The following is a 113,046-nucleotide window of genomic DNA, read 5'->3' as shown; positions in this document are numbered from 1 at the left end:
TTCGGCCCGGTCCGTTCGACGAGTCGGACCGTCGGCATCACGATGATGATCGACGCGGTCGACGCGGGGTTCAACGCCAATCCGCTGTACGTCGAGCGCTTTTCCTCGCCGGACGCCGCCCGGTCGGCCGTCGCGTCGGCCGAGGAGGGCCCGGTGACTACCTCGGGAACCGCCACCTTCGCCGGGCGGCCGTGGGACCGGATCCTCTACGAGGTGGATGGGAAGACGATCTATGCCTATCGCGTCCGCGCCGGCGCGACGGTCGTCACTGCCCTTCCGGCCGACGTGCCGTGGGAGCGCCGGCCGGAGTGGGCCGCCGGCCTGCGCGGCACCTGGCTTGCCACCCCGCCCGCGGACGCCTAATCGTCCGCCCCGTTTTATCATCGCGGGCGTCGAGTCGGCGGTATGGGACTCGACGAAGACGCCCTCGACTACCACCGGCGCGACCCACCGGGGAAAGTCGCTATCGAGACGACGAAGCCGACCAGCACACAGCGCGATCTGAGCCTGGCGTACTCGCCGGGTGTGGCCGCCCCCTGCCGGGCCATCGCCGACGACCCCGCCGACGCCTACACGTACACCGCGAAGGGGAATCTGGTCGGCATGGTCTCGAACGGTTCGGCGGTCCTCGGTCTCGGTGATATCGGCGCCCAGGCGTCGAAACCCGTCATCGAGGGCAAAGGCGTGCTGCTCAAGCGCTTTGCCGACATCGACGTCTTCGACTTCGAACTCGACACCGCTGATCCTGACGCCATCGTCGAGGCGGTGTCGCTCACCGAACCCTCCTTCGGCGGCATTCACGTCGAGGACATCAAGGCGCCCGAGTGTTTCGAGATCGAGGAACGCCTCCGCGAGCGGATGGATATCCCCGTCTACCACGACGATCAACACGGTACCGCCATCGTCTCCGGGGCGGCCCTGCTCAACGCGGCCGACATCGTCGACAAGGATCTCGCCGACCTGGAGGTGGCCTTCGCCGGCGCGGGTGCCAGCGCCATCGCCACCGCCGAGTTCTACGTCTCGCTCGGTGTTCCCCGCGAGAACGTGACGATGGTGGACTCCTCGGGAATCGTCACGACCGACCGCGCCGAGGCCGGCGCAGTCAACGACTACAAGGCGCGGTTCGCGAGTGACCGCCCTGCCGGCGACCTGGCCGACGCCATGGCCGGCGCCGACGTCTTCGTCGGCCTCGCGGTCGGCGACCTCGTCGACCCCGAGATGGTGCGCTCGATGGCCGACAATCCGATCATCTTCGCGATGGCCAACCCCGACCCCGAGATCGGCTACCACGAGGCCAAGGCGGCCCGCGACGACACCGTCATCGCCGCCACCGGGCGCTCCGATTTCCCCAACCAGGTGAACAACGTCCTCTGTTTCCCCTTCATGTTCCGCGGCGCCCTCGACGTGCGTGCACGCGAGATCAACGAGGAGATGAAGGTTGCGGCCGCCCGCGCGCTCGCGGAACTCGCCCGCGAGGACGTGCCCGACGCAGTCGCGAAGGCCTACGGCGACGAACCGCTCCGCTACGGCCCCGAGTACCTCATCCCGAAGGCGCTCGACCCGCGCGTGCTCTTCGAGGTGGCTCCCGCTGTCGCGCGGGCCGCCGTCGAGAGCGGCGTCACCCGAGTCGACCTCGACCTCGATACCTACCGCGAGGACCTAGAGGCCCGCCTCGGCAAGGACCGCGAGATGATGCGGATCATCCTCAACAAGGCCAAGACCGACCCCAAGCGGGTCGCCCTCGCCGAGGGGACGAACCCGACGACCATCCGCGCCGCCGCCCAGATGGTCTCCGAAGGCATCGCCCACCCGATTCTGCTGGGCGACCGGGCGACCATCGAAGGTCGGGTCGAGGACCTCGGTCTCGACTTCGACCCCGAGGTCGTCGACCCGGCAGCGGCCGACACGCTCGACTCCTACGCCGACCGACTCTACGACGCGCGCAAGCGCAAAGGCCTCACGCGGGTCGAGGCCGAAGACCGCGTCCGCACCGACACCGACTACTTCGGAAGCGTGATGGTCGAGGCCGGTGACGCCGACGCCCTCCTCACGGGGCTGACCCACCACTATCCGTCGGCGTTGCGACCGCCACTCCAGGTGATCGGAACCGCCGCGGACGCTGAGTACGCGGCCGGCGTCTACATGCTCGCCTTCCGCAACCGGGTGATCTTCGTCGCCGACACCACCGTCAACCAGGACCCCGGCGCGGACGAGTTGGCCGAGATCGGTCGCCACACCGGCGAGTTGGCTCGGCGGTTCAACGTCGAACCGCGGGCGGCGTTCCTCTCGTATTCGAACTTTGGGAGCGTGGACAACGCGGGGACGCGCAAGCCTCGCCGGGCCGCCGAGACCTTACGCGACGATCCGGCGGTCGACTTCCCGGTCGACGGAGAGATGCAGGCCGACACGGCCGTCGTCGAGGATATCGTCGACGGGACCTACGACTTCGCCGAGTTGGACGACCCCGCGAACGTGCTGATCTTCCCGAATCTGGAGGCAGGGAACATCGGCTACAAACTCCTCCAGCGCCTCGGCGGCGCCGACGCCGTCGGCCCGATGCTGGTCGGCATGGACGAACCGGTCCACGTCCTCCAGCGGGGCGACGAGGTCAAGGATATCGTCAATCTCGCTGGCGTCGCCGTCGTCGACGCACAGGAACGCTAGCGGGCGATCAGTCCGCGTCGTCCCCGATGTTGACCACGAAGACGGGGACCGTCGCGTTCTCGACGACGCGCTCGGTGACGCTCCCGAGGTGGGCGAGTCGGTCCCGGCCGGTGCGGCCGTGGGTCCCCATCGTAATCACGTCCACGGCCGCCTCGTCGGCGTACCCGAGGATGGTCTTGTAGGGCACCCCCTCGCGGACGTCGGTCACGGCGTCGACGCCGGCGGCTTCGGCCCGTTCGGCCACCGTCGCGACGGCCGCCTCGCCGCGTTCGGTGAGGCGAGCGATCAGGTCGTCGCGGTCCTCGTCGGCCGCGAGTTCGAACCGGCGGTCGATGACATAGAGGGCGTGGATCGTCGCGTCGTGGTTGTTCGCCATCTCGAGGGCGTGATCGAGTGTGCGGTCGACACCCTCGCTACCGTCCGTCGGGACGAGTATTGCGTCGTACATACGCGCCCGTTCGATCCCGGGTTACTTGAAACGACGACCCCTGTCCCGGACGACCCGGTCGGCCGTAACGTACATGTTGGTTCACGTCACTCATGCGAACGTATGCCGAGCTGTCAGAACTGTGGCTCGTTCGTCACCGACGACTACGTCCGGGTATTCGCTCCCTCCGGCATGACCGAACCCCGCGTTTGCCCGAACTGTGAGGACCTCGTCCGCGACGGCGCGGACGTACGACAGGCGCGCGCGAGACGCACCTGATTTATCCGCCCGCGTCCCACGACCCGTATGCTCACCTTCGTCGGCCTCGGACTCTACGACGAGCGGTCGATCACGGTCGAGGGACGCGACGCCCTCCGTGCGGCCGACCACGCGTTCGCCGAGTTCTACACCAGTCGACTCGTCGGCACCAGCGTCGACGCTCTCGAATCCCACCACGGGATCGACATCGAGATCCGTGACCGCGCCGGCGTCGAGCGGAACCCCGACCCCATCCTCGACGCCGCCGAGGCCGGCGACGCCGTCTTCCTGACCGCCGGCGACGCCATGATCTCGACGACCCACGTCGACCTCCGTCTGCGCGCGGTCGACCGCGGCATCGACACCCGAGTGGTCCACGGCGTCACCGCCCAGTCCGCGGCCAGCGGTCTCACCGGCCTCCAGAACTACCGCTTCGGGAAGGCCGTCACGCTCCCCTTTCCCCGCGCCCACGGCGGGGATGGCGTCCCCAATTCCGTCGTCGACTCGGTGGCGGCCAACCGCGAGCGCGGTCTCCACACCCTCGTCTACCTCGACATCAAGGTCGACGACGGACGGGGACCGGACGCCGGCGAGCGGTTCATGACCGCCGACGTCGCTGCCGATCTGCTGGCCGCGGAGTGGCCCGACCGCCTCGCCGTGGCCGTCGCGCGGGCCGGCAGTCCCGATCCGCTGGTCGTTGCCGACCGTCTCGCGGCCCTCGCCGACCGTGACTTCGGCGACCCGCTTCACCTGCTAGTGATTCCCGGCGAGATCCATCACGTCGAGGCCGACGCGCTCCGAACGCTCGCGGAGGCGCCCGCGTCGCTCCTGCCCGAGCGCTGACTGAATCCGACCGAACCAAAGTGTAACGGCGCCAAAATACCAACGAACATGTGGAGTATGGCGATATAACAGTTCAATATTTGGGAAAAATAGACAATTTTAAACAGTTCTGCGTATTTTAACTTCGTAGGGAGTCGGTCGGGGTCGGTAGGCTCTGAGGTCGGGTGACACCCGCCGTCGCGACACGCCATACCGATCAGGGACGCTCAGCCTGCCCACGAAAGCATTGTCGCCGTCTCCCTGTGTTTTTAATCGGCGCCCGGTCCGACCTCGCCCCGTTCGGGCAGGTCGAGGGCCTCCCGAAGGTCGTACTCCTCGCGGGTGACGACATAGAGGACGTCCTCGATGATCGTCAGCAGTTCGGGGAGTTCGCGGACGACCAGGTAGGTGACGGCGATCAGTGCAAACACCGCGAGCACCTGGCTGATGACGCGATCCGAGAGGTAAAAGGAGACCTTGTAGGGGTCGGTCCCGCCGAACAGGAAGAGGACTTCGTCGACGAACCACTGCATATACTGCTTGCCGAACATCAGGCCGATAAACGTCGTCCGTGCGATGTTGAGGACGTAGATGACGGGCACGGCGATGGCGAGCGCACGGAGTTTTCGACCCAACGGCGCCTTCACGGCGGCGATAAGGCCGACGAAGATGGCGATGCTTCCCAGGCCTGTACAGGCGAGGATGATCGAGAACAGGATGACGTGTCCGCCCTCGGTGACGAATTTGAACGTATTGAGATAGCCCTGATCGCCTTCAACGAGCGTCGGCGTGTACCCGAGCAGTTCCATCGCTCGCTCGGTCTGGGCGGTCGTATGCGAGATGAGGACATACCGGGGTGAGGGGAGCGCGAGGCCGCCCATCGTGAGCGCCGGAATCGTCTCGAAGGGGAGGTAGACGACCCCCATGACCGCGACGGCCTTCGAAAGGACGAACAGGGAGTCCCGGCCGTCGTAGAGGAGCCATCCGACGTACAGCGACGCGGGGACGGCGGCCAGCGAGAGAAAGCCCTCGACGAAGCTCTTTTGCTCGAACGCGAAGTGGGGGACGAGCGCCGCCCAGAAGGCGGCGAAGACGGCCCAGGCGGCGACGGTAACCGTCCGCCCGCCGTCGTACTCCCGCCAGCGGAGGAGCGCACCGACGAGAAACAGCCCGATGACGGCCCAGGCGAGCGCGTCGGTGACGGGGCCTGCCATATCCGCGACAACGGCACCGACGGATAAATCCCTTGTCGTTCAGGGCACCGCGACCGTCACGTCGGGCATCCCGCCCATGAGCCCGCCGAAGGCCGTCTCGTACCCCTCGTGGCGCGCCGTCTGTGGCTGGACGGTCACCGAAAGGGTGAGTTCGTCCCCCGAGGCGATGTCGTCGACGACCGCCCCGTAGTGATAGCCCAGATCCGGGTCGAGTGTCCGTTCGAACGCCCCATCGTAGACGGCCTCGCCGTTTCGTGCTAGCCGTCCCGACAGCCCCATCGCGGGGATCACCATTCGGTTGTACCGCGTTCGCGCCGAGACTGCGAGGTACGTCCCGTCGCCGTCGACGCCCGCTGGCGGCGTGTCGAGGGCGGTCACAATCAGGCGAGCGTCGTCGCTCGTCGCTGAACCGAGGACGCGACCCGGCAGTGCCGACTCCGCTGGAGCGACGGCGTCGGGAAGGGCTGTCATAGCCATGGCGTCGACCGCTCCGGGGGTACTGACCTGGTCGTCGAGGGTGCGGAACGCGATGTCTTCTTTCGCCGCCTCGCTGTATTCGAAGGGAATCTCGACGGTCGTCGGATCGGCAAACCGGCCCTCGAACGCCCCCGTCCGGCGCGTCGACATCGCGCCAACACTCAGGCGAACCGTGTACTCGCCTTCACCGTCCAGCCCGAAGTTCGCCCCGTAGTGAAACCCCATCGGCTGGGAGAGCATGGGATAGATGGCCTCCTGAGAGACGAGCGATCCCTCCCGGTAGATTTCGGCCGACAGGCCAGTGTCGGGGAGGATCGCCTCGGTGTCGGTGTCCCAGACGCTCGCCATCAGGTGGACGGCGTCGTCGGCGTCGATCTCCGTCAGAGCGACGCTCTCGCCGTTGACGTTCCAGAACCGGTGTGGGTAGCTGTACATGAGACCGACGGTGTAGTCACCGCTCGACGCTGTGCCGACCATCTCCATGCCCTCGACGTGGCTGGGATAGTAGACGCCGTCGGGGCGGTTCTCCGGGACTGGGGGGACCCCGGCCGCCCGCGTCTCGATCAGGCTGGAACAGCCAGCGAGCGTCAGCGCCCCAGACAGGGCTGCTCCCGTCCGAAGTAGTTCCCGGCGCTTCATATCCACGCTCGGGGTTCGGGCGGAATACCGGTTCTGGTCCGGCCGTCGAACGCCGGCGTGTCGCTCACTCCGGCCGCGGCGTCGGCAGAACCCGGTGTCGCCGTGGCGGGACGAGGAAGTTCCCCCGCCGGCGCACGAAGATGTACTCCAGAATGCCGTTGTTGACCCGCTGACGAATCGCCGGTGTCGCCTCGGTCAGGTCCGTTCCGTTCATCGCCCGACGCACGGCCTCGAACGCCGAGATCCGCCGCTGGAGGGACGGAAAGTGCAGGCTGGCGACCCGCTGGTCCGATCCGATGTCGTCGGTCGACTCGAAGTGTCGGCGCAGCAGGCGGACGTTCCCGTCCGCGTCGCGGTTCGCCCGCGCGGCCTTCTGGGCGTGGCCGACCCGTCCGTGCTCGCGCGCGTCGTCGACGACGCTGTCGACGAACCGGTCGATTCCGCTCGACGACCCGAGGTTGTCGCCGACGCCCTCGACGAGACCGTTTTCGGCGTGCCCCGGGCTGAACATCTCCATCACTCGTTCCTCGTGGGACTGCTCGTCGTACCAGTCGGCGAGTCGCTGGCGCAGGTTGGCGATCACCTTGGTCGTCCCCCCGGCGAAGGGACCCGTATCGACGGTGACGTAGTCCTCGGTCGCCTGGTTACCGCGAAATCCCGCTTCGAACCCCATGAACAGCGGCGACGCCTCCGGCACGGGCTTTGAGTCGGGAATCCCCGCCGCGTCCTGGTTGGCTGCGGGGAGGCCGGCGCCGACGAAGCCCGTCCGCCGGGAGTCTACCGTCGCCACCTCGGTGAGCGACGGGACCGACACGCCGTTTGCCGCCTCGCGCTCTCCGCGGAGGGCGCGGTCGGCTTCCAACACGGCGTCGGCCCGGTCGCTCGCGAGGTGGAGGACGGCGTCCTGCCGGTCGAACGTCGGCGACTCGAACGGTGACAGGGCCGTCGGTTCCGGGAGGTCGATTCCCTCCGGAAGCGGGGTGTCGAACCGGTCGAAGTAGGCCGGCGAGTAGGCAATCGAGTGAAGGAGGCCTTCGTGGCGCCACGCGTAGGCGCGGTCGAGGGCCGCGAGCGAGGCCGCCAGCGCATCCCGGTCCGCGTCGGTCGGCGGACCCCCGACGTCGAAATCGAGATACAGGAGGACCTGGTGAGCGGGAAGGCGGCTGTTCCCGTGGTCGTCGTGGCGGACGTACTCGCGCCAGGCGTGTTGTCGCGGCGGCTTGGCCGCGGGATCACCCGTCGGTACCGGGTCGTCGTCGGTGCGGTCCAGACAGGCGCTCAGCGCGCTCGCACCGCCGAGTGCGACGGCCGCTTTCAGGACGGCCCGCCGCGAGCGGTCGCCGTCGATAGACATCGGTTAGTGGCGACTTCGGTCGCTGACGGGAAGCGGGTTGTGGTGTAGCTCTCGAAGGCTACTCGTCGGCGACCAGTCCGTCGACGAGTCGCGTGAACCGGTCGACGAGTCGCTCGGGAAGCGAGGGTTCGATCTCCCGAAGCGCGCTGGCGGTCGCCGCCGGCCGCGACAGGGCGAGTGTCACGCGGTCGCGGTCGTCGCGTCGCTTCTCGACGAGGCCCTGTTCGGTCAGGTGACCCAAGTGCCACTCCAGCGTACTCCGGGCGATTCCGAGGTCGTCGGCGACCGTATCCGGCGGACTCGGCCCCCGGTCGATCAGGGTGAGCAACGCGTCTCGCGCCGTCTCCCGACGCAACACGGCGATGGCGCCACGCTCTGTCGCGTCGTACTCCGGCGTGTAGTAGTGTGTGCGGCCGTACAGTGGCTCCGCGATCAAGTCGTCGTCGCGGCGGAGCTTCTTGAGGTGGTATTGGACCTGCCCCGTCGCCAGGTCAAGTTCGCGAGCGAGTTCGTTGAAGTGGACACCCGGGTTGGCGTCGACGTGTCGGCGGATGCGGTCACGTTGCGTCGTCACGAGGTAGACACCTCCCGGTCGACGCTCCGGGCGTAGTACACCGCCGCGACGACCAGTGCCACCAACACCACGTCGAGGCTGTGTTCGAGGAGGTGGTGCGTGGCCGGCGAGAAGCCGCCGAGCAGACTCACCCCGACGACGGCGGAACGACCGAGTAGCGCCGCGAAGGCGGCCACGAGCAGGAGGTAGGGACGGGAGCGTCGTCGGACGAAGGCCGCGAAGGCCAGGCCGAGAAGCACGGCCGCCCCGAGGGTCGCGACGAGGACGACGACGAGCAATCCGGGCGTGACACCGGCGTTCGCGACGCCGTGTAGCGGGACCGGCGGAGTCATACGTGACTGTTCGCCCCGTGCGTACCTGAACGCTTCGTCCGGCCGTGGCTCACGCTCGTGGTCGTGCGTTCGCAGAGAAGTTGTGCGTGGGTGATGTCCCGGGTGGGAATCACCTGCATCGGTGGGCGCTCGCGTTCGCTCGCGCCGGTGCGATGCGTGGGACCGGATTTGAACCGGCGGACCCCTATGGGACAGCGCCCTCAACGCTGCGCCGTTGGCCTAGCTTGGCTACCCACGCTCGCAGTGGTTCTGTATTTCGTCGCTACGCATACCACCGTTGTCGGGGGTATTTGAAATGGCTTTCCTTTTGCCCGTCTCGGTCCGCCGCGGATCCTACCCCGAAATCCCCGACGTTTTGTGAGTCGCCACCCCAGGTCAGGCATGCCGCTTGACGTCCGGACCCGTGTCCCCGAGATGACTGCCGCCCTCTCTGTCGTGTCGCTCGCCCTGGTGTTCGGCGCGGTACTCGGCGCGATTCCCCGTGGCGTCGTTCCCCGCGCGCCCGCGTTCGCCCTGTCTGCCATCCCTCACGTCAACGCCGTCGTCAGCGCCGTCGCCGTGGTCACCATCGTCGCCGGCGTCGCCTTCGCCCGGCGCGGCGAGTTCCACAGACACCGCGCGATGATGCTGACCTCGGCTGCCCTCTTTCTCGTCTTCCTCGTGCTCTACCTGTACAAGGTAACCCTCGAAGGGCCTGCGGCGTTCCCCGGGCCGGATGCCGTCCGCCGGTGGGTGTATCTCCCCGTCTTGGCCGTCCACATCCTCCTCGCCATCGTCTGTATCCCGCTGTTGTACTACGTGCTCCTTCTCGCGACGACGCGCCCGGTCGCAGCCCTCACCGACACCGCCCACGCCCGGGTTGGACGGATCGCTGCGAGCCTCTGGCTGATCTCCTTCGTCCTCGGTAACGTCGTCTACGCCCTGCTCTATGTGGTCTACTGACGACCGACGACCCCGATGCCGTCCCCGACCCGGCGATGGCGGGGTGGCTCACTCCACGTACAGCGAATAGACGATAACGGCGAAGCCGATGAGCGTGAGAGCGCTCTCGATGACAATCGAGTGTGTGAGCGAGAGCGTGGTGAACTGGTGGCCAACGCCGGCGAGAAGCGCGCCGACGGTGACGAGGCCGAACCCGATTCCAAGCGCCCGGAGCGCGGCCGTGCCGGTCCGCCGGTAGGCCTTGAGCGAGAGGAAGGTGATGAGGCTCCCGAGCAGTAGCGTCCCCGTCTTGACGGCGATGAGTGCGATGTCGAGGTGACTCATGTTTCCTTGCGAACCTCCCCCCACAGCGACGCCAGGCGTTCGTCGGCGCTGTGGGACGGCCGGTCGATATTCACGTCGAGGTCACGCTGGTCGGTCAGTCCAATCGTGACCGCTTCGAAGTCGGTCTCGTAGCGGGTCGCGTGGTGACCGTCCGGCCGGATTTCCGTCCCCTCGACGAGCAACGACGCCTCGGTCAACAGGTCGAGTTTTCTGTAAGTCGTAGACATGGGGATATCACACTCTTCGGACACCTCGGTCGCCGTCATCGGTTCGTCGAGGTGTCGGATGATGGTCCGGCAGTCGGCGTCGTCGAGAGCGTCCAACACCGACTGCAGGTCGGGCGGATCGTCACCCGACAGCGGATCACGCACCATACACGCCCCTCGCCGAGGAAGTCACTTAGGCCCGCCGTTTCCCGGAGCACACCGGCGGTCGAACGCCGATCGAATATGTTCGGACATAGCTTTTCGGGGGGTATCCGCGTATGAGTAGTCGTCATGAGCACAACGACCGACACCGAGAGCCAGGCGAGTCCGAGAACGACGACGGTGGCGCTCCACGCGACCGGGCACGTCCGTGACGCGATGGAGCAGCCCCACCAGACGTTCACGTTCCAGGGGGATACCCTCCGGGACCTGCTAGAGAAACTGTTCGACGAACAGCCCGGACTCGCGGAGATGCTCGTCGCGGAGACGGAGGCCGAGGCGACGACCGACGGGTGGGCGAAGCCACCCGAAAATCTCCCGGGCACGTGGCACAAAAACCCCGAGGGCGAACAGACGAAACCATACGCGCGGGTGTTAGTCAACGGCAAGTTCAACGAAGTCCTCGACGGCTTCGATACGCACATCGAGGACGAGGACCGCGTGAGCCTCGTCTACCCGTTTATTTTCTGTTGTTGACGCCGCGGCGCTTCGTCGTCGCTCTGTCGGATCGACTGCTCGCCGTTCGGCCCCGCCTCCTTTTGTACCCGCGTGCGAACGGGTTCGGCTGTCGCCTCACCTGACAGGAATCGACTGGGCGGTTGATACGGGTTCCCCCCAATGGTCCACATAGAGGTGACACCCGATGTTCGAAACCACCCGTCGACGGGCGCTCCAGGCGCTCGGTATCGGCGGCGCGGCGACGGTTGCGGGGTGCAGCGCCGAGGCTCCGACGGCCTCTGAAGCGGAGATACAGCGACAGCAGGTCGAGCAGACGTCGACGCCGACGGCCGACCAGGTGGCGGCCGACCCGACCGACCTCCCGGATCCTATCGACCGGGACGAGCCGACAACCCACGAGGTCACGGTAACTGCCGAGGAGGTGACCGCTGAGATCGAGCCGGGGGTGACCTTCGACTTCATGACGTTCGGCGGCCAGATTCCCGGCCCGATGATACGGGTCCGTCGGGGAGACACCGTCGACCTGACCTTCGAGAGTCCCTCGGGTAACGCCCTCCCGCACAATGTGGACCTCCACGCCGTCTACGGCTCCGGTGGCGGGGCGGTGGCGACCACCGCCGCGCCCGGCGAGGAGAACGCCATGACGTTCCGGGCCGACTACCCGGGGGCGTTCATCTACCACTGTGCCGTGCCGAACCTGGATATGCACATCAGTGCCGGCATGTTCGGCATGATCCTCGTCGAGCCGGAAGGTGGGCTTCCGACGGTGGACCGCGAACTCTACTTCGGCCAGCACGAGGTTTACACCGATGGCGAGGTGGGCCAGGAGGGGAAACACAGCTTCGACATGGACGCGATGAAGCGCGAGGACCCGACCTACGTGCTCCTGAACGGCGAGAAGTACGCGTGGGCGGCCGCGAACCGCGGCCCCGTCGAGGTCCAGCAAGGCGAACGGGTTCGCGTGTTCATGGTCGACGGCGGCCCCAACTACTCCAGTAACTTCCACCCCATCGGCAACGTCTGGAAGCGAGCCTACCGCGACGGCGGCCTCCCCCAGAATGGCGACTTCGAGGCCTACGCCGACCGGAACATCCAGACGATGAAGGTGCCGCCTGGAAGCTGTATGATCGGCGAGATGGACACGCCGGTCCCCGAGCGGATCAAACTCGTCGACCACGCGCTCAGCCGCGTCGCCCGCCGGGGGATGCTGGCCGAAATCGACGTGGTCGGCGAGAAGCGCGAGGACTACTACGACCCCGACGCCCACGGAACCAGTCACGAGGGGTCGAAGTACGCCTGACTCCGGGGCGACCGGCGTCGATCCCTGGCCGTGATGACGCCGCTCCCCTCTCGGATGCGGCGGGACCGACTTATACCCGCCGCGGACTACCGTACGGGTATGCCCACGGCACGGCTCGCGGTGACACTTCCGGAGGACGTCTGGATCGCCGACCTCTCGTCGCGACACCCAGAGGCGACCTTTCGGGTGCTCGCCGCGCTCCCCGACGACGACACGGGCGTCGGGTTGGTCGAAATCACCGCCCCCGACATGGAGGCCGTCCTCTCGAAACTCGATGCGGCCACCGGCGTTCGGGTCTTCGAACTGCTCCACCGTGGCGACGGCCGAGCGCTGATCCAGTTCGAGACTGACGACCCGCTCCTGTTGCTCTCGATTCGTAACTCCCGTACCCCCTTCGAACCGCCAATCACCATCGTCGACGGCGTCGCTGACCTCGAACTCACGGCCTCACGGGAGCGACTGTCGTCGCTCGCCGATCAACTTCGCACCTTCGGCCTCGAGTTCGACGTCCGGTCGGTTCGCACCTCGATGGACCCCGAGTCGGTCGTCTCCGACCGCCAGCGCGACCTGATCGAGACGGCGGTCGAACTCGGCTACTACGATACGCCCCGCTCCTGTACGTTGACCGACCTCGCGGACCACCTCGATATCGCCAAATCGACAGCCAGCGAGCGACTGCATCGCGCTGAGGGCGCGATTATTCAGGCCTTCATCGCCGACGCGAGCGTCGTCGACTAGTCCTCGTGGCTCGGATTCCCGTGTTCCGCGCTCGCGTCGTCGGGGGCGCCGCCGACGTTTCTGAGCATCAGGATCAGTCCGAAGACGATAGGCGAGAGGAAGGCGGCGACGAGTGATCCGCCGACAGCCAGAGACATCACCTGGCTGGCCGTGCTGCCGCCGTTACCGCCGTTCTCGCCACCGCCGCCACCGCTTTCGCCACCGCTACCACCGCCACCCTCACCGCCACCACTACCGCCACTTTCACCGCCACCACCGCCACCGCTCTCGCCACCACCGCCGCTGACAACCTCCGCGCCGGTGTCCACGTCGCCGACGACGACGACGCCTTTCATGCCGAGCGCCTGATGGGGTGTGCAGTAGTATTTCACGACACCTTCGGAGTCGAAGGTCTGTTCGAAGGTGGTGCCGGCTTCGGCGGCGAGGTCGCTCTCGAAGTCGCCGCCTTCCTCGGCGACGACGTTGTGCTGTGCGCCCTGGCCGGTCCACTCCCAGACGACGGTCGTGCCGGTGTCGACCTGGATGGCCGCGGGGCCGAACCCGAACGCGCCGTTGTTGGCCTCGACGCCGACTTCGACCGTCACCTCGCCCGAGCCCGTTTGGTCGACGACGCCCTCGTAGTTGCTCACGTCGCTCATCCATCCGCCGAACGGTCCGGACTGGCCCGCCACGGTCCCGGTCGCTCCCACACCGAGTAAGCCAGCCCCGACGGTCCCGGCGCTCGCCCGCAACAGCCGCCGTCGTCCCAGCCGAACGTCGCGTTCCTCGCTCATGGTCGCCTCCTCCTACACACGACCCCTTCAAAAATATTGCCAGTTTCAGCCCCGATCCGCGGGGTTTTTCGAGTATCGCGATTCGACTCAGTCGTCCGCCGGGGCGGACTCGCCGCCGACGACCGGCCGGGTGACGTCGCGGTCGGTCTGTTCTCCCTCAATGTCGTACGGGTACTCTCCGGTCACACAGCCAAGACAGAGGTCGCCTTTCGCCCGTCCCAACACGTCCGCGATGGCGTCGATAGAGAGATACGAGAGGCTGTCGGCGCCGATGACCTCTTTGATGTCGTCGATACTTTTGTCGGCCGCGATGAGTTCGTCTCGGCTCGCCATGTCGATTCCCATATAACAGGGGGCGACGATGGGCGGTGCGCCGATACGGACGTGGACTTCCTCGGCGCCAGCGTCACGGATGAGGTCGACAAGTTGTGTCGAGGTGGTCCCGCGGACGATACTGTCGTCGATGATGGTGACGGTCTTGCCCTCGACCGTGCTTCGGATCGGGTTGAGCTTCAGTCGGACGGCACGCTCGCGCTCGTCCTGTGTCGGCATGATGAACGTCCGGCCGACGTAGCGGTTCTTCATCAACCCCTCGGCGAACTCCACGTCGGCGTCGCCGTCGTTCGCGGCCTCCGCGTAGCCAGATGCGAACGAGCGCCCGGAGTCGGGGACCGGCATCACTACGTCCGTCTCGATGCCGCTCTCGGTCCAGAGTTCGCGCCCGAGGTCACGCCGCACCTCGTAGACGAGGCCGTCGTCGATGACGGAGTCCGGGCGCGAGAAGTAGACGTGTTCGAAAAAGCAGTGGGCCGTATCGTCGCGGTCGATGAGTTGATAGGAGTCGAAGCCGGAGCCGTCCGGTTCGAGGACGATCAGTTCTCCGGGCGCCACGTCGCGGACGAGTTCGCCGTCGAGTGTGTCGATGGCCGCCGATTCCGAGGCCAGTACGTAGCCGTCGTCGAGTTTTCCGATACAGAGTGGGCGATTGCCTTCGGGATCGCGCACCCCGAGGACGGCGTCGTCGTGCATGATCGTCAGCGCGTAGGAGCCGTGGATGCGGCTCATGGTTCGCTTGACCGCTCGTACGAGGTCCTCTTCCAGTAGGTTGCGCGCGAGGTCGTGGGCGATCACCTCGGTGTCGCCGTTGGAGGTGAAGGCGTGGCCAAGCGCCTCCAGTTCCGACCGGATCTCGGCGGCGTTGACGAGGTTGCCGTTGTGTGCGAGGCCGAGCGATCCGGACTTGAACGAGACCGAAAAGGGCTGTGCACAACAGGTGTTGACGCCGCCGGCCGTGGGGTACCGAACGTGGCCGATTCCCGCAGGCCCGTTCAGTTGATCCAGGTCGTCAGCGCCGAAGACGTCGCCGACCAGTCCCATCTCTACGTGGCTGTGCTGTTGGAACCCGTCGTGGGTCACGATACCGGCCGACTCCTGCCCCCGATGCTGGAGCGCGTACAGCGAGTAATATAGGGGCCGAGCGGCGTCGCGGTCGGCGAGGGAGACGCCCACGACGCCACACTTCTCGGTCATCCCGTTCGGGGTACGGTGATCCCGCCCGTGTGCCATGAGCGTCCGTAGTGTGTCGTGGGGTAAAAAGGCACGCTATTAGGCATGTAACCGCCGCAAAATTCATCGACGAATCAACGGTATTCGGGACGCTACTTACGGTTGACGGCGTTCGCGAGAAACGACAAAACGAGAAACCGAACCGTCCGGAGCCGGATTACTCGCCGGATTTGCTCTGCCACTCGTAGTCGCGTCGCTTCGCCGACTTGCCGAAGCCACACGACGAACAGACCTTCTTCCGAACGTGGTAGGATTTCTCACCGCAACGTCGACATTTGACGTGGGTCGTCTTGTTCTTCTTTCCCTGGGTCGGCGTTCCTGCTCCGGTCATGTACTTATCGTCACGACGTTGTCGCCGCGTATAATGGTTGTGTTGTCGATCTGCTCGACGTTCGGATCGTCGAGGACGCCCTCGCCGATCTCGTCGTCGGGTTCGAGCACGACGTTCATATGCTGGTCGTACCCACCGAGGAGGCCGTGGAACGCACGGCCGTCCTTGAGATGCACCGTCACGTCCTCGTCAAGCGAGGCCTCCAGCACGTCGAGGGGTCGTCCACCCATGCCATCAATGGCGGGGAGTGGGAATAATAAACGTACCGAAGGTCGGGCGGCGACGCCGCCGTCAACGCTCGGCTCCGCGCCCCACTCCGCCGGTCTGTCGGGGGATCACTCCCCGTCTGTCCGGCCGACGGCAGCGGGCGGGACTGGGACCGTCGGCGCCTCCGTCGACCGCTCGACGGCTCGACCGACGGTAAAGAGCGTCGCCTCGTCGAAGTGCTCGCCGACGAGTTGGAGGCCGACGGGAAGCCCATCGACTTCCCCACACGGCACCGTGAGCGCGGGATGGTGGGTGTGATCGAACGTCGCGGTGTTGCGGTGATTCTCGACGATCCGTCCGAGACGCTCCGTTCGGCTCAGCGAGTCGTCGCGCTCGAACGGCAACATCGGCACCGTCGGCGTGACGAGCGCGTCACAGTGATCGAGATGGGCCGTCAGTTGTCGTTCCAGTTCGAGGCCGATGTTTTTCGCCTTTGCGTAGAACTCGATGCCGAACGTTTCGGCGAGATACGTCCCGACGAGCAGTGAACTCTTAGCCGTCGGTGGCAGTTCGTCCGTCCGTGAGCGCGTCCGCGACTCGACGGCGTCGACGAGGTCGGTCCAGTACCAGCCGGTGTGGTGCGTGCCGACGCCGCCCTCTTCCATCGTCCGGGTACCGCCCTGTATCTCGAGGGGCGTCAGCAGCGTGAGGATCTCACGGTGGAAGTCGACGCTCACGGACTCGACGGTGGCGCCACGAGAGCGGAGGCTGTCGACCGCATCGCGGACCACCTCGTCGACTTCGGGGTTGCCGGCCGGCCAGTCGAAGCCCTCTTCGAGGACTCCGATGGTGAGACCGTCGACCCCCTCGTCGAGGGCGTCGGTGTACGGCTCAGCCGAGACGCCGCGTGGCTGGCGGGCGTCCATCCGCACGCCGTTCTGGACGTCCTCGCCGGCGAGGACTTCGGTTGCGAGCGCCACGTCCTCGACGGTACTGCCCATCGGGCCGACGTGATCTATCGTCGGATCGAGCGGGAAGATCCCGGTGTAGGGGAGCAGTCCCGTCGTCGGTTTGAGCCCGACGACGCCACACCACGAGGCGGGGATGCGGATCGATCCGCCTTGGTCACCGCCGAGGGCGATGTCACACTCACCGAGGGCAACAGCGGCACCGCTCCCGCTGGAGGAGCCACCGGCCAGTCGTGCCGGATCGTGTGGGTTGGGGACGGTCCCGTAGTCGGAGATGTCACTGGACCCCGACCACGCGAACGCCTCCATGTTCAGCTTGCCGGTGATGGTTCCGCCAGCGTCCAACAGGCGGGTCACGACCGTCGCGTCGATCCGGGGAACGTAATCGCGAAGCACCCGTGATCCACAGGTCATCGGGTAGGTTGCGAGGGCGATGTTGTCTTTCAGGCCGACCGTCCGCCCCGCGAGCGGGCCGTCGTCGGCGCCCTCTACCGTACACCGCGTGATCCAGACGTTGTAGGGGTCGTCCTCTCCCGACGGCGAGTGCCCCGTCGGCCGGTCGGTGTAGCTCCGCCGGTGGATCGGGAACGACGGTGAGGGGAGTTCCATCACGCGCCGGACGTCGTCGAGTGCGCCGTCGAGGACGGCGAGGTAGTCGGCCAGTTCCTCGTCGGTCAGCTCCAGGCCGAGGCCGTCAGCGATAGCCGCGACCCGTTCGGGCGACGGCCGATGGACGTTCGGATACGTGTCGCCGGACATCTCACACCGTGATGTGTCGTTGGACGACCTCGGAGTCACGGAGGTCGTCCGGGGGAAGTTCGTTGACCAGTTCGCCCGTCTCGATCACGTAACACCGTTCGGTGGTGTTGATCGTAAAATCGAGATTCTGCTCGACGAAAAAGACCGTCGTCCCGATATCCCGGTTGATCTCCTGTACGATGTCGCTGATCTCCTCGACGATGGTGGGTTGGACGCCCTCGGAGGGTTCGTCCAGCAAGAGGAGGTCGGGAGCGCCGACCAGCGCCCGGGCGACGGCCAACATCTGCTGTTCGCCCCCGCTCATCGTGCCAGCCTTCTGGTTCCGGCGCTCGTCTAGGATCGGGAAGTAGTCGTACATCTCCTCGAAGAGGGCCCGCTCGTTCGTCTCGTTGACGAACCGGCCGACCTTGAGGTTCTCGTGGACGGTCAACCGCGGGAATATCTCCTTGTCCTGTGGGACGTAGCCGATCCCCCGGCGGGCGCGACGCTCGGGGGAGTCGTCACCGATGGACTCGCCCGCGAACGTGAGTTCGCCGCTGGTCGGCGTGAGCAAGCCGATGATCGTCTTCATCAGCGTCGACTTGCCGGCACCGTTCCGGCCGATGAGAGAGACGATTTCGCCTTCGTGGATCTCCATCGAGATGTCGTGGAGGACGGGTGTGCGCCCGTACCCCGCGTTCACCGCGTCGAGTTCGAGCAGGCTCATGCCGTCCCCTCCGCCTGTTTGCCGAGGTAGATGCGCTTGACGTCCTCGTTGCCGGTGACCTCTGCGACCGTCCCCTCCATGAGCATCGATCCCTGGTTGAGAACGGTGACGCGATCCGCGACCTGTCTGACGAGGTTGATGTCGTGTTCGACCACCAGAATCGACATCCCTTCCCGGACGAGGTCCTGGATCAGTTCGCCCGTCTCGCGGGTCTCCTCGATGGTCATCCCGGCGGTCGGTTCGTCCAGCAAGAGGAGTTTCGGCTCTGTCGCCATCGCCATCGCGATTTCCAGCCACTGCTGGTCACCGTGTGCGAGGCTTCCGGCGACCGCCTCGCGCTCGGCCGTGAGACCGATGAGGTCGAGTAGCTCGTCGATCCGCCTCGTGGCGTCCTGGCCGTCGTGAATCCGCTGGGTCGCCACACGGAGGTTCTGTTCGACCGTTAGCTCCCGATACGTGCTGATCCGCTGGAATTTGAGGCTCATCCCTCGACGAACGCGCACGTGCGGTTTCAGATCGGTGATATCCTCGCCGTCGAAGTGGACGGTCCCCTCGGTCGGGCGGTGCGTGCCGGTGACCAGTTTGAGGAAGGTGCTCTTTCCCGCTCCGTTCGGGCCGATGAGACAGCGAATCTCGCCTGCCGGAAGGCGAAAGGAGATGTCGTCGACGGCCGTGAGACCGCCGAAGCGCTTCGTCAACCCGTCGGTGCGGAGGATCGCTCGCTCGTCTCCGTGTTGTGATGTGGTCATGCTTCGGCCTCCGTCGTGTTGCTTCGATCGATATCGTGTCCGTCGCCGGTTCGCTCCCGCCATCGGGCCACGATGGCGGGGATCAGACCGTCCGGGAAGAAAAGCACGACCAGTACGAACACCGCGCCGAGGAAGATGTTCGTGTAGCCGCTGCCGACGGTCGACAGCTTCGTCGAGATGGACTGCAGAGCGTATGCGGCCACCAACGGCCCGATGAGGGTGTCGCGGCCGCCGACGGTGACCCAGATGATCGGGACGGACGCGGCGGTCAACCCCATCACCGTCGGATCGATGAAGTTGCCCCACGCGGCGTGTAAGGCGCCGGCGAAGCCGGCGAGTCCCGCGGTGAGCGAGAACGCGATGAGCTTCAGCTTCCGGACGTCGTAGCCGAGCATTCGTGTTCGATCCTCGTCCTCGCGGATAGCTAGGAGAACGTAGCCGTAGTAGGAGTTGAGCAGGATCCTGAGCCCGAGATACGTCGCGACGAGGAGAAGCGCCACGAGATAATACTGCGCCGTGATCCCGAGCGGGACCGATAGCGGGCCGCCGCCGAGGGTCAGGCTCGGAATCCCGGTGACGCCGTTGTTGCCACCGAGTTCCGCCGCGCCGATTGTCGTGTTCGTCGTCCGCACGAGGATCAGGTTCCCGGTCAACGCGACGGCCAGCGTCAGGATCGCGACGTACAGCCCTCTGATCCGGCCGTAGAACATGAAGTATCCGAGAAGCGCGCTGGCGAGCACCGTCACGACGACTGCCGCCAGGATGGCGACGTTCGTCCCGCCGGTCACCTCGATCAGCGTGATGCCGACGATGCCGAAGGTGTAGGCACCGAGACCGAAGAAGGCCGTCTGTCCGAAGTTGAAAATCCCCGTATATCCCCACACGACCGCGAGGCTGAGCGCGAGGATCATCCAGACGAAGTAGTCGGTGTTTACCTTCAGCACGAAGGGGTTGGTCAGGAACGGGTACACGAACATGAACCCGACGACGACGAGGAAGCCGTACCAGAAGCGCGTCGAGTTGCCGAGGGTGTTCTGTCCTTCGAGCAAGTCACGGAGCCGAGCAATCGCCCCCGGACCACCCGCGTCAGTCACTCGTCACCACCCCAGAGATACCTTCGGGCAGCACGCGGATGATGAGAATCGTCGTGACGAGCAGTGCGACACGGCCGCCGAGCGTCCCGAAGAGTTGGGAGGCCGGCGTCTGGATGAGTCCAAGGGAGAGCGCAGCGCCGAAGGTTCCGATCAGGACGTTTGTGCCGCCGACGATGACGGTCACGAACGCCTCGACGATGTACTCGCTGCCCATGGTCGGTGTCAGCACCGTGAGTGGAGCGAACAGGCCGCCGGCGATGCCCGAAAGCACCGATCCGAAGGCGAACGTGAGCATGTAGGTGCGACCGGTGTCGACACCGAGACTCCGTGCCATCTCCTTGTTCTGCATGGCCGCCCGCGCTTGGAGTCCGTAGGTGGTCTGTGTAAAGACGGCGTAGGTCCCGGCGAACAGCCCAAGCGCCGTCAGGCCCAGAACGATCTTGTACATCGAGGCGCTGAATCCAGCGTACTGGAAGGTTCCGAAGGGAACCGGAATGCTGCCGAACGTGCCTCCGAACTGGATCTGGACCGCCTGCGTCAGGATCAGGCTCAGTCCCCACGTCGCGACCAGCGTGTCGATCAGCCGGTCGTACATGTGACGAATCAGCAATCGCTCGACGACGAGACCGAACGCGCCGGTCGTGAGCCCGCCAACGACGATGGCTCCCGCGAGGGGGATTCCTGCGCCGTACGCAATCGACGTCGAGTACGCGCCGATCATGATGAACTCCCCGTGGGCGAAGTTGATGATCCCCATGATGCCGAAGATGACGGCGAGGCCGAGTCCGGCGAGCGCGAGCGTGCCGAAGAAACTCAGCAACAACACCAGAAAGCGAAGGATCGACTCGACGACGGCCATCAGCCGAGATCACCTTCGTCCGGTGTTAGATACTCGGTCCGGGGTTCGTCCCACGAACTGTCGTCGACGAGGTTACACTGGTTGCGGAACCACTCGCTCGTCTGGACGTTCTCGGCGATTGGCTCCTCGGTCTCCTCGCCGTCCATGTCGAGGAAGCTGACGCTGTGGTCGTCGTTGACCTTCGCGAGCCACATGTTTTGGGTCGCGTGGTGGGTCTCGCCGTTGAACGTGACCGGTCCCTTCGGGGAGTCCATCTCCAGCCCGTTCTCGTACTCCGCGAGGACGGCCTCTTGGTCCACCGTCCCCGCGTTCTCGACGGCGTTCCAGTAGAATCGAATCGCGTTCCACGCGTCCGCAATCGAGAGGAAGACGTAGCCGCCCTCCTCTTTCGTGTACGCCGGATTGCGCTCCTGGAAGTTCTCGACGAACTCTTGATTTGTCTCCGTCGGAATCTCCTGGAAGTAGCTGAAACAGGAGTAGGTGTCGGCCATCACCGGCGGATCGAAGCTGACGTGTTCGTACGTGCCCGCGATGTTGGCGAGCGAGCCGTACGGGAGGTCTATCCCGGCCGACTCCGCCTGTTTGAAAAAGGAGTACTGGGCCGAGCCGACGAGAAGGCTGAGAATCCAGTCGGGGTCCTCCTCTCGGATACGGTTGATCGTCGACCCGAACTCCGAGGTATCGAGCGGGATGAACTCCTCGTTGACTGGCTCTGCCCCGTTCTCTCGGGCGTAATGTCGTGCGTATCGATTGCTGACACGACCGTAGTTGTAGTCGGCGACGAGCGCGTAGTAGTCCGAGCCGAAGTTCTCGACCATGAAGTCGATCAACGGGCGCTGCTGAGAGGTGAGGGTCGTGTTGATGACCATGTACTCGTCACAGACGCCACCCTCGTACCAGTCGTTGTAGCTGAACAGTTGCTGGTTCTCGTCGACGATGGGCCGGAGCGCTTCCCGGTTCGAACTGAGCAACGCACCGAAGATCATGTCGACGTCGTCTTGCTGGATCTGCTTGCGTGTCAGATTCTTGTATTTCGTGTTGTCTCCCGCCGGGTTGTAGTCGATCCACTCCACCTCCCGACCGAGCAGTTCGTACTCCTGCTGTTCGAGCCACATCTCCGTGGCGGCGTCTTTCCCCTTCCCGACGAAGCCGAGTGGACCGCTGTTGTCGTAGAGTGTGCCGATGGTGATCGGTCCCTCTCCGTCGGCACCCCCGATCTGTCCGGTACAGCCGCCGAGCGAGACTGCACCGGCGCTCACGGTTACAGATTTCAAAAAATTACGGCGGTTAAACGCATTTTGCGAATCTTTCTCTCCATTTTCGGTCCTCTTTCGGACATCTCTCGACATCAGCCTACATAACTATACAAACATATTTATATTTTTTGGTGAAACGCCCCCCTGTCACAACATACCCGAAGGAAATCGGGAGAAGGTACCCCTTTTGACGAACTGAGTGGCCCAATCTAGTTGTGATTGGTGCCTTTTAATGATACCTCGCCCCGTAATGGTACGCCGAGCGGTCCATCCCGTCCCGAGTTGGCGTGATACCCACGGGTTCGGCCACAGAGCGAGACACGCGCCATCGAACCGCGACAGCCCGCGAACGATCCGTCGACACCAGCCCGCCCGGACAGACGCCACGGGCCGGTAGTATAAACGCCCGCGGCCCAAAGACGAGCGCATGGTCGTCGCCACGAGCGTTCTGCAGGCGGGGATCGAACTCGGCCCCCAGACGCTCCCGCTCCTCTTGGTGGTTGCGGGGCTTGGCCTGTCCATCGCGGAGGCGATGGCACCGGGTGCCCACTTCGCCGTTCTGGGTGTCGCCTTGCTCGCGGCGGGTATCGTCGGACTGTTGCTGGGTCCCGTCGCCGGACCGCTCGTTCTCGCCGTCCTCGTTCTCGCCTTCGGCGGCTTGGCGCTCGCGGGGTATCGCCGGTTCGACTTCTACGGTGGCGCGGGCACCGGGCGGACGAGCGACTCCGACTCCCTTCGCGGCCGGACGGGGCGGGTGACCGAACGGGTGACCGAGGAGTCGGGCGAGGTAAAACTCGACCGTGGCGGCTTCAATCCCAACTACAGCGCACGGGCGCTCGACGGCGAGATTCCCGTCGGCGCAGAGGTGTTGGTGGTCGACCCCGGCGGCGGGAACGTCCTCACCGTCGCCTCGCTGGACGAGATGGAAGACGATATCGACGCCGAACTCGCCAGGGAGCGAGCCGCGACGGCGGCCGAGACGAGCGACGGGCAGCCGACGGGCGAGGAAGAGTCCGAGCGCGCCTGAGGGTCGTTCCGTCCGGCTGACCGTGGCGTTTAAACCGACGCCGGTCCGAACGAGGTGTAATGGCTTTTGAGGAGCTGCTGAGCGATCCGGTGATCCAGAAGTACCTCCACGAGCTCGTCGGTCCGACGGGGATGCCGGTCGCCGCCGCGCCGCCGGACGGGGAGGTGACGGACGAGGAACTCGCAGAGGAGTTGGGGCTGGAACTGAACGACGTCCGCCGCGCCCTCTTTATCCTCTACGAGAACGACCTCGCCAGCTACCGCCGCGTCCGCGACGAGGACTCCGGGTGGCTCACGTATCTCTGGACGTTCGAGTACGAAAATATCCCCGAGAACCTCGAAGAGGAGATGCACCGCCTGCTCGACGCCTTGGAGGAGCGTCTCGAATACGAGCGGACCCACGAGTTCTATCTCTCGGAACCCGCGGGCATCCGCTTCGAGTTCAGCGAGGCCATGGAGTTCGACTTCCAGTGTCCGGAGACGGGTGCACCGCTCGAACCGATGGAAAACGACGACCTCGTCGAGGCGACCGAGCGACGAATCGAGGAGCTTCGGAACGAACTCAGCGTGGAAATTACCCGCTGATGGTCGTCCTCGCAACCAAGTGTTACGTCGACGGCGACGCCCGCGAGCGGGCGCTCGATGGGATGGACGCACTGGTCGACAACGCCATTGGCGACCTAGACGTCGAGTGGGAGGTCGGTGTCCGCCACGACGACTTCGTCTCGGTGACGATTACCGGCGACGACGCGGTGGCGGCGCGCAACGCCCTCGGCGAGGAGTGGGGGACGGTCGGGACCGGCTTCGAGGACGGCGAGACGTACGTCGGGACGCTCGAATCCTGGGACGCGGATGGGTTCGTCCTCGACGCAGGCGAGCGCGTCCGGATTCCGGCCGACGAACTCGGTCTTGGCCCGGGGTCGCCGTCACAGATCCGCGACCGGTTCGGCCTCGTCCAGCACCTTCCCCTGCGGTTCACCGCAGGTGACCCACCGCGACTGGCCGACGCCGAGCGCGACCGGCTGTTCGGGTGGACCCGCGGCGACAACGGCCGCCTGAACGTCAATAGCGCGACCCGGGGTGAGGTGCGGGCGACGACCAACCGTGCCGGGCACGCCCGCGACGTCGTCACTGTCGAACGGCTCGGCCTGCTCGAACAGAGCGTCGTCTGTACCGAGGGGACCGACCCGCCGGGACTGCTCGCGAGCGTCGGCGAGTACCTCCCTGCGGAGCTGAAGTGTGTCATCCCCTGACCGATGAACCGGCGTCAGTTGCTCCCGTTGCTCGGGCTCGTGGCGCTCGTCGTCACCGCCGGCTGTGCCGGCTTCTTCGGCTCTCAGCCGCTCTCCGACGAGCAACTCGACGAGGAGCCGCCCGCCCCGTACGTCTGGGACACCGAGGTGAACGCCCACATCACGATCACCGAGAACGCGCGGTTCCAGGCGGTCTACCAACTGAACCGGACGCGGATGGAGCTGTTCCGCCGGGACGGGTTCGGCGGCCGGAACGCCATCCCGGTCTCGGCGGTTCGCTACCGTTACCCCAACGGAACGGTGATCACGGGGACGGAACTCGTCGCCCGCGGCGGGTCGATCAACCGTTCGCGCGAACGAGTGTCGGTTGTCCTCCCGGACGATTCCCCGGACGACGGGGGCGGTCGTCTGGCCTTTACCTCCTCCAGTACGCCCAAGCGATTCAGCCTCCCAGCGTTCGTCAACGGGTCCTACGCCGTCGTGTTGCCGCCCGACCGCCGGGTCGAGGTGTTCCCGTTCGGGAACGTCAACCCCCGCGGGTACGAGGTGACCGCCGACGGCGACCAACGGATCATTCGCTGGGACGGCGTGGAAACCGACTCGGTCTCGGTTCGGTTCTACCTGCAGCGTGACCTGCTGATCTTCGGCGGGGCCGCGGCCGGTCTAACCGTCGTCGGCCTCGTGGGCGCGTTCTACTACAAGCGCCGGATCGACGAACTCCGCGAACGGCGGGAGGAACTCGGCCTCGACGTGGAGACCGACGACGACGAGTTCCGCGACGACCCGCCACCGGGGATGGGCTGACTCCATCGACTCCGGTCGCGGGCCTTTTCACCTCGCCCCGTCTACGGCGCCTCATGCGAGTTGCGGTCGTCACCGTCGGCGACGAACTGCTCTCCGGGGACACGGTCAATACGAACGCTTCGTGGCTGTGTAATCGGCTCGACGACCGCGGGGTGACCGTCGAGCGGATCACGACCGTCCCCGACCGAGTCGCCGACATCGCCCGCGTGGTCAACGAGTACCGTGCGGAGTACGACGCCGTCCTCGTCACCGGCGGCGTCGGCCCGACCCACGACGACGTGACGATGGATGGTGTCGCGACTGCGTTCGGTCGGCCGGTCGTCCCCAACGAGGCGGCCGCGGCGTGGATCGACGAGCACGGCGACTACACGGTTTCCGACCTCACCGAGGGGACGACTCACCTCCCGGAGGGGGCGCGATTTCTCCGAAACCCAGAGGGGGTGGCTCCGGGAGCCGCCCTCGACTCGGTGTACGTCCTGCCCGGCGTCCCCGACGAGATGAAGGCCATGTTCGAGACGGTCGCCGGGGAGTTCGCGGGCGAGCGAGGCTCCGTCGAGGAGGTCCACACGAGCGAACCGGAGAGCGCACTCATCGACCGTCTCGACGGGGTACAGGAGCGTTTCGACGTGTCCGTCGGGAGTTACCCCGGCGACTCGGTCCGGCTGAAGATTCGCGGGACCGACCCTGCGACGGCCCGCGCGGCCGCCGACTGGCTCCGCGAGCGTGTCGACTTAGCGACGGAGGTAGAGCAACCAGAGCAAGGTGACGCCGAGACTAGCGAGTAGTACCACCGCACCGGTCGCCTCGATGGGGAGTGCTTCCCCAGACTGTAGCGGGAGCATATTCGCCCCTATCGACGGCAGTCGCTTAAACGTTCGTTACGCCGCCCACGTGGGGAGACTTTTGTCCGTTCCGACATAGCCCACACCATGCGACTCGGGTTCGTGGTCAACCCCATCGCGGGCATGGGCGGACGGGTCGGCCTGAAAGGCACCGATGGAAAGGTCGCGGAGGCACGCGCTCGCGGCGCCGACCCGCGCTCCCCGAACCGGGCGCGGCGTGCGCTCGATGCCCTCTACGACCGACGCCCCGAGGCGACGCTCCTGACGTGGGGTGCGCCGATGGGTGCCGACCTGGCCCGCGAGGCCGGCTTCGACCCCACGGTTCTCGGCACGCCCGGGGAGGGGGAGACGATGGCCGCGGACACCCGCGAGGCCGTCGCGGCGTTCGTCGACGCCGGCGTCGACCTCGTCTGTTTCGTCGGCGGCGACGGCACCGCCGCGGACGTGGCCGACGCCCTCGACGGGACCGACACGCCGATGCTCGGCGTCCCCGGTGGCGTGAAGGTGTACTCCTCGGTGTTCGCCGTGTCGCCGGAGGACGCGGCCGCCGTGGTCGATACCTTCGAGCGAACCGAGCGCCGAGAGGTGATGGACATCGACGAGGATGCGTACCGCGGGGGGGCGGTCGACCCCGAACTTCGGGCGGTCGTCCGAGTCCCCGTCGGCGAGAACCTCCAGTCCTCGAAACAGACCGGAAGTGGGAACGTCGAATCCCTGGCCGAGGGGTTTGCCGACAGCGTCGATCCCGGCGTGACCTACGTCCTCGGCCCCGGCAGTACGGTCGGGACGATCAAGGAGGCGCTCGGATTCGAGGGATCACCCCTCGGCGTGGACGTGTGGCGCGACGGCGAGGTGCTCGTCACGGACGCCACCGAGTCGGCGATTCTCGACGCCCTCGGTGAGCGAAACGTGATCGTGGTCTCGCCCATCGGTGGGCAGGGGTTCGTCTTCGGGCGCGGAAACCCACAGCTCTCGCCGGCGGTCATCCGGCGATGCGAGGTCGAAGTCGTCGCCTCTCGGTCGAAACTCGACGACCTCGGCCGACTGCAGGTCGACACCGACGACCCCGAACTCGACGCGGACCTGCGGGGCTGGACCCGCGTCCGCGTCGGCCGGTTCGAGCGGCGGTTGATGGAGATTGCCTAAAACCGCCATCCCTCAACAGCTATGATGGCGTATAATGACGCATAGTGAAGATTAAGGTCGTTGGGAGACGTACCCGTGGTATGGAAACACGGAAGGTGCAACGCCTGGGGCCGTCGACGCTGGCCATGACGCTCCCAGCCGAGTGGGCCAAGGAACACGATGTCGAGAAGGGCGACGAGGTGTCACTCCGGATGGGCGGGAAGGGTACGCTGACGGTGCTCCCGGAGTCCGCGAGCACCGAGGGGTCCACCGCGACGATTCACGCGGACAACCTCGATGCGGGCGCGCTGGAACGTGCCATCGTCGCGCAGTACGTCCTCGGGCGACGCGTCATTCACATCCAGAAGTCGGAGGGTGCCCTCGACAGCGAGCATATCAACGCCGTCTACCGCGCTGAGACGCAGCTGATGGGTCTCGGCGTCATCGAGGAGACGCCTGAGCGGATCGCCATCCGCTGTTCGGTCGATCCCGAGGACTTCACCCTCGATAACCTCCTCGAACGCCTGGAAAACACCGGGAGTACCATGCGCGGTGAATCGGTCAAGGCGCTTGCCCACGGCAACGCCGACCTGGCCGAACGGGCGCTGAACCGCGAACGCCAGGCGAACAAAATCTTCGTCCTCCTGCTTCGCCTGATCTTCATGGCGTACCAGAACCCCAATCTCGCCCGGGCGGTCGGTCTCGAATCTGGCTTCCCGCTCATCGGCTACCGGTCGGTGGCGAAGAATCTCGAACTCACCGCCGACAACGCCGAGGATATCGGCAACATCGCGCTCGACGCGAAGGAAAACACCATCGACGTCGACAGTTCGACGATGCGAGCGATCCGCGAGTTCACCGACCAGGTCGACGAGATCACCGTCACCGCGGTCGAGGCTGTCGTCGAACGCGACTACGACAAGGCCATCGCCGTCGGGCGGATGTTCGAGGAGATCAGCGACCGCGAGATGGAACTGATCCGGAGCCTCCCCGACATGCCGAAGGTCGAACTCCTGCGGACCCGCGAGGTGCTGGTGAGCCTCCAGCAGACCGCACAGTACGCCATGCGCAACGCCGAAATCGCGGCGAACCTCGCGCTCAACGAGGAGTCAGAACACGTCACCATCGAGTAGTCAGTGATCCGACCGCGCGCGGATCGACCCGTGTGGTGGCCGCGCGTCGAGTAAACCGTCGTCGGTGGGCGTCGGCGTCGTGGTCCTCTCGTCGTCGGCAGGAGTCGGCGTGGCCGTCACCTCCCCGCCGTCGAGTAAGCCGCCGTCGGTGGGTGTCGGCGTCGTGGTCCTCTCGTCGTCGGCAGGGGTCGGCGTGGCCGTCTCCTCCCCACCGTCGAGTAAGCCGTCGTCGGTGGGTGTCGGCGTCGTGGTCCTCTCGCCGTCGGACGCCGAGGTGGGCGTCGGCGTCACCTCCGCTCCCTGTGTTGGAGTCGCCTCGCCGCCCGCGTCCGTCTCGTTTTTGTTGCCGAAGAGATCCGTCTCGATGGTCTCGGTGTAGGTCAACGGCCGCAGCGGAATCTCGACGGTCCCGGTCGGCAGTTCGACCCGCGCCGAGAAGTCGATCCGTAGCTCCGTTCGCTGGTCGTTCTCCAGGTGGGTGACCCACCACTCATCGATGTTGCCGTTGTCGAGGACCGTCGTCGCCCGGATGGTGCGAGTCGACTCCGGTGGGACCGTCCCCTGGCCCTCGGTGACACCGGTCCCCATCTCCACGCCGTTCATCGTCGCCCGATAGCTCAGTTCGGAGACGGGCACGGGGTAGGGGTTGGGGTTGTAGACGACAAAGCGCATCTCGATTTCGGTCGCCGACGAGTCGATTGCCCCCCACTGGGCGCTGGTTTCCTCGATGTAGAGGATCGGTTCGCCGTTCGGCCCCTCCTCGCCGACGGGACGGCGTTCCGTCGAGTTGAACGCCGAGATGACGTCGGTCTCGACGGTACGGGTGACCTGCGGTGTGCCGAAGGAGGTGTCCAGTGCCGACGAGTGGACGTCCGCGGTGATCGCAAGTTCCGTGCGCTCGCCGTTGTCGAGGTGGCTCACCCACCACGCGGGGATGCGCTCGTTCGCGAGGTGGGTGGTCATCGGCACCGTCGACTCGCCGCTTGGCAGCGAGAGTCCCTCCTTGACACCGGTCGCCATCCGAATACCGTTCATGTCGATGGCGTAGTCGACGGTGAGACCGCCGAGACTCGCGCCGATGGGGTTGGGGTTTCGCACCGACAGGTCGCTCTCGACGACGGTCGTCGTCTCGTTGACGCCACCGAACCGGTTGTCGACGCCCGACACCGAGGGCTGACCCAGCACGAAGACGGCAATCCCGGCGAGCAACACGACGCCCGCGACGCCGATGGCGACGTTTCGCTTCGATGGCATGCGGAGTCGGTTGGCCCGCCGTGACATACGGCTTGTGGCTGTCGGCGGCCGACGGTCGCCGGGTCGGACCGCCCACGAGACTTTTTAACCCCACGGTCGTAATCCGCAACCGCTCCGAATGTCTCGACACGCAGCCAGACCTCCCGGTGACAACACCGACCTCGACTGGTGTCACGAGGCGGTTCAAGGCGTCTCCAGAACGTTCGCGTTGACCGTCGACGTGCTCGACGAACCGATGGCGTCGTACATCTGTGTCGGCTATCTCCTCTGTCGCGTTCCCGACACCGTCGAGGACGCCGACCACATCCCGCCGGCCGCACAGGCGCGACTCCTGAACGAGTACGACCGCGTCCTCGACCCCGCGGCCGACACCGACGTCGAGGCGTTCCGCGCGTCGGTCGACGAGTGGCTCCCCGCCCCCGAGGAGCGAACCGACGACTGGGAGGTCGTCGCCAGCACCCCGCGGATCGTCCGCACGTTCGAGAGCCTGCCCGACGACGTGCGCGAAGCGGTCACCCCGCCCGCTCGCGAACTCGTCCAGGGGATGGCGATGTTCGTCGAACGCTACGCCGACGAGGGGGGGCTTCGCATCCAGTCTCGGGAGGAACTGGAAGAGTACTGTTACTATGCCGCCGGCACCGTCGGCACCCTCGTGACGAATCTGTTGGCCCGCGGCAACCTCAGCGAGGGGCGGCGCACACGCCTCTACGACACCGCCGAGGAGTTCGGCCTCCTGCTCCAACTGGTCAACGTCGCCAAGGACGTCTACGACGACTACACCGAGGAGGACAACGTCTACCTGCCGGCGGAGTGGCTGGCCGCCGAGGGCGTCCCACAGGAGGAGGTCGTCGCCTCCGAACACGAGTCCGGGGCCGCGGCGGTCGTCCGCCGCACCGCGCGACACGCTCGCTCGTTCCTCGACGACGCCCAGACGTACCTAGAGGCGGTGCCGACGACGGACGGCAACACCGTCGCGGCGTGGGCCATCCCCTTCCTGCTTGCGGTCGGGACGCTCCGCGAACTCCTTGCCCGCCCCGAGGATGCCCTCTCTGACACCGGCGTGAAGGTCTCGCGACAGGAGGTGTTCGCCGTCGTCACCGAGATGACGGGCGCCTCGTCCGGGTCGCTCGAGGACCTCCGCGAGGACATCGCCGGGCAACCCTACCACCGGGCACGCGGCGGAGCCGACTAACCGCCCGGCCTGTCAGGTGACGACTGCGTACGTCATCAGGAATCCGAAGTAGAGCACCACAAGCCCCCCGAGCGCCAGCAGTCGGAACCGCTGGAGGGCTTCCTCCTCTTTCGTCCGGGCGGTATCGAAGGCCTCCCGTTCGGCGGCCGATAGGGCCGATGGGTGATCGAGGCCGCGGTGGAGTGCCAGATACCTCTCGTCGGTGAACGGTCGGCCACAGCGCTCGCAGACGTGGGTGGTCACGTCGGGAGGCACGTGGGTCTCTGGTTCGGTGTCGGTCATGATCACGAGGCGATAAACGGTGGTGCGACGTACGGTTCGGCGACGATCCAGAGGCTGAGCATGGTGTAACAGACCATGACGGCGGTCACCCCGTACTGACTGCGGACGGCCTGCAGCCGCGAGGGGAACAGTTCGTAGGCGGTTGCGTGGGCGACCCAGACGGCGAGCAGGTGGCCAAGGAGGACGAAGGCAAACTCGAGGCCGCCGAACCAGCCGGGGAGGCCGGCGAGTTGTGGCGGCGACGGCGGCGGCGAGAGTGGCGCGGCGGCGACGGTGACGAACGTCGGCGCGAGCACGAGCACCGACCCGAGGTTGTGTGCGAGGTGGTAGCCGGCAGCGATGGGGAGCAAAGACGGAGCGAAGCGCCGCGCTAGCGCTCCAGCCGAGAGGTAGGTTTCGGCGCCGACCCGTCCGGCCCGTGCCGCCGCCCGATAGGCGAGGTAGAACAGCCCGGCGCCGACGAGGTACGCCCCGAAGTAGACGGCAAGGGGCGGGACGCCGGCGTCGGCGACGGCGCGGACGCCAGCCGCCCAGGGGCCGGTGGCGACGAAGCCGTCGTAGGTGGTGACAAACAGGAGAGTGACGACGAAGGCCACGTCGCCGGCGTCGTCGAGTCGGGTGTCGGGAAGCTCACTCCCGGGAAGTCGAACCCGGAGGCGCCCGTCGGTGACGCCGAGCGGCGCGAGGCGGCCGTAGAGCCGGAACGCCCGGGCGAGCGGGTCGACGGAGCCGAACCAGCGATCCGGGCCGAAGACGACCGATCCGACGAGCGTCACCGCGGTGTATCCCGCGAGGACCGTCGCGAGGAGTTGCGCGTCGTCCGCCAGCGGGGCGGTCACCTCGACCCATATCAGGAGGAGAAGTCCGGCGACGCTCGGCCACGCACCGAGGCGCTCGGGATACGGTCGGTCGAGGGTGGGGAGCCGCTCTGCCACCGTCCGGAAGGGATTCAGCGCCGGCCAGGAGTTGCCGAGGAGATACGTCGAGGCGACGTAGCCGCCCCACCAGGCGACCCAGACGACGAGCACCGCGAGGTTGCGGACGCCTGTCGCGTCCTCGGCGACTCCGACGCCGAGCGTGACGGCGAGGACGACGACACCGAGGGCGCTGGCGAGTCCGCGACCGATCCGCCCCGGGGCCGGGAGCGGCCGAGCCCAGTCGTGGATAGCCGCGACCAGGCGGCGGTCGGTGACGAAACTGGCGAGCAGAAAGGAGACGCCGACGACGCCGCCGCCGGTCAGCAGGAACAGCCAGGTGGGGACGGCGACTGGGTCGCGTGTCGCGCCGCGAAGGCTTCCGCTGTGGGCGGCGACGCGGCCGACGGCGGTCGAAAGCCACCAGGTGACGCCGAGAGCGACGACAGCGGTCGGCAGGCCCTGCCACCGACACCTATCCCGACGCAATTCCGGGACCATGAGTCGACGGTTAGGGTGTCCCTCCCGAGTAGCTTCCGGAACGGAGCGGGCCACGCGCCGTCTCCGGTTGGGAGGATTTTTGGTAGTTGAATCGCAACGGGGGGTATGAGCACGGATCACGGCGGAGACGACCATGGACATCACCTCCCGGCGGTCGAGGACTGGCCCCGGGGGTTCGGCGAGGCGAGTTGGTGGCCCTTCATCACCGCCCTTGGCGCAGGGGGAATCTACCTCGGTGCGGCCCTGTTTATCGTCTCGGGCGGCTCCGACTCGACCATCGACCCCATGATCGCCCCGCTCGCCACCGCGGCGAGCGTCGGCGCCTTCCTCTTTGGCCTGTACGGCTGGGTGTATCACGCCTTCGTCACCGAGTTCTGGTCGAGCGACGCCGACGAGAAGACCGCGTCGGCGCTTCGCTGGGGGATGATCGCCTTCCTCGGGTCCGAACTCGCCACCTTCGGGGCGGTGTTCACGTATTACTTCTTCATCCGTGCGGGGACGTGGCCACCGGGCGAACTCCCGCACCTGACCGGCTCGCTCGTCATCATCAACACGGCGATCCTAGTGGCGTCGAGTCTCACGCTCCACTGGGCCCACGTCGCCATCCGTAACGACAGCCGCCGGAAGTTCGTGCTCGGACTCCTGTCGACGCTCGTCCTCGGACTGGTCTTCATCGGCGGGCAGGTGTACGAGTATTACGAGTTCATCGTCCACACGCAGTTCACCGTCACCTCCGGGCTGTTCGGGTCGGCCTTCTACGGGCTGACCGGCCTTCACGGCCTCCACGTCTCGCTCGGTGGCGTCCTTCTCGCCGTCGTCACGATTCGTGCGCTCGCCGGACAGTACTCCGCCGAGCGGCACGTGTCGATCAGCACCGTCTCGATGTACTGGCACTTCGTCGACGTGGTCTGGATTTTCCTCGTCGTCGTGCTGTATCTCGGCGGCTCGCTCGGCGCCTGATCGGCGTCCGCCGGCGTAAATTTATGTAGCCACACACGACAGCTATTGCTATGGAGGACTTCGAGCAGCTCGTGTCGTCACTCACGCCCCGGGAAGAGAACGACGAAATCAAGCTCTACCAGAACACCGTCTCCGTGGCGTGTCCGGTGTGTGAGGAGCCGTTCGACGACCTCGTGGTGTGTAAGAACGACGAAACCAGCCTCGAACAGATCGAACCGCTCGACATCTGTGTCACGGTCCACGAGGGCAGTCCGCTGCTGTTCACGCACAAGCACTGACCGCGGCGACGGCGCCACTCCCGGCACCGCGGTTAAGGTGACGGCCACCCGACCGCGTGGTATGGCACGGGAAGTGACCCACACCGCGACGGGACCGAAGATCATCACGCCGGCGGACATCGACGCGGAGAAGGGGGACGTGGCGGTCTGCCTCTGTGGCCTGAGCGAGGAGTACCCCTTCTGTGACGGCTCCCACCGCCGGACCGAGGAAGAGGACCCGGACGAGCGCTACAAGTACGTCGACGGGGAACGCCGTCGCGTCGCTGTCGAGTTCCGCGAGGAGTAGTGTCGCCGGAAACACGGCGTCGCCGCCGTCGGTTGCCGGAAGGTATTTGCATCGCTCGGAGGCATATCCGGTAATGGACAGCGAGATTCTAGACGCGGTGACCGAGTGGGGAGACCACCCCGTCTCCGACGGCGTCGTCGGGCTGTACGACCTCGCTGACGCGGAGTTCTCGGGCGCCGTCACCGACGGTGCCGCGTGGACGTTCGTCCTCAACGGCCGGTATCTGGGGGTGTTCGACGGCGACATCGACGACTTCGAGGACGCGTCGCTGACGGCCTACACGGCGCCCGACAGCTCTCTGCCGCTCCTCTACGCGATGCGGGCCGGCGGGGGTCAGACTCGCGGTCAGTACTACTCCAACGAGACGCCGCTGACCGAAATCGACGGCACGCTCTCCTCGGGGAACTTCGTCGGCTACGTCGAACTCTCGGAGAACGTCCTCTCGGGCGATTACTACGTCGTCTACTACGGCGGCCGGTCACTCCCGGTCGCCTACGTGGGCAACAGTCGGCGCCTCCTGACCGGCGACGAGGCGTTCGAACGCGCGGCCGACGAGGTGGGCATCTACTCCGTCGTCGATGCCGATATCGACGTCGTCGAGTTGCCGAAACCGGATCCACGTGGCGGAGACGAGAGCGGGGCATCCCCCGTCACCGGGGCAGGTCCCGACACCGCGACCACAGACCCAGACCCCGAGACGGATCGGGCCGACGCCGCATTTGACGACGTCGACACCGGCGACGGCACGGACGACGACGCCACGGACGAGGCGTTCGCCGCCGCGTCGACCGACCGGACGCCGACGGACGACAGCGCCGGAGACGACGCTGACGCGATAGCCCCCGACTGGGTGACTCCCGAGGTGGTCGCAGACGACGCCGACACGGATGGCGACGACGCGGACGACGATGCCGACACACCCACCGAGACGACGACCGGCGACACGGCGACCGAAGCCTCCGCGACGACGGACGACCCGGAGTCCGGCGGAGTCGACGCGGACGGAACGGTGACGGCGGCGGACGCGGGGACGGTGACCACGGAGGATGTGGCGGTCGACCCCGTCGAAGAGTCCGGAGCCGATCCGGCGGACGACACGGAGTCGGACGACGGGAACACGAGTGATCGGATGGCGGCCACCGGAGCGGCCGACGGCGTCGAGTCCACGCCGGCCGACGAGGTCGACGACGCGGCGTCGGCGGCCGAACCGGTGACCGACAACGAGGCCGCGCGGTTGCGTCGGGAACTCGACACCGTTCGCAAGGCGAAATCGGAGGTCGAGGCCGAACGCGACCGGATCGCGACCGAGCGCGACGAGCATCGTGCCGCCGCCGAGCGTCTGGAGGAACGGGTAGCCGAATTAGAGGCGGAGATCGAGCGTCTGGAGAGCGACGACCCCCCGGCTGCGTCGCGGAGTCTCGCGCCCGCAGAGGCGCTCGCAGGAACGAACCTGTTCGTCCGGTACGAGGACAAGACCGCGGGGACGCTCGAACGCGCCGCACAGGGCCGTATCGACGAGTCGACGCTTCGTGATAACCTGCGGCTCGCCCACCACACGGAGTTCGAGACGGGTGGGCTGTCCGTCGACGGCCGGCCGTTTGAGGCCTTCCTCCGTGAGACGACCGAATACCGGTTCGCGGAGTGGCTGTTGACCGCGCTGACCTACGAGATCAGGCAGACCGACACGCGGCCGGCGCTCTCGAAACTGTACGAGGCAGTCGAGCGCATCGACCGCATCGACCTCGACGGGACCGTGGACGTGACGGCCGAAAACCGGCCGGAGTCGGTGTCCGAGTCGTTCGACGTGATCTTCCGGGACAAGATGGGCGACCCGCTGTTCGTCGCCGCGTTCGACGAGGGCCGCGATCCGACCGCGGCGCCGGTAGTCGAGGAACTGATCGACGGTGCGAGTCGCGTGAGCGAACGGGTTGGGACGCTCGCGGCGGCCTTCTTCGTGTCGGCGAGTTTCTTCGATTCGGAGGCGATGAAGACCGCAGTCGACGCCACCCGCGGTGGCCTCTTCAGCCGGAGTTCACGGCGGAGTTACGTGAAGATTTCGCGGAAGGCCGGATTCCACCTGTGTCTGGTCGAGGCACGAGACGACGAGTTCTTTTTGACTGTTCCGGAGCTTTAACTCTGGATCTCGGCGGTCTCCTCGATTTTCATCGAGTCGAGCTTGTCGACGATGGAGTCGATCTTCTCGTCGAGTTCGTCGACGAAGTCCGCGGTGTCCTCGGTGGTGATCGCTCCCTGGCTCGATGGCTCGATGAGGTTCTCCTCTTCGAGGACTCGCAGGGAGTACCGGACCTTGTGATGCGGGTAGCCCGTCTCGTTGGACATCTTCACGATACCGATAGGTTCGTTGCCGATGACCATCTTCAACACCTGAAGATGGCGTTCGAGCATGTCGACTTCTTTCTCGAGCCTGTCTATCATGACACTTGTTAACTCGTCGTTGCGGGTTTTAAAAGTTGCTGTGAGACCCGACGTCTCGGAACTGAATGCTAAGAGGTGCGCGGTGAGAGTAGTTAACGCTTCGGGTCGCGGCCGCCGTTCCCGGTGTCGGTTCCGCTCACCTCGACTCGTGTCGCCCGGCGTGAGCGTATCGTAATCGGTTTAGCGAGGGGGCTGAAATCTCCGGACGGACATGACTGTCACCATCGTCGGGTCCCAGCTCGGAGACGAGGGCAAGGGTGCCCTCGTCGACCTGTGGGGTGGGAACGCCGACATCGTGGTCCGGTACCAGGGCGGGGACAATGCCGGCCACACCGTCGTCGAGGATGGCGAGGAGTACAAGCTGTCGCTGGTGCCGAGTGGCGCCGTCCGCGACAAGACCGGCATCCTCGGCAACGGCTGTGTCGTTAACCCGCGCACGCTGTTCGACGAGATCGACGCCCTCCGAGAGCGGGGACTCGACCCCGACGTCCGGGTCGCACGCCGTGCCCACGTCATCATGCCGTACCACCGCGTTCTCGACGGCATCGAGGAGGAGGCGAAAAGCGACGACGACCTCGAAGCCGGCACCACGGGTCGCGGCATCGGCCCCACCTACGAGGACAAGGTCGGCCGCCGGGGCATCCGCGTCGGCGACCTACTCGACTCCGACGTGCTCCGGGACCGACTGGAGTACGTCGTCCCGCAAAAGCGCGCGGTCGTGGAGGAGGTGTTCGGCCTGAAGGCCGGCGAGGAGTTCGACATCGACGCCCTCCACGAGGAGTACGCCGCCGTCGGCCGCCGACTCGCCGAGGAGGACATGACGGTGAACGCCGGTGACTTCCTCGGACGGAAACTCGACGACGGTGCGGAACTGCTGTTCGAGGGCGCACAGGGGACTTCTATCGACATCGACCACGGTATCTACCCGTACGTTACGTCCTCGAACCCGACGGCTGGCGGGGCGTCGACGGGGTCGGGCGTCGGCCCGACGGTCATTGGCCGCGGCGAGGTAGTCGGCATCGTGAAGGCCTACCTCTCGCGTGTCGGGACCGGGCCGCTCCCGACGGAACTCGACGGCGACGACGAGGACCTCGCAGACTACATCCGCGAGAAAGGCGGCGAGTTCGGCACCGTCACCGGCCGCCCGCGCCGCATCGGTTGGCTCGACGTGCCGATGCTCCGTCACGCGGCCCGGGCGAGCGGGTTCACCGGCATCGCCGTCAACCACCTGGACGTGTTGGCCGGTCTGGACGAGGTGAAGGTCGGCCACGCCTACGACCTCGACGGCGAGCGACTGGAGACGATGCCAGCGACGACCGAACGCTGGGCGGAGTGTGACCCCATTCTGAAGGAGTTCGACCCGTGGCCGGAGGTCGACTGGTCCACCGTCGCCGAGGACGGCTACGATGCGCTCCCGGCGAACGCTCGCACGTACCTGGAGTATCTGAGCGACGAGGTCGGCGCCCCCATCTACGCTGTCGGCGTCGGCCCGGACCGCGCGGACACCGTCGAACTCGTCGATCCGTTCGCATAACGGGGCGTTGCACGGCCGGCGACGGTGCGAGAGTCCTTTTACCCCTCGCGGCGAGTCGGTTCCATGCGCCGTTCCCTCCGCTACCTCGTCGCCACCGCCGTCGCCGTCGGGATCGCCGCCCTCACCGCGGTCACCGCCGATTCGACCGGTCTTACCCTCCTCTCGGTGCCTATCGTCTACGGTCCCACGACCGCACTCGTACTCGCTCACTGGCAAACGTGGGTTTCCTTGAGCCGCCAACCCGATCCGTCACGAAAGCTCGGGGCAATCGGCGGCGGCGTCGGCGCGTTCGCCATGTCGTCGCTGTTTCGAGTCTCTGTCCCGGTCGGGGCGGTCGGATTCGGCCTCATGCTGTTCGGCATGGCTGTCACCATCGCCGACGTATCGACGCTTGACCAGTGAGAGCGGGCGTCGCGACACGGTTCGTCGGGGCAACGATTTTATCGCCACCTCGCGCACGTGTACGTATGGTAACCACGACCGAGCGGGACGGTATGACGTGGTACGAGTGCGAGACCTGTGGCATGTTGTTCGACGACCGGGAGGACGCCCGACAGCACGAGGACAACTGCGACAGCGACAGCGCCGACCCCTCCTATCTCCAGTAGCTACGCGTCCGACTCCGCGACCAGTTCGTAGGACTCCTCGCCCCAGTCGTCCTCGACGAAGACGAACACCCGCCCACGCGCCACCGACGGGTCGGCCTGGACCCGACATCGCATCCCGTCGGGTGTGCCGACGGTCACGCCCGGGAACAGCTCTTCTGTCTCTCCACCGTCGAGGACGATCCGGCCGACGCCGGTCGATTCGAGGATATCCTCGTGGGTCTTGCGGTCGTTGACGTACATCAACACACCTTCCGCCCCGTCGGGATCAGTCACGAGGACGTGGACCGCCTTCCCCGGCGCTGCCGAGAGCGTCTCCGGGACCTTCTCGGGGACGCCGCGATAGAACGCCGTCCGTCCGTCGAGATACTCCACTTCGACGCCCCCCTCTTCGAGGGTCACGGGCAAGGTGCTCGGAGCGACGTCGGTGCGAATGGTCATACTGTTCGTAACGGGTGCCCGGGCAAAAACGTCGCGTCACGTCCGCGCCGTGGTGGCCGTCGCCGCGATCAGGCGAACGCCCGCGAAACGCTCTCGTCGGTCGTCTCGGCGCTGATCTTCTCCCACGCGGACACGAAGTCGTCCATGTAGATCTCGGTGCGGTCGTCGCGGATGGCGAACATACCGGCCTCGGTACAGACCGCCTTGATGTCGGCCCCGGAGGCGTCGGCCGCCATCTCCGCGAGTTCCGCGAAGTCGACGTCGGCGGCGACGTTCATGTCGCGGGTGTGGATCTTGAAGATGATCTCGCGGCCCGCGTCGTCGGGCTTCGGCACCTCGATGAGGCGGTCGAACCGGCCGGGACGCAGGATCGCGGGATCGAGCATGTCGAAGCGGTTGGTCGCCGCGATGATGCGGATGTCGCCGCGCTCCTCGAAGCCGTCCATCTCGGAGAGCAACTGCATCATCGTCCGCTGGACCTCGGCGTCGCCGGAGGTCTTCGAGTCCGTCCGCTTCGAGGCGATGGCGTCGATCTCGTCGATGAAGAGTACCGCGGGTTCGTTCTCGCGGGCCACCTCGAAGAGGTCGCGGACGAGTTTCGCCCCCTCGCCGATGAACTTGTGGACGAGTTCCGACCCCGCCATCTTGATGAAGGTCGCGTCGGTCTGGTTGGCGACGGCCTTGGCGAGCATCGTCTTCCCGGTGCCCGGCGGCCCGTGGAGGAGCACACCCGACGGAGGCTCGATGCCCACCTGCTGGAACATCTCGGGGCGGTCGAGCGGCATCTCGACCGTCTCGCGGACCTCCTGCATCTGTTTTTCGAGGCCGCCGATGTCCTCGTAGGTCACGTCCGGGCTGTGATCGACCTGCATCACGCGGGCCCGAACGTCGGTCTCCTTGTCGAGGCGCTTGACGACGGACAGCGAGTTGTTCACCGCGACCCGCGAGTCGGGTTCCAGATCCGACCGCATCTCGTCGGTGACCTCGGTCAAGGCTTCCTGATTGTTGCCGTGCTGTTTGATGATGATGCCCTCGTCGGTCAGTTCCTGTACCGTCGCGACGAACAGCGGCGACTGCTTGAGCTTCTTGTTCTCGTGGGTCAGTCGCTCCAGTTTCTGCTGGTACTTGTTGTTCTCGGCGTTCGCGTCCAGCAGCTTGTCGCGCATCTCCTCGTTTTGACCCTCCAATACGTCGAGGCGCTCGCGGAGGGCCGCTATTTTTTCCTGCTGCGACGCCGCCTCCTCCTCGTACGGGAGGTCGACATCGTCCACAGTGTCGGTCATCACCTCATTTAAGGCACTGACTCATAAGAGACTTCGGGTGCGTGCGGGCTTCGCCGTGACTCGACACCGAAACGACCGCTCTCTTCGGCCTCGGTATATTACTCGCAGAAATTACTCTTGATAACAAATATTATCACCCTGTATGCCACAATGTGAATCAAGATGAGTACGACCGAGGCAGTCACCCGTGACGCGGAGTCGGATCGGTGGGCGGACGTCCGCGATCTGCCGCCGAGTGCGAAACTCGTCGCGAAGGTGCTGGATTACAACGAGACGCTGAGTCAGAGTCAACTGGCCGAGGAGACGCTTCTCCCACCGCGGACGGTTCGCTACGCACTCACGCGACTCGAGGACGCGGACGTCGTCGAGTCGCGGTTCTCCTTTTCCGACGCGCGAAAGCGCCTCTACTCGCTGAAGGTTTAAGGCCGAGTGGGCGCCAACCGCCGCCCGTGACCGAGGAGATTCGCGATGCGCTTCGTTCGCTGGCGACCGACGAGTCCGCCGCCCCGACGGCGACGGTCGACGAGGCCACGGAGGCACTCGAGGACGTGCGCACCCTCGCGGCGTTCGTCGACGACGACGGACCCGAACGGCTCCGTCGGGCGGTCGCGGCCGCGGAACGGGACGGGGACACCGTGACCGCTCGCCGGGGGCGGCGGACGCTCGCGGCCATCGACCGCTGTCGGACGGCCGCGGCGGAACACTTTCACTCCGGTCACGGAACGGTTTTGAGTGCCGACGATCAACCTCCGGAGCGATGACACGGGTGATCCACACCGGCGACACCCACGTCGGTTACCGCCAGTACCACTCGCCGGAACGCCGGCAGGACTTCCTCGACGCCTTCGAGGCGGTGATCGACGACGCCGTCGACCCACAGTCAGGGGACGGCAACGTCGACGCCGTGCTCCACGCCGGCGACCTCTTTCACGACCGCCGGCCCGACCTCCCCGACCTCCTCGGCGTCCTCTCCGCGCTCCGCCGCCTCGCGGCCGCCGACGTACCCTTCCTCGCCGTCGTCGGCAACCACGAGGCAACCCGCGGAAGCCAGTGGCTCGATCTCTTCTCGGATCTCGGGTTGGCGACTCGTCTGGGCTCCGAGCCGACCGTCGTCGGCGACACGGCGTTTTACGGCCTCGATCACGTCCCCCGGTCCCGACGCGACGAACTCGACTACGACTTCGCGCCACACGACGCCGACGCGGCCGCGCTGGTGGCTCACGGGCTGTTCACTCCGTTCCCACACGCCGACTGGGACACCGAGACGCTCCTCGACGAGGCGACGACCGACTTCGACGCCGTGTTGCTCGGCGACAATCACGTCGCCGACACCGCGCGCGTCGACGGGACGTGGGTGACCTACTGCGGATCGACCGAGCGGGCCAGCGCCGACGAACGCGACGCCCGCGGTTACAACCTCGTCGAGTTCGGGGCCGATGCAGGGGGCGACGCCGTCGTCGACATCCGCCGGCGCTCGCTCGATACCCGCCCGTTCGTCTTCGTCGACGTCGAACTCGCCCCCGGCGAGGGGGTCGACCGGGTCCGCGAGCAGGTACGCCAACACGACCTGACCGACGCCGTCGTCGTGGTGTCGATCACCGGCGAGGGCGACCCCGTCACCCCCGCCGCGGTCGAGGAGGCGGCACTGGCGGGGGGCGCCCTCCTCGCTCGGGTCACCGACCACCGCGCCGTCGGCGGCGACGCCGACGCGGCCGACACCGACGTGGAGTTCGGGGACCCCGACGCCGCCGTCCGAGAGCGCGTCCGCGAGATGGACCTCTCGACGACCGCCCGCCGCCTCGACGAGACGGTTCGTGACGGCGGGCTCCCGGACTCGAACGTCCGCGACCGTGTCGCCTCGCTCGTCGCGGACGCCGTCGACGAGGGCGCACTTCCCGACGGCGAGAACGCGAGCGAGGGTGGCGACGACGGGGCGGAAGCCCCCGACGCCGAGAACACGCCCGACGATCAGGTTTCCATGGAGGACTTCCGATGAGATTCGACCGGGTCCGCCTGCGAAACTTTCGTCCCTACGCCGACGCCGACCTCGACCTCCGGGACGGCGTGACGGTGATCCACGGTCTCAACGGGAGCGGGAAGTCCTCGCTGCTGGAGGCGTGTTTCTTCGCGCTCTACGGGTCGAAGGCCCTGGAGGGAACCCTCGACGAGGTGGTGCGAAACGGCGAGACGGACGCGGAGATCGACCTGTGGTTCACCCACGACGACGCCGCCTATCACGTCCATCGCCGACTCCGACAGTCCGGCGACCGAACTTCGACCGCGGACTGTACCTTGGACGGTCCCGACGTGACCGTCGAGGGCGCACGCGACGTTCGCGGCTTCGTCGCCGACCTGCTCCGCATGGACGCCGAGGCGTTCGTCAACTGCGCGTACGTCCGACAGGGCGAGGTGAACCAACTCATCAACGCCTCCCCGGACCAGCGGCGGGACGTCATCGACGACCTCCTGCAACTGGGGCGGCTAGAGGAGTACCGCGAGCGCGCCGCGACCGCCCGTTTGGGCGTCGAGGACGTCCGTTCGGGCAAGCGAGGCGAACTCGAGAAGGTAGAATCACAGATCGAACAGAAGGAAGCCCGGAACCTCCACGCTCGCCTCGACGACCTAGAGGGCGAACTCGCCGACGTGACCGAGCGGATCGAACATTACGAGCGCCAGCGCGAGAAGGCCGAACAGACGAAAAGCGAGGCGACCGCGGTCCTCGAAGAACACGAGGAAAAGCAGGAGCGACTCGACGCCGTCGAGGGGGACATCGCGGACCTCGAAGCGGCGATCACGGCGGCCGAGGACGAACGCGAGTCGATTCGGGAGTCGATCCGCGAGGCACGCGAACGGATCGCCGACCTCGAAGCCGAGGTTGAGGAGCACCTCGACGCCGCGGGGCTGGACGAGGCGACGGCGGACGCGGTCGAACAGCGGCGGGACGAACTCGACGAGCGTGAGACGTCGATCCGCGAGGCCAAAAGCGAGGCGAACGCGGCGGCGACGGGGTTGCGAAATCAGGCGACGAACCTCGCGGAGAAGGCCGACGACCTGGCCGACCGAGCCGACCGCGCCGAGGAGCGGGCCACGGAGCACCGTGAGGCGGCGGACGCGGCCACAGAGGCGGCAGCGGACCACGAGGCGAACATCGAGCAACTGGACGACGAGGCGGCCGACCTTCGCGCGCGGTTCACGGACGCGCCAGTCGACGAGGGTGAGGCGGCCGACCGCCGGTCGGCGCTTCGCGACCGGCGCGGCGAGGTTCGGGAGCGGATCGCCGAACTCGAAGCCAAACGCGAGGCGACCGCAGAACGGGTCGCCGAGGCGGAGGAACTGCTGGCGGCCGGCAAATGCCCCGAGTGTGGACAGCCGGTCGAGGAGTCACCCCACGCCGACCGGATCGACGCGGACCGCGAGCGTGTCGCGACGTTGGACGACGAACTGGCGACCGCCCGCGAGCGGGTCGCGGAGTTGGACGACCGGATCGAGGCGCTTTCGGACCTCACCGAGGCGGAGACGCGACTCGACGAGATTGCCGAGAAGCGCGAACGCCTCGCCGACCGTGCGGCCGAGAAACGCGAGGCGGCAGCGGAGCGACGCGAGGCGGCCGACGAGCACGCGTCCGAAGCGGCCGACCTGCGGACGCAGGCGTCCGAGACCCGAGAGGTGGCGACCGAGAAACGCGAGGAGGCCGCCGAGGCCGAGGAGCGCGTCGAAGAGGCCCGTACCGAACTGGCAGCCGTCGCCGAGACGCGGGCGGCTGTCGACGCTGTGGCCTCCCGACTCGACCGCATCGCCGACCACGAGGACGAGATTGAGCGCCTGCGTAGCGAGGCCACGCGGATCGAAGAGACAAACGACGAGCGCCGGGAACGGATGGTCGAGAAGCGAGAACGTCGCGACGAGTTGCGCGAGGCGGTCGACGAGGCGGCCATCGAGGCAGCCCGGGAGAACAAGGAACACGCCGAGTCGTATCTCGCGGAGGTCGACGAGGAACTCGGTCAACTGGCGGAGCGACGCGACGACCTGCAGACGAACATCGGCGGGGTGCGAACCGAACTCGACGCGCTGGAGGCGCTCCGAGCGGAGCGTGACGCCCTCGCCGAGCGGGTGGCGGCGCTAGACGACCTCCACGCGGAGGCCGAGCGACTGGAGGCCATGTACGGCGACCTGCGGGCGGAACTCCGCCAGCGAAACGTCGAGACGCTCGAACGACTCCTGAACGAGACCTTCGACCTCGTCTACGGCAACGACGCCTACGCACACCTGCGTCTCGACGGCGATTACGAACTCTCGGTCGTCCAGAAGGACGGGAGCGAACTCGATCCCGCCCAACTGTCGGGCGGCGAGCGGGCACTGTTCAACCTCAGCCTGCGCTGTGCCATCTACCGACTACTGGCGGAGGGCATCGACGGCGCGGCGCCGATGCCGCCGCTCATCCTGGATGAACCCACCGTCTTCCTCGATGCGGGACACGTCTCGCGGCTGGTCGACCTTGTCGAGGAGATGCGCGGGATGGGCGTGGCCCAGATCGTGATCGTCAGCCACGACGAGGAACTCGTCGGTGCGGCCGACGACCTCGTCCGCGTCGAGAAGGACCCCCGGACCAACCGCTCGACGGTGTCGCGGTCGCAACCGGCGGCCGTCCTCGGGGAGTGAGACGGACTAGTGTCCCGTCTTAATCGTCAGTCCGTCCCGCGGAGTGCTCGCACCGCCTCGCGGGTCGTCTCGGTCGCCCCGTAGCCACGCTCGCCGGCGACGCGTTCCTCGGCGATCAGCCCCGCCGCCCGGAACTCCGCGAGCAGGCCGTGGAGGTCGCTCTCACAGAGGTCGTAGGCGTCGAGGAGCGTCCGGACCGTGAGGGGGCCGCGGTCCACGAATTCGACGAGTAGACCGAGTGCTTGGTCGTTCGGCGCCGCGGTGAGGACGCGTCGGACCGGCGCGGGCACCGCCTCGGCGGCGGTCCGGAGGGGGTCGGTCTCGCCCGCGGCGTGCAGGTCGGCGTTGGGGAGGTAGCGCTCCGTCCCGGTCGCCGGATCGCGGACGAGACTCGACTCGGCCGACCGCTTTACGAGCAGATATTCGTTGCCCTCGTCGTCGCGGACGCTTCGCATGGTTCGTACGAGGCGACCACCGGGGTTAGGGGTTGTGTTCGTCGGTCCCGGTGTCCGAGCTGTCAGCGTCGCTTCGCCGCTGGAAGGTCCGATACAGGTGATAGACGCGCAGTCCGGCGACGGCCCCGACCAGGACGAGGCCGAGACCGGTTCGCCACTGCCCCCGAAAGCCAATGAGCATGGGACCGAAGGCGAGACAGAACACCGCCACGTTGGCCATGAGGACGCTCCGCCAGAACAGCCCCTGGACCTCGGGGTCGACGTCGCTCGGATCGATATCCGGCGTCGGCGCGGCCGGCGCAGTCGGCGGGTCGGGACCGAGATTCGACGCGCGCTTCTCGGCGGGTGCCTTCTCGGCGTCGTCGTCCCACGCGTCGTCGTCGTCCCACGGATCGGACGGCACGCTCTCAGAGAGCGAACGTGGCGACAAAAGGGTTCGTTTGTCTGATCAGGCGAGTTCGTTGAGCGGGACGGCTGTCGACGATTCTACCCACGCGAGCGGGTTTTCCGCGTCGTAGAGCACTGTCCCGTCCTCGATTTCGTACGCCTCGACGGTATCGATCCCGTCGGGATCCGGACGGCGTTCGGCCGCACTGTCCCACCGGCCTGCGTCGACGTGGTCGGACATCGTCACGCCGCTTGGTAAGCAATCACATGGTATAGGTCTTTCCGTCGTGGCAGAGTTTCCGCTCCGGAGTGGCTGGGTTTTTACCGGGAAGTCCCGAAGTGAGCGGCATGGAACAGGCGGAGCTTACAGGGGCTTGGGGGACCGATGACGCCGATCGGCCGGAGGCGGAGGCGATGGCTGTCGCCGGCGACGTCGGCCAGTCGGTCACCGAAGTCGTCGACGCCGCGGACCTGAAGTTTCCGGACCCCGACGGGGCGGTCGATCTTGCGGTCACCCAGGTCGACTACACAATCGAGGGCCAGGGTGCCGACGAGTATCCCGTGGTGCACGTGTTCGGCCGGACGCCGGACGGCGACCCCGAACACGTCCGCGTCCTCGGGTTCGAGCCGTACTTCTACGCGCCGACGGCGAGCCTCGACGACGGCGACCTGGATCGGGACGTGATCACGCGCACCGAGACGGGCTACGAGAGCATCCGCGGCGAGGACCTGACGAAGATCTGTACGCGGACACCCCGCGACGTGGGGGCGATCCGCGACGAGTTCGACCACTACGAGGCGGACATTCTCTTTCCCAACCGGTTGCTGATCGACAAGGACATCGGGAGCGGCGTCCGCGTGCCCGCCCGCCGACTGGAGAGCGGGGCGATTCAGGTCCCACACGACGAACTCGCCCCCGTCGACGTTCCGACGGATCTGCGGGTGAACACCTTCGACATCGAGGTGGACGACCGCTCCGGCTTCCCGGAGGACGGCGAGGAGCCGGTCGTCTGTCTCACGAGCCACGACTCCCGCCGTGACGAGTATATCGCGTGGCTGTACGAGGCACCGGACGGATCGGAGACGGGTCCGGCGTCCTTCGACGACTACGACGGGCTGGCGGACGACCTGCACGCCGAGATTCGGGCCTTCGAATCCGAGGCGGCGATGCTCGATGCCTTCCTCACCTACATCGAGGAGACGGACCCAGACGTGCTCACGGGGTGGAACTTCGAGGACTTCGACGCACCATATCTCATCGACCGCCTAGAGACGGTAGGCAAGCGACCGGACGTGGACCGGAATCTGAACCCCGACCGCCTCTCGCGGATCGGTGAGGTCTGGCGGAGCGACTGGGGCGGTCCCACGATCAAGGGACGGGCCGTCTTCGACCTGCTCTATGCCTACAAGCGGACCCAGTTCACCGAACTGGAGTCCTACCGGCTGGACGCCGTCGGCGAGATGGAACTCGGCGCAGGCAAGGAACGCTACGCGGGCGACATCGGCGACCTCTGGGAGGACGACCCCGAGCGCTTGCTGGAGTACAATCTCCGCGACGTGGAACTCTGCGTGGAACTCGACCGCAAGCGCGACATTATCTCCTTCTGGGACGAGGTGCGGACGTTCGTCGGCTGCAAGTTGGAGGACGCCCCGACACCCGGCGACGCCGTCGACGTCTACGTCCTGCACAAGGTCCACGGCGACTTCGCGCTCCCCTCGAAGGGGCGGGCCGACGCCGAGGATTACGAGGGCGGCGCGGTGTTCGACCCGATCACGGGGATCAAAGAGAACGTCAGCGTTCTCGACCTGAAGTCGCTCTATCCGATGTGCATGGTGACGATCAACGCGTCGCCGGAGACGAAGGTCGACCCCGAGGACTACGAGGGCAACACCTACCACGCGCCGAATGGCACCCACTTCCGGAAGGAACCCGACGGCGTCATCCGGGAGATGGTCGACGAACTGCTCGACGAACGCGAACAGAAGAAAGCCGAGCGAAACGACCACGACCCCGACAGTCAGGCCTACGAGCAGTACGACCGACAGCAACAGGCAGTCAAGGTCATCATGAACTGCTTCACGTCCGATACCGACGTGCTGACGCCCGAGGGTGTCCGAAACATCCGGGACCTCGACGTCGGCGACGAGGTGTACTCGCTCGACCCCGACACGATGTGTCTGGAGGTGAAGCCGGTGACCGACACCCACGCGTATCCGGACTACCGTGGTGACCTCGTCGACATCCAGACGAGCAAGATCGACTTCAGCGTCACGCCCAACCACCGGATGCTCGTCCGGAAGAACGACACCAACGGCGTCTCGTGGGACGAGTTCCGGTTCGTCGAGGCCGGCGACCTGAACGAGGCGTCACATTACGAACTCCCATACGACTGGGACGGACCCGAAGGTGAGTCGTTGGAGACGGTCGACCTGACCGAACTCCTCGGTGACGACTACGAGGTGTGGGCGAACAACGACGTTCACGGCCACAGCTTGGCCGACGAAGTCGGCTACTACCCGGACAAGATGCAGAAGCAGGGTTCCGACGGGACGGGCTATGTCTTTTCGGCGACCGAGTTCGAGACACACCGTGACTACCTCGACGAACACTGCTCCGAGTTCTACGTCCACGCCGAACGGGGCCGGAAGTGGATTCCGCGCTTCTACGACGGCGACGACTTCCTCGATCTGCTCGCGTGGTACATCACGGAAGGTTCGGTGTACACGTCCGAGGACAAGCAGTTCGGTGAGAACTTCCGTGGCTCGGCCACGATGATTCAACTTGCCCAGGAAGCGAGTACCGATGGCGGCGAGGGTGGCGACCACGTCGCCATCGGTGATCTGTTGGATCGACTCGGCGTCGATTACTACGTCGACGACCGGTGCTATCAGTTCACTTCGCGCCTGCTCGGTCGCTGGCTTGAGGAGACGTGTGGCGAGAACAGCTTCGAGAAGCGGATTCCCGACTTCGTATTCGAGGCTAGCCGCGAACAGAAGAAGCGATTCCTCGACACGCTGATCGCGGGCGACGGTGATCGACAGACTGGAAGTTGGCGCTACTCTACCTCGAGCGACCAACTACGCGACGACGTGCTTCGACTCTGTGCTCACCTTGGACTGACGGCCAACTACAATCGGGACAGTGGCTCGTGGCGCATCTACTGCACCGAAGACGGCAAGAACAGTTTCCGGATGCATCGTTCCGGTGGCCAAAACACCGCGGACGACGGCGCGTACTGTGTCACCGTCGCGGACAACCACACGCTCCTCGCGGGCCGTAACGGGACATTCCAGTTCGTCGGGCAGTCGCTGTACGGCGTTCTGGGATGGGATCGCTTCCGCCTCTACGACCGGGAGATGGGCGCGGCGGTGACCGCCACCGGCCGGGACGTCATCGAACACACCCAGACCGCGGCCAACGACGTGGGGTACGAGGTGGCCTACGGCGACACCGACAGCGTGATGCTGGAGTTGGGTGAGGAGACGACGGCCGACGAGGTTCCCGACGCGGTCCGTGAGGCCCACCCGGAGGCGAGCGACGCGGACCTCCGCCGAATCGCCGGCGCCATCGAGACGGGCTACGAACTCGAAGAGAGCATCAACGAGTCCTACGACGCGTTCGCCCGCGAGGAACTCAACGCCCACGAACACCGCTTCCAGATCGAATTCGAGAAACTCTACCGCCGGTTCTTCCAGGCCGGCAAGAAGAAACGCTACGCCGGCCACATCGTCTGGAAGGAGGGCAAACACGTCGACGACATCGACATTACGGGCTTCGAGTACAAGCGCTCGGACATCGCCCCGATCACGAAGAAGGTCCAGCGGCGCGTCATCGAGATGATCGTCACGGGTGAGGACGTCGACGACGTCGAGGAGTACGTCCACGACGTCATCGAGGACTTCGAGGCCGGGAACGTCGACCTCGACGACGTGGGAATCCCGGGCGGTATCGGCAAGCGCCTGACCGCCTACGACACCGACACCGCACAGGTCCGAGGGGCGAAGTACGCCAACCACCTGCTCGGCACCAACTTCCAGCGCGGCAGCAAGCCAAAGCGCCTCTACCTGAAGAAGGTCCATCCCGAGTTCTTCCGGCAGCTGGAGGCGACGGAGGGGTTCGACCCGCAGACCGACGCCCTCTACGGCGAGTTCAAGCGCGACCCGGACGTGATCTGCTTCGAGTACGCCGACCAGATCCCCGATGCCTTCGAAATCGACTGGGACAAGATGCTGGAAAAGACGCTCAAAGGTCCCATCGCCCGGATCATCGAGGCGCTCGGTCTCTCGTGGGACGAGGTGAAAAGTGGGCAGCGACAGACCGGTCTCGGCCAGTTCTGAAAGCTGATTTCTATATCTCGAAACAATAGTTGCTGTTGTCGAAACTCGAAGGGGGAGAATGCGTAAGCATTATGCGTGTTACACCCTAGTCATCGGCAGGGACATGGCTACACTACAGATCAACAACCTTCACGCAAAAGTCGCAGAAGAGGGCGGCGAGAGTATCCTTCGTGGCGTCGATCTCACGGTCGAGTCGGGCGAGATTCACGCCCTGATGGGACCGAACGGATCTGGCAAGTCGACGACGGCGAAGGTAATCGCCGGCCATCCGGCCTACGAGGTCACCGACGGCGAGATCACTCTCGTCCTCGACGACGCGGACCTCGCCGACATCGACGAGGAGGTACCCGCTGAAAAGCGAGAGTGGGACCTGCTCGATCTCGAGCCCAACGAACGCGCCGCGCTCGGCATCTTCCTCGGATTCCAGTATCCGGCGGAGATCGAAGGCGTGACGATGACGAACTTCCTCCGACAGGCGCTCAACGCCAAACACGAGGAGCGCGAGGAACTCTTCGAGGACGATGAGGAGGAGGCGGCCGAAGAAGAGGACGACGCCGGCTACGACACTTCGCCGATGGAAGGCGAGGCCGACGACGGCGAGATCGGTGTCGCCGAGTTCCAGCAGCTCCTGAAAGAGAAGATGGACCTGCTGGACATGGACGAGAAGTTCGCACAGCGCTACCTCAACGCCGGGTTCTCCGGCGGCGAGAAGAAACAGAACGAGGTGCTTCAGGCGGCGATCCTCGAGCCGTCGGTCGCAGTGCTCGACGAAATCGACTCGGGACTGGACATCGACCGGCTACAGGACGTCTCCGAGGGGATCAACGCCCTCCGTGACGAACAGGGCACCGGCATCCTCCAGATCACACACTACCAGCGCATCCTCGATTACGTCGAGCCGGATCACGTCCACGTGATGATCGACGGCGAGATTGCCGAGAGCGGCGGTGCGGACCTGGCCCGGAAGCTTGAGGACGAGGGCTACGACTGGGTCCGCGAGCAGGTTTACGGGACAGCGTAATACGGCTACACCCACAACACAATACCATGAGTTCAGATCAAGATCATCTCAAAGAGACCGACACCGAGGCTCGCTTCGAATTCAAGAAGGAGGAGCGCTCCTCCTTCCAGGCCGAGAAAGGCCTGACCGAGGAGACGATCCGCGTCATCTCGGAGGACAAGGGTGAACCCGAGTGGATGCTGAAACGCCGGCTCCGGGCCCTGGAACACTTCCAGGAGATGCCCATGCCGACCGAATGGCCGGGCCAGCCGGACCTCTCCGAGGTCGATGTCGACGAGATCGTCCCGTACATTCGTCCAGACGTCGAGACGCGGGAGAGCGTCGACGACTGGACGGACCTGCCCGACGACATCAAAGACACCTTCGACAAACTGGGCATCCCCGAGGCCGAGAAAAACGCCCTCTCGGGCGTCGGCGCTCAGTACGAGTCGGAGGTCGTCTATCAGAACATGCAAGAACAGTGGGAGGAGAAAGGCGTCATCTTCTGTAACATGGACGAAGCGATCCAGGAACACGAGGACCTGGTTCGCGAGCACTTCATGACGAAGTGCGTGCCGCCGAGCGACAACAAGTTCGCGGCGCTCCACGGCGCCATCTGGTCTGGCGGGTCGTTCGTCTACGTCCCCGAGGACACCACAGTCGAGATGCCGGTGCAGGCGTACTTCCGGATGAACTCCGAGGGGATGGGCCAGTTCGAGCACACGCTCATCATCGCCGAGGAGAGTTCGGAGGTCCACTACATCGAGGGCTGTTCGGCGCCCAAATACTCCGCGTTCAACCTCCACTCCGGTGGCGTCGAGGTGTTCGTCGGCGATGACGCACACGTCCAGTACTCCACGGTACAGAACTGGTCGAAAAACACCTACAACCTGAACACGAAGCGTGCGCTCGTCGAAGGCGACGGCCGGATGGAGTGGATTTCCGGATCGATGGGGTCGAAGGCGACGATGCTGTACCCCTCGACGGTGCTCAAGGGTCGTGGCGCCTCCGACAATCACATCACCATCGCCTTCGCGGGCGAGGGTCAGGACATCGACACCGGCGCGAAGGTCTACCACAACGCGCCGGACACGAAATCGACTATCGAGTCCAAGTCGATCAGCAAGGACGGCGGCCGCACGAACTACCGCGGCTTGGTCCACATCGCCGACGGCGCGGCAAACTCCTCGACCAGTGTCGAGTGTGACGCGCTGATGTTCGACAACGAGTCCACCAGCGACACCATGCCGTACATGGAGATCAACGAGTCGGCGGTGGACGTGGCCCACGAGGCGACAGTCGGCAAGATCGGTGACGAGGACGTGTTCTACCTCCAGAGCCGTGGCCTCGACGACGACGACGCCAAGCAGATGATCGTCTCCGGCTTCATCGAACCGATCACGGAGGAACTGCCCATCGAGTACGCGGTCGAACTCAACCGTCTCGTCGAACTCGAGATGGAGGGGAGCCTCGGATAATCATGAGTGCACAGGTACCAGCAGATCTCTCGGAGGCGACAGTCCACGAGATAGCCGACAGCCGAGACGAACCGGACTGGCTCCGCGAGACGCGCCTGAAGGCGCTCAAGGCCCTCGACCACCTCGAAATGCCCGATGTTATCCAGACACCCGGGCGCCGGTGGACCGACCTCGAACAGCTCGACTTCGCGGAACTGGCCGATCCGTTGACCCAGTCCGACGACACCGAGCGGGTCACCGACGAGGGCGTCGAAGTGCTCTCGTTCACCGAAGCGGTGGCGGAGCACCCGGAGCTCCTCGAATCGAAGTTCGGCTCGGTCGTCGACCCCGAGAGCAACTATCTGACGGCGCTGTCGGTGGCCCTGTTCACCACCGGTACGTTCGTCTACGTGCCCGAGGGTGTCGACGCCGAGGACGTGACGATCCGGACGGAGATGAACTCCCGGTCGCTGTTCAGTCAGACCCTCGTCGTCACCGAGGATTCCTCGTCGGTGACGATTCTCGAACGGATCGACTCCGGCGACTCCGTCGAGGGCGCGCGCTACTACAGCAACCTCGTCGAGGTCGACGCCGGCGAGAACAGCTACGTCCAGTACGGCTCGCTCCAGACGCTCGACGAGGACACCTACAACGTCACGCTCAAGCGTGGTGACGCGGGTGTCTACTCGACGATTGACTGGATCGAGGGCAACATTGGCTCCCGGCTCACCCGCTCGGACATCGAGACGGAACTCAACGGCGACAGCTCCGAGAGTCAGATCGTCGGCGCCTTCTTCGGACACGACGACCAGCACTTCGACGTGAACGCGCGAGTCTGGCACAACGCCGAACACACGACGGCCGACCTCGTCACCCGCGGCGTCCTCGACGACACCGCGCGGTCGGTGTACGAGGGCGTCCAAGACGTGGGTCGTGAGGCGTGGGACACCAACTCCTACCAGCGCGAGAACACGCTCATGCTGAGCGACGACAGCGAGGCCGACGCCTCGCCGAAGCTCATCATCAACAACCACGACACCGAGGCCTCCCACTCCGCGACAGTCGGACAGGTCGACCGCGAGGATCTGTTCTACCTCACGTCGCGCACAATTTCGGAACGGGACGCCCGGAACATGCTCGTCGAGGGCTTCTTCGTGCCCGTCCTCGAGGAAATCGCGGTCGACGAACTCCGCGAGGATCTCGAGGCACAGGTCACGGCCCGTCTGCGCGAGTAGGCGACCGCAGGTCGCAGGGAACGCCTTAAGTTCCCCTCGCCCCGACTTGATCGTATGACCGTCCCGACCACGCGCGTTCGGAGGTGGCAGTCGTTCCGATGAGCGTCAGCCATCGGGTCGGCTCCGACCACCAACTCGCCCGCCTCCTTCAGATCGGGATCGTCCTCGAGGAGGTCGTCGAGGCGCGAGCACACCACCACTACCAGTCACTCGACGCGGAGCGCGATCTCGATCCTGAAATCGAGGCGTTGCTGGCCGACGCCGCCGAGGAGTCGGCGGCCCACCGAGAGCGACTCGAGGCGGTGATCGCCGACCTCGACGCCGAGTCGATTCCCTTCGAGGACATCGAGACGCTGGTCGAGGCCCAGTACGCCCAGACCAAACCCGAGGACTTCGACGGCGTTCTCTACGATCAGCTCTGCAACGAGGAGACGGCGTACAAGTTCTACGACGACCTCGTGTCGGCAATCGAGGCCAGTGACGCCCGGTTTTCGGTGGATCGTGCCCGACTTCTCGACACCCTGCGGTCGATCAAGGAAGACGAGGCAGACGGCGTCGAGGACGTAACGAAGATCATGGAGACACGCGATTAGCGATGAATACGGCAGACCAGTATCTCAAGGCAATCTACCTGATCCAGGAGATGGAGGACGGCCCGGCGGCGACGGGGGCGCTCGCGGACATGCTCGACGTGAGCCCCGCCAGCGCCAACGAGATGATCGGCAAACTCGAGAGCCGGGGGCTCGCAGAACACGAGAAGTACAAGGGCGTCCGTCTCACCGACGAGGGGATCACCCGCGCCCGCGACGCCATCCAGACCTACTGCATCATCGAGCGATTTCTCGCGAACGTCCTCGACGTCGAGGACTTCCGCGGCGAGGCCCGCGAACTCGAAGCCGTCATCGACGACACGGTGGCCGACCGCCTCGACACCATCATCAACCGCAACCCCAACTGTCCGGACTGCTTCGACGCCGACACCGACGCCTGTCGGGAACTCGAAGTCGAGTGCGAACCCACGGCGGACTGACGACCCTTCATTGGGGGCACTTCTGTCAAGACTTTACCTAGTCCGAGTGTGTCATCCACATGGATTGTCCGACGTGTGAGCGGGCCTTCTCTTCGGAGCGGGGCGTCCGCCAGCACCACGCGATGGCACACGACCGGCCTCTTCCGAACCGGACCTGTGTCGACTGTGGGTCCGAGTTCTACGATCCGAAGTCACGGCGAAAGTACTGTGACTCGTGCAACCCGAATGCCGGCCGAAACAACGGAAACTGGAGCGATGCGATGGAAACCGCGGCCTGTCGAACCTGCGGGTCCGAGTTCGAGTACTACCCGTCGAACAAGGACGGCGTCTACTGTGACGCGTGCGTCACCGAGGCTGATGGTCTTCTCCCGGAGAACCCCGCGGAGAAGAAGCGTGTCGAAACGGAGTGTACTCACTGCGGGTTGACGATGCGTGTCGTCCCCTCTCGATTGACCGATCGAGAGCATGGTGTCTTCTGTTCACGAACCTGCCACGGGGAATGGCTCTCGGAACACGTCGTCGGCTCGAATCACCACCAGTGGGAGGGTGGAACGATCGAATACGGTGGCTCGTGGTGGCAGGTACGTGAGGCGGCACTGGCTCGTGACGACTACCGGTGTCAACAGTGCGGTCTGTCTCGGGCGCAACTGGGCCGTAACCCCGATGTCCACCACATCGAACGTGTCCGCGACTTCGAAGAGCCTGAAGAGGCCCACCGGCTCTCCAACGTCGTCACACTCTGCCGTTCCTGTCATCGGCGCGTCGAGGAGGGTAGTCTGCCGGTTCCGACGCCGGCGACAGAGGGATAAGTTATTGTACGTCGGTTAGTTATGCCACGATGCGGAACGTTGGATCGGAGTCCCGTGGTGTAGTGGCCAATCATCTGGGCCTTTGGACACCGTTCGGGGATCGCCCCGGGTGAAAGACAGCCCAGGACGGCGGTTCGAATCCGCCCGGGACTATTCTGCTGGCACAGCCTCGTGAGCAGTGCGGCTTCGATCAGGTTACGCGCCCGCGTCCGTCCGGAACTCGAAGCGCGCCCCGCCCGCCCGACTCTCCGTCACGGAGACGGACCAGCCGTGTGCGTCGGCGATCCGTTCGACGATGGCCAGTCCGAAGCCGGTGCCGTCCGCGGCGGTGGTGAACCCGCGTTCGAAGACGTCGTCGCGTTCGTCCTCGGGGATGCCGGGACCGTCGTCCTCGACGGCGAAGCCGGGGGAGAAATCGAGCGGGCTGACACGCACGTGGACGCCGGACTCGTCGGTGGAGCCATGCTCCACGCTGTCGTCGGACTGAGTCCGACTGCCCGTCGAACCGTGTTCGACGCTGTCACCGGACTGCGTCCGGTTTCTCGTGGAGCCATGCTCCACGCTGTTCCGAAACAGGTTGGCGAGCAGTTCCCGGACTCGGTCGGGATCGGCGTCAACCGTTATGTCCTGCACCGACAGTTCGGCGTCCGGAGTGTCGATGCCCTCCCACGCCTCGGCCGCGACCGCCGCTATGGAGACAGGCTGAGCGTCGATCACTCGCCGCCCATGTTCGGCCATCGTCAGCAGGTCCTCGATCAGCGCCTCCATCCGGTCGACGGTGTCGTCGATGCTCGTACAGAGCGTTCGGACGGCCTCGGCGTCGACCGTGTCCGCGGGGGCGTCGCCGGCCGGCGACTCGCCGCAGTCGATGGCCGCACGGAACCGCTTGAGGTCGGCATCGAGCGCGGCAAGCGGGTTTCGAAGGTCGTGGGCGACCGTCTCTCCGTACTGCTTGAGCCGATCGTTCTGTGCCTCCAGTTCGCGCTCGTAGGCCCTGAGCTCGCTCACGTCGCGGTTGACCGCGACGAAGCCGGTGATCCCGCCGTCGCCGTCACTGTCGCCGTCGCTGATCGGGGCGATGGTCTGATCGACGACGTACTGCTCCCCGTCCTTGCGCTCGTTGACGACCTCACCCTGCCAGACGTCGCCGTCGAGGATCGTCTCCCAGAGGTCGTCGTAGAACGTCTCGTCGTGTTCGTCGGAGCGAAGCAGCGCGGGCGTTTGGCCGATGGCTTCCGCTGCCGAGTAGCCGGTGGTGGATTCGAAGGCGTCGTTGACGTACTCGATCCGCCCCTCGGCGTCGGTGATGAGGACGCTGTGTCCCGCGTGGTCCACCGCGCTCCGGAAGCGTTCGAGGTCCCGCTCCTGTCGCTTGCGCTCGGTCGCGTCACGGAGCGTGTTCACCTGATAGGGGTCGCCGTCGATACGGACCCGTGAGGAGACGACTTCGACGGGCACGCACTCTCCGGTGTCGAGGCGCTCGATCCGCGCGTCGCGGATCCGCCGCTCGCCGTCCTCGAAGGACGACCAGTACGACGGGAAGCGTGACTTCTCGAGCGTTGGATCCAGCGAACACATGTGCCGTTCCCGGAGGTCGTCACGACTCGTTCCGAACTGTTCGGCGAGGCGTTCGTTGACGTAGGTCGCGTAGCCGTCGGAGCCGTAGGTCCCGATGCCGATTCCGGCTTGGTCGATGGCGCGCTTGAGAAATGCGAGGTTCAGTTCGCGCTCCTTGCGCTCCGTGATGTCCCGGTTGATCGCGATGTAGCCGACGATTCCGTCGTCGTCGCTGATCGGGGCGATGGTCTGGTCGATGATGTACTCGGTTCCGTCCTTGCGCTCGTTGACGACTTCGCCTTCCCAGGTCTCCCCCGACGAAATCGTCTCCCAGAGGTCACGATAGAACGTCCCGTCGTGGGTTCCAGACTGGAGCAGCGCCGGACTGTGGCCAAGCGCCTCCGCTTCTGTGTAGCCGGTAACGGACTCGAAGGCGTCGTTGACGTAGGTTATCCGGCCGTCGGCGTCGGTGAGCAACACGACGTGGCCGGCGTGTTCGACAGCGCTCCGGAACTGGCGGTGGCGGCGCGCGCACTGGCTTCGGGTCTCGGCCCGCGTGACGGCGTCGGCAACGACGGTCCCTACCGCCGTCAGGGCCTCGATCACCCGCTCGTCGAAGGCGTCCGTCCGGTCGGTGGCCACGTGGAGGACGCCCACCATCGCGCCGTCGTCGCACAGGGGAACGGCTGCGGCCGCACGGTCGTCGCTCCACGCGCTCTCGCCGTCACACGTGACCGTGACGTCGCCGGTTCGGAGCGCCCGCTCGGCCGCTCCGGTGGCCGACATCTCCTCTTCGGGGTCGCCCGGGGCGTCGCCAGCCGCGGCCCGCCGTGTGACGACGCCCCGGTCGGCGTCGTAGTCGTCGATCCCGACGGCATCGTACGGACCGACGTCCGCGACGGTGTCGCAGACGCGGCGTTCGACTGCTGCCCGCGTCTCGGCCGCCGCGACCGCCCGGCCGACGGATTCGACGAGCCGACAGGCTCGTTCTGCGCTTGCCGCCTGCCGCGCCGCCTGTCGTCGCCCGACGGCGCCACCCACCCGGGCGGCGAGCGACGCCACGTCCGGGTCCGACGGGTCCGTTCGGACGTAATCGACGTCGGTGGCCGTCCCGTCCGCGACGGTGCCCGACGGCGTCGCCGAGAGGACGAGCACGGGGAGGCTGTCCGGCGCCGCTCGCACCGTCGTCAGGGACGCGGAGTCGTCACCCTCGACGACGAGGCAGTCGAACGTCGACTGGCCGAGTCGGGCGCGGGCGTCCGCGCTGTTCGCGACCCTTTCGACCGTCCAGTCGGCCAGGGCCTCGAACCGGGTCGACGAGTCGCCGGCGGCGACGTGAAGGATACGACCAGGTTCGGTCGTCTCGCTCATGCCGTCGGATGGTTCAGCCGAGATAAATAGCCCTCGCATGTTCCCGACGAGTGGCGACGATTCGGCTGTCGGCAACCGGAGAGTCGGACCGGTCACCACACTTTTGCGCCGGGCGGGCGGAACGCTTCGCGATGACACGACGTCCTCGCGATGTCGCCGCCAGCGGCGCGTTCGCGCTGCTGTCGGGAGTGGTGCTGTGGCCGCCCGGCGCCGTCTACTGGACCGGTGTAGCGGCGGCCGTCGGTGAGGCCCCCACAATTGGACTGGTCGTGTTCTCGGCTGTCGCCCTCGGTACCGCCTTCGGCCACGTGACGCGGATCGGTGTTCGGCGGTTCCTCGGCGGTGGGGTCCCAGCGTACGTCGTTGGGATGGTGGCAATCCGTGTCGTCTCCGCGCCCGACAGCCCGGTTCACCTGGTCTGGTACGCCGGACTGTTGGCCTGTCTGAGCGGTGGCGTGGCGCTCGATGGGTATGTCCGGGGACGGTGAGCGGCCGTCCGCCCGGCGGTGCCGACTCACAGAGTGCGCTCGATGTACCGGTTGACCGCACGCACACGCTCCTGGCGGAACGTCCAGACCGCCTCCCACGCGCCGTCGTCGACTCGTTCGGCAACGAGCGCCGCCCCCGCCGTGTCCGCTTCGTCCGTGTGGTGGACGACGAACCAGGAGGTCCGAAACTCCCCGGTGTACCCCGCGTGGACGATGCCGGAGAACGACTCCGGCGGGAGCCAGTCCGGCACGCCGTAGACGTGGACGTCGACGTCGGTCGCTCCCAGTTGACGATACACCTCCCGAGTTCCCCGCTCGTCGTCGAGTCTGGAGAGTCGCTGGAACGACGACCGAAGTCGGCCGGAGCCGTGCTCCCAGGCGAGTCGCTCGATATACCGCGACATCGCGATGAGCGGTAGTTTCTCCGAGTGTGCGGCCGGATAGCCACGAACCCTGAACGGCGTCTCCGAGAGTCCTTCGAGGACCGCCGGTAGGCTCACGTCGTCGAGTCCCTTCGCGCCCGTCACGTAGAGGTCGGAGTTGACCAGAAGCAACTCCTCTTCGAGTTCCCGTAGCGGCGACGAAGCGATCACCTCGCCCTCGCCGTTGAGCAGCAACACCATGTCCTCCTCGGTGCCCGGCACGTCGAATTCCCTGATCTCGACGGACTGTTCGGCGAACAACTCCTCCAGCATATCCTGGATGGGCCGTGGACGCGTCCGGTTCACGACTGCCAGCGACCGATCCGCGACTGCTTCCTTCTCGATGAACGACACGAGCGAGTCCGGCAGGTCGGTCATCCGTCGCGGTGTACGGCAAGCGGGTTGATAACAGGCGCTATTCGACGTGTGTCGGCCGACGGAAGCGCGCCGCTCCCCACGCTGTCCTCAGTCTGTCCGTGGGTCGTCACGGGGCGCCTCCTGACACTCTTCGAGATGTTCGGGGAGGGTTTCGACGCGGTTTCCACAGAACGGGCATTGGGTTCGCATATATCCTCCTACTGACTGTTACTCACGACGAGTTTTGATACTCCCGATCAAATTATCGGTGTTGGTAACCGCACCCCTGGTCACGCTATCTGCGTCGAGCAACCGGCAAACGCGCCGCCCTCCGCGCCGTTCTTATCCGTTCTCCTATCGAGTTGGACCGTGACCCGTCTTCGCCGCGCGCTCGCCGACGCCGTCGCACCACTGCGGGGCGGCGGCCGTGGGTGGGTCCTCCTGACCGTCGCGGTTGGCTGGCTGTTCACGCTCGGTCTGCGCTTTCTCGTCCCCGCCTTGCTCCCACAGGTCAAGGACACGTTCCACCTCGACAACGCCGGCGCCGGCCTCGCGGTGACGGTCATCTGGGGGTGTTACGCGCTGATGCAGTTTCCCGCGGGACTGCTCGCCGACCGGGTTGGGGAGCGAACCGTCCTCGCTGCGAGCCTCGCGCTCAGCGCGGGGAGCCTCGCGCTTCTCGCCGTCGCGCCGCTGTTCGTCGTCTTTCTCGCCGGTGCCGCCGCCTTCGGCATCGGGTCCGGTCTCTACGGTCCCGCCCGCGGTACGTCGCTCTCGAAGGCGTTCCCCCGGAACGACGGGGCCGCCTTCGGAATCACGCTCGCCGCTGGAAGTCTCGGCTCCGCGGTCATTCCGCTCGTCGCGGGCACCGCCGTCGGTGTCGTCGGGTGGCGCCTCCTCGTCGGCGGCACGATTCCCGCGTTCCTGTTTGTTGCCGCCCTCGCGTGGACGACGCTGCCCGATCCCATCGACGCGGGAGTCAGCCCCGACGGCGGCGACCCGGCGACCGAGCGGTCACTGTCGCTCCCCGAGGTGCTCCGTGGACTCCCCCGTGCGCTCCGGAACCGGAACGTCATCCTCGCTGGCCTGGGCCTCACCTTCTACCTGTTCGCGTTTCAGGGACTGACCGCCTTTCTCCCCACCTACCTCGTGGCACAGGAGGGAATCGACCAGAGCGTCGCCGGCGGCATCTTCGCGGTGCTGTTCGTAGGCGGGGCGGTCAGCCAACTCGCGGTCGGGTCGGCCGCCGACCGGTACGGCGCCCGGCCCACGCTCGTCGTCGTGGCGGCTGTCGGCGTCCTCACCCTGCTTGCCGTCCCCGTCGCCGACGGCCGCCCCGTCTGGGTGGGACTCGTCTTCCTGCTTGGCACCCGCATGGCCATCGCTCCCGTCACGAACGCCTACGTCGTGGCACGACTCCCACCGGACGTTCGGGGGGCCGCTTGGGGCCTCCTCCGAACCTGCCTGTTTCTCGTCGGCTCGACCGGCTCCGTGTTCGTCGGGGCGATGGCCGACGCCGACCGATTCGACGCCGCGTTTCTCGCTCTCGGCGGTATCACCGCCGTCGCCGTCGTCTGCTACGCCGGGTTGACGCCGCGGACGCCGCGGCTGTGAGCCACCGTCGACCTAAGGTTTATGATCGGTGCGGGGATGGATTGGCGCACCCATGACCGACGTCCGAGGGATTATTCCCCCACTTCTGACGCCGTTTGCCGAGGACGGCAGCATCGCCGACGAGCGACTCCGCGAGCACGTCGACTTCCTGATCGAGGCGGGCGTTCACGGCCTCTTTCCGGGCGCGTCTATCGGCGAACTGTCGAATCTGAACACCGACGAACTCGAACGGGTCACCGAGGCCGTCGTCGACCGAGCCGACGGAGCGGTACCGGTCTACGCCGGCGTCGGCGCCAGCGGGACGCTCGAAGCCGTCGAACGGGCGCGACGGGCCGCCGCCGCCGGGGCCGACGGACTCGTCGCCATCACCCCCTTCTTCCTCGAAACGGATCAGGCCGGCATGCGCGACCACTACGCCCGGGTCGCCGACGCGACCGACCTCCCGGTTATCCTCTATCACCTCCCCGATATGACGGGACAGACGCTCACGGTCGACACCGTGGCCGAGTTGGCTACCACGCTCGACAACGTGGTTGGACTGAAGGATAGCAGCGGTGACCTCACGTGGGGGTCTCGCGTCATCGGAGCCACGCCCGACGAGTTCGCCTACCTCCAGGGACTCGGCTCTCTCCTCTTGCCCAGTCTCGTCCTCGGAGCCGACGGCGGCGTCACCGGGACGGCGAACGTCGCGCCTGACCCTCTGCTCGAGGTCTACGACGCCTACCGGGCCGGCGACCTTGATCGCGCCCGCACGACCCAGGTCGAGACGGTCACGCCGCTTGCCGATGCGCTCATGGGTGGGACCTTCCCCGCCGGGTTCAAGGAGGGCGCCCGACTCGCCGGGCGGGATCTTGGCGTGCCCCGACCGCCGATCCGTGGGTTCTCGGAGGCCGAACGGGAGTCGTTGCGTGCGGTGATGGCCGACCTCGACCTGCTGGCGTCGGCGTAGCGGGCGGTCGACTGAGCGCGCCCGACACCGCCGTGTGCCGCGTCCCGCACGATTAATGTCCCCGCCGGCGAGACGCCGAACGGATGTCCGTACCATCGCTGCCCCTCCCGAGCGGAGACGAACTGCCCGTCGTCGGTCTCGGCACGTGGGACCTCGACGACGACGCCGTCCGTGGGTCCGTCCGTGCGGCCCTCGACGGCGACTACACGCACGTCGATACGGCCGAGGGCTACCACAACGAGACTGCCATCGGCGAGGCGTTGACCGACGCGAACCGTGACGATCTGTTTCTCACCTCGAAGGTCCTGCCCAAGAACCTCAGCTACGGTGGAGTGATCCGGGCCTGCGAGCGTACTCTCGACCGACTCGGCACCGACTACCTCGACCTCTACCTGATCCACTGGCCGAACCCCGCCATCTCGCTGCGCGAGACGCTGGACGCGATGGCGACCCTCCACGACCAGGGGAAGATCCGCAACGTCGGCGTGTCGAACTTCACCGGCTACCAGCTCAGCAACGCTCTGCATATCAGCGACGTTCCGATCGCCGTCAACCAGATCGAGTTCAATCCCCAGTTCCAGCGACACGACCTCGTCGAGTACTGCCAGTCCGAGGGCGTCACCGTCGAGGCTGCCGCCCCGCTGGCCCGCACAGCGTGTCTCGACGACGACACCGTTCTCGAACTCGCCGAGACGTACGACCGGACGCCCGCACAGATCGTGCTCCGGTGGGCCGTCGAGAAGGATATCGTCGTCCTCCCGAAGTCGAGTTCGGCCACCCACGTCGCGGAGAATATCGACCTCTTCGGGTGGGAACTGGACCCCGAGGACCACCGGCGGATCGACGACCTCGACCGAGGTGAGCCGGTGTACGACACCCTCACGCGGGACTGGTCGCGGGACGTGTACGGCGTTCCGGAGTGAGTCGCTGGCCGCCTACCGCTTCTCGACCGCCCGCTTTTCCCAGTCTTTCTCGAAGAGGTTGATCGTGTGGACCTTGTCCTCGGTGTAGGCGTGGTCCGCGATCACGTCGTGATCGAGTTCGATTCCGAAGCCCGGCCCCTCGGGGACCGTGACGTAGCCGTCCTCGACCTCCAACGGATCGACGAGCAGGTTGTCGACCCAGTCCACGTCGTAGGTCTGGAACATCTCCTGGATCATGAAGTTCGGCGTCGAGGTACAGAAGTGCGAGTAGATCGCTCCCGCAACCGGCCCCTGCGGGTTGTGCGGGGCGATACTGACGTGATCGGCCTCCGCGAGGCCCGCAATCTTCGTGCCCTCGGTGATCCCGCCGGTGTTCATCAGGTCCGGCTGGAAGACGTCGACGTCCGTCCGAGTGACCAGTTCGTAGAAGTCGTGTTTGGTCATGTGGCGCTCGCCGGTCGCGATGGGGATCGGCGACTTATCCGCCACCTCCGCGAGGCTGTTGATCGAGTCCGGTGGGCACGGCTCCTCGAACCACGTCGGCTCGAACTCGTCGAGTTTGCGGGCGATGTCGAGGGCCTGTCCGGCGGTGAACCGGCCGTGCCCCTCGATGAGCAGGTCCACGTCGGGACCGACCGCCTCCCGCACCGCGCGGACGATGTCGACCGAGTGGTTGAGATCCTTCTTCGACATGCGCTGCCACGCCGTGCCGAACGGGTCGAACTTCATCGCGTCGTAGCCGTCGTCGACCACCCGCTCGGCGGCCTCCGCGAACCCCTCGGGATCGCCGTCCGTGTCCGTGTACCAGCCGTTGGCGTACGCTCGCAGTCGGTCGCCGTGGACCTTCCCGCCGAGCAGTTCGTAGACCGGCTTCTCGAGGAGTTTTCCCTTGATGTCCCAGCAGGCCATATCGACCGCCGAACAGACCGTCGTGTTCACGACACCCTTCGAGAACCACTCGTCGCGGTACATCTCCAGCCAGATCTGCTCGGTGTCGAAGGGGTCTTTCCCGACGAAGTAATCCGACATCTCCTCGATGGCTGCGGCGACCGTCCGTGGCTTGTCGTGGGCCGTCGCCTCGGCAACCCCGGTGACGCCGGCGTCCGTCTCTACCTCAACGAACACCCACGGCTTCCACGGATTCGCCACCAGATACGTCTCTACCCCCGAAATACTCACGTCTGACATGTGCATACGCCTGCCGAAGGGACGTGCTTAAGCGTGTCGATGTGTCACATTCGCGTGCCGGCGTACACCTTCGACGCCGCTGCCTGCCCGCTGTGTCGGCCCCGCGCCGTCCCGCAAACTTATCCCGCTGACCCGGGATGACGAGGTATGTCGCCAACGATCACGAAAATCGAGAGCACGGAGTTCTCCTATCCGCTGGCGGACGTCGGGCAGAATCCCGACGGCTTCAGCCTCGTCTACGACCCCGGTGAGACGACCCACCGGAAACAGTTCGCGCTCCGTATCTACACCGACGTGGGGATCACCGGGGAGTACGTGGGCGGGAACTCGCCGGGGGCGGCCCAGATCAACACGTTCGCCGACTATCTGATCGGGAAGGACCCACTCAAGCGCGAGAAACACTGGTCGGAGATCAAACGCGCGCTCCGAAAGTACGACCGGATGGGGATGGGTCCGGTCGATATCGCCCTCTGGGACTTCGCTGGCAAGTACTACGACGCCCCGATCCACGAACTCCTCGGCACCTACCGGACACGTCTGCCGGCATACGCCTCGACGTACGAGGCCGACGAGAACGGCGGCCTCGACTCCCCGGAGGCGTACGCCGACTTCGCCGAGGAGTGTCTGGACCTTGGGTACCCCGCCTTCAAGATGCACGTCTGGGGCGCCGACGAGTGGCGCGACATCGACCGTGAGATTGAGACGGTCCACGCCCTTGGCGAACGCGTCGGTTCGGAGATGGATCTCATGCTCGATCCGGCCTGTCAGTACGAGACGTTCGCCGACGCGCTGAAGGTCGGGCGGGCCTGCGACGAGGCGGAGTTTTTCTGGTACGAGGACCCGTACCGCGACGGCGGCATCTCCCAACACGCCCACCGAAAGCTCCGGGAGAAACTCGACACGCCGATCCTCCAGACCGAACACGTCCGCGGGCTTGAACCTCACTCGGATTTCGTGCAGGCCGATGCGACCGACTTCGTTCGCGCCGATCCGGAGTACGACGCGGGGATTACCGGCGCGATAAAGATCGCCCGCATGACCGAGGCGTTCGGCTTGGACGTGGAATTTCACGCTCCCGGCCCGGCCCAGCGACACTGCATGGCCGCCACCCGCAACACCAACTACTACGAACTCGCCTTGGTTCATCCCGAGGTCGCAAATCCCATCCCGCCCGTCTACGAAGGCGGCTACTCGGACTACCTCGACACTGTCGACGACGACGGGACCGTGTCGGTACCCGAGGATCCCGGCTTGGGAGTCGAGTACGACTGGGACTACATCAAGAACAACCGCACGGGCGATCTGCACGTCTACGACTGAGTCCGCGCCGCGCATCCCCACCGCGGCCGGAGCGTCCCGCTTACTCCGTCTCCGCTGCCTTCACGTATGTCACGGGACACGGGGCGTTTAGCAACACGTCCTGGGCCGTGCTGCCGAAGACCGCCTTGCCGACCGCCGAGCGCGTCCGTCCGGAGACGATGACGCGGTCGCTCTGGGTTCGCTCCGCGATGTCGATGATGCCGTCGCTGATGTCGCCGACGACGCCTTTGACCTCGTAGTCGACGCCGTGTTCGTCGAAGACCTCCTCGAAGTGTCGAACCGACTCGTGGCGCTCCAGAACCTTGTCGACCTCCGTCTCGGCGAGGTCGGTCATCCCGAGATCCTCCGCGATCTCCTGGAACTGGTCCGGGGTGAAGACGTGCGTGATCACGACCGTGGCGTCGGCCGGTTTCGCGACCTGTACCACCGTCTCCGATAGCTCGTCGAGGCGATTTTTGTCGTTCGGTCCAACGGTGAGGAGCATCGTTTCCAGTGGCTCGAACATCGACTGTCCGTACGCCCATGGAGTTGAAAAACCCCACCACCCTATCGCCGTGGCTCTGGACGGTCACGAGGGCCAGATACCGGGATCGGACTGCCGGCCGCCCACGGGCCGAGGCGGGCGCCACCCTCGCCGCCGCCGGGAGACATACTTATTACGCGGTCGACGGATTTCGGGGGTATGGCGTTGACAATCACGAACATTGAGAGCCGCGAGTTCGAGTACCCGCTGGCGGACGTGGGTACCGACGAACACGGCTTCAATCTCGTCTACGACCCCGGTGAGACGACCTACCGGAAACTGTTCGGCCTGCAGATCCACACGGACGCGGGGATCACCGGGGAGTACGTGGGCGGGAACTCGCCGGGGGCGGCCCAGATCAACACGTTCGCCGACTATCTGATCGGGAAGGACCCGCTCAAACGCGAGAAACACTGGTCGGAGATCAAACGCGCACTCCGAAAGTACGACCGGATGGGGATGGGTCCGGTCGACATCGCCCTCTGGGACCTCGCGGGCAAGCATTACGACGCCCCGATCCACGAACTTCTCGGGACCTATCGCGAGCGGATTCCGGCGTACGCCTCGACGTATCACGGCGACGAGGCAGGGGGACTCGACTCACCGGTGGCCTTCGCCGACTTCGCCGAGGAGTGTCGCGACGCTGGCTTCGACGGGTTCAAGATCCACGGCTGGGGTGGCGGCGACGACACCCGCGACCTTCGGCGCGAGATCGAGGCCGTCCGCGCCGTCGGTGAACGCGTCGGCTCGGAGATGGACCTCATGCACGATCCAGCCTGCGAACTGGAGACGTTCGCTGACGCTCTGAAGCTCGGCCGCGCGCTCGACGAACAGGGCTTTTTCTGGTACGAGGACCCGTTCCGCGACGGCGGCATCTCCCAACACGCCCACCGGAAACTCGGCGAAAAGCTCGATACGCCGATCCTTCAGACCGAACACGTCCGTGGCTTGGAGATGAAATCCGATTTCGCGGCCGGCGACGCGACCGACTTCCTGCGCGCCGACCCGGAGTACGACGCGGGGATCACCGGCGCGATGAAGGTGGCGCGAACCGCCGAGGCGTTCGGCCTGGACGTGGAGTTTCACGCCCCCGGCCCGGCCCAGCGTCACTGCATCGCCGCCACCCGCAACACCAACTACTACGAGATGGCGCTCGTTCACCCCGAGTGTCAGAACACACAGCCCCCTGTCTACGAGGGTGGCTACTCCGACATGATCGACGCCGTCGACGACGACGGGACCGTGCCGGTTCCCGACGGCCCCGGCCTGGGTGTCGAGTACGACTGGGACTACATCGAGCGCAACGCGACCGGCTCCCTGCACGTCTACGAGTGACGACGTAAGGCCCGTCGCGGCCTGCTCCTGCCCTGTCGCCCGCCGACGATGTCTTTATCTATCACGGTCACCGACGGTTGGCGTATGACGGTCGGACCCGACGCAGTACACGAACTCATCGTCGAGTCCGGGTGGTCCTATCCCGTGTCCTCGCGACGCTTGGAGCGGAACATGCCGCTCGAGAACATCACCCTCGACGAGGACGGCAACTCCATGATGCTCGTCGAGTTCCTCAGCGAGGCCGACGTCGAACGCTTCGAGAGCCGGGAGGATCTCGAACGGAAGCTTCGGCCGGTTTGTGAGGCCGAGAGCGCGGCCCGGCAGTCGAGCATCGTCGGCCGACTCAAGCGGACGTTCCTGGGATGAACAAGCTCCGGACGGTGGCCTGGGGAGGCGGCGGCCTCGTGGTTCTCTCGGCCGTCTGGGCGACGCTGCACTACGGCGACCCCGGCCGATTCCTGCCGACAGCTCTCATCGGTATCGTCGCGGCCGTGCTCCCTTTCGGCATCGTGTCCGCCAAGAGCGCGGCCACGTCGCTTCGGCGGCGTTTCGCCGATGTCGACGCGGGCCTCAGCGCCGAGAAGGGGTCGATCTTCGTCTCGCAGACTGCCATTGACGACCCGGTCGACTGTCTCGAAGCGATCCGTGCGGCGGTTCGGACCGACGACGACTACGACGACGTACAACGGGAGTCCTTCGAGGAAGGACCGGGACTGATGGTGATGTACACGGGCTTTCACAACTCCTTCGTCCGGATCACCGAGGCCGGGCGGGTCGTCGTGACCGGCACCTCCGAACACACACACGACCTCGCCGATACCGTCGCCGAGGCGTGTGCCCTCTCCTTTGACCGCACGCGAAACAACCCCTTCTCGGGGGTAGAGCCGATCCGCGGCGCCCCGCGGGTGTTTCTCGGCGTCTTCGTGGTCGTCCTCCTGTTGGTGGGAGCCGGCACCATCGGCGCCGCCGCGTACCCGTCGGACGCGTACAACCCCGCCGAACGGACGGTCATCGTCGGCATCGACGCCCGCGGGGACGTCGACCCCGGAACCGATCAATCCGCGACCCGTCTGTCGAAGGCGGCGTTTCTCGTCGACATCGTCGACGAGGAGGCACGAGAGGTGACGTGGGTGCAAAACGACAGCGAACGCGTCACCGAACACGGCCGACAAGCGTTGCGGGTCTCCCGCGACGCGGCGGCGCTCTTGGCCGCGACGCGAAACGATTCGCTCACGCCGGCACAGGCCGAGCGGGCGACCCGGTTGGAACGACGACTCCTTGATGCACGGACCGCCGTCGCGGCGGCGATGACCGAACGGGTGGAGAACGGATCGGTGAACGAAACCGCCGACATGCGACTGGTCGTCGAGCGACTGCGGGCCGCGCCGTCGTCGTCCTGACCGACGAGTGGCCGTCTGACTCCTTCGACGGGGAGTCGCCGGCCGGTAGACAGAGCGGTCGTGTCGTGTTGCGAACGACCGACGCATACGCCCAACGCGGTCGGGCGGTGTGTGGGCGTCAGTCCGCGGTCGTGTCCGACTGCTCCGCGGTTGCGCTGACGTCCGCGCCGGGGAGACCGTGGACGAGTGACTCGCCGGACGCGCTATCGAACAGGTGAACGTCGTCCTCGTCGAACGTGAGGCGGACCGTCTCCCCCTCCGACGGTTCGATTTCCGAGGGGGTCCGCACGCGGAACTCCTCGCCGGCGAGGTCCAGATAGATGAAGTTATCGGAGCCGACGATTTCGACGACGTCGACGGTCGTTTCGATGCTTTTCTCGGTCGGCGCGTCGGGGTCGATAGTGACGTTTTCGGGCCGGATGCCGAACTCGACTTCGGTGGTGCCGGAATCGAGCGGCTGGAGCAGACGACTGCTCACGTCGTAGCTGAAGTCCTCGCCCACGAGTGTACCGGAGCCGTCCGAATTGCGCTCCAGTTCGACGTCGACGAAGTTCATCGACGGCGAGCCGATAAAGTTCGCGACAAAGCGGTTCACCGGTTCGTGGTACACCTCTTTCGGCTCACCGATCTGCTGGAGTTTCCCCTGATCGAGGATGACGATGCGGTCGGCCATCGTCATCGCTTCCTCCTGATCGTGGGTGACGTAGACGGTCGTGATCCCAACCTCGGCGTGGATTCGTGAGAGTTCGGTCCGCATGTGCTTGCGGAGCTTCGCGTCGAGGTTCGAGAGGGGTTCGTCGAAGAGGAACAGCGAGGGTTCCCGGACGATGGCTCGTCCGGTCGCGACGCGTTGCTGCTGGCCGCCGGACAGCGAGGACGGCTTCTTATCGAGCAGATCCTCGATGCCCATCATCTCGGCGGCCTCCTGTACGCGGCGGCTGATCTCCTCGCCGTCGAGGTCGGTGCTCAGATGGAGGCCGTAGGCCATATTCTCCCGCACCGTCTTGTGCGGGTACAGCGCGTACGACTGGAACACCATCGCGATGTCCCGATCCTTGGGCGACTTTTCGTTGATCCGCTCGTCACCCAGTCGAATCTCGCCATCGGTGACCGTCTCCAGTCCAGCGATCATTCGGAGTGTCGTCGATTTTCCACAGCCGGAGGGACCGACGACGACGATAAACTCCCCGTCTTTGATGTCCAGATTGAGCTCTTCGACCGCGATGATGGTCTCAGCGCTCGTGTCGAATACTTTCGTAACGTCGTCTAGTTCGAGGCGTGCCATGGTTGTTGTACTCGGATTCTATTTCACAGCATTTATTATTTGGCTCTCGGTTCGTCACGGCGGTTCGGAAACACGGGCCGAGACGGCCGGAGACGCGCTATCCCGGCGTTCCCCCCAGCCCTTCGCCGACGTACCGTCGCGATAGCCCGTAGAAGATCACGGGCGGGGCGACCAGCAAGACGAGCGACGCCATCAGGACGTTCCACTCCCGGAGCACGTCGCTTCCCAAGATGTAGTAGATGGCGACCGTCGCCGTCCTAACCTCCTCGTCGGTCGTGAGGACGAACACCCAGAGGAAGTTGTTCCACGCGGTCAGGAAGGCAAAGAGCGCGGCCGCCGCGACGGCCGGCCAACTCAGCGGCAACACGATCCGGAGGAATGCCGTGAGTTCGTTGTGGCCGTCGATGAGCGCCGCCTCCTCGATGTTTTCCGGGATGCCCTGTCTGAAGAACCCCTGGAGGAGCCAGATGTTCTGTGGCAGGACGAAAATCGAGAGGGCGACGATCACGCCCACGATGGTGTTCACGAGATCGAGGAAGTAAAACACCTCGTAGACCGGAATCGTCAGCACGATCCACGGGAACATGATGGTAAACACCGCGGTGTAGAACAGCGCCTTCCGGCCCGGGAAGTCGAGTCGGGCGAAGGCGTACGCCCCCGGAATCGCGAAAAACAGCGAGATGACCGTCGCGGCGACGGAGACGATGACGCTGTTCCGGAAGAACGTCACGAAGGCGAATCGATCCCAGATCTGCGTGTACGATTCGACGGTGAGTTTTCCGAGTGCCGGAATGAACCCCGTATCGGGGCTGATCGCGGCGATGTTGGTTAGGAACGAGGTTCGGATTACCCAGTAGTACGGGACGACGGCGAATAGCGCGAACGCGACGATGCCGACATACAGGAGCGCACGGCTTCGTTTGTTGTCGTTGAGCATGGTTAGACGTACAGATTCTCCTCTTCGCTGATCGCCTTCACGTAGATGACGGCGGCGGTCATCGACAGCAGGACCATCGCCATGCCCACCGTGTACGCGCGGGCGAAGTTGTTATTCACGAACGCGACGCGGTACGTGAGGATGCTGAGAAGCATCGTCTTGGTCCCTGGACCGCCGCCGGTCAGTGCGAACGGCTGGGAGAATTCGGCGATGTTCCAGGCGGTCCGCAAGGAGAGAATGACGATAGTCGGGATCAGGAGTCGCGGCAGCGTCACGTCACGGAATCGCTGGAGGCGGTTGGCACCGGACTGGGCCGCCGCCTCGTACTGCTCTTTCGGGATGCTCGCGATGGCGGCCGCGTAGATGATCGCCGAGTACGCGTAGTCGTGCCACGTCTGGGCGACGATCAGCGAGAGGAACGGCCAGATTCCCGTCGAGAGGAAGGCCGGGGCGTCGGCGCCGAAGACGGCGAAGGCCTTGGACATAAAGCCGAAGCTGTTGTCGAGAAACCACATCCAGATCACACCGCCCGCCAGCGGCGCGGCGAAGTACGGCGACATGATCAGGGCCCCGATCCAGTCTTTCGCGGCGTCGCCGAGTTCGTTCAACAGTAGCGCGGCGAGCAGTCCGAGCACCAACTGGAGGAACGTCGTCCCCGCGACGAACGCGATAGACCACCCGAAGGCGTAGACGAACAGGTCGTTCGTCACGAGCCACTGGTAGTTCGCGAGGCCGATGAACTGACCAGGTTCGCCCAGCCTGGTGTCGGTAAAGGTCATCATGATTCCGCGCACCATCGGATAGTAGAACAGCGCCGTGAAGGCGACGAACGTGGGGACGATGAACACGTACCCCGTCCAGTTCTCGCGGAGGCGATCCGTGAGCGTCCGCTCGTCGAGTCCGTACTGCTCACGGATCTCCTCCCGGGTGCGTCCTTGTCTCTGTGCCATGGTCTCAATCATCAATAATAGGGTGATAAAGTTTTCCGTCCGCTTCGTCGCCACACAGCCCGCCGACGGGTGTCGATCACCCGACGTGACGGGGATTCTCGTTCAGTTGTTCTCCTCTTCGAGTCGCGTGAGAACTCGGTCGCGAACGATAGAGGGCGTCTCCTGAACGCTGTGTTGGCCGGCGATGGCCTGGCTGATCGTCTCGTTGATGTCGGTCCAGCGGACCGGGTCGGTCGGCCAGACGTCCCACGGGCCGCCCGTGTTGCTGTACTGGCTGCCGTATTCGACCTGGTTGGTGAGCGACTGTTCGAAGTTCTGCGGCAGGTCGTACTCGTCGCGCAACGCGTCGAGTTTGGGCGCCAGCCCCGGGATAGCCTCGTAGTACTCGCCCCACGCGGGGAGGACGAAGTCGTCGTCCTCGAGCAGGTAGCGACCGAGCGTGAAGGCTCCCTCCTGCTGTTGGTCGTTCACCTCGTTGAAGATGGTGTGACACTGCTCTAGGCCCCAGACGTGGCCGCCGTGCTCGCCAGAGTGACCGCTGAGGTCGTCGATGCCGATGGCGTTGCCGAAGTCCTCGTCCAGTCGCGGGTGGGGCAGCAGCATGAAGTCGCCCTCACCGTCGTTCCAGCCAATCTGGGCGTTCTCGTCGACGGAGTACCACCGGTTCGCCGTCGCCAGCGCGTAGTTGAACGAGGCGACGCGGCCGCTGAGCATCAGCGCCGGGATGTCCTCGTCGCCGCGGGACGCGGCCTCTGCGCTGCTGAACTCGTCGGCGAGGTTGATACACGCCTTGATCATCCCGTCGGTCTTCTGTCGGTCCTCTTCCATCTCCTCGTTGTTGATCACGACGGTCGGGTCGGCGCCGTCACCCCGGATCCACGGGTCCGTTCCCTCGGTGTACGCCGTGCGGGCGTAGCCCCAGTACGATTCGAGGTCGCCCGGGACGCCGGTTTCCTCGTAGGCGATGATGTCCTGTTCCTCGTCGATTGTCTGGAGGGTCTCGTAGAACTGACTCCACGTCGCCAGATCCTCCATCGGATTCTCGACACCGGCCTGCGAGAACGTCTTGGGCCGGATGCCGAGGTTACTGTTCGTGTTGCGCATGGCGCCCATCGACCAGTAGTCCCCACGGAACTCTGAGACCTGTTGACCGGCGTTCGTCAGGTTGTCGGGGAGGGTGTCGGTTCCCTCCATGAACGAGGTGTGGTCGGCCAACTGGTCGTTGCGGAAGAACTGGAGACCGAGGCCGCCGGACTCGGCCAGTGCCGGTGGGTTCCCGCTCTGGACACGCGAGGACAGCGCCTGCTGAACGTCGCCGTACGAGGCGGTCTGGAGGTTGACCTCGTAGCCGCCGTTCTTGGACGCGAAGTCCTCCATCGACGACTGGTAGTGACTCTGGATGTCGCCGTTCTCGACGGCGTTCGCGGAGAGGAAGTCGACGGTGACGGTTTCGCTTCCGCCGCTGTCGTCACCGCCGTCGCCACCGTCACCGCCGCCACCGCCCCCGTCACCGCCGTCGCCCTCGTCGCCCCCGTCGCCCCCGTCGCCGCCTCCGCCGCCACCACAACCGGCGAGAGCGCCCATGGCACCTGCACTCGCCGCTCCCGTCGTGATCTTGACGAAGTCACGCCGAGTTGTCTCCTCGTCGTCAGTGTCCAGATTTGCGCCACTGGACCCGTCGTTCGTGTCTCGGGATGACATACGACTATCGTTGTCAGTTAGTAATATAAATAATTAACCACTCATTTTTCTCGACCGGCTTGCGATCACACGATTGTGGCCTCGCGGGCCTCACTCCCGTAGGCACCGCGCCCGCTTCGGTCCGGGTTCGGCGATGCTGAAGCGGTCGCCGATGACCGCGTGTTCGATCACCTGAGGGTAGGTGAACGAGGCGGCGTGGTGGCTGAGGACGTTCGGATCGGCGCCGAGTCCGCGCCACATGTCGTAATGTGTCGGGAGGAGGCGGTCGAGTTCGAGTTGGTTGGCTGCCTCGATCACCTGGTTTTCGTCCATATACCAGCGGTTTCGCTCGCCGGCGCCGGTCTCGGGGTCGTAGACGGTCCCGACGGAACCGAGTGCGAGTGCGCCGACGTCGATGTCGAACGCGTCGGCGACGGCTCCGAAGGCGTCGGGTGCAGGGCGACTGTCTCCGCCGTGGAAGAACGTCCCTGAGGCGTGTTCGACCACGTAGCCGACCTCGCCGAGTGCGTCCGGGTCGTTGGTCGCTACCGCGTGAATCGTGAGGTCGCCAACCGTGAACGTCTGCCCGGGTTCGACGACGTGTTTTCGCTCGCTCGGCACCCGCATCGCTCCGTCGTAGTCGGCCTCCTCGTAACACGCCGTGGTCGCGTACACGTCGGCACCCAGATTCTCGACCAGCGGGCCGTATGACGGCGGATGCATGTGGTCGATGTGTTCGTGGGTCGCCAACACCGCATCACACTCGGTCGCGTCCGCCGGATCGAGCGGAACGGGGAGCATCCGAATCAGGTTCGGTGGTTCCCCGTCGGCGAAGTACGGATCGACGTAGACGGTGGTCTCGGGGCTCCGGAGGACGAACCCGTTACACCCGAGATACCACAGGGTCAGTTCGTCGGGGACGGCGCCCTCGACCTCTTCGCGGATGAACCAGTCGCCCCATGTTGAGTGAATCACACATCAATCACCTCCTCGCCGTTCATAAATTCTTTCGCCGGGCCACCACCGCCATCGACAGGCAGCGGATACGTTAGTCAACGAACACGACAGAGTCATCGAATTTTGCCGCGATATTCGTGCTGACATGTCTGTTCGACTGTCTACTTGGAGAACAGGAATATTCAAAATGTTTATGCCAATCTGTTCCGATTATTTATATGCATGATAGATGATAACGAATTGGGGGCCCCGGTAGATCGGCGCCGATACCTCGCGGGTATCGGGGCTGGCATCACCGCGGGTGTCGCCGGTTGCATGGGTGGCGACGGAGGCGACGGCGGCGATGGCGGCGACGGTGGTGGCGGGGGCGGCGAATTCACGTACGACGGCGAAATCGATAGCGCGTTCGTCTCCCCGGACAACCTCGAAAACGACATCTGGCAGGTGTTTCTCGCGGGTGCCCGGGAGGCCGCGTCGGCGCTCGATCTCACGGTGGATTATCAGGCACACGGCGGCCAGGAGTCCCAGCAAATCTCCCAGCTTCAGTCCGCGACCACCAGCGGTTCCGACATCATCACCGGCACGGCGTATCAGAACTCCGGCGTTCGATCGATCGCCGAGACGGCCGCGGAGGCCGGCGTGCCGTTCATCGGCTACTGGACGATGGCCACGTGGTGGACGCCGATGGACTCGGGACCGGAGTTCCTCCAGTACCAGATCCCGGAAGTCGTCCGCACGGGGGCCGCCACGGCTCGCGTCCTCTTCGAAGCGATGGGCGGGTCGGGTAACTTCGTCCACATCACCGGCGTCCCGGGACACGTCGGGTCCCACCGAAACGAGGGCGTACAGGTCGCGATGGAAGACTATCCCGATATCGAACGGCTTGGCGACCCGATCCCGAGCGACTGGACCCGGTCTACGGGCCGCCAGGCCATGTCCGACTTCATCTCGCAGTACGGCGACGATATCGACGGCGTGTACGGACAGAACGACGGCGTGGCACTGGGCGCCATCTCGGTGCTCGAGGAGAACGACATGGAGGTTCCGGTCGTCGGCTACGACGGCTTCCAGGAGTCGGTCGAACTCATCCGCGACCGGACCGGCGGCGACGGTCAGCCCTGGCTCGCGGGCGTGTTCGCGGCACAGCCGTTCTGGCAGGGCGGCTGGGCCGTGGTCAGGGGATACGATTGGCTGCACGGCTGGCGGCCGGAGGTTCCCGAGCGGATGATGTTCGGCGGTGGCGCGATGATCATCAACGACGCGCTGTCACAGGACACCTTCAGCGACCTCGATGTGTCCTTTACCAGCCCTCAGAAGTATCTCGACGTCGCCTTCTCCGATGGGTCCTCCCCATACGACTGGGAGGCGATGTCCATCGAGGAGAGCGGCGACAGCTGGGACCCCCAGAACCTCTTGAGTCCGATCAGACAGGAGGACTTCAGCCAGTTGCTGTGGACGGAGGAAAACAGGCCCTCGAACTACGAAGTCCCCGACGCGTACGCCGATACCGAACTCTTCGACGAAATCGAGCAGGACTACCGAGACCGGTTCGAGAACGGGAACGACCCGTACGCATAGCCGAGGATGATAGGCACGATATCCGGCGACCGATCCCTCTCCGAGCGTGACGAGGACGCGGCTGACACGGCCGCGCCGAGACTCGAAATCGAGTCCATCTCCAAGTCGTTTCGTAGCGTCGACGCACTGAGTGACGTGTCCATCGCCATCGAGACCGGAGAGGTTGTCGGCCTCGTCGGTGAGAACGGCGCCGGAAAGAGTACGCTCTTGAAGCTGCTGACCGGCATCCACCGGCCCGATTCCGGACGGATCGTCCTCAACGGCAGCCCCGTACAGATCGACGGCCCGCGGGACGCCGCCCATCGCGGCATCGCCATCGTCAAACAGGAACAGGACGTCGTTCCGAACCTCACCGGCTACGAGAACCTCTATCTGGACCAGATTCCCGACTTCACACGGTTCGGGATCGTCAACACCGATCGGATGCGGTCCCGAGCCGAACAGGTGATCGAGGAACTCGGTATCGAACTCGACCTGGCCGCGCCCGTCTCGTCGTACTCGTTCACCGAACGGCAGATGCTCGAGGTTTCGAAGGCGTTCAGCGAATCGATCGACACCGATCATCCGATCATCCTCCTCGACGAACCGACCGCCGGACTGGACGAAGACGGCCGCGAACTCCTGTTCAACCGGATCGACGAACTCCGCGAGCGCGCCTCGTTCGTGTTCGTCTCCCACGAACTCGACGAGGTACTCGAAGTCAGCGACCGGATCTACGTCCTCAAGGACGGCTCGCTCGTCGACGAGTTCGACGCCGCCACGGCCGACGAGTCGATGCTCCAGCGCGCCATGGTCGGCCGCGAAACCGCCGACGAGTACTACCGGACCAGCCGCCAACCCTCGATCCCTTCGACGGCGGACGTTGCGCTCCGCGCTGACGGTCTCACGGTGGCTGGGGACGTCGACGACGTCTCCTTTTCAGTACGAGACGGGGAGATATTTGGCATCGTTGGCGTCGAGGGCTGTGGCAAGAACACGCTGGGGCGAGCGCTCTGTGGCGTCGACCCGCCCGACGGCGGTACTGTCCACGTCCACGGCGACCCAGTCGACCCAACGTCGCTGGGCCGGATGGTCGAGACGGGGATGGGATACGTCCCGAAGGACCGGAAGGCCGAGGGATTGCTTCTCTATCAGCCCCTCACGATGAACGTCTCCCTTCCCAGCATCGGGACCGAACGGACCAGTCACAGCCTCGGCGGGGTCGGCTCGCTTCTGTCGCTCATCGACGGCGGGAAAGAGCGCGAGATGGCCGCCGAGTCGGTCGAACAACTCGACATCAAGACGCCCAGACTCGACTCGCTGGTCTACCAACTCAGCGGCGGCAACCAGCAGAAGGTCGTCCTCGCGAAGTGGCTGCAACGCCAGAGCGACGTGCTCGTCATGGACAACGTCACCCGCGGCATCGACGTCGCGGCCAAAGAGGAAGTGTATCGCGTCTGCCGCGAACTCGCCGAGGACGGGGTGTCGATGGTGTTCATCGGCGACGAACTCCCCGAGGTCATCGGCATGTCGAACCGCATCGGCGTGATGAAGAAGGGTCGCCTCGTCGACGCCGTCGACGCACCGGTCGGCGACAAACCGACCGAAGAAGCGCTTATCGAGATGATGATCTGATATGGCGGACGGAACGCTACTCGACAGAGCGGGTGCACGGCTCACGAAGATACGGGCGGAACGGACGCCACAGGACTGGGTGATCGACCTCGGTCCGTTCGTCCTACTGTTCTTGCTCGTCATCGCGTTCAGCATCGCGTCGCCGAACTTCTTCACCGTGTCCAACCTGGTCGACAACGTCCTCCGGAACAGCACGATCCTCCTTCTGGTCTCGCTGGCCGGGACCTTCCCGATCCTCCAGCAGAGTATCGACCTCTCGATTGAATCGATGGTCGGGATCACGGGCGTCATCGCCGCCATGCTGATCTCCGACTACCAGTTGGGAGTGCTCGCGCTCCTCGTGGCGGTCATCGCCGGAACCGTCTTCGGCGCGCTCAACGGCATCGTATTCGCGAAACTCAAGATCCCCTCCTTTCTCGTCACCCTTGGATCGCTCTCGATTCTCTCGGGGTCGGCCCTGCTGTTGACCGGCGGCACGTCCGTCCCCTACCGGGACCCGAGCGTTCGGTGGGTATCGACGGGTGAACTCATCTTTTCGATTCCGAATATCGTTATCTGGGGGCTGTTGTTCTACCTGCTGATGACGTTCATCGCGTTCAAGACGCCCTTCGGCAGGTACTGTTACGCCCTCGGCGAGAACGAGGAGGTCGCCGACCTCTCGGGTGTCCGCGTCGACCGATACAAGATCGGCGCCTTCGTCGTCTCGGGGCTGCTCTGTGGCGTCGCCGGCGCGCTTCTGGCCGCCCGGACGTCCTCCGCCTCCCCCGGCATGGGCACCGGACTGCTCCTCCAGTCCATCGCCGCCATCGTGATGGGCGGGACCGCTCTCACCGGCGGCGTCGGCGGCCCCCATCGGACTCTCCTCGGCGTCCTCGTCATCGGCGTTCTCGCGAACGGCATGAACCTGGTTGGCATCCAGTCGTTCGTGCAGGAAATCGTTCTCGGGTTCGTCGTCATCATTGCCGTCGCGATGTCGATGGACCGCCGCAAGATCGACATCGTGAAGTGAGCTATCACCCCGGCTCACCCCCGGGGTCCCGACGCTGTCCGCCCCGTGTCGGCCGCGGCATACTGACCGCGGACGACGGGCGCCGTCACTGTGCCCGAACGAGCAACCGTACCTGCGAGCCGTCGCGCCCCTCGTACGGGAGCGGCGTGCAGACGACGTCGTACCGCCCGGGGTCGAGTGCTCCGAGGTTCGCGACACCCTCGACGATGCGCACGCCGTTTCCGAGGAGCCGCCGGTGGATCTCGTGGTCGTCGATGCTCGCACCGGGGGCGTCAACCCCGAGCGCGTCGGTTGCGATCACCGACACCTCCCGGTCGAGGAGGAACTCCACGGCCGCCATCGAGGGGTAGGCGTACTCGTGGAGATACACCTCCGGGGGCGTTTCGGTCGGGTCCGTTCCCGTATCGAGGATGACGAAGTCACCGGGGTCGAGCCGAACCGACTCGACTGCGCTCGCGATTCGCTCGCGGGAGATGGCCGTCCCGCGGTCGACATCCCGACAGTCGACGACGACGCCCTCGGTAAGCATCTCCGCCGGCGAGACGTCGTCGATGGTGTCGTACTCCGCGGCCGGGAAGAAGTGTGTCGGGGCATCCATATGCGTGCCACAGTGTGTCTCCAGATGGAGCCGTGTGATGTTGACGCCGTCGTCGTCGTACGTGGCGACGTCCTCGAACTCCGGGAGTGTGTGTCCGGGTGGGTGGGTCGCGACGTCCTCCGTGATGGGCTGTGTCAGGTCAGTCCACTGTTCCATGACGCTCGGTTGACAGCCGTGCGGTAAAGCTTCACGTGTCACGTCGGCGGCGTCGGGGACGGCCCGGCTGACCGATACGACACATTATTCATCCCACGGGATACGATGGCGTGCATGGTCAACGAGGAGCTGGTCACCGGCGTCCGCACCGTCTGTGACGTCGTCGAAACCGCTCTCGGTCCGTTCGGGGCGAACAAACTGCTGATACAGCGGGACGGCACCGTGACGGCGACCGCCTCGTCGGCAGAGCTACTCGACCGGCTCGACGTGTCCGATCCGGCGGTCACACTCCTCGATACGGCTGCCTCGGACTTCCACGATGTGTACGGGGACGGCACCGGGACTGTCGTGACGCTGGTTGGTGCCCTCCTCCGCGAGGCAGACCGCCTCGCCGAGCGTGGCCTTCACCCGACCGCGATAGAACGGGGGTTTCGCGAGGGACTCGACGTCGCACTCGACGCCGTCGACGGCGCGGCCCGTCCACTCTCGGAGTACGGACCGGCCGCCGTCGCCCGGACCACTCTCACGGCGACCCGGAACCCACAGGTCCGCCGATCCGTCGCGGCACAGATTGCCGACGCCGTCGCCGAGGCCGGTCCCGACGCCCGCGAACGCATCCAGGTCGTCTCCCGGGCCGGCGGTGCGACAGCCGAGACGAATCTCGTTCCGGGGGTCGTGATCCAGCGGGGACCGGTGCTCGAATCCATGCCCCGGTCGAAAGGCGAGACGGGGATTGCCGTCCTCTCCTCGACGGTCGACGTCCCCCACGCGGGGAGCCAACTCGGTCGGGTCAGCCGCCGCGTCACGCTCGACGCCAACTCCTTTGCGGACCGCGAGGCGCTCCGCGAACACGAGTCCGATGCGTTCGCCGCACAGTTACAGGCGGCGGTCGACGCCGGCTGTGGTGTCGTCGTCACCGAGCGAGCGATCAACGAACGCGTCGAATCGGCACTCGCCGCGGCGGGAGTTCTCGGTATCAACCGCGTCGACGCCGACGTGGCCGACCGGGTGGCACGGGCGACCGGCGCGACGGTCGTCCCGACGCTCGATCAGGTCTCGGCGGCGACGCTCGGCACCGGCGACGTGGACGTCCGCCGCAAGGCCGGCCGGGACATGACGTTCGTCACGTCCGAGGCCGGCGAGCCGACCCACACCCTGTTCTGTCGGGCGCCCGACCCGCGGACGGTCGGTGCCTTCGAGCGTTCGGTCGAGGCGGCTGTCGCGGCGACGGCCGCGGCGACCCGCGACGAACGAATCGTCCCCGGCGGCGGGGCCGTCGAAGCCACCGCCGCCCGAGCCGTCGACCGGGCTGCCAGATCGCTCGCCGGCCGTCACCAACTCGCCGCCGACGGGTTCGGAAACGCCCTGCTCGCCGTCCCCCGGGCGCTCGCGGCCACGGCCGGCGTGGACGCCGGGCGAGCGGAGGTCCGACTGCGCGTCGCCCGCGCCGAGGGGCGGGACGCGGTCGGCATCGACGTCCTCGGGGGGACGACCGGCGACATCCTCGGCGAGTCGCCGGTCGTCGAACCCGCGTCGCTGAAAGCCGCCGTGTTGACGACGGCCGCCGAGGCGGCGATCCAGCTAGTACGGATCGACGAGCGACTCGACGCGACCGACCTCGGCGACGAGGAGGAACGAGAGCCGGCCCCCGAGGCGTCCGACGCCGACACAGAGGCGGCCTGAGTCCGGTGGTCGCCGGCCGTCGGAGCACACCGGCGGCGGACGGCTACTCGCGTTCGGATCGCGGCGTGTAGCCGTACAGTTCGACGTTCGGATACAGCACTGCGTCGATGGTGAGCAGTTGCTCGACGATGGCGGCCGCCGTCTCGATGGCCTGAGAAAACACCCGCCGTGGTTCGACGATTCCGGCTGTCCACGCGTCGATCCGCTCGCCCGTGTCGGCGCTCAGGCCCGTCGCCGTCGGCCCGGACGCGTGTGCCGCCCGCAGGTCGGTCACGGCGGTGACGGGATCGTAGCCGGCGTTGCGAGCGAGCACGGCCGGGAGCCGTTCGAGGGCGTCGGCGAAGGCACGGACGGCGAGTTGCTCACGGCCGCTCACCGTCGTCGCGCCCTCGCGGAGTGAGGCAGCGACCGCCGCGGCCGGCGCGCCCGCCCCCGGCAATACTTGGCCGTCGATGGCGGCCGTGGCGGCCGTTTCGAGTGCGTCCGTGACTGCCGCCTCTCGCCGTTGTACCTCCGCCTCGGTCGCCCCACCGGTGACGATGGTGTTGACGGTCCCCGGACAGCCCTCGAAGGCGGTCCAGACCTCGCCGTCGGCCCGCCGCTCCACGACCCGGTCGGCCCGTCCCAGGTGATCCGTCGTCAGGTCGTCGAGGTTCGAGACGACCGTTCCCCCGGTCGCCGTCGCGAGCCGATAGACGTCCTCCTTTGGATAGGTCGCCTTGTCTACGACTGCGAGACCCGCCCGCTCGAACGACGTGACGACCGACGCGTCGAGTTTCTCCAGTGCGACGAGCACGTCGACGCCCGCCTCGACGAGGCGTTCGGCCGCGGCGTCGATCCGGGCCTCCAGTTCGGTCCGGTAGCGGGTCGCCGCCTGCGGCGAGGAGAGGTGAACGCCCTCGCCACCGTCGAGGACGCTCGCGGTCTCCTCGAAGTCGATCTCCCGGTCGACGACCGCCACCTTGGCGTCCGTGATCGGCGCGGTGACGCCCTGTCCGTTCGGGTCGGCATCCGCCGGACGGGACAACACCAATCCGTCGTACGTTTTCGTCTCGACGCCACGGGCCGCGAGCACCTTCGCGTGGTCGGTGTTGATCCAGTCGTCGTCGCCCGCGTCACCGAGACGGCGGACGGTCGCGGCGACGCGTTCGGACAGGTCCCGCCGCACGTCCCGGTCGAGTGCCGTCGTCATCGTCGTCGCGGCGACGTTCGCGAGCATCACCTCGTCGTCGGCGTCGACGGGGCGGGCGAGGCCGTCGAGCACCTCGCCGGCGTGGGAGCGAGCGATGCCGTACCCGACGACGACGTCACTGGGTGCGAGTCCCCGCTCGACGAGGTCGAACCCTTCGTCCATCAGCGCGCCCGCGATGAGCACCGACGCCGTGGTCCCATCGTGCAGGCGGCTCCGCATCCCGTCGACGCCGTCGACGAACAGCGCCGCGACCGGGTGGCCGAACCCGTCGCCGTTCTCGATGGCGTCGAAGAGCCGTCCGGCGTCGTCGATCCGGCGCAGAGCCGCGCGGTTCTGCGGGTCGGCCGTATCGACGAGTTTCTCCATCCCTGCCGGTCCGTACGTCGACTCGACGAGGGCGACCGTCGCGTCGACGGCCCCCCGGACGTACTCGCGGGCGTCCTCGTCGCGGATCGTCCAGTCGCTTCGGTCCCGGTCGTTGAGGCGGGCGTCGTCACTTCGCTGAACGGCCATACGGGTCTCTCGCCGTCGGTCGTGATTAATTCTCGGTGTTCTCGCCCGACTGTGCCGCCTCGGCGACCCGCACCACCTGCTTGCCGATGTTGTCGCCGCTGAACAGGCCGAGGAATGCCTCCGGGGCGTGCTCTAGACCCTCGACGACCGTCTCGCGGTGCCGGAGGTCGCCGTCCGCCACCCACCCCGCGAGGCGCTCGGCCGCTCGGTCGAAGCGGGGCGTGTAGTCGCTCACGAGCAAGCCCTGCACCGTCGCCCGCGGCGCGATGAGCTGTGGGAGCTTCCGCGGTCCCGTCGGCACCGCCTCGTCGTTGTAGTGGGCGATCTGTCCGCAGACTGCGACGCGAGCGTCGACTTCGAGGCGCGTGAACACCGCGTCGGTGATCGGCCCGCCGACGTTGTCGAAGTAGACGTCAACCCCGTCCGGCGCGGCATCGTCGAGAGCCGCCCGGTAGTCGTCGGTCGTCGCGTAGTTGATCGCGGCGTCGAACCCCAGGTCGTCGACGAGCCAGTCGACCTTCTCGTCGGTGCCGGCGAAGCCGACGACCCGACAGCCTTGGAGCTTCGCGAGTTGGCCGACAGTCGAGCCGACGGCGCCCGCGGCCCCGGAGACGACGACCGTCTCGCCAGCCCGCGGCTCGGCGACGTCGAACAGCCCGAAGTAGGCCGTCCGGCCCGGCATCCCGAGAACGCCGAGGTAAGCCGGGAGGTCGGCGACCGACGGGTCAACCTCGGTCACGTCGTCGCCGTCGAGGACGGTGTAGTCGGCCCACGACCCTCGACCGGTGACAAGATCGCCGACCGCGTATCCGTCGTGTTCGCTCTCGACGACTTCGCCGACGACGCCGCCCGAAAGCGGGTCGCCGACGGCCCACGGCTCCGCGTACGACGCCGTATCACGCATTCGGCCGCGCATGTACGGGTCGACCGAGAGGTAGTGGACGGACACGAGGAGTTCGCCGTCGTTCGGCGTCGGCCGCTCGCCCTCGCGCATCTCGAAACAGTCCAGCTCCGGTTCACCCTCGGGTCGCGCGGCGAGGTGCCATCGGCGGTTCGAATCGCGCATGGATCGGCTTCGAGGTGGGGACGTAGATGCCTTCCGACCGCGGAACCTCACTCCCGCATCGGGGACTGCGACAGCGCGACGGTGTCCCCGTCCGCGAGTGCCGCGTCCCGATCCGCGTGCTCGCCGTTTACCAGCACGACCAACCCACCGGAGAACGACCCCGTCGCCCCCAGGGTTCCGAGCAGGTCGTCGACCGTCGCGCCGGTTTCGAGAGTACGCGGGCCGTCACCCTCGTCGACCGCCGCCGCCACCTCGCCGTAACATCGAACGTCGACACGCACGGGCGGACTGGGCGCTCGGCGGGCAAAAGTTCCCGGGGGAGAGAGGGACACCTACAAGACTGCGCGGGGCGTCGTGCCGACGATGGAGGTTCACTTCGACTTCTTCGGTCCGTTGCGGGAGGCCGTCGGCCGAAAGCGCGTCACCCGCACGTTCGAGGCGGGGACGACCGTCGGCGCGGCTCTCGACGCGCTCTGTGACGCCTTCGACGGCTTGGACGACTACCTGCGGACAGAAGATGGGTCCCGGCGGGCGACAGTAACTGTCGACGGACGAAACGTCCGCCAACTGGACGGCGACGAGACGACCCTTTCGGACGGCGCCGTGATTCGGCTCGCACCGCCGGTCGTCGGCGGTCGTTAGTCGGCCGTCGACGACTGGGTGGCGGCGTACTCGGCGACGGTGTCGTCGGAGACGGTGCCGTCCGGATTCCAGCCACGCAGCGAGTAGTACTCCTCGATGGCCGCCTCCATCCCCGGGATGTCGTAGGGGAGGCTGTCGGCCGCGCGGTCCATCCCGCGCTCGTTGTTGAAGTGTCGCTCCAGTTCGACCGTCTTGGCGCCCATCCGCTGGAGTTCCTCGTAGTCGCACTCGAACAGCGCCTCTAAGGTCTCCTCAGTCACGTGGCCGGTGCCGCCGGCGAAGGCACAGACGATCCCCGAGTCGCGGAAGGCGGCGTGGTTCTCGCGGCGCATCACGAGTTCCGGCTTGCCCTCTAGGGTCTCGGGATCGACCTCGCCGTCGTACTCGACGCGGAGCGTGGTGGAGTACATGTGGTCGCCGCCGCGGTTCGCGACGGCGTAGCTGAGCGCCTGCCCGTAGAGGACGCGGCCGTCGTGGGCGGCGAACTCCATGTCCTTGACCGTGTAGTTGCGGACGCCGAGTTCGTCGGCCGCGCGCGAGATTCCTTCGGCGAGCAGGTCACCGACTCCCTCGCGGGTGGCAATCTGCTCGATGGTTTCGTGGATCAGATCGGCGTTGCCGAACTCGTCCTCGGCCGCGAGATAGGCGGCGATGGCGTTGCCACAGGAGATGGTGTCCATCCCGTAGACGTCACAGAGTTCGTTCGACTGCATCACGTCGACGATGTCGCCCACCTCGCAGTTGCTCCCGAACGAGAACACCGTCTCGAACTCCGGCCCCTCCGTCTCGAGACCCGTCTTCTCGTCGCGGGTCGGCAGTTTGCAGGCGAACGCACACATCGAGCACGACCCCTTCTTGTACTTCTTCTCCTCGACGGCGTCGCCACCGATCTTGTCGGCGTCCTCGAAGTGATACTTCTCGAAGTACCGCGTCGGGAGCGCGAAGTTGTCGTTGATGAACTCCGTGCCCCCGGTTGTCCCCTGCCGGCGCATCAGGTCGTCGGAGGTGGCGGCGGCGCTGTGTACCTCCTGTTGGACGTCCTCCGGGAGGGATACGTCCGGTTCGCTGTCGCCCTCGAAGGTGATTGCCTTGACGTTTTTGGCACCGAGAATCGCCCCCATCCCACCCCGGCCGAAGGCCCGACTCTCGTAGGTCATCACGCAGGCAAACCGGACGCGGTTCTCGCCTGCGGGGCCGATGCAGAGGATGTTTTCGGCGTCGAGGCCCCGTTCGCGGTCCACGTACGCGGTCACCTCGGGCACCGTCGCGCCCGCCAGTTCCGGGGCCTCGACGAACTCGACGCCCTCGTCGGTCACGTGGAGGACGAGGAGTTCGTCGGACGCGCCCGTGATTTCGACGGCCGCGTTCCCCGTCTCGACGAAGTTTCGCGAGAGGTAGCCGCCGGCGTTCGTCGACAGGAGGCCGTCAGTCAGCGGCGACAGCCCCGTGCAGTTCATCCGCCCGGTAAACGACATCCCCGACTGCTGGAGCGGGCCGCTCGCGAAGTAGATCCGGTTCTCCGGACCGAACGGGTCGGCATCGAACGGGATCCGGTCGTGTGCCAACTTCGTACAGAGTCCCCGTCCCCCGATGAACGACGACAGCTCCGTCGAGACGTCGACCGTCGACGCCTCGCGTGCTCCGACATCGATGCTGAGTAGTGGTCCTTTCGCGTGATTCATTACCAACCCTCTAGCGTCGTCGGCAAAAAGTCTGTAGGCTCACGAAGTCGCTCCGGCCGTCCGTCAGCGCTCGATATCGGTCTTGCCGCCGTCCTCGACGAGGGCGCGAACCTCGTCCGGGGAGACGCGGGCCATATCGCCCTCGACGGTTCGCTTCAGGGCGGCGGTCGCCGCGCCGTAGGCAAGCGCATCCTCGACGGGCGCGCCGTCCATGCGCTCGGCGAGGAAGCCGCTGGCGAAGGCATCGCCCGACCCGAGCGGATCGACGGTGTCGGCCGGGAACGTCTCCTGCCGGGTGACCGACCCGTCGTGTAAGGCGAGGGCGCCCTCCTCGCCGAGCGTGACGACAACCGTTTCGAAGCCGTACTCGGCGGTCAGGTCGCGAGCCATCCGCTCGGCGTCGCCGTCGAGCGCGAGCACCTCGCGGGCGTCCCGTTCGGCGACGAACAGAACGTCGACCGACGGCAACAGGTTGGTGAGCGTCGTTCGGGCCGCCGCGGGCGACCAGAGCTTCTCTCGGTAGTTGACGTCGAAGGCCGTCCGGACGCCGGCGTCGCGGGCCGTCTCGAGGAGGGTCCCGGTTGTCTCGGCCACCTTCTCTGACAGTGCCGGCGTGATGCCGGTGGTAAAGAACACCTCGGCGTCGCGAACCCGGTCGAGCGGTGCGTCGGCGGGTGTGGCGTCCCTGATCGGCGCCCCCTCGCGGTCGTAGATCACGTCGCGGCCGCGGGGCATCCCCCCGCGCTCGAAGTAGTACGTCCCGACGCGGCCCATCTCTGTCCACGTGACCAGCGGTTCGACCCCCTCCCCGCGGAGCGCGTAGGCGATCCGTTCGCCCAGGTCGGTTGCGGGCAACAGCGACGCCCACGCCGCGTCGACACCGAGGTTCGCAGCCCCCACGGCGACGTTGCTCTCGGCGCCACCGACGTGGACGTCGAGGCGGTCGACACGCGAGAGGCGGTGGCCCCGGGGTGGCGTGAGGCGCAGCATCGTTTCACCGAACGTGACGAGTTCCGACATACTCGGTTCCAAAGCCCTGTGGCGGTTAATACCGGTGGTTCCGCGGGCGGCCTACAGCATCCCGAGTTCGCGAAGCTCCGACCGCAGGGCTGCCCGTTCGTCGTCGTCCATCGTCCGGAGCGGCGCCCGGAGGCCGCCGGCGTCGAAGGAGAGGTCCCGTAGCGACAGCGCGGTCTTCACCCCGGCCATGTAGGGGCCGCGTTTCAACGCCGACCGGACGGCAAAGACCCGCGACTGGAGGCGCCGCGCCTCCGCCTCGTCGCCGGCGTCGTAGGCGTCGTATAGGTCGACGACGAGTTCCGGGAAGGCGTTGGCGACGGCGCTCACCAGCCCGGCACAGCCGGCCGCCAGCCCCGTGAACAACAGCGAATCCGACCCCGCGAGGAAGGTCAACTCGGGATGGGCGTCGACGGCCTGTCCGAGCCAGGGAACGTCCTTCGAGGAGTCTTTGACACCGGCGACCCCGTCGACGGCGGCGAGACGGTCGAGGGTCGCAAGCGACAGTTCGTTCCCCGTCTTGCTCGGGATGTGATAGACGTACACCGGGACGCCGACGGCGTCGGCGACCGCCCGGTAGTGGGCGACCGCGGCGTCGCCGTCCAGCGGGTAGTAGTACGGCGTGACGACGACGACGCCGTCGGCGCCGGCCGCCGCCGCGTGTTCGGCGTTGGCGACCGTCTCGCGCGTGCTCTCGGTCCCCACGCCCGCGATGACCGGGACGTCGACGGCGTCGACCACCGTCTCGACGACGGCCCGGCGCTCGTCGCCGGTCAGGAGCGGGAACTCGCCGTTCGTCCCCAGCGGAAAGACCGCGCTGGCCCCCCCGTCGACGACGAACTGTGCGTGTGCGGCGGTCGCGTCGTGGTCGACGGCCCCGGACTCGTCGAAGGCCGTCACCGTCGGCGGAACGACACCGTCGAGGTCGAGCGGATCGGCCGTCCCCGGACTCGGCGCTGAGTTCGGCATACGCCTCGTTCGATCCGCGCCGGTGAAAAAGACGCCGACAGCTCAGTCGAGGTCGGCCAGCCGGTTGAGCGCGAGGGCCGTCCGGAGCATCTCGGCGGCATCACCACGGCCGAAGACGAGGTCGTCGGTCGAACGCACGTGATCGAGCACGTCCCCCGAGGCGTGTTCCGGGGCCGCGGCGATTCCCGCCTCGTGTGTCGCGACCCACTCCATCACCCGGAGGTCGCTCTTGCTATCGCCCATCACGAGTGCGAACGGGTCGTCGACGCCGAGGACGCCGAGTGCTGCCTCGACGCCGACGACCTTGTTGAGTTCGCGACTCCCGACCTCGGCGGCGTCGGCCTCGTAGTAGGCGACGTCGATCCGCTCGAAGAGCCTCGACAGCGACGAGGGGACGGCCGCCGCGTCCGCGTCGGGGTGCTCGTCGGCCGCGTCGAGCACCCGGTCGATCTCCGGGTCCGCCGCGGCGTAGTGGGCCCGCGCCCACCCGTCCGGTTCGATGGCCGCGTCGGCGACGTTCGTCACAGCTGCCTCGAGCAGGTCGAGCAGGTAGACCAACCCCTCGTCGATCACCTCACGGGCGCGGTCACTCCCCGTCTCGAAGTTTGGCTTGAGCGTGACGTTGAACTCGTTGCCCTGGAGGTGACAGCTTCGACGGAGGCGCTCGGGCGCCGCCGAGAGGACACGAGAGCGGAGCTCCCGGAACGTCGTTCGGATGTCGTCGTCGAGATCTTCGTAGAGCAGCCGTTTCGTCTGGGCACCGTGACCGGGGGTAAACACGCCCGTCCCGGCCTCGTAGACAACGCTCACGTCGCCGGAGTGGACGAGTTCGTTCCCCAGCCCCTGGATGAGAAATCCCTTGACGTTTTCGAGGGTCTGTCCCGTGCAGATGACGATGGGGACGCCGGCGTCGTGAAACCGTGTGAGGAGGTGGAGCGTCTCCCGCGGGATTTCGTTGTCGGTGCTGCCGGCCGAGCGGAGCGTCTCGTCGACGTCGAGGACGAGAACGTTCACCGGGCGGCCGTACGCGGTGTAGAGGTCGAGACCAGTGAACGCCTGCTCCCGGGTAGCGACACTCGCCACCGTCGCGAACGCCTCACCGTCGGCGGCGTACGCGGACCCGATCTCTCCTTGCATCGCACGGAGTTCCGACGCCGCGCTCCGCCAGTGTTCGAGGGCGACGGGCGAGTCTACCGGGGGGAACAGGTCGACGAACTCCTGGTAGGTGCGCAGTCGCTCCGTGTCGAACTCGTCGTACAGCCGGTACAGTTGGTCGTAGCGTTCCATGGCTCGGTCGGAGACGGCGCCCGAGGGGTCGTCGGATGCGCGTTCAATACATTAACTCGGAAACCGATAAATCTTTTTCGACAGCGATCCATCGAACGAGTATGAGAGCCATCGGCATCGAGACCGGCGGCGACCGGCCGCGACTGTTCGACGTGGCCCGTCCGGACCCGGCGCCGGGGGAGGTGCTCGTACGAACCCTCCGCGTCGGCGTCGACGGGACCGACCACGAGGTGATCGCCGGCGACCACGGCAGTGTTCCCGCGGACGCGGAGTATCTCGTCCTCGGTCACGAGGCGGTCGGCGTCGTCGAGGACCCGACGACCACCGCGTTCGAACGCGGCGACGTGGTGGTCCCGATGGTGCGTCGCCCCCCACCCAGCGGGACCAACGCCTACTTCGAGCGCGCCGAACCCGACATGGCCCCGCCGTCGGACTGTGTCGAGCGCGGGATCGACGGCGCACACGGCTTCATGAGCGAGTATTTCACGAGTCCGGCGCCGTACCTGGTCCCCGTCCCCGCGGCGGACGCACCCTGGGGGTTTCTGGCCGAACCCATCAGCGTCGTGGAGAAGGCACTCGATCTGGCACGGGCCTCGCGGTCGGCGTTCACCTGGACCCCGGAGACAGCGCTGGTGCTCGGTAACGGCCCGTTGGGCCTGCTTGCGGTCGCCGTCCTCGCCCCCGAGATGGACGTCTACTGCCTCGGGCGACGCGACCGACCCGATCCGACGATCGATATCGTCGAGTCGCTGGGGGCGACATACGTCGACGGACGGCAGACGCCGGTCGAGTCGGTGCCGCGCGTCCACGAACCGGCCGACTTGGTCGTCGAGGCGACGGGCGAGCCGCGACACGCCGTCGAGTCGGTCGACGCGCTTGCCTCCAACGGCGTCGCCGCGTTGCTCGGCCTGCCCGGACCTCAGGACCTCACCGTCGACGTGGGTCGATTCCACGAGAGTCTCGTGATGCACAACAAGGCAGTCGTCGGGAGTGTCAACGCCGGCCCGACGCACTTTCACGCGGCCGTCGACCGTCTCGGTGAGCTTCCCGCGTGGTTTTTCGACCGATTCGTCTCCGATTTCGTGCCGGTCGACCGGTTCGAGGCGGCGTTCGACGCCAGCATAAAGGCGGCCGTGGAGTTCGATACCGTATGAAAAACGTTGACGACCTCATCGAGAGCGCGGGCGCACTGTCAGAGCGTGGCTTTTCGAAAGGCGAGATTGCCGACGAGTTGAACGTCTCGCGGGAGACGGCGAGGTGGCTCGTCGAGCGAACGGGCGGGGCCGACCCCTCGTCGACACCGGCGCCCGCCGACGCCGGCGGGCCACACGATATCCACGTCGACTGGAGCGCCATCGGACGCGACTCGGCCCGACTGACCTACGCCGCGAAGGCGATGGCCGACCTCCTCTCGAAGCAGGGCGACGCGGTGGACCTGACGGTCGGCATCGAGAAGGCCGGCGGCCCGCTGGCGACGGTCGTCGCGCAGGAACTCGACACGGATGTCGCGGCGTATGCCCCTCGCAAACACCAGTGGGAGGAAGGCGATATCGGAGAGTTCGAGGGCACGTTTTCCCGGAACTTCGCGGACATTCGCGACCGGGCGTGTTACGTCGTCGACGACACCATCACCAGCGGGACGACGATGACCGAGACGGTCGAGGCAATCCGCGAACGCGGCGGCGACCCGGTCGCCTGCGTCGTCCTCGTCGACAAGCAGGGTGTCGACGCCATCGACGGCGTGCCGATCTACTCGCTGGTGCGGGCGATCCGCGTCGGTGACGACGCATGACCGACGACGACCTCCGCCGGATGCTCACCACCGTCGGCGAGACGTTCGACCTCGGCGAGTACGAGACTGAGGCATACGTAACGGTGCTCGAACACGGGCGGTTGACGGCGACCGAACTCGCCGACCGAACCGACATCCCCCAGCCGCGCGTCTACGACACGGTGCGGGGGCTGGCCGAACACGGGTTCGTCGAGGTTCACGAGTCCCGACCGATGCGGATCGTCGCGGTCGATCCGACGGAGGCGTTCGGCGACGTGCGGACGACCCTCGCCGACCTCGTCGAGGGACTCGAGCGCCGGTACACCGCACCCAGCCGCGGGACCGAGGCGGCGTCGCTCGTCAAGTCCCGACGAACGATCCTCCGATATCTGGAGGACGTGATCACGACCGCGGAGTACGAACTGCTGATCTCGCTGACGCCCGACCTCTTCTCGCGGTTCGAGGAGACACTGGCCGAGCGACGCGCCGAAGGCGTCGCCGTCGACCTCCTGCTCTCGCCGGCCGCCGAGGTGCCCGACGCCGACGCGTACGACTACACGGACGTGGCATCGAGCGTCCGCGCCCGACGAGGCGTGACGACGCCTATCGCCGCCGTCGCCGACGGCGAGTACTCCATCTACACGGCGCGCGAGGCGGTCCGGACCGGCCCCGAGCGATACGGCGTCGTGTTCAACCGCTCGGATCTCGGCCTGCTGGTCTCGGGATTTCTGAACACCGTCGTCTGGGGGTCGGCCACGACGCTGCTCGACCGGGCCGACGGCCGCCCCTATCCGCGGCGGTACGCCTCGCTCCGACGCTGTGTCAACGACCTCAGCGGTCGGGACACCCCTCAGTATGTCACCGTCCGGGGTCGAGACGTGGAGACCGGCGAGCCACGGACCGTCGAGGGTCGGATCGTCGACGTCGCCGGCGACCGCAGTCGGATGACGGCATCGTTGACGGTCCGTACCGACGACGGCGAGGTCGCCGTGGGCGGCCAGGCTGCGGCCTTCGAGGACGTCGAGGCGACCGAACTCGTCGTGGCACCCGACGAACCGCCGGGCACGTGAGTCGGCGGTGCGCCGGGAGCGGTCAGTCCACCGACGTCGTCGGCCCCTCGACGCCGACGATCTCGAAGCGAGCCCCGCCGTCGGCGCTCTCTGTGACCGAGACGGTCCACCCGTGTGCGGTGGCGATTCCCTCGACGATCCGAAGGCCCAGCCCCGTGCCGTCTGGCGACGTCGAGTAGCCCGCCTCGAACACCGACTCGTGGTTCGCCTCGGGGACGCCGGACCCGTCGTCCGCGACGTAGAATCCGCCCTCGCAGTCGCCGACGGTGACGGTGATCGAGTCGTCCGTCGCCCCGCCGCCCTCCGGACGGCGATCAGCGGAGCCGTGCTCCACGCTGTCGTCGGACTCCGCCCGACTGCCTGTCGAACCGTGTTCGACGCTGTCACCGGACTCTGTCCGGTTACCCGTGGAGCCGTGCTCCACGCTGTCGTCGGACTCCGTCCGACTGCCCGTCGAACCGTGTTCGACGCTGTTCCGAATCAGATTCTCGATCAGTTGTCGGAGTCGGCTGCGATCGGCCACGACCGTCCGATCGGTGCGGATATCGAGACTGGCGGCGCCCGTCTCGACGGTCTCCCAGCAGGTTTGGACCAGCGTCGCGAGTTCGATGGGTTCCATCTCTCCGACCTCGGTGCCCTCGCGGGCGAGCGTCAGGAGGTCGTCGATCAACGTCTCCATCCGGTCGAGCGACCGCCGGATCGTCGGCAGATGCTCGCTGTCACACGACTCGGCCAGCAGTTCGAGTTGGCCCATGGCCACGTTCAGCGGACTCCGGAGGTCGTGTGAGAGGACACTCGCGAACGATTCTAGGTGGTCGTTCCGTCTGGCGAGTTCCCCTTCGTGGGCGCGGAGCCGTTCCCGTCGGCACACCTGTTCGAGCGCCGTGGTGAGGCTTCCGGCCAGAATCTCCCCGAGAACCAGATCCCGATGGTCGAAGGCGTCGGGGGCGGTCGATCCCGCGATCAGGATACCGTCCTCGCCGAGCGGCAGGTAGAGTTCGCTCCTGATCACGGAGTCGGGGTTGTAGATGTCCGGATCGGTCTGGACGTCGTCGACTGCGAACGCCTCCCCTTGCTCGTAGCTCCGCCACGCGATGCTCTCCGCCTCGTCGAACGCCGGCGGCTCGCCGATGATTTCGGTGAGTGCGTCCGTGTACGCGACCGGAGCGAGTCCCGCCTCGTCGGTGCGGAGGTGGACCGAGTTCGCATCGAGGCCGAGGATTGTCCGTGCCGCCTCGACGCCGATTTCGGCGATTCCCTCTCGGGTCTCCGCGGCCATCAGCTCCCTGGTCGTCTCGTTCAGGGCTTCGAGGCGCCGTTCGCGTCGCGCGTGCTCGGTCACGTCGCGATACATCCAGAGGTGGCCGTCGCCGTCGAGCAAGTCGATTCGGCGGTGCTTTCGGGTGAACGTTCGGCCGTCCCGAAGAGACAGCGTCTCCTCGTGGCCGTCCTCGTCACCCGCCAACGTCGCCTCGATGCCGTCGACGAACGCCTCGGGGTCCGCGAACAGACCGCTGACCGCCTCGGCTAAGCGCTCACAGTCCTCGCCGACCGTCTCGGGGGGCGTTCCCTGCATCCCGAACAGGTCGAATAGCTGCTCGTTTGTCTTCAGCACGCGCCTGTTCTCGTCCTCGACGAGCACGCCCACCGGAAGCGTGTCGACGAGCGTCGAGAGCACGGTGTTCGTCCGCTCCAGCGCTCGTCGGTTGCGCTCGCGTTCGCTGACCTCGCGTGTCGAGACGATGATCGACGTCACGTTGCCGTCGTCGTCCGCAACGGGGCGGAAGACGCCAGTAATCGAGTAGGGGTCGCCGTTCGGTCGCGTGAGTTCGAGGTCGAACTTGACGTACTCCCCGTCGGCGGCGCGGTCGATCCACGCCTCGGTTCGTGAGGCGGTGTCGTCATCCTCGTCGAACCACGGCGTCCGCGGGAGGCGTCGACCGACGATGTCGGCGTGGTCGGCGTCCACGTACGTCAGCGCCGTCCGGTTGATGTCGAGTACCGTCCCGTCGGTGTCGAGTAGCCCGACGGAGATGTTCGGATCCTCGAAGACGGCGCGGTATCGTCGCTCCTTGCGTTCGAGTTCCGCCTCACGTTTCTTGTACGCGGTGATGTCCCGGGAGATGCCGACCGCCCGGCGATCCGGCGCCCCGTCGGTGTCGACGGTGGCCCGGAGCCAGCGGTGCTCGCCCGTCTCGGCGTCGGGGGTCGTCCGGTATTCGATCTCGCCGCGCTCCCGTTCGCCCTCGATCAACTCTCGGTGGAAGCGTCGAAACGCCGCCCGATCCTCCGGGTGGACGACGGTCTCGCAGTGTGCTTCCCACGTCGGCACCTCTGCGGGAGCGTGATCGAAAAACTGCTCGTAAGTGCCGTGCCGGACGACGGCCCCGGTGTCGAGGTCGATCTCGAAGATGACCGATTGCGTCCGGTCGAGCGCGAGTTGCATCCGCTCCTGTGCCCGTTCGAGTTCGTGCTTTCGTTCCTCGCGTTCCGTCACGTCGACCGCGATGCCGAGCACCGCCTCGTCGCCCTCTGCGAGGTCGTACGGGAGCATCCGGGGTTCGAGGATGTGTGTCTGGCCCGCTGCGTCAGGCAGTTCGACGTCAGTTACGCGCTTTGGCTGGCCCGTCTTCAGCACCTCCTCGACGTCGCTCCGAACCTGGTTGGCCATCTCGTCACCGAGGATTTCGGCGACGGTGGTGCCCTCGATGTCGTCGACGGTGGTGTCGTGAAACTCTGCGAGGGTCTCGTTCGCGAGCAGATACCGCCCCTCGCGGTCCACGACGAACAGGGAGTGCGGGAGCGAGTCGACAATCTCTCGCAAGCGGCGCTCGCTGCGTTCGACCAGCCGCTGCGAGCGGTCGTGTTCGACGGCATTGACGATCCGGTTGGCCAAGACGGCGTACTGGTCGGTCCCGGTCTCCTTCTGGAGGTAGTCGGTCACGCCCGCGGAGATGGCGTCGCTGGCGACTTCCTCGCTGCCTTTCCCGGTAAAGAGGACGAACGGAAGCGAGAGGTTGGTCTTCCGAACGGCTTCCAGAAACTCGATGCCGTTCCGACCGGGCATATCGTAATCCGAGACGACACAGTCGTACTCGTCGACTCGAAGCCGTTCGAGCGCCTCGTCGACGTTGGTTGCCGTCTCGACGGTCAGCTGGTCGTTCTCACGTTCGAGAAAGGTGGCGGTCAGTTCGGCGAAATCGGGATCGTCGTCGACGTGCAGGACGCGAACGGGATCCGGGGGCTCCCAGTTCATCGCCGGCTATACAACCGACGGGCGAATAACCGTTCGGACGTGAGTATCAGGGATGAAAACCTCACCCGATGCTGTCCCACCAAGCTATATCCGGACGCCCCGCACAGGCACAGTCGATGGCTCCCTACGAGGCCTTCGACGAGGACGTGGACGTCCACGGGCGGACGATTCTTCGCGTCGTCGACGACGCACTCGCTCGGTTCGCCGACGCCTACCGGGAGACGGCACGCGACGCCCTCGCGGCGAACGGCATCGACGATCCGTCGCCGGACGAGTGGTATCCCCAGCAGGCCTGGTTGAACACGTTCGAGGTCATCGCGGCGGAACTCGAACCGCACATCCTCGACCGACTCGGCGAACAGATCCCCGACGTCGCCGAGTGGCCGGCCGATCCGGATTCGGTCCCCGAGGGACTGCGTGCCATCGACGACGCCTACCGCCGAAACCACCGCGGCGGCGACATCGGCTTCTACCGGTTCGCCGCAGTCGGTGACCGCGAGGCCGAGATGACCTGTCGAACCCCCTACCCCTGCCCGTTCGACCGGGGCCTGATCCGGGCCGTCGCCAGGAAACACGCCCCCGTCGAGGCCTTCGTCTTCGTCGAAGAGCGGGGCGACCGGTGTCGCCGCGACGGCGACGACGCCTGTGTCTACACCGTCTCCTGGTAGTCAGTCGTCCTCGTAGGCCTCGATGGCGTCGATCAACTCCGTGACGGAGTGGTCCATCGCGAGTTCGAGGAGCGTCTCGAACTCGTCGTATGTGGCCGCCAACGCCTCGATACGGGCGCGTGTCGTCGTGTCCTCGTCGTCGAGGCGGGACAGGGACCGGTCGAGTGTTCGCCGGGTCGTCCCCATCTCCCGAGCGACGTGTTGCTGGAACACGTCACGGACGACGAACCACAGGTCCGCCTCGGGTTCGAACCGGACCCGCCGCCCGCCACCGCCCGAGGAGCGCCGGCGAATCAAGCCGATCCGCGTCAACCGTCGGGTCACGTTGCTGATCGTCGACTTCGCGTACCCCGTCTCCTCGACCAGTTCGGGAATCGACAGGGGTTCGGCGGCGAAGTAGAGCACACCGTACACCCGCCCCGCGCTCCGACTCAACCCGTACACCTCCGCCGACCGCTCCATCGACTCGATGACTTCCTCCCGAGCGGTCCCCGCCTCGTCCCCGCTCATGGTCGCTCCCCGTCGCCGACCGAGGGGTCCGTCCACCGTTCGTTCACGGCCGTACGTGACGAATCGTAAGCATTAAACTGTTCGGTCTGGTTGTTCGGAATGAGCCGAACAAACAGAATAGACGGCTCACTCCCCCGCACCGACACCGGGCCATTCCTCCCCTGTGGTCCGCGCGACGCACGCTTCGGCCCTCCCCCGTAGATGTACCACACGTCACCCCGCACGCGTCCCCGCTGTGATCGTCTCTCCGACCACGCCACCGGGAGTCGGTTCCCCAACCCCTGTCTCGTGGCGCTGCCGGCTGTCTTCCTCCACCCCGCGGTCCCGGTCGTCATCGTCCTTCTCGGACGCCTCCTGGCACGGGCCGTGCCCGAGCGCCCCGGTCGACCATGTCCCGCCGGTTCGCGGAACCCCGCTGGACGACCCTGATCCTCGCGGTCGGTCCCCGGGGTCGGGGTGTCACGGACGGCGGTCACCGGCGCCCGACCGAGCCGCCGATCCACCACACTCACCACTGTTCGCGTCGACCGCCGTTGTCGTAACGCCTAATAGTCGAACAGTCCTTTTTTCGACAATGAGCTACACACGAACGCAACGGAGGTGGAACTGTGGGGGTTGAGATCAAGGAGTCGGCCGTCTCGGACGAGGAGTTCGCGGAGATGAAACGATTCGTCTCAGACTATCTCGTTGCGAGCGTCGAAAACGAGCGCGACGGCGGGCGAATGCGGTGGTATCCGTGGCACAGCGCCGAATACCGCTTCAACCACACGCTGAACGTGGTGGATCTGGCGACGGAAATTGCCAGCCACGAGGGGGCCGACCTCGACGTCGTCCGCGTGGCGGCGCTCTTTCACGACATCGCGAAACTCGAAGCCGAACAGGAGCGCCACGCCGACGAGGGGGCCCGCGTCGCCCGCGAGTATCTCGCGACACACGGCGACTACCCCCAGTCGTTTGTCGATCAGGTGACACAGTCGGTCCGAGAGCACTCCTATCAGGGGCCACTCGCCGATGTCGCTCTGGAGACACAGTGTCTCATTGAGGGCGACATCCTCGATAAGGTCGGTGCCAACGGCACCGTGTTGATGATTCTGCGCATGGGGTACGAGTCGCGCACACACATGGACGCCGGTGAGATGATCGACCGCGTCCTCGAACGCGGCCACGACGCCGCCCGGCGTGTCGAGAGCGACGCCGCCGAGGGCATCGCCCACCAGCGGCTCAAGCGGGTGAAGTGGTTCCGCGAGTGGCTCGAAGACGAGATTCCGGGGCTCGACGGGCCGGACGACCGCGACGACGCGTAACGGGTTAGTCGTCGCCGGTCTGGACCGTTCCCGCGCCCATCTCGCCGCTCCGGGCTGCCGACGCGGGTTCGGGGAGTTCGTTGCGCACGTCTTCCCGACTCTCCTCCGCGATGACTGCCGCGTAGGCATCCGGCATCACCTTCGTGAAGTTCCGCACTTCCGCTCCCCAGTCGTCCAGCAGGGCGGCCGCGCGGTCGCTGTCGGTGTACTCCGCGTGGTTCTCGACGAGGCGGCGCAACATCGCCTCGTCGGCGTCCTCTAGGTCGTGGTGGATGCCCACCATGTCCGTGTTGGCGCGCTCCTCGAAGTCGCCGTCGGGGTCGTAGACGTAGGCGACGCCGCCGGACATCCCGGCCGCGAAGTTCCGTCCCGTGTCGCCGAGGACGGCCACGACACCGCCGGTCATGTACTCACAGCCGTGGTCGCCGACGCCCTCGACGACGGCTTTCACGCCGCTGTTGCGGACGGCGAAGCGCTCGCCGGCGAGGCCGTTGACGTAGAGTTCGCCCCGCGTGGCGCCGTAGAGGGCGACGTTGCCCACGAGGATGTTCTCCTCAGGGTCGTAGGCGGCCGTCTCCGGGGTCCGGACGATGACCTTCCCGCCCGAGAGGCCCTTGCCCACGTAGTCGTTGGCGGCGCCGACGAGTTCCATCGTCACGCCGTTCGCGAGGAAGGCGCCGAAGCTCTGTCCGGCGATGCCGTCGAACGTACAGGAGATGGTGTTCTCGGGGAGACCACTCTCGCCGTAGCGTCGCGAGATCCGGTTCGAAAGCATGGCACCCACCGCGCGGTCCCCGTTCGAGATGTCCCGTCGGAGGTGGATCGGCTCCCCCTCCTCGATGGCGTCGGTCGCCGCCCCGATCAGGTCGTGATCGAGGTGTGTCTCGACGTCCGCGTGTTTCTGTTCCCGGGTCTTGTGTCGCTCGCCGCCGTTGGGGTCGGCGATGATGGCCGAGAGGTCGAGATGTTTGGCCTTGGGGTGATCGCTCTCGACCTGTTCGAGGAGGCCCGGCCGGCCGATCATCTCCTCGACCGTCCGGAAGCCGAGGTCGGCCATGATCTCCCGTAGCTCCTGTGCGAGGAAGATCATGTAGTTGATGACGTGATCCGGCTGTCCGGAGAACCGCTCTCGGAGGTCCTCGTCCTGCGTGGCTACCCCGGTCGGACAGTTGTTAGTGTGACAGATCCGCGCCATCACACAGCCCGAGGTAATGAGGCTGGCCGTCCCGAAGACGTACTCCTCGGCGCCGAGCAGCGCGGCGACGGCGACGTCACGACCTGTCATCAGACCACCGTCGGTCGAGACGCGAATGCGGTCGCGCAGCCCCGTCGCCCGGAGCATCTGGTTGGCCTCGGCGAGGCCGAGTTCCCAGGGGAGTCCAGCGTTCTTGATCGACGTCTTTGGCGAGGCGCCGGTGCCGCCCGAGTGGCCCGAGATGTGGACCACGTCGGCGTTGGCCTTGGCGACGCCGGCTGCGATGGTCCCGATGCCCGCCTCGGCGACGAGTTTCACGTTGATGTCGGCCTCGGGGTTGGCCGTCTTCAGGTCGTGAATGAGCTGTTTGAGGTCCTCGATGGAGTAGATGTCGTGCAGCGGCGGCGGCGAGATGAGTCCGACACCTGGGGTCGAGTACCGAACGTGGGCGATCATCTCGTTGACCTTCTTGCCGGGGAGGTGTCCACCCTCGCCGGGCTTGGACCCCTGGGCCATCTTGATCTGGATCTCGTCGGCCGATGAGAGGTAGTTGGAGGTGACGCCGAAGCGGCCGGAGGCCACCTGCTTGATGTTACACTCCTTCTCGGTGTCGAACCGCTCCGGTGGCTCGCCGCCCTCGCCCGTGTTCGACTTCCCGCCGATGCGGTTCATGGCGATGGAGTTGGTCTCGTGGGCCTCCGGTGAGAGCGACCCCAGTGACATGGCGGCCGTCGAGAACCGCTCGACGATTTCGTGGACCGGCTGAACTTCGTCGAGCGGAACCGGGTCGCGGTCACTGTCGAACTCGAGGAGTCCGCGCAGGGTCTGGAGTGTCTCCTGCTGGTCGTTGATCAGGTCGGCGAACTCCTGGTATTTCTCGTAGTTCCCCGAGCGAACCGCCTGCTGGAGCGTTCCCACGGTCTTCGGGTTCCACTGGTGGTGGATGCCGTTCGAGCGATGTTCGTACTCGCCCTGGCGTTCGAGGTCCGGATCGTCCTCGAAGGCGACCGCGTGACGCGTCTCTACGTCCGCCTCGATCTGTTCGATGCCGATCCCCTCGGTGCGAATCTCCGTCCCCTCGAAGTACTCCCGCACGAAATCCGAGGAGAGACCAACGGCCTCGAAGATCTGGGCGCCCTGGTAGCTCTCGACGGTCGAGATGCCCATCTTCGCCATCGTCTTCAGGAGGCCGTCCTCGAGGGCTTTCTTGAAGTGAGCGACAGCCTCGGACTCGTCGGCACCGTCCGGCCCGGCGACGATGTCCGAGATACTCTGGTAGGCGAGGTAGGGGTTGACGGCGTCGGCGCCGTAGCCGACGAGGGTCGCGAGGTGGTGTACCTCGCGCGGGTCGCCGGACTCGACGGCGAGACCGGCGTGATTGCGGAGTCCGTTCCGAACCAGCGCGTGATGGACGCCGCCGGTCGCGAGCAGACTGGGGATCGGCACCCGCTCTGGCCCGGCGTTGCGATCCGAGAGCACGACGATGTCGGCGCCGGCCTCGATGGCCTCGCGGGCGTCGCGGCGCAGGCGCTCGACCGCCGTCTGCAGGTCGCCGCCCTTCTCGTAGGTCATGTCGACGACGGTCGAACTGAACTCGCCGTCGAGGGCCTTGATATCGGCGGTCTGGGCGTCCGTCAGTACCGGCGAGTCGACGACCAGTTGGCGGGCGTGTTCCGGCGTCTCGTCGAGAAGGTTGCGCTGGGGGCCCAGGCGAGACTCTAGGCTCGTCACGAGTTCCTCGCGGATGTAGTCGATAGGCGGGTTCGACACCTGCGCGAACAACTGTTTGAAGTAGGTGAACAGCGGCCGGTTGAAATCCGAGAGCACGGACAGCGGCGTGTCGTCGCCCATCGAGCCGACGGGGTCCTTGCCGTCCTCGGCCATCGGTTCGATGAGGTGATCGAGTTGGTCGTAGGTGTAGCCGAAGGCCGACTGGTGGGCGCGAAGCGATTCGACGCGGCCACGAGGCTCGAAGTCCTCCTGTGCCTGTTCGTCGAGGTGGCGCTGTTCGCGGTCGACCCACTCGCCGTACTTCGCGTCGGTCAACTCGTCGAACACCTCGTCGTCGGGGATGACACGCCCCTCCTCGGGGTCGGCGACGAGCAACTGACCGGGCTGGAGTCGGTGTCGCTCCTCGATGTCCCCGGGGTCGATGTCGAGGGCGCCGGCCTCGCTGGCCATGATGAGGCGACCGTCCTCGGTCACGTCGTACCGGCAGGGGCGGAGTCCGTTGCGGTCGAGGGCGGCGGCAATCCGCTCGCCGTCGGTGCCGACGACCAGCGCCGGGCCGTCCCACGGTTCGACGAGGCTCGCGTGGTAGTCGTAGAAGTCCTTGCGCTCTTGGCTCATCGCGTCGTCCTTGCGGAACGCCTCGGGGATGAGCATCCGGAGCGCGTGGGGGAGGTCACGCCCACCCTGTACGAGCAGTTCGAGGGCGTTGTCGACGGAGGCGGTGTCGCTCTGGTTGGGATCGTTGATGATCGGCTTCAGCGTCTCCAGGTCGTCGCCGAAATCCGGATCTTCGAGGTCCGTCTCCCGGGCGCGCATCCAGTTGATGTTCCCCCGGATGGTGTTGAACTCGCCGTTGTGGATGATGTTCCGGTAGGGGTGAGCGAGATGCCACGCGCCCAGCGTGTTCGTCGAGAAGCGCGCGTGCACCAACACGAGCGTGGACGTAACGCGCTCGTCGACGAGGTCAGGGTAGTAGGTGGGGAGCTGTGTCGCCTTGAGCAGCCCCTTATAGACCAGCGTCTCCCGGTCGAGCGAGCAGATGTAGAACCGGCCGGCGCCAGCCGAGTCGAGTTCCTCGATGGCGTTCTCGACGGCGCGGCGGGCGACGTAAAGCGTCCGGTCGAACGTCTCCTCGTCCATCTCCTCGGTCGGCCGGACGAACGGTTGCTGGACGTAGGGCTCGGAGTCGAGGGCCGTCTGCCCGAGTTCGTGGTTGTCCGTCGGGACGTCACGCCAGTGGAACACTTCTAGGCCGTGTTCGGCGAGCGTCCGCTCGAAGATGGTCATCAGGCCCTGTCGGGCCGCCCCGTCCTGGGGCATGAACACCGATCCGACCGCGTATGGCTCCGACAGGTCGGCGTCGACGACGGCCTCGAAGAACTCGTCGGGCCGCTGGATCATAATGCCGGCACCGTCACCGGTTGCCTCCTCCGCGCCGGTCGTCCCGCGATGTTCGAGGTTGATGAGCAGGTCGATGCCGTCGGCGACCGTCTCGTGGGAATCGCCACCCTCCAAATCGAGGACGACGCCTACACCACAGTTTGATCGCTCGTCCGTGGGGTCCGCCAGCCCCCGCTGATCGGCGTGGGCGTCTCTCCGCGGCTTGGTCATACCTGGCATACCGGGTTCCCACTTATTAGCCTGTTCCTGTTACCGTAAGGCTTCATTAGTCACATACAAGGTAATATATATCATATTAATTCCACCAAATACCTTGGCGAAACTAACATAATGATCGATAATCTTCGATACGCCAGCCGCCGTGAGGGTCGTACGGTCGACCGTCAGTCGTGACGTTCGGCCCCGTGATGGCGGTATCCGGAATCGCTGGGGTCGACGCTATCAGTACGAACGAGCGAAGTAGGCAGTTTCGACGGCGTCGTCCTCACAGAGCGCACAGGTCTCGCCTTCGTGGATCGGTTCCGTGTCGCTCTCCTCTCCCTCGAAGGGCACGAGGACGATTTCGGCGGCCACCGGTTCTTTGATCGCCGCCTCGCAGTCCTCGTCGCCACACCACGGCGCCTTGACGTAGCCGCCGTGTTGGCCGATGGTCCCGAGAATCTCCGCCCGATCCGACGCCTCCCGGACGTTCTCGGTCAGGTTCTCCTCGGCGGCGGCGTAGAGTTTGGCGTGGACGGTGTCGAGGTGGTCCCGGACGGCTCCGACGATACCGTCGCGGTCAGCCTCGGCGGACTCGCCGTCGGGCCGGTGGACGAGCGTCGTCGTCGCCTCCTCGACCTCGTTGGGGCCGATTTCGATCCGGAGTGGGACGCCCTTTAGCTCCCACTCGTTGAACTTGAAGCCGGGGTTGTGTTCGTCGCGGTCGTCGAGTTCGACGCGAAGGCCCGCTTCCCGGAGGTCGCTGGCGATAGCCTCGGCGTACGTCAGCACGTCGTCTTTCGTCTCCTCCTGCCAGATGGGGACGATCACGACCTGTTCGGGCGCCATCGTCGGCGGCAGAACGAGTCCCTGATCGTCGCTGTGGGTCATGATGAGCGCCCCGAGCGCCCGCCAGGAGAGCCCCCACGAGGTGGTGTGGGCGACGCGTTCGTCCTCCGTTTCGTCGGTGAACGTGATGTCGAACGCTTCGGCGAAGCTCTGTCCGAGGTAGTGGCTGGTCGCTCCCTGGACCGACTTGCCGTCCGGCATCAGCGCCTCGACGGTCGTCGTCGTATCGGCACCGGGGAACTTGTCGTGTTCGGGCTTCTTCCCCCGCAGGACCGGCATGGCGAGGACGTCCTCGTACACCTCCTCGTACTGGTCGAGGCGCGTGAGCGTCTCCGACCAAGCGCTCTCCTCGGTCGCGTGGGCGGTGTGACCCTCCTGCCAGAGGAACTCCTTGGTGCGGAAAAACGGCTTGGTCTCTGTGGCCTCCCACCGGATCACGCTACACCACTGATTGACGCGGGTAGGGAGGTCCCGGTAGCTTCGGATCCACTGGCTCAGATACGGTGCGATGATGCTCTCGCTCGTCGGCCGGACGGCCAATCGCTCATCTAACTCCTCGTAGCCGCCCTGTGTGACCCACGCCACCTCGGGGTCGAACCCCTCAACCACGTCCTTCTCGCGTTCGAGATACGACTCGGGGATCAACATCGGGAAGTAGGCGTTCTGCACCCCGGTCGCCTTGAATCGGGCGTCGAGCTCGTTTCGAATCGTCTCCCAGAGCGCGTACCCACGCGGGCGCGTAATGATGAATCCGCTCATCCCCTCCGGGCCGTAGTTCGCTAACCCTGCCTTGCGTACCACCTCGGCGTACCACTCGCCGGTGCTGTGTTCCTTCGACTCGGTGATCCCGAGTTCCTGATCGTCGCTCATTACCGGGAGGTGACGGAGATACGGCTTAAAACGTGCGGAGCGTCGGCGACTACCCGACTTCGGCCTTGCACTCCTCGGCGTACGCGTCGGCCAGTCGGGTCGGCTCCGGAAGCTTGTAGCCACCACACAGCGCGGCGACGACGTCGACAGCCGTCTCCACGCTCACGCGGTGGCCCGGACTCACGTACAGCGGGTTGATGACCGGGTTCGAGTCGTACTGCCGCGACTGGTAGGCGTAGCCGACGACGGTCCCGTCGGGAGCGTCGATGTCGTCGTCGGCCACGACCGGCGCCCGCCAGCCTGCCGGTCGCCCGCCGACGCCGCCGTCGACGTCGATTCGCCCGCAGAGCAGGTTCTTTGCGACGCCGACGCTCGGCACGTCGAGGACGACGCCGAGGTGGGTCGCGAGACCAGCCTGTCGGTAGTGGATGCGCCCACTTCCGTCGAAGACGACGAGGTCCGGGTCGGTCGTCAAGCGTTCGAACGCCGCGATGATCGGCCCGCCCTCGCGCATGGCGAGTAGTCCAGGAATGTACGGAATCGACAGGTCGGTCACCGCGTAGGTGCGCTCGATCACCGTCCCACCCTGGAGACAGACGACGGCGCTGACCGCCCGGTCGTCGAGGAAGGCCTGATCTACGCCGGCGACGACGGGCCGGTCGCTGGCGGATGTCGCGTCGGCCGCCAGTGAGACGGTCGCCGGATCGAACGCCAGGTCGTCCGCGAACCGCGCCAGGTCCGCGACCTGTCGCTGGAGTCGCTCCATCTCCGCGCGGGAATCGTCGGGGTCGGGGACGAACTCGGGGCGGTCGGGGGTCACGGCCGGATCACCGTCGTCCCGGGCCACCGGGACCGCCGGGACCACCCGGGCCACCCGGACCACCCGGGCCGCGCCCGCCGCCGAAGGTCAGTTGATCGGGAATGTTCCGCGGACGCTTGAGTCGCTTGCCGTAGGCGAGTCCAATCACGAGACCGATCAGGTGTGCGAGGTGGGCGACGTTGCCCTGGCCCACCGACGACGCGGACTGTGGTGAGAGGAAAAAGAGCACGGAGATGACGGCGAATCCGCCGGTGAACAGCCACAGCGGAACGGGGATGATGAAATAGAGATAGATCCGCAGTTTGGGGTTGAGCACCGTGAGGACACCGAGAACGGCGAAGATGGCGCCGCTGGCACCGACGACGCTCACGACACCCGTGGGACCGAGCGAGCCGAGGAGGATGCTGACCCCGACGAATCCGAGGCCGGCGAGGGCACCGCTGAGCAGGAACAGGGCGGCAAAGCGTTTCGATCCGGCGTACCGCTCGACGAGTGGGCCGAAAAAGTACAGCACGATGCTGTTTCCGGCGATGTGATAGAGGCCGCCGTGGGCGAAAATCGAGGTGAGCCACGTCCAGACGTAGGCGATGTGATCCGACCGGAGAACGAACAGCGACGCCATCACTTCCCGTCCGAAGACGGCCCCGATACCCAGTTGGAGGGCGAACGTGATCCACATGAGCGCGAGAAACAGGTACGCCACGTTCCCCCGGAAGTAGCCGAGCAGGCCGCCGATCCCCGTCACCGAGTCGAGGCCGGGAACCCTGTCGAGAACGCTTTGACTCGCCCCGCCCTCGGCCTGTACGCTATCGTCGAAGCCGCTGTCGAACACGCCGTCCGGATCGTTCCACTCGTTCAACCCGGGACAGTCGTGGTTCTCCGGCAGTCGATGTTCCGCACAGAACGTCCCGCCACAGCGCCGACACTGGTACGGCAAGTTCTCGTGACTGCCGCACTCGTCGCACTGAGCCATTACCTCTGCGTAGTGGCGGGGTCGACAAAAAGGGGGGCGGTCGTCGATTCGTCCCCGGGCGGTTCAGCGCCCCGCGTCGTCCGACCGAGTCGACCCCTCCTCGTCCGCGTCGTAGTTCGACGGGACGACGGTCACGTGACTCAGGCCGGGGTGGGAAGTGTCGCTCATACCAGTCCGTACGCTACTCCCGAGTAAAAGATTACCCATGCGCATAATTTATGCGCCGGGTGGGATGGATAACTGACGGGTATGTGCTCGCGAGGCCGGGGCGGCGCCCGACTCAGGCGAACGTCTCGTCGTAGAGGTCGAGTGCGTGTTCGATGGCGTCTTTCGCGGCGGCTTTGTCCTCCCAACCCAGCGTCTCGACTTCCTTGCCTTCTTCGAGGTTCTTGTAGGTCGCGAAGAACTCGTCAATCTCGTCGAGGGTCTGCTGGGGGATGTCGTCGAGGTCCTGGAAGTGATCGAACCGGGGGTCCTCGGTCGGGACGGCGATGACCTTGTCGTCCTGTTCGCCGTCGTCGTCCATCTTCATGAGTGCGATGGGGCGGGCTTCGACGATACAGCCAGGGAACGTCTGGTCCTCGACGAGGACGAGGACGTCGAAGGGATCCTCGTCGTCGTAGTACGACTGGGGGATGAATCCGTAGTCGCTCGGATAGTGGACGTTGCTGTGGAGAACCCGGTCGAGGACGATACCGGGAACGTCCTTGTCGTACTCGTACTTGTTGCGCTCACCCTTGAGACACTCGACGACGGCGGTGATCGTCTCGGGCGGGTTCGGGCCGGGTTCGAGGTCTTCCCACAGGTTCACCATAGTGATACGACGGCCGAACCGGCAAATAGTCCTTTCGGGACGGGAGCACGGCAACACGAATGAAAAAGTACATGAACGCCGGTGACTGAATCCGGTGTGACAGGCGCGAGTGGGCGAACGCGCAGGTCCGACTCGTTCGCGCCTCTCCGGGCAGCGATATCGACGGTGACCGGGCAGTCGCCGTCGGTTCGAGCCGAACACAAACATGTCCAGTCACCGATGTGTCTGATATTGGTAACGTACTATTCCGAGGGTAGGGCCTCTAATTCTCACAATCAAGACTTACTTGAGAAAGGTTAAATATCTCCGTGACATGTCTACTAGTATGTCAGAGGCACAAGCAGTAAGCAGCAGCCCCGGCATCGTTCGCGATCTGACCGCGTTTCAGCATAATATCCTCGTCATCCTCTCCGAGGAGGCCATGTACGGGTTGGCGATCAAGCGCCAGCTCGAGGACTACTACGGGACCGAAGTGAACCACGGTCGCCTGTATCCGAACCTCGACAACCTCGTCGAGATGGGACTGGTCGAAAAGAGCGAACTCGACAAGCGAACGAATCAGTACGAACTGACCGAGGAGGGCCACGAGGCGGTCCTCTCGCGGCTGGACTGGGTACTCTCGAAGTTCGTCACCGACGAGGACCGAGCCGACTCGGTCCGTGACCTCATCGACGCGCAGAACTGAACTCGGGCATCTCGGTTTCGGTTACGGCGTATACGTGTTCGAGCGACTGCTCTACGGCGTCGCGTTGCTCGTCGCTCGGCCACGCGTTTCGCGGGAAATACTCCGTCAGGAACTCCCGTAGCTCCGCCGCCGTCGCCGTCTCTACCTCCCGGGCGTAGTGATTGCCCATGAAGTCCGCGAACGCCCGAGCGTTGGCGGCGTGCACCGCTCCCTCCCGCTCGCGGACGCGCTCGACTACCGCGGTGTTGTGCTGTTCCACCGACTCCCACTCCGCCGGGTCGCCGCTCCCGGACAGCGAAATCTCGACCGCGCGGTCGGTGTCCTCGATGCGGTCCAGTTGCGCCGTGTCACCCTCCAACCACTCGGCCGGATGGAGCACGAGCGTGTCGTCCTCCGCTCGGACGCGGGCGGTGTAATCGAACGCCGCGAGGCGTTCGTCCCGGTCACGCTCGTAGGCGGCCGCCTCGTTCTCGTCGACCGCCCGGCGGGCCAGGCGGGTGAGCCGTTCGGCCTCCGTCCGTACCTCGCGTGGCAAATCAGTCATTGTCGAGTGCCTCGTTCGCCAGTCGGTCGGCGCGGTCGTTTATCTCCCGCGGAACGTGTTCGAGCGACCAGCGGTCGAATCCGGCGAGTAACTCCCGGACCGTCACTCGTCGCTCCCGAAGTCCGGGGTCGTTCGCGTTCCACTCTCCCCGCACCTGTTTGACGATCAACTCCGAGTCGCCGCGGACGTCCACCTCGTCGAACCCGTGGTCGCGCGCCACCTCCAGTCCGCGAATCAGTGCCTCGTACTCGGCGCGGTTGTTCGTCGTCTCGCCGATGGTCTCGCCCCCCTCGTCGACGATTCCATCCCCCGAGACGATGACCCACCCGACGGCGGCCGGTCCGGGGTTGCCGCGGCTCGCTCCGTCGAAGTAGACGTGTGCCCGGCCGCCCGCGTCCGAGAGCAACGCGGTCAGGTCGGCCGGCCGGGCGCCTTGGACAACGACGCTGTCGTCGTAGGCGACGGCCACCGCGTCGCCGCGTTCCGCCCGCCAGCGCTCGTGGTCGGTGTTTCCCGACTCGACGGTCACGCCGGCCTCCACCAAGCGCAGTCGTGCCGTCTCGGGATCGCAGTCGATGGTCGGCATCGGCCCCACTTCGACCGACCGACTCAAAGGCCGTTCGTTCCCGGTCGACTATCGAGGGACGCCCGTGTCGGCGTCTGCCCCCGCGTCGACGTCCACTCGCTCGTGGATCGGCCCCTCTCGGGCCTTCAGGTGTCGTGGCGTTCGGTCGTTGGCGACAGCTAGTACCTCCGCGACGATGCTGTGAGCGATCTGGTACGGCGAGCCCCCGCCGAGGTCGAGACCGACCGGCGTGTACAGCGACGACAGTTCCGCCTCGGTGAACGTCCGCCCCTCCTCGTCGAAGGCGTCGCGCATCTCCTCGAATCGGTCGCGAGGTCCCATCAAGCCGACGTAGGGAACCGACGCATCGAGCAACGCCTCGACTGTCAGCCGGTCGTCGACGAAGTTGTGGGTCATCACGACCGCGTACGTGTTCCCGCCGAGCGTGAGGTCGTCCGCTATCGACGCGGGCGAGGTGGTCAGCGCTCGGTCCGCGGCCGGGAACTGGTCCGCGAGGTCGACCGCGCCACGGAAGCCGACGACCGTCACGCGGAAGTCGCTTTTCGCGGCCAGCTCTGTCACCGGTCCCACGTCGTGGCCGGTTCCGAAGACGACGAGCTCCGGCGGCGCCGACAGCCCGTCGACGAACAGCGTCAGTCCGTCGACCGTCACGGTGGCCGCCCGACCGCGTTCGGCTAAGTCGGCCGCCGAGCCGGCCAGTGCGTCCGCCGGCCAGGCCGCGGGGTCTGCCGCGGGCGTCGACAGCGAGCCGTCCACGGGGTCGTAGTACGCGCGGTCGCCACGCTCCAGTGGCCCGTCGTCACCGTCGAGCACCGTGACGACGGCGACGTCCCGGCCGTCGGCAAACGCCGACACCGCCGGGCGGTACGTCTCGGTCAGGGGTTCGAGCAACACCTCGATGACGCCGTTACAGCCGACGCCCAGCCCCCAGACGTCGCCCTCGTCGTCCTCCATGAGGTCGTACGTGACGAGTCGGGGCTCGCCGGCCGCTCTGACCTCGCTTGCGACCTGGACGAGTTCGTCCTCCAGACAGCCAGCGGTGATGCTGCCGACGCCCGTCCCCTCGGCGTCGAGGAGCATCTTCGCCCCCGGTCGCCGGTAGGCGTTCCCCTCGATGTCGACCACCGTCGCGAGGACGTCCGTTCCATCCGCGTCGAGTCGGTCGCGGATGCGCTGTACGACTTCCGTCTCCGGTACACTCCAGTTACGTTGTGTCATGGCTCACTCCGTCGGTCGCATCGAGTCGCACGCCGTCCGCTCGGTCGGCCGCGACGTAGCCCTTCCGAACGCCGGCGTCGTGCAGTTCCGTTCCACAGGCGCCCCGCCGAACCGCCGTTCGGACTCGCGTGGCGTCCTCGACGGCTGCTCCGGCGACGACGTCCGCGCCCGCATCGAACAGCGGCCCGGGCAGCACGGAGGCCGTCGCCCCCACGACGACCAGGGTCGCTGTCGCCGGTGCCGCGTCCAGATACCGGGCCGCCCCCCCGTAGACGAACGCCGAGCCGGTGAGAAAGACCACTTCAGTCTCTGCCATCGCCGTTGCCGTCTCGTCCGGCGTGAACGTCTCCACTTGGACGCCCGCCGGTGCCGACACGTCGCCGACCGGGGTCCGTTCGATCACGCGCACGGTCACGTCCGCGAACTTCCGCAGGGCGGGGCGAAAGAGGCCGACCGTCGTCACCCGATCCACCGCGGGGTCCAGCAACGCCATCGGATCGCCCGTCCGCCACTCGACGTGGGGGGCCGACAGCGCGTTCAGCGTCGCGATGCCGAGCGCCCGCCGAACGGGGGTGGCCGCTGTGTCGTCCATCGCCCACGTCAGCAGGCGCCCGATGTCGATGTCGTCCGTCGGCGGTACGTCACCCGGCGGCCGATGGGCGAGACCGGCCGCGTCGGATAGCTCCACCAGCACGACGGCGTCTCCGACGGTGATCCGGTCGACGCTCGCGCTCTCCGTCGCGCCACGGGCACGGAGACGGTCAGCGACCCGCGCGATCACCGACGCCGTCACGACCCGTCACCCCCCGATCCGTTCCGCCGACGGTCGTACTCGTACCCGACCGGGCCGGTGAGGCCCCGGCGTTCGATCTGTCGGGCCGCCTCCGCGAGGTCGGCCGGTTGGGCGAAGCCAAAGAGCGCGTCGACGTACGGCTCGCACGTCGCCATCCCGCGGGACCGAGGCTCGAACTCCGACGACACGGCGAGCGGGTTGAGCCAGAGCAGCGCGCCCGCGCGGTCTGCCAGCCACGTCACGCCGTCCTTCAGGACGTCCTCGTCGCCCACGTCGAGGCCGTCACTGACGACGATGACGGCCGTCCGCCGGTCGACTGCGTGGGGATGGTCCCGCCGGAGCGTCGTGAACGCCCCACCGATTTCGGTGCCGCCGCCCCACTCCACCGCGGCGTCCCGGAGCGCGCCCGCCGGGTCGCCGCCTGCCCGGTCGAACTGTGCCGTCACGTCGCGGAGGTCGGTATCGAAAAGGAACACTCGCGCGTCTCGGGCGCTCGCGTGCAGTCGGTCCGCGAACGCGAGCAGGACGCTCCGATCCACGGTGTCGAGCACCGATCCGCTCACGTCGACGAGCAGGCAACACCGGAGTTCACTGGGCGTCGGCTCCCGACGCGGCAGGTCGATAGCCGCGCCCCCCGTCTCTAGGCTCGCCCGGAGCGCCCGTCGCGCGTCCACCCGGTCGCCCGTCCGCGACGCCTGCTGGCGCCGCCCGGGGAGGGTCGCGAGTGCGTCCACGAACCGCTCGATGGCCGCGGACTCCGCGACGGTCAACTCCGCCGCGTCCACGTCGACCTGGCCACCCTCGCCGACGGCGCTGTATCGCCTGGCGTCTCCGTCTCCCGTCTCGGCCGGTCGGTCGCCCGTCACGTGCCGGCGCTCCGTCGGAACCCGCACCTCCACGTCGCCCGAGCCGTCCCCGTTCATCTCCGGGGCCTCCGCGTCCGCAAGCAGCCCAGGGTCGTCGGGGGTCGAATCGCTGTCGGCCACGGGGTCGTCGTCGCCCTCTCCGCTCTCCGGCGACGGTCCCTCGTGGTCCGTCGCGATGGCGTCGAGGCCCGACCGGAGCCGGTGCCAGAACTCGGGGAACGCCTCGTCGAAGGCGTCGAGACCCGACGCCTCGGAGACGAGCGTCGCTCGTAGCGCTGCCTCGGCGGCGTCTCGGTCACCCAGTCCGACGGTCGCGAGCGCACGTGCCGCCGCCAGCGATCCGCTGGTCGGGACGGAGACGCCCTCGCGTCGGAGCATCCCGCCGAGCCGTATCGTCTCGATCAGCACGTGCTGTCGCGCAGCGCGAAAGTCGGGCAGGTCGTCGCGGCCGTCCGTCGGCGGGGCGTCGAGACCGGCGTCCGGGTCGTCGCTTGGGGCCATGCGTTACGCTTCGAGTTGGTCTCCGGCGGCCGCGGCCGCCTCCCGCAACTGTTCGAGCAACTCGGTATCCACCCGTTCCACGTCCTCGACTTCCTTCAGCAGACAGCCGATGGTGCGCTCGATTTCGTCGGCCGAGAGCGGTTCGTCGTCGGTCCGGAGCCGTGCCACGGCGCGCGCCCAGTCCAGCGTCTCGGCCACGCCCGGCCGCTTGAGGAAGGCCTCTTCGCGGAGGCGGGCAACGACGGCACACACCTCGGCCGCCACCGCCGCGTCGAGTTCCGGCACCTTCCGGCGGACGATGTCGTACTCGTCCTCGAACGCCGGCGGATCGACGTGGAGGTAGAGACAGCGGCGCTTGAGCGCGTCCGAGAGCCCCCGGGTCCGATTCGAGGTGAGCACGACAACCGGCGGCTGGTCGGCGCCGA

At 66.3% G+C, this 113,046-nt stretch carries 110 protein-coding genes and 2 tRNA genes (2 of these 112 only partly in view); 54 read left to right on the top strand and 58 right to left on the bottom strand.

What is annotated here, in order from left to right; all coding sequences use genetic code 11:
* Together NO878_RS06800 and NO878_RS06795 are read left to right on the top strand one after the other, a co-directional pair.
* A protein-coding gene (locus NO878_RS06800; RefSeq protein ID WP_256405202.1) for a hypothetical protein crosses the window boundary here: on the top strand, positions 1-363 show its final stretch. Its footprint begins 936 nt before the window's first position; the window shows 363 of its 1,299 coding nt (coding positions 937-1,299); its start codon lies beyond the left edge, outside the window; its stop codon occupies positions 361-363.
* A gap of 42 nt (positions 364-405) precedes the next feature.
* Positions 406-2,664 (top strand): NADP-dependent malic enzyme, encoded by a 2,259-nt coding sequence (locus tag NO878_RS06795; RefSeq protein WP_256405201.1) that lies wholly within the window; start codon positions 406-408, stop codon positions 2,662-2,664.
* Between the two features lie 7 nt (positions 2,665-2,671).
* Here NO878_RS06795 and NO878_RS06790 read toward each other — a convergent pair whose 3' ends face one another.
* On the bottom strand, positions 2,672-3,112 hold the full coding sequence (locus NO878_RS06790) for a universal stress protein (protein WP_256405200.1): 441 nt from the start codon (positions 3,110-3,112) through the stop codon (positions 2,672-2,674).
* A gap of 102 nt (positions 3,113-3,214) precedes the next feature.
* Between NO878_RS06790 and NO878_RS06785 the strand changes: the two genes are divergently transcribed.
* Together NO878_RS06785 and dph5 are read left to right on the top strand one after the other, a co-directional pair.
* The gene (locus NO878_RS06785; protein ID WP_187347710.1) at positions 3,215-3,370 is read left to right on the top strand and encodes a DUF7563 family protein; all 156 of its coding nucleotides are present in this window, start codon (positions 3,215-3,217) and stop codon (positions 3,368-3,370) included.
* 27 nt (positions 3,371-3,397) lie between these two features.
* Complete coding sequence (dph5, locus tag NO878_RS06780; protein ID WP_256405199.1) at positions 3,398-4,192, top strand: diphthine synthase; 795 nt, start codon at positions 3,398-3,400, stop codon at positions 4,190-4,192.
* A 248-nt stretch (positions 4,193-4,440) separates the two neighbouring features.
* Here dph5 and artA read toward each other — a convergent pair whose 3' ends face one another.
* The 6 genes from artA to NO878_RS06750 form a co-directional block, all read right to left on the bottom strand.
* The gene (artA, locus tag NO878_RS06775; RefSeq protein WP_256405198.1) at positions 4,441-5,385 is read right to left on the bottom strand and encodes an archaeosortase A; all 945 of its coding nucleotides are present in this window, start codon (positions 5,383-5,385) and stop codon (positions 4,441-4,443) included.
* Positions 5,386-5,424: 39 nt separating this feature from the next.
* Positions 5,425-6,501, bottom strand: coding sequence for an iron transporter (locus NO878_RS06770; protein WP_256405197.1), 1,077 nt, complete (start codon positions 6,499-6,501; stop codon positions 5,425-5,427).
* A gap of 64 nt (positions 6,502-6,565) precedes the next feature.
* Positions 6,566-7,855 (bottom strand): DUF7405 family protein, encoded by a 1,290-nt coding sequence (locus NO878_RS06765; RefSeq protein ID WP_256405196.1) that lies wholly within the window; start codon positions 7,853-7,855, stop codon positions 6,566-6,568.
* A gap of 58 nt (positions 7,856-7,913) precedes the next feature.
* On the bottom strand, positions 7,914-8,429 hold the full coding sequence (locus NO878_RS06760) for a winged helix-turn-helix transcriptional regulator (protein WP_256405195.1): 516 nt from the start codon (positions 8,427-8,429) through the stop codon (positions 7,914-7,916).
* The gene (locus tag NO878_RS06755) at positions 8,426-8,761 is read right to left on the bottom strand and encodes a DUF7471 family protein (RefSeq protein ID WP_256405194.1); all 336 of its coding nucleotides are present in this window, start codon (positions 8,759-8,761) and stop codon (positions 8,426-8,428) included. Before NO878_RS06755 ends, NO878_RS06760 begins: the two co-directional genes overlap by 4 nt.
* 153 nt (positions 8,762-8,914) lie before the next feature.
* Positions 8,915-8,999 (bottom strand) — tRNA-Leu (locus NO878_RS06750).
* Positions 9,000-9,142: 143 nt separating this feature from the next.
* Between NO878_RS06750 and NO878_RS06745 the strand changes: the two genes are divergently transcribed.
* Complete coding sequence (locus tag NO878_RS06745) at positions 9,143-9,703, top strand: DUF420 domain-containing protein (RefSeq protein WP_256405193.1); 561 nt, start codon at positions 9,143-9,145, stop codon at positions 9,701-9,703.
* Positions 9,704-9,751: 48 nt separating this feature from the next.
* Here the strand turns inward: NO878_RS06745 and NO878_RS06740 are convergent, their stop codons facing one another.
* Both NO878_RS06740 and NO878_RS06735 read right to left on the bottom strand, forming a co-directional pair.
* A complete protein-coding gene (locus NO878_RS06740) occupies positions 9,752-10,027 on the bottom strand; it encodes a DUF7521 family protein (protein ID WP_256405192.1) in 276 nt (91 codons plus the stop codon).
* A complete protein-coding gene (locus NO878_RS06735) occupies positions 10,024-10,401 on the bottom strand; it encodes a winged helix-turn-helix domain-containing protein (protein ID WP_256405191.1) in 378 nt (125 codons plus the stop codon). The genes NO878_RS06740 and NO878_RS06735 overlap by 4 nt, the downstream gene beginning before the upstream one ends.
* A gap of 123 nt (positions 10,402-10,524) precedes the next feature.
* Here NO878_RS06735 and NO878_RS06730 point away from each other — a divergent pair, with 123 nt between their 5' ends.
* From NO878_RS06730 to NO878_RS06720, 3 genes are all read left to right on the top strand, one after another.
* Entirely contained in the window at positions 10,525-10,929 is a 405-nt protein-coding gene (locus NO878_RS06730) for a pterin cluster protein (protein ID WP_256405190.1), read from the top strand.
* Positions 10,930-11,095: 166 nt separating this feature from the next.
* On the top strand, positions 11,096-12,211 hold the full coding sequence (gene nirK / locus NO878_RS06725) for a copper-containing nitrite reductase (RefSeq protein WP_256405189.1): 1,116 nt from the start codon (positions 11,096-11,098) through the stop codon (positions 12,209-12,211).
* Between the two features lie 99 nt (positions 12,212-12,310).
* Complete coding sequence (locus tag NO878_RS06720; RefSeq protein WP_256405188.1) at positions 12,311-12,949, top strand: helix-turn-helix domain-containing protein; 639 nt, start codon at positions 12,311-12,313, stop codon at positions 12,947-12,949.
* Here the strand turns inward: NO878_RS06720 and NO878_RS17255 are convergent.
* The 10 genes from NO878_RS17255 to NO878_RS06670 all read right to left on the bottom strand — a co-directional run bounded on the left by NO878_RS17255 (position 12,946) and on the right by NO878_RS06670 (position 22,220).
* Positions 12,946-13,722: a halocyanin domain-containing protein gene (locus tag NO878_RS17255; RefSeq protein WP_379824077.1), complete on the bottom strand. Its 777-nt coding sequence runs from the start codon at positions 13,720-13,722 to the stop codon at positions 12,946-12,948. The two genes, NO878_RS06720 and NO878_RS17255, sit on opposite strands and share 4 nt — an antisense overlap.
* 87 nt (positions 13,723-13,809) lie before the next feature.
* Positions 13,810-15,288, bottom strand: coding sequence for an amidophosphoribosyltransferase (gene purF, locus NO878_RS06710; protein ID WP_256405187.1), 1,479 nt, complete (start codon positions 15,286-15,288; stop codon positions 13,810-13,812).
* 157 nt (positions 15,289-15,445) lie between these two features.
* Positions 15,446-15,619: a 50S ribosomal protein L37e gene (locus NO878_RS06705; protein WP_256405186.1), complete on the bottom strand. Its 174-nt coding sequence runs from the start codon at positions 15,617-15,619 to the stop codon at positions 15,446-15,448.
* Complete coding sequence (locus NO878_RS06700; RefSeq protein WP_256405185.1) at positions 15,616-15,849, bottom strand: LSM domain-containing protein; 234 nt, start codon at positions 15,847-15,849, stop codon at positions 15,616-15,618. The genes NO878_RS06705 and NO878_RS06700 overlap by 4 nt, the downstream gene beginning before the upstream one ends.
* Positions 15,850-15,954: 105 nt before the next feature.
* Positions 15,955-17,553, bottom strand: coding sequence for an amidase (locus NO878_RS06695; protein WP_256405184.1), 1,599 nt, complete (start codon positions 17,551-17,553; stop codon positions 15,955-15,957).
* A gap of 1 nt (position 17,554) precedes the next feature.
* Complete coding sequence (locus tag NO878_RS06690) at positions 17,555-18,253, bottom strand: ABC transporter ATP-binding protein (RefSeq protein WP_379824201.1); 699 nt, start codon at positions 18,251-18,253, stop codon at positions 17,555-17,557.
* 2 nt (positions 18,254-18,255) lie between these two features.
* On the bottom strand, positions 18,256-19,008 hold the full coding sequence (locus NO878_RS06685) for an ABC transporter ATP-binding protein (RefSeq protein WP_256405182.1): 753 nt from the start codon (positions 19,006-19,008) through the stop codon (positions 18,256-18,258).
* A complete protein-coding gene (locus tag NO878_RS06680) occupies positions 19,005-20,102 on the bottom strand; it encodes an ABC transporter permease subunit (protein ID WP_256405181.1) in 1,098 nt (365 codons plus the stop codon). Before NO878_RS06680 ends, NO878_RS06685 begins: the two co-directional genes overlap by 4 nt.
* The gene (locus NO878_RS06675; protein WP_256405180.1) at positions 20,095-20,961 is read right to left on the bottom strand and encodes an ABC transporter permease subunit; all 867 of its coding nucleotides are present in this window, start codon (positions 20,959-20,961) and stop codon (positions 20,095-20,097) included. Before NO878_RS06675 ends, NO878_RS06680 begins: the two co-directional genes overlap by 8 nt.
* Positions 20,961-22,220 carry an ABC transporter substrate-binding protein gene (locus NO878_RS06670; RefSeq protein ID WP_256405179.1) on the bottom strand — a complete coding sequence of 420 codons (1,260 nt, stop codon included), beginning with the start codon at positions 22,218-22,220 and terminating at the stop codon, positions 20,961-20,963. The genes NO878_RS06675 and NO878_RS06670 overlap by 1 nt, the downstream gene beginning before the upstream one ends.
* Positions 22,221-22,644: 424 nt before the next feature.
* Between NO878_RS06670 and NO878_RS06665 the strand changes: the two genes are divergently transcribed.
* The 7 genes from NO878_RS06665 to NO878_RS06635 all read left to right on the top strand — a co-directional run bounded on the left by NO878_RS06665 (position 22,645) and on the right by NO878_RS06635 (position 28,400).
* On the top strand, positions 22,645-23,244 hold the full coding sequence (locus tag NO878_RS06665; protein ID WP_256405178.1) for an NfeD family protein: 600 nt from the start codon (positions 22,645-22,647) through the stop codon (positions 23,242-23,244).
* Between the two features lie 59 nt (positions 23,245-23,303).
* On the top strand, positions 23,304-23,828 hold the full coding sequence (locus tag NO878_RS06660; protein ID WP_256405177.1) for a transcription factor: 525 nt from the start codon (positions 23,304-23,306) through the stop codon (positions 23,826-23,828).
* A complete protein-coding gene (locus NO878_RS06655; RefSeq protein WP_256405176.1) occupies positions 23,828-24,496 on the top strand; it encodes a DUF2110 family protein in 669 nt (222 codons plus the stop codon). The genes NO878_RS06660 and NO878_RS06655 overlap by 1 nt, the downstream gene beginning before the upstream one ends.
* A gap of 3 nt (positions 24,497-24,499) precedes the next feature.
* Positions 24,500-25,300 carry a DUF5803 family protein gene (locus tag NO878_RS06650; RefSeq protein ID WP_256405175.1) on the top strand — a complete coding sequence of 267 codons (801 nt, stop codon included), beginning with the start codon at positions 24,500-24,502 and terminating at the stop codon, positions 25,298-25,300.
* A 53-nt stretch (positions 25,301-25,353) separates the two neighbouring features.
* Complete coding sequence (locus NO878_RS06645; RefSeq protein ID WP_256405174.1) at positions 25,354-26,085, top strand: competence/damage-inducible protein A; 732 nt, start codon at positions 25,354-25,356, stop codon at positions 26,083-26,085.
* 144 nt (positions 26,086-26,229) lie between these two features.
* A complete protein-coding gene (locus NO878_RS06640) occupies positions 26,230-27,288 on the top strand; it encodes an ATP-NAD kinase family protein (RefSeq protein WP_256405173.1) in 1,059 nt (352 codons plus the stop codon).
* Positions 27,289-27,368: 80 nt separating this feature from the next.
* Positions 27,369-28,400: a phosphate uptake regulator PhoU gene (locus NO878_RS06635; protein WP_256405172.1), complete on the top strand. Its 1,032-nt coding sequence runs from the start codon at positions 27,369-27,371 to the stop codon at positions 28,398-28,400.
* On the opposite strand, the gene NO878_RS06630 is transcribed toward NO878_RS06635, so the two are convergent.
* Positions 28,401-29,654 carry an LEA/WHy family protein gene (locus NO878_RS06630; RefSeq protein ID WP_256405171.1) on the bottom strand — a complete coding sequence of 418 codons (1,254 nt, stop codon included), beginning with the start codon at positions 29,652-29,654 and terminating at the stop codon, positions 28,401-28,403.
* A 118-nt stretch (positions 29,655-29,772) separates the two neighbouring features.
* On the opposite strand from NO878_RS06630, the gene NO878_RS06625 reads away from it, so the two are divergent.
* Positions 29,773-30,846: a phytoene/squalene synthase family protein gene (locus NO878_RS06625; protein WP_256405170.1), complete on the top strand. Its 1,074-nt coding sequence runs from the start codon at positions 29,773-29,775 to the stop codon at positions 30,844-30,846.
* A gap of 12 nt (positions 30,847-30,858) precedes the next feature.
* On the opposite strand, the gene NO878_RS06620 is transcribed toward NO878_RS06625, so the two are convergent.
* Together NO878_RS06620 and NO878_RS06615 are read right to left on the bottom strand one after the other, a co-directional pair.
* Positions 30,859-31,128, bottom strand: a complete 270-nt coding sequence (locus NO878_RS06620) for a DUF7410 domain-containing protein (RefSeq protein ID WP_256405169.1) — start codon at positions 31,126-31,128, stop codon at positions 30,859-30,861.
* A gap of 2 nt (positions 31,129-31,130) precedes the next feature.
* Entirely contained in the window at positions 31,131-32,543 is a 1,413-nt protein-coding gene (locus NO878_RS06615) for a hypothetical protein (RefSeq protein WP_256405168.1), read from the bottom strand.
* A gap of 105 nt (positions 32,544-32,648) precedes the next feature.
* Here NO878_RS06615 and NO878_RS06610 point away from each other — a divergent pair, with 105 nt between their 5' ends.
* The 4 genes from NO878_RS06610 (at position 32,649) to NO878_RS06595 (ending at position 36,201) form a co-directional block, all read left to right on the top strand.
* Positions 32,649-33,503, top strand: a complete 855-nt coding sequence (locus NO878_RS06610; protein ID WP_256405167.1) for a cytochrome c oxidase subunit 3 — start codon at positions 32,649-32,651, stop codon at positions 33,501-33,503.
* Positions 33,504-33,553: 50 nt separating this feature from the next.
* Positions 33,554-33,781, top strand: a complete 228-nt coding sequence (locus NO878_RS06605) for a DUF7385 family protein (RefSeq protein WP_305882570.1) — start codon at positions 33,554-33,556, stop codon at positions 33,779-33,781.
* Positions 33,782-33,842: 61 nt separating this feature from the next.
* Entirely contained in the window at positions 33,843-34,067 is a 225-nt protein-coding gene (locus NO878_RS06600) for a CDGSH iron-sulfur domain-containing protein (RefSeq protein WP_256405166.1), read from the top strand.
* A gap of 73 nt (positions 34,068-34,140) precedes the next feature.
* Positions 34,141-36,201, top strand: a complete 2,061-nt coding sequence (locus NO878_RS06595) for a DUF7527 domain-containing protein (RefSeq protein WP_256405165.1) — start codon at positions 34,141-34,143, stop codon at positions 36,199-36,201.
* On the opposite strand, the gene NO878_RS06590 is transcribed toward NO878_RS06595, so the two are convergent.
* Complete coding sequence (locus NO878_RS06590) at positions 36,198-36,503, bottom strand: hypothetical protein (protein ID WP_157689350.1); 306 nt, start codon at positions 36,501-36,503, stop codon at positions 36,198-36,200. The genes NO878_RS06595 and NO878_RS06590 overlap by 4 nt on opposite strands.
* Positions 36,504-36,714: 211 nt before the next feature.
* Between NO878_RS06590 and NO878_RS06585 the strand changes: the two genes are divergently transcribed.
* From NO878_RS06585 to NO878_RS06575, 3 genes are all read left to right on the top strand, one after another.
* The gene (locus NO878_RS06585; protein WP_256405164.1) at positions 36,715-38,037 is read left to right on the top strand and encodes an adenylosuccinate synthase; all 1,323 of its coding nucleotides are present in this window, start codon (positions 36,715-36,717) and stop codon (positions 38,035-38,037) included.
* A 63-nt stretch (positions 38,038-38,100) separates the two neighbouring features.
* Positions 38,101-38,439, top strand: coding sequence for a DUF8153 family protein (locus NO878_RS06580; protein WP_256405163.1), 339 nt, complete (start codon positions 38,101-38,103; stop codon positions 38,437-38,439).
* A gap of 65 nt (positions 38,440-38,504) precedes the next feature.
* Positions 38,505-38,645: a DUF7128 family protein gene (locus NO878_RS06575; protein ID WP_256405162.1), complete on the top strand. Its 141-nt coding sequence runs from the start codon at positions 38,505-38,507 to the stop codon at positions 38,643-38,645.
* On the opposite strand, the gene NO878_RS06570 is transcribed toward NO878_RS06575, so the two are convergent.
* The gene (locus NO878_RS06570) at positions 38,646-39,083 is read right to left on the bottom strand and encodes a DUF5796 family protein (protein WP_256405161.1); all 438 of its coding nucleotides are present in this window, start codon (positions 39,081-39,083) and stop codon (positions 38,646-38,648) included.
* Between the two features lie 68 nt (positions 39,084-39,151).
* The gene (gene pan1, locus NO878_RS06565) at positions 39,152-40,366 is read right to left on the bottom strand and encodes a proteasome-activating nucleotidase Pan1 (RefSeq protein WP_256405160.1); all 1,215 of its coding nucleotides are present in this window, start codon (positions 40,364-40,366) and stop codon (positions 39,152-39,154) included.
* 162 nt (positions 40,367-40,528) lie between these two features.
* Here pan1 and NO878_RS06560 point away from each other — a divergent pair, with 162 nt between their 5' ends.
* From NO878_RS06560 to rad50, 4 genes are read left to right on the top strand one after another with little or no spacing between them, the layout of a single operon-like run.
* Complete coding sequence (locus NO878_RS06560) at positions 40,529-40,789, top strand: MarR family transcriptional regulator (protein ID WP_256405159.1); 261 nt, start codon at positions 40,529-40,531, stop codon at positions 40,787-40,789.
* A gap of 26 nt (positions 40,790-40,815) precedes the next feature.
* Positions 40,816-41,127 carry a DUF7966 family protein gene (locus tag NO878_RS06555; RefSeq protein ID WP_256405158.1) on the top strand — a complete coding sequence of 104 codons (312 nt, stop codon included), beginning with the start codon at positions 40,816-40,818 and terminating at the stop codon, positions 41,125-41,127.
* A complete protein-coding gene (gene mre11, locus NO878_RS06550) occupies positions 41,124-42,362 on the top strand; it encodes a DNA double-strand break repair protein Mre11 (protein ID WP_256405157.1) in 1,239 nt (412 codons plus the stop codon). The genes NO878_RS06555 and mre11 overlap by 4 nt, the downstream gene beginning before the upstream one ends.
* Positions 42,359-45,025, top strand: coding sequence for a DNA double-strand break repair ATPase Rad50 (gene rad50, locus NO878_RS06545; protein ID WP_256405156.1), 2,667 nt, complete (start codon positions 42,359-42,361; stop codon positions 45,023-45,025). The genes mre11 and rad50 overlap by 4 nt, the downstream gene beginning before the upstream one ends.
* A 26-nt stretch (positions 45,026-45,051) precedes the next feature.
* Here the strand turns inward: rad50 and NO878_RS06540 are convergent, their stop codons facing one another.
* From NO878_RS06540 to NO878_RS06530, 3 genes are read right to left on the bottom strand one after another with little or no spacing between them, the layout of a single operon-like run.
* Positions 45,052-45,480 (bottom strand): DUF7346 family protein, encoded by a 429-nt coding sequence (locus NO878_RS06540; protein WP_256405155.1) that lies wholly within the window; start codon positions 45,478-45,480, stop codon positions 45,052-45,054.
* Between the two features lie 25 nt (positions 45,481-45,505).
* A complete protein-coding gene (locus NO878_RS06535) occupies positions 45,506-45,883 on the bottom strand; it encodes a DUF7322 domain-containing protein (protein ID WP_256405154.1) in 378 nt (125 codons plus the stop codon).
* 45 nt (positions 45,884-45,928) lie between these two features.
* Positions 45,929-46,108 (bottom strand): DUF7331 family protein, encoded by a 180-nt coding sequence (locus tag NO878_RS06530; protein WP_256405474.1) that lies wholly within the window; start codon positions 46,106-46,108, stop codon positions 45,929-45,931.
* Positions 46,109-46,215: 107 nt separating this feature from the next.
* On the opposite strand from NO878_RS06530, the gene NO878_RS06525 reads away from it, so the two are divergent.
* From NO878_RS06525 to NO878_RS06490, 8 genes are all read left to right on the top strand, one after another.
* Positions 46,216-50,205 (top strand): DNA polymerase domain-containing protein, encoded by a 3,990-nt coding sequence (locus tag NO878_RS06525; protein ID WP_256405153.1) that lies wholly within the window; start codon positions 46,216-46,218, stop codon positions 50,203-50,205.
* A 103-nt stretch (positions 50,206-50,308) separates the two neighbouring features.
* Positions 50,309-51,226: an ABC transporter ATP-binding protein gene (locus tag NO878_RS06520; RefSeq protein WP_256405152.1), complete on the top strand. Its 918-nt coding sequence runs from the start codon at positions 50,309-50,311 to the stop codon at positions 51,224-51,226.
* Positions 51,227-51,252: 26 nt separating this feature from the next.
* Positions 51,253-52,683 (top strand): Fe-S cluster assembly protein SufB, encoded by a 1,431-nt coding sequence (gene sufB / locus NO878_RS06515; RefSeq protein ID WP_256405151.1) that lies wholly within the window; start codon positions 51,253-51,255, stop codon positions 52,681-52,683.
* Between the two features lie 2 nt (positions 52,684-52,685).
* Positions 52,686-53,897: a Fe-S cluster assembly protein SufD gene (gene sufD / locus NO878_RS06510; RefSeq protein ID WP_256405150.1), complete on the top strand. Its 1,212-nt coding sequence runs from the start codon at positions 52,686-52,688 to the stop codon at positions 53,895-53,897.
* A gap of 98 nt (positions 53,898-53,995) precedes the next feature.
* The gene (locus NO878_RS06505; RefSeq protein WP_256405149.1) at positions 53,996-54,490 is read left to right on the top strand and encodes a ferritin-like domain-containing protein; all 495 of its coding nucleotides are present in this window, start codon (positions 53,996-53,998) and stop codon (positions 54,488-54,490) included.
* Positions 54,491-54,492: 2 nt separating this feature from the next.
* Positions 54,493-54,927: a metal-dependent transcriptional regulator gene (locus NO878_RS06500; RefSeq protein WP_256405148.1), complete on the top strand. Its 435-nt coding sequence runs from the start codon at positions 54,493-54,495 to the stop codon at positions 54,925-54,927.
* A gap of 59 nt (positions 54,928-54,986) precedes the next feature.
* On the top strand, positions 54,987-55,736 hold the full coding sequence (locus NO878_RS06495) for an HNH endonuclease (protein ID WP_256405147.1): 750 nt from the start codon (positions 54,987-54,989) through the stop codon (positions 55,734-55,736).
* 48 nt (positions 55,737-55,784) lie between these two features.
* Positions 55,785-55,889 (top strand) — tRNA-Gln (locus tag NO878_RS06490).
* 42 nt (positions 55,890-55,931) lie between these two features.
* Here NO878_RS06490 and NO878_RS06485 read toward each other — a convergent pair.
* Positions 55,932-58,664 (bottom strand): PAS domain S-box protein, encoded by a 2,733-nt coding sequence (locus NO878_RS06485; protein WP_256405146.1) that lies wholly within the window; start codon positions 58,662-58,664, stop codon positions 55,932-55,934.
* A gap of 131 nt (positions 58,665-58,795) precedes the next feature.
* Here NO878_RS06485 and NO878_RS06480 point away from each other — a divergent pair, with 131 nt between their 5' ends.
* Complete coding sequence (locus NO878_RS06480; RefSeq protein ID WP_256405145.1) at positions 58,796-59,152, top strand: hypothetical protein; 357 nt, start codon at positions 58,796-58,798, stop codon at positions 59,150-59,152.
* A gap of 26 nt (positions 59,153-59,178) precedes the next feature.
* On the opposite strand, the gene NO878_RS06475 is transcribed toward NO878_RS06480, so the two are convergent.
* Complete coding sequence (locus NO878_RS06475) at positions 59,179-59,952, bottom strand: DICT sensory domain-containing protein (protein WP_256405144.1); 774 nt, start codon at positions 59,950-59,952, stop codon at positions 59,179-59,181.
* Positions 59,953-60,300: 348 nt separating this feature from the next.
* Between NO878_RS06475 and NO878_RS06470 the strand changes: the two genes are divergently transcribed.
* The 3 genes from NO878_RS06470 (at position 60,301) to NO878_RS06460 (ending at position 63,417) form a co-directional block, all read left to right on the top strand.
* The gene (locus NO878_RS06470) at positions 60,301-61,545 is read left to right on the top strand and encodes an MFS transporter (protein ID WP_256405143.1); all 1,245 of its coding nucleotides are present in this window, start codon (positions 60,301-60,303) and stop codon (positions 61,543-61,545) included.
* 52 nt (positions 61,546-61,597) lie between these two features.
* The gene (locus NO878_RS06465; RefSeq protein WP_256405142.1) at positions 61,598-62,494 is read left to right on the top strand and encodes a dihydrodipicolinate synthase family protein; all 897 of its coding nucleotides are present in this window, start codon (positions 61,598-61,600) and stop codon (positions 62,492-62,494) included.
* Positions 62,495-62,577: 83 nt separating this feature from the next.
* Complete coding sequence (locus NO878_RS06460) at positions 62,578-63,417, top strand: aldo/keto reductase (protein ID WP_256405141.1); 840 nt, start codon at positions 62,578-62,580, stop codon at positions 63,415-63,417.
* A gap of 12 nt (positions 63,418-63,429) precedes the next feature.
* Here NO878_RS06460 and NO878_RS06455 read toward each other — a convergent pair whose 3' ends face one another.
* The gene (locus tag NO878_RS06455; protein ID WP_256405140.1) at positions 63,430-64,605 is read right to left on the bottom strand and encodes a mandelate racemase/muconate lactonizing enzyme family protein; all 1,176 of its coding nucleotides are present in this window, start codon (positions 64,603-64,605) and stop codon (positions 63,430-63,432) included.
* A 147-nt stretch (positions 64,606-64,752) separates the two neighbouring features.
* Between NO878_RS06455 and NO878_RS06450 the strand changes: the two genes are divergently transcribed.
* On the top strand, positions 64,753-65,925 hold the full coding sequence (locus NO878_RS06450) for an enolase C-terminal domain-like protein (protein ID WP_256405139.1): 1,173 nt from the start codon (positions 64,753-64,755) through the stop codon (positions 65,923-65,925).
* Positions 65,926-65,965: 40 nt separating this feature from the next.
* Here NO878_RS06450 and NO878_RS06445 read toward each other — a convergent pair whose 3' ends face one another.
* Positions 65,966-66,430: a universal stress protein gene (locus NO878_RS06445; RefSeq protein ID WP_256405138.1), complete on the bottom strand. Its 465-nt coding sequence runs from the start codon at positions 66,428-66,430 to the stop codon at positions 65,966-65,968.
* A gap of 177 nt (positions 66,431-66,607) precedes the next feature.
* Between NO878_RS06445 and NO878_RS06440 the strand changes: the two genes are divergently transcribed.
* The 3 genes from NO878_RS06440 (at position 66,608) to NO878_RS06430 (ending at position 69,183) form a co-directional block, all read left to right on the top strand.
* A complete protein-coding gene (locus NO878_RS06440; RefSeq protein WP_256405137.1) occupies positions 66,608-67,783 on the top strand; it encodes a mandelate racemase family protein in 1,176 nt (391 codons plus the stop codon).
* Positions 67,784-67,867: 84 nt separating this feature from the next.
* Positions 67,868-68,149, top strand: a complete 282-nt coding sequence (locus tag NO878_RS06435) for a hypothetical protein (protein ID WP_256405136.1) — start codon at positions 67,868-67,870, stop codon at positions 68,147-68,149.
* Positions 68,146-69,183, top strand: coding sequence for a CPBP family intramembrane glutamic endopeptidase (locus tag NO878_RS06430; protein WP_256405135.1), 1,038 nt, complete (start codon positions 68,146-68,148; stop codon positions 69,181-69,183). Before NO878_RS06435 ends, NO878_RS06430 begins: the two co-directional genes overlap by 4 nt.
* 118 nt (positions 69,184-69,301) lie before the next feature.
* Here the strand turns inward: NO878_RS06430 and NO878_RS06425 are convergent, their stop codons facing one another.
* From NO878_RS06425 to NO878_RS06405, 5 genes are all read right to left on the bottom strand, one after another.
* The gene (locus NO878_RS06425) at positions 69,302-70,468 is read right to left on the bottom strand and encodes an ABC transporter ATP-binding protein (RefSeq protein WP_256405134.1); all 1,167 of its coding nucleotides are present in this window, start codon (positions 70,466-70,468) and stop codon (positions 69,302-69,304) included.
* A gap of 97 nt (positions 70,469-70,565) precedes the next feature.
* Complete coding sequence (locus tag NO878_RS06420; RefSeq protein ID WP_256405133.1) at positions 70,566-71,405, bottom strand: carbohydrate ABC transporter permease; 840 nt, start codon at positions 71,403-71,405, stop codon at positions 70,566-70,568.
* A gap of 2 nt (positions 71,406-71,407) precedes the next feature.
* A complete protein-coding gene (locus NO878_RS06415; RefSeq protein WP_256405132.1) occupies positions 71,408-72,355 on the bottom strand; it encodes a carbohydrate ABC transporter permease in 948 nt (315 codons plus the stop codon).
* Between the two features lie 102 nt (positions 72,356-72,457).
* Positions 72,458-74,056 (bottom strand): ABC transporter substrate-binding protein, encoded by a 1,599-nt coding sequence (locus NO878_RS06410; protein WP_256405131.1) that lies wholly within the window; start codon positions 74,054-74,056, stop codon positions 72,458-72,460.
* A 90-nt stretch (positions 74,057-74,146) separates the two neighbouring features.
* Positions 74,147-75,010 (bottom strand): MBL fold metallo-hydrolase, encoded by an 864-nt coding sequence (locus tag NO878_RS06405; protein WP_256405130.1) that lies wholly within the window; start codon positions 75,008-75,010, stop codon positions 74,147-74,149.
* Between the two features lie 204 nt (positions 75,011-75,214).
* Here NO878_RS06405 and NO878_RS06400 point away from each other — a divergent pair, with 204 nt between their 5' ends.
* From NO878_RS06400 to NO878_RS06390, 3 genes are read left to right on the top strand one after another with little or no spacing between them, the layout of a single operon-like run.
* Positions 75,215-76,570, top strand: a complete 1,356-nt coding sequence (locus NO878_RS06400; RefSeq protein ID WP_256405129.1) for a sugar ABC transporter substrate-binding protein — start codon at positions 75,215-75,217, stop codon at positions 76,568-76,570.
* A 6-nt stretch (positions 76,571-76,576) separates the two neighbouring features.
* A complete protein-coding gene (locus tag NO878_RS06395; RefSeq protein ID WP_256405128.1) occupies positions 76,577-78,184 on the top strand; it encodes a sugar ABC transporter ATP-binding protein in 1,608 nt (535 codons plus the stop codon).
* A gap of 1 nt (position 78,185) precedes the next feature.
* Positions 78,186-79,193: an ABC transporter permease gene (locus NO878_RS06390; protein ID WP_256405127.1), complete on the top strand. Its 1,008-nt coding sequence runs from the start codon at positions 78,186-78,188 to the stop codon at positions 79,191-79,193.
* An 85-nt stretch (positions 79,194-79,278) separates the two neighbouring features.
* Here the strand turns inward: NO878_RS06390 and NO878_RS06385 are convergent, their stop codons facing one another.
* Entirely contained in the window at positions 79,279-79,947 is a 669-nt protein-coding gene (locus NO878_RS06385; RefSeq protein ID WP_256405126.1) for a cyclase family protein, read from the bottom strand.
* Positions 79,948-80,061: 114 nt separating this feature from the next.
* Between NO878_RS06385 and NO878_RS06380 the strand changes: the two genes are divergently transcribed.
* Positions 80,062-81,630, top strand: a complete 1,569-nt coding sequence (locus NO878_RS06380; RefSeq protein WP_256405125.1) for a TCP-1/cpn60 chaperonin family protein — start codon at positions 80,062-80,064, stop codon at positions 81,628-81,630.
* A gap of 43 nt (positions 81,631-81,673) precedes the next feature.
* On the opposite strand, the gene NO878_RS06375 is transcribed toward NO878_RS06380, so the two are convergent.
* Genes NO878_RS06375 through NO878_RS06365 form a run of 3 tightly spaced genes read right to left on the bottom strand, consistent with a single transcriptional unit; the run spans position 81,674 to position 84,682 of the window.
* Entirely contained in the window at positions 81,674-83,335 is a 1,662-nt protein-coding gene (locus NO878_RS06375; RefSeq protein ID WP_256405124.1) for a TCP-1/cpn60 chaperonin family protein, read from the bottom strand.
* 25 nt (positions 83,336-83,360) lie between these two features.
* Positions 83,361-84,401: an NADP-dependent oxidoreductase gene (locus NO878_RS06370; protein WP_256405123.1), complete on the bottom strand. Its 1,041-nt coding sequence runs from the start codon at positions 84,399-84,401 to the stop codon at positions 83,361-83,363.
* 47 nt (positions 84,402-84,448) lie between these two features.
* Complete coding sequence (locus NO878_RS06365; protein WP_256405122.1) at positions 84,449-84,682, bottom strand: MoaD/ThiS family protein; 234 nt, start codon at positions 84,680-84,682, stop codon at positions 84,449-84,451.
* A gap of 82 nt (positions 84,683-84,764) precedes the next feature.
* Between NO878_RS06365 and NO878_RS06360 the strand changes: the two genes are divergently transcribed.
* Positions 84,765-85,043 (top strand): ubiquitin-like small modifier protein 1, encoded by a 279-nt coding sequence (locus NO878_RS06360; RefSeq protein ID WP_256405121.1) that lies wholly within the window; start codon positions 84,765-84,767, stop codon positions 85,041-85,043.
* Here the strand turns inward: NO878_RS06360 and NO878_RS06355 are convergent.
* The 4 genes from NO878_RS06355 to NO878_RS06340 all read right to left on the bottom strand — a co-directional run bounded on the left by NO878_RS06355 (position 85,040) and on the right by NO878_RS06340 (position 89,998).
* Positions 85,040-86,725 (bottom strand): aldehyde ferredoxin oxidoreductase family protein, encoded by a 1,686-nt coding sequence (locus NO878_RS06355; RefSeq protein ID WP_256405120.1) that lies wholly within the window; start codon positions 86,723-86,725, stop codon positions 85,040-85,042. The genes NO878_RS06360 and NO878_RS06355 overlap by 4 nt on opposite strands.
* A gap of 63 nt (positions 86,726-86,788) precedes the next feature.
* Positions 86,789-87,745 carry a bifunctional 2-dehydro-3-deoxygluconokinase/2-dehydro-3-deoxygalactonokinase gene (gene kdgK1 / locus NO878_RS06350; protein WP_256405119.1) on the bottom strand — a complete coding sequence of 319 codons (957 nt, stop codon included), beginning with the start codon at positions 87,743-87,745 and terminating at the stop codon, positions 86,789-86,791.
* Positions 87,746-87,796: 51 nt separating this feature from the next.
* The gene (locus NO878_RS06345) at positions 87,797-88,711 is read right to left on the bottom strand and encodes a dihydrodipicolinate synthase family protein (protein WP_256405118.1); all 915 of its coding nucleotides are present in this window, start codon (positions 88,709-88,711) and stop codon (positions 87,797-87,799) included.
* A gap of 42 nt (positions 88,712-88,753) precedes the next feature.
* A complete protein-coding gene (locus NO878_RS06340; protein ID WP_256405117.1) occupies positions 88,754-89,998 on the bottom strand; it encodes an HAD family hydrolase in 1,245 nt (414 codons plus the stop codon).
* 101 nt (positions 89,999-90,099) lie between these two features.
* Here NO878_RS06340 and NO878_RS06335 point away from each other — a divergent pair, with 101 nt between their 5' ends.
* From NO878_RS06335 to trmB, 3 genes are read left to right on the top strand one after another with little or no spacing between them, the layout of a single operon-like run.
* Positions 90,100-91,152 carry a glucose 1-dehydrogenase gene (locus tag NO878_RS06335; protein ID WP_256405116.1) on the top strand — a complete coding sequence of 351 codons (1,053 nt, stop codon included), beginning with the start codon at positions 90,100-90,102 and terminating at the stop codon, positions 91,150-91,152.
* A complete protein-coding gene (gene gfcR, locus NO878_RS06330) occupies positions 91,149-91,790 on the top strand; it encodes a transcriptional regulator GfcR (RefSeq protein ID WP_256405115.1) in 642 nt (213 codons plus the stop codon). Before NO878_RS06335 ends, gfcR begins: the two co-directional genes overlap by 4 nt.
* A complete protein-coding gene (gene trmB / locus NO878_RS06325; RefSeq protein WP_256405114.1) occupies positions 91,787-92,839 on the top strand; it encodes an HTH-type sugar sensing transcriptional regulator TrmB in 1,053 nt (350 codons plus the stop codon). The genes gfcR and trmB overlap by 4 nt, the downstream gene beginning before the upstream one ends.
* Positions 92,840-92,861: 22 nt before the next feature.
* On the opposite strand, the gene NO878_RS06320 is transcribed toward trmB, so the two are convergent.
* Positions 92,862-96,095: a hybrid sensor histidine kinase/response regulator gene (locus NO878_RS06320; protein WP_256405113.1), complete on the bottom strand. Its 3,234-nt coding sequence runs from the start codon at positions 96,093-96,095 to the stop codon at positions 92,862-92,864.
* A gap of 116 nt (positions 96,096-96,211) precedes the next feature.
* On the opposite strand from NO878_RS06320, the gene NO878_RS06315 reads away from it, so the two are divergent.
* Positions 96,212-96,763: a hypothetical protein gene (locus tag NO878_RS06315; RefSeq protein ID WP_256405112.1), complete on the top strand. Its 552-nt coding sequence runs from the start codon at positions 96,212-96,214 to the stop codon at positions 96,761-96,763.
* Here NO878_RS06315 and NO878_RS06310 read toward each other — a convergent pair whose 3' ends face one another.
* Positions 96,764-97,273, bottom strand: coding sequence for a GbsR/MarR family transcriptional regulator (locus NO878_RS06310; RefSeq protein WP_256405111.1), 510 nt, complete (start codon positions 97,271-97,273; stop codon positions 96,764-96,766).
* A gap of 608 nt (positions 97,274-97,881) precedes the next feature.
* On the opposite strand from NO878_RS06310, the gene NO878_RS06305 reads away from it, so the two are divergent.
* Positions 97,882-98,577: an HD domain-containing protein gene (locus tag NO878_RS06305; protein WP_256405110.1), complete on the top strand. Its 696-nt coding sequence runs from the start codon at positions 97,882-97,884 to the stop codon at positions 98,575-98,577.
* A 4-nt stretch (positions 98,578-98,581) separates the two neighbouring features.
* On the opposite strand, the gene gltB is transcribed toward NO878_RS06305, so the two are convergent.
* The 5 genes from gltB to NO878_RS06280 form a co-directional block, all read right to left on the bottom strand.
* Positions 98,582-103,114: a glutamate synthase large subunit gene (gltB, locus tag NO878_RS06300; protein ID WP_256405109.1), complete on the bottom strand. Its 4,533-nt coding sequence runs from the start codon at positions 103,112-103,114 to the stop codon at positions 98,582-98,584.
* 231 nt (positions 103,115-103,345) lie between these two features.
* Entirely contained in the window at positions 103,346-104,821 is a 1,476-nt protein-coding gene (proS, locus tag NO878_RS06295) for a proline--tRNA ligase (RefSeq protein WP_256405108.1), read from the bottom strand.
* 49 nt (positions 104,822-104,870) lie between these two features.
* Positions 104,871-105,641 carry an endonuclease V gene (locus tag NO878_RS06290; protein ID WP_256405473.1) on the bottom strand — a complete coding sequence of 257 codons (771 nt, stop codon included), beginning with the start codon at positions 105,639-105,641 and terminating at the stop codon, positions 104,871-104,873.
* Positions 105,642-105,648: 7 nt separating this feature from the next.
* A complete protein-coding gene (locus tag NO878_RS06285) occupies positions 105,649-106,614 on the bottom strand; it encodes a rhomboid family intramembrane serine protease (RefSeq protein WP_256405107.1) in 966 nt (321 codons plus the stop codon).
* 280 nt (positions 106,615-106,894) lie between these two features.
* Positions 106,895-107,428 (bottom strand): inorganic diphosphatase, encoded by a 534-nt coding sequence (locus NO878_RS06280; RefSeq protein WP_256405106.1) that lies wholly within the window; start codon positions 107,426-107,428, stop codon positions 106,895-106,897.
* A gap of 325 nt (positions 107,429-107,753) precedes the next feature.
* Here NO878_RS06280 and NO878_RS06275 point away from each other — a divergent pair, with 325 nt between their 5' ends.
* Entirely contained in the window at positions 107,754-108,113 is a 360-nt protein-coding gene (locus tag NO878_RS06275; RefSeq protein ID WP_256405105.1) for a PadR family transcriptional regulator, read from the top strand.
* On the opposite strand, the gene NO878_RS06270 is transcribed toward NO878_RS06275, so the two are convergent.
* The 6 genes in view from NO878_RS06270 to NO878_RS06245 are tightly spaced (at most 48 nt apart) and all read right to left on the bottom strand, a layout consistent with a single transcriptional unit that may run on beyond the window.
* Positions 108,094-108,657: a DUF7108 family protein gene (locus NO878_RS06270; protein ID WP_256405104.1), complete on the bottom strand. Its 564-nt coding sequence runs from the start codon at positions 108,655-108,657 to the stop codon at positions 108,094-108,096. The genes NO878_RS06275 and NO878_RS06270 overlap by 20 nt on opposite strands.
* Complete coding sequence (gene rnhA / locus NO878_RS06265) at positions 108,650-109,243, bottom strand: ribonuclease HI (RefSeq protein WP_256405103.1); 594 nt, start codon at positions 109,241-109,243, stop codon at positions 108,650-108,652. Before rnhA ends, NO878_RS06270 begins: the two co-directional genes overlap by 8 nt.
* 48 nt (positions 109,244-109,291) lie before the next feature.
* Positions 109,292-110,461: an XdhC family protein gene (locus NO878_RS06260; protein WP_256405102.1), complete on the bottom strand. Its 1,170-nt coding sequence runs from the start codon at positions 110,459-110,461 to the stop codon at positions 109,292-109,294.
* Entirely contained in the window at positions 110,448-111,254 is an 807-nt protein-coding gene (locus tag NO878_RS17155) for a Rossmann-like domain-containing protein (RefSeq protein ID WP_256405101.1), read from the bottom strand. The genes NO878_RS06260 and NO878_RS17155 overlap by 14 nt, the downstream gene beginning before the upstream one ends.
* Positions 111,251-112,621 (bottom strand): vWA domain-containing protein, encoded by a 1,371-nt coding sequence (locus NO878_RS06250; protein ID WP_256405100.1) that lies wholly within the window; start codon positions 112,619-112,621, stop codon positions 111,251-111,253. The genes NO878_RS17155 and NO878_RS06250 overlap by 4 nt, the downstream gene beginning before the upstream one ends.
* 3 nt (positions 112,622-112,624) lie before the next feature.
* A protein-coding gene (locus NO878_RS06245) for an AAA family ATPase (protein ID WP_256405099.1) crosses the window boundary here: on the bottom strand, positions 112,625-113,046 show its 3' end. It continues 508 nt past the right edge of the window; 422 of the gene's 930 nt are visible here — the last part of the coding sequence; its start codon lies off the right edge, out of view — the gene reads right to left on this strand; its stop codon occupies positions 112,625-112,627.

It is taken from the genome of Haloplanus ruber (genome assembly GCF_024494725.1).
GTDB classification, from domain to species: Archaea; Halobacteriota; Halobacteria; order Halobacteriales; family Haloferacaceae; genus Haloplanus; species Haloplanus ruber.
Note: the sequence above shows the minus strand (reverse complement) of the source record. Positions and strands in the feature narration are given on the sequence as shown.

Bases quoted from the DNA above. Each gene is read 5' to 3' on its own strand.
- NO878_RS06285 (WP_256405107.1), bottom strand. From the start codon at position 106,614: ATGGCTCAGTGCGACGAGTGCGGCAGTCACGAGAACTTGCCGTACCAG.
- NO878_RS06730 (WP_256405190.1), top strand. From the start codon at position 10,525: ATGAGCACAACGACCGACACCGAGAGCCAGGCGAGTCCGAGAACGACG.
- NO878_RS06700 (WP_256405185.1), bottom strand. From the start codon at position 15,849: ATGGGTGGACGACCCCTCGACGTGCTGGAGGCCTCGCTTGACGAGGAC.
- NO878_RS06525 (WP_256405153.1), top strand. From the start codon at position 46,216: ATGGAACAGGCGGAGCTTACAGGGGCTTGGGGGACCGATGACGCCGAT.
- NO878_RS06430 (WP_256405135.1), top strand. From the start codon at position 68,146: ATGAACAAGCTCCGGACGGTGGCCTGGGGAGGCGGCGGCCTCGTGGTT.
- NO878_RS06685 (WP_256405182.1), bottom strand. From the start codon at position 19,008: ATGACCACATCACAACACGGAGACGAGCGAGCGATCCTCCGCACCGAC.
- NO878_RS06415 (WP_256405132.1), bottom strand. From the start codon at position 72,355: ATGGCACAGAGACAAGGACGCACCCGGGAGGAGATCCGTGAGCAGTAC.
- NO878_RS06620 (WP_256405169.1), bottom strand. From the start codon at position 31,128: ATGACCGACACCGAACCAGAGACCCACGTGCCTCCCGACGTGACCACC.
- NO878_RS06250 (WP_256405100.1), bottom strand. From the start codon at position 112,621: ATGGCCCCAAGCGACGACCCGGACGCCGGTCTCGACGCCCCGCCGACG.
- NO878_RS06410 (WP_256405131.1), bottom strand. From the start codon at position 74,056: ATGTCATCCCGAGACACGAACGACGGGTCCAGTGGCGCAAATCTGGAC.
- NO878_RS06425 (WP_256405134.1), bottom strand. From the start codon at position 70,468: ATGGCACGCCTCGAACTAGACGACGTTACGAAAGTATTCGACACGAGC.
- NO878_RS06275 (WP_256405105.1), top strand. From the start codon at position 107,754: ATGTCAGAGGCACAAGCAGTAAGCAGCAGCCCCGGCATCGTTCGCGAT.
- NO878_RS06390 (WP_256405127.1), top strand. From the start codon at position 78,186: ATGGCGGACGGAACGCTACTCGACAGAGCGGGTGCACGGCTCACGAAG.
- NO878_RS06345 (WP_256405118.1), bottom strand. From the start codon at position 88,711: ATGCCGAACTCAGCGCCGAGTCCGGGGACGGCCGATCCGCTCGACCTC.
- NO878_RS06605 (WP_305882570.1), top strand. From the start codon at position 33,554: ATGGAGGACTTCGAGCAGCTCGTGTCGTCACTCACGCCCCGGGAAGAG.
- NO878_RS06370 (WP_256405123.1), bottom strand. From the start codon at position 84,401: ATGCGCGATTCGAACCGCCGATGGCACCTCGCCGCGCGACCCGAGGGT.
- NO878_RS06475 (WP_256405144.1), bottom strand. From the start codon at position 59,952: ATGACCGACCTGCCGGACTCGCTCGTGTCGTTCATCGAGAAGGAAGCA.
- NO878_RS06520 (WP_256405152.1), top strand. From the start codon at position 50,309: ATGGCTACACTACAGATCAACAACCTTCACGCAAAAGTCGCAGAAGAG.
- nirK (WP_256405189.1), top strand. From the start codon at position 11,096: ATGTTCGAAACCACCCGTCGACGGGCGCTCCAGGCGCTCGGTATCGGC.
- gltB (WP_256405109.1), bottom strand. From the start codon at position 103,114: ATGACCAAGCCGCGGAGAGACGCCCACGCCGATCAGCGGGGGCTGGCG.
- NO878_RS06395 (WP_256405128.1), top strand. From the start codon at position 76,577: ATGATAGGCACGATATCCGGCGACCGATCCCTCTCCGAGCGTGACGAG.
- NO878_RS06435 (WP_256405136.1), top strand. From the start codon at position 67,868: ATGACGGTCGGACCCGACGCAGTACACGAACTCATCGTCGAGTCCGGG.
- artA (WP_256405198.1), bottom strand. From the start codon at position 5,385: ATGGCAGGCCCCGTCACCGACGCGCTCGCCTGGGCCGTCATCGGGCTG.
- NO878_RS06530 (WP_256405474.1), bottom strand. From the start codon at position 46,108: ATGTCCGACCACGTCGACGCAGGCCGGTGGGACAGTGCGGCCGAACGC.
- NO878_RS06590 (WP_157689350.1), bottom strand. From the start codon at position 36,503: ATGATAGACAGGCTCGAGAAAGAAGTCGACATGCTCGAACGCCATCTT.
- NO878_RS06660 (WP_256405177.1), top strand. From the start codon at position 23,304: ATGGCTTTTGAGGAGCTGCTGAGCGATCCGGTGATCCAGAAGTACCTC.
- NO878_RS06755 (WP_256405194.1), bottom strand. From the start codon at position 8,761: ATGACTCCGCCGGTCCCGCTACACGGCGTCGCGAACGCCGGTGTCACG.
- NO878_RS06445 (WP_256405138.1), bottom strand. From the start codon at position 66,430: ATGTTCGAGCCACTGGAAACGATGCTCCTCACCGTTGGACCGAACGAC.
- NO878_RS06355 (WP_256405120.1), bottom strand. From the start codon at position 86,725: ATGAATCACGCGAAAGGACCACTACTCAGCATCGATGTCGGAGCACGC.
- pan1 (WP_256405160.1), bottom strand. From the start codon at position 40,366: ATGACCGACACTGTGGACGATGTCGACCTCCCGTACGAGGAGGAGGCG.
- sufB (WP_256405151.1), top strand. From the start codon at position 51,253: ATGAGTTCAGATCAAGATCATCTCAAAGAGACCGACACCGAGGCTCGC.
- NO878_RS06600 (WP_256405166.1), top strand. From the start codon at position 33,843: ATGGCACGGGAAGTGACCCACACCGCGACGGGACCGAAGATCATCACG.
- NO878_RS06375 (WP_256405124.1), bottom strand. From the start codon at position 83,335: ATGGCCGTTCAGCGAAGTGACGACGCCCGCCTCAACGACCGGGACCGA.
- NO878_RS06640 (WP_256405173.1), top strand. From the start codon at position 26,230: ATGCGACTCGGGTTCGTGGTCAACCCCATCGCGGGCATGGGCGGACGG.
- NO878_RS06735 (WP_256405191.1), bottom strand. From the start codon at position 10,401: ATGGTGCGTGATCCGCTGTCGGGTGACGATCCGCCCGACCTGCAGTCG.
- NO878_RS06575 (WP_256405162.1), top strand. From the start codon at position 38,505: ATGGTAACCACGACCGAGCGGGACGGTATGACGTGGTACGAGTGCGAG.
- NO878_RS06625 (WP_256405170.1), top strand. From the start codon at position 29,773: ATGTCTCGACACGCAGCCAGACCTCCCGGTGACAACACCGACCTCGAC.
- NO878_RS06360 (WP_256405121.1), top strand. From the start codon at position 84,765: ATGGAGGTTCACTTCGACTTCTTCGGTCCGTTGCGGGAGGCCGTCGGC.
- kdgK1 (WP_256405119.1), bottom strand. From the start codon at position 87,745: ATGTCGGAACTCGTCACGTTCGGTGAAACGATGCTGCGCCTCACGCCA.
- proS (WP_256405108.1), bottom strand. From the start codon at position 104,821: ATGAGCGACGATCAGGAACTCGGGATCACCGAGTCGAAGGAACACAGC.
- dph5 (WP_256405199.1), top strand. From the start codon at position 3,398: ATGCTCACCTTCGTCGGCCTCGGACTCTACGACGAGCGGTCGATCACG.
- NO878_RS06320 (WP_256405113.1), bottom strand. From the start codon at position 96,095: ATGAACTGGGAGCCCCCGGATCCCGTTCGCGTCCTGCACGTCGACGAC.
- NO878_RS06695 (WP_256405184.1), bottom strand. From the start codon at position 17,553: ATGTCCGGCGACACGTATCCGAACGTCCATCGGCCGTCGCCCGAACGG.
- NO878_RS06310 (WP_256405111.1), bottom strand. From the start codon at position 97,273: ATGAGCGGGGACGAGGCGGGGACCGCTCGGGAGGAAGTCATCGAGTCG.
- NO878_RS06785 (WP_187347710.1), top strand. From the start codon at position 3,215: ATGCCGAGCTGTCAGAACTGTGGCTCGTTCGTCACCGACGACTACGTC.
- NO878_RS06380 (WP_256405125.1), top strand. From the start codon at position 80,062: ATGGTCAACGAGGAGCTGGTCACCGGCGTCCGCACCGTCTGTGACGTC.
- NO878_RS06595 (WP_256405165.1), top strand. From the start codon at position 34,141: ATGGACAGCGAGATTCTAGACGCGGTGACCGAGTGGGGAGACCACCCC.
- NO878_RS06655 (WP_256405176.1), top strand. From the start codon at position 23,828: ATGGTCGTCCTCGCAACCAAGTGTTACGTCGACGGCGACGCCCGCGAG.
- trmB (WP_256405114.1), top strand. From the start codon at position 91,787: ATGACCGACGACGACCTCCGCCGGATGCTCACCACCGTCGGCGAGACG.
- NO878_RS06650 (WP_256405175.1), top strand. From the start codon at position 24,500: ATGAACCGGCGTCAGTTGCTCCCGTTGCTCGGGCTCGTGGCGCTCGTC.
- NO878_RS06440 (WP_256405137.1), top strand. From the start codon at position 66,608: ATGGCGTTGACAATCACGAACATTGAGAGCCGCGAGTTCGAGTACCCG.
- NO878_RS06465 (WP_256405142.1), top strand. From the start codon at position 61,598: ATGACCGACGTCCGAGGGATTATTCCCCCACTTCTGACGCCGTTTGCC.
- rad50 (WP_256405156.1), top strand. From the start codon at position 42,359: ATGAGATTCGACCGGGTCCGCCTGCGAAACTTTCGTCCCTACGCCGAC.
- NO878_RS06630 (WP_256405171.1), bottom strand. From the start codon at position 29,654: ATGCCATCGAAGCGAAACGTCGCCATCGGCGTCGCGGGCGTCGTGTTG.
- NO878_RS06745 (WP_256405193.1), top strand. From the start codon at position 9,143: ATGCCGCTTGACGTCCGGACCCGTGTCCCCGAGATGACTGCCGCCCTC.
- NO878_RS06540 (WP_256405155.1), bottom strand. From the start codon at position 45,480: ATGCGAAGCGTCCGCGACGACGAGGGCAACGAATATCTGCTCGTAAAG.
- NO878_RS06340 (WP_256405117.1), bottom strand. From the start codon at position 89,998: ATGGAACGCTACGACCAACTGTACCGGCTGTACGACGAGTTCGACACG.
- NO878_RS06635 (WP_256405172.1), top strand. From the start codon at position 27,369: ATGGAAACACGGAAGGTGCAACGCCTGGGGCCGTCGACGCTGGCCATG.
- sufD (WP_256405150.1), top strand. From the start codon at position 52,686: ATGAGTGCACAGGTACCAGCAGATCTCTCGGAGGCGACAGTCCACGAG.
- rnhA (WP_256405103.1), bottom strand. From the start codon at position 109,243: ATGCCGACCATCGACTGCGATCCCGAGACGGCACGACTGCGCTTGGTG.
- NO878_RS06795 (WP_256405201.1), top strand. From the start codon at position 406: ATGGGACTCGACGAAGACGCCCTCGACTACCACCGGCGCGACCCACCG.
- mre11 (WP_256405157.1), top strand. From the start codon at position 41,124: ATGACACGGGTGATCCACACCGGCGACACCCACGTCGGTTACCGCCAG.
- NO878_RS06455 (WP_256405140.1), bottom strand. From the start codon at position 64,605: ATGTCAGACGTGAGTATTTCGGGGGTAGAGACGTATCTGGTGGCGAAT.
- NO878_RS06505 (WP_256405149.1), top strand. From the start codon at position 53,996: ATGAGCGTCAGCCATCGGGTCGGCTCCGACCACCAACTCGCCCGCCTC.
- NO878_RS06335 (WP_256405116.1), top strand. From the start codon at position 90,100: ATGAGAGCCATCGGCATCGAGACCGGCGGCGACCGGCCGCGACTGTTC.
- NO878_RS06610 (WP_256405167.1), top strand. From the start codon at position 32,649: ATGAGCACGGATCACGGCGGAGACGACCATGGACATCACCTCCCGGCG.
- NO878_RS06615 (WP_256405168.1), bottom strand. From the start codon at position 32,543: ATGGTCCCGGAATTGCGTCGGGATAGGTGTCGGTGGCAGGGCCTGCCG.
- NO878_RS06585 (WP_256405164.1), top strand. From the start codon at position 36,715: ATGACTGTCACCATCGTCGGGTCCCAGCTCGGAGACGAGGGCAAGGGT.
- NO878_RS06400 (WP_256405129.1), top strand. From the start codon at position 75,215: ATGATAGATGATAACGAATTGGGGGCCCCGGTAGATCGGCGCCGATAC.
- NO878_RS06770 (WP_256405197.1), bottom strand. From the start codon at position 6,501: ATGAAGCGCCGGGAACTACTTCGGACGGGAGCAGCCCTGTCTGGGGCG.
- NO878_RS06500 (WP_256405148.1), top strand. From the start codon at position 54,493: ATGAATACGGCAGACCAGTATCTCAAGGCAATCTACCTGATCCAGGAG.
- NO878_RS06260 (WP_256405102.1), bottom strand. From the start codon at position 110,461: ATGACACAACGTAACTGGAGTGTACCGGAGACGGAAGTCGTACAGCGC.
- NO878_RS06720 (WP_256405188.1), top strand. From the start codon at position 12,311: ATGCCCACGGCACGGCTCGCGGTGACACTTCCGGAGGACGTCTGGATC.
- NO878_RS06560 (WP_256405159.1), top strand. From the start codon at position 40,529: ATGAGTACGACCGAGGCAGTCACCCGTGACGCGGAGTCGGATCGGTGG.
- NO878_RS06665 (WP_256405178.1), top strand. From the start codon at position 22,645: ATGGTCGTCGCCACGAGCGTTCTGCAGGCGGGGATCGAACTCGGCCCC.
- NO878_RS06385 (WP_256405126.1), bottom strand. From the start codon at position 79,947: ATGGAACAGTGGACTGACCTGACACAGCCCATCACGGAGGACGTCGCG.
- NO878_RS06315 (WP_256405112.1), top strand. From the start codon at position 96,212: ATGGCTCCCTACGAGGCCTTCGACGAGGACGTGGACGTCCACGGGCGG.
- NO878_RS06480 (WP_256405145.1), top strand. From the start codon at position 58,796: ATGACACGACGTCCTCGCGATGTCGCCGCCAGCGGCGCGTTCGCGCTG.
- NO878_RS06570 (WP_256405161.1), bottom strand. From the start codon at position 39,083: ATGACCATTCGCACCGACGTCGCTCCGAGCACCTTGCCCGTGACCCTC.
- NO878_RS06460 (WP_256405141.1), top strand. From the start codon at position 62,578: ATGTCCGTACCATCGCTGCCCCTCCCGAGCGGAGACGAACTGCCCGTC.
- NO878_RS06790 (WP_256405200.1), bottom strand. From the start codon at position 3,112: ATGTACGACGCAATACTCGTCCCGACGGACGGTAGCGAGGGTGTCGAC.
- NO878_RS06675 (WP_256405180.1), bottom strand. From the start codon at position 20,961: ATGGCCGTCGTCGAGTCGATCCTTCGCTTTCTGGTGTTGTTGCTGAGT.
- NO878_RS06280 (WP_256405106.1), bottom strand. From the start codon at position 107,428: ATGGTGAACCTGTGGGAAGACCTCGAACCCGGCCCGAACCCGCCCGAG.
- NO878_RS06580 (WP_256405163.1), top strand. From the start codon at position 38,101: ATGCGCCGTTCCCTCCGCTACCTCGTCGCCACCGCCGTCGCCGTCGGG.
- NO878_RS06705 (WP_256405186.1), bottom strand. From the start codon at position 15,619: ATGACCGGAGCAGGAACGCCGACCCAGGGAAAGAAGAACAAGACGACC.
- NO878_RS06485 (WP_256405146.1), bottom strand. From the start codon at position 58,664: ATGAGCGAGACGACCGAACCTGGTCGTATCCTTCACGTCGCCGCCGGC.
- NO878_RS06495 (WP_256405147.1), top strand. From the start codon at position 54,987: ATGGATTGTCCGACGTGTGAGCGGGCCTTCTCTTCGGAGCGGGGCGTC.
- NO878_RS06420 (WP_256405133.1), bottom strand. From the start codon at position 71,405: ATGCTCAACGACAACAAACGAAGCCGTGCGCTCCTGTATGTCGGCATC.
- NO878_RS17255 (WP_379824077.1), bottom strand. From the start codon at position 13,722: ATGAGCGAGGAACGCGACGTTCGGCTGGGACGACGGCGGCTGTTGCGG.
- NO878_RS06645 (WP_256405174.1), top strand. From the start codon at position 25,354: ATGCGAGTTGCGGTCGTCACCGTCGGCGACGAACTGCTCTCCGGGGAC.
- NO878_RS06765 (WP_256405196.1), bottom strand. From the start codon at position 7,855: ATGTCTATCGACGGCGACCGCTCGCGGCGGGCCGTCCTGAAAGCGGCC.
- purF (WP_256405187.1), bottom strand. From the start codon at position 15,288: ATGGCACACGGGCGGGATCACCGTACCCCGAACGGGATGACCGAGAAG.
- NO878_RS06270 (WP_256405104.1), bottom strand. From the start codon at position 108,657: ATGACTGATTTGCCACGCGAGGTACGGACGGAGGCCGAACGGCTCACC.
- NO878_RS06450 (WP_256405139.1), top strand. From the start codon at position 64,753: ATGTCGCCAACGATCACGAAAATCGAGAGCACGGAGTTCTCCTATCCG.
- NO878_RS06740 (WP_256405192.1), bottom strand. From the start codon at position 10,027: ATGAGTCACCTCGACATCGCACTCATCGCCGTCAAGACGGGGACGCTA.
- gfcR (WP_256405115.1), top strand. From the start codon at position 91,149: ATGAAAAACGTTGACGACCTCATCGAGAGCGCGGGCGCACTGTCAGAG.